This window comes from Brevibacillus fortis (assembly GCF_003013395.1).
GTDB lineage: Bacteria > Bacillota > Bacilli > Brevibacillales > Brevibacillaceae > Brevibacillus > Brevibacillus fortis.
The window spans coordinates 1-115,343 of record NZ_PXZM01000039.1 but is presented as its reverse complement, the minus strand read 5'-3'; the positions used below and the strand labels follow the sequence as shown (position 1 = coordinate 115,343).

The 115,343-nt window shown below is 47.6% G+C and carries 97 protein-coding genes and 1 riboswitch (1 of these 98 running past the window's edge); of the genes, 22 read left to right on the top strand and 75 right to left on the bottom strand.

The window, feature by feature from the left end; genetic code table 11:
- The 8 genes from C7R93_RS23370 to C7R93_RS23330 form a co-directional block, all read left to right on the top strand.
- On the top strand, positions 1 to 1,770 hold the 3' portion of the coding sequence (locus C7R93_RS23370) for a 3-keto-alpha-glucoside-1,2-lyase-like domain-containing protein (protein ID WP_244191642.1). 1,488 nt of this gene lie to the left of the window's left edge; only the last 1,770 of its 3,258 coding nucleotides appear in the window; its start codon lies beyond the left edge, outside the window; its stop codon occupies positions 1,768 to 1,770.
- Positions 1,771 to 1,781: 11 nt separating this feature from the next.
- Positions 1,782 to 6,416, top strand: coding sequence for a hypothetical protein (locus tag C7R93_RS23365; protein ID WP_106841063.1), 4,635 nt, complete (start codon positions 1,782 to 1,784; stop codon positions 6,414 to 6,416).
- Positions 6,417 to 6,428: 12 nt separating this feature from the next.
- Positions 6,429 to 7,577: a beta-xylosidase family glycoside hydrolase gene (locus C7R93_RS23360; RefSeq protein WP_106841062.1), complete on the top strand. Its 1,149-nt coding sequence runs from the start codon at positions 6,429 to 6,431 to the stop codon at positions 7,575 to 7,577.
- Positions 7,578 to 7,597: 20 nt separating this feature from the next.
- Complete coding sequence (locus C7R93_RS30770; RefSeq protein WP_244191641.1) at positions 7,598 to 11,413, top strand: discoidin domain-containing protein; 3,816 nt, start codon at positions 7,598 to 7,600, stop codon at positions 11,411 to 11,413.
- Between the two features lie 560 nt (positions 11,414 to 11,973).
- A complete protein-coding gene (locus tag C7R93_RS23345) occupies positions 11,974 to 14,175 on the top strand; it encodes a discoidin domain-containing protein (RefSeq protein WP_106841061.1) in 2,202 nt (733 codons plus the stop codon).
- Positions 14,175 to 16,610, top strand: a complete 2,436-nt coding sequence (locus C7R93_RS23340) for a hyaluronate lyase N-terminal domain-containing protein (protein WP_106841060.1) — start codon at positions 14,175 to 14,177, stop codon at positions 16,608 to 16,610. The genes C7R93_RS23345 and C7R93_RS23340 overlap by 1 nt, the downstream gene beginning before the upstream one ends.
- Positions 16,611 to 16,699: 89 nt before the next feature.
- Positions 16,700 to 17,053 carry a hypothetical protein gene (locus C7R93_RS23335; RefSeq protein ID WP_017249740.1) on the top strand — a complete coding sequence of 118 codons (354 nt, stop codon included), beginning with the start codon at positions 16,700 to 16,702 and terminating at the stop codon, positions 17,051 to 17,053.
- 171 nt (positions 17,054 to 17,224) lie between these two features.
- Positions 17,225 to 17,521, top strand: a complete 297-nt coding sequence (locus C7R93_RS23330; RefSeq protein WP_106841059.1) for a hypothetical protein — start codon at positions 17,225 to 17,227, stop codon at positions 17,519 to 17,521.
- A 78-nt stretch (positions 17,522 to 17,599) separates the two neighbouring features.
- Here the strand turns inward: C7R93_RS23330 and C7R93_RS23325 are convergent, their stop codons facing one another.
- The 5 genes from C7R93_RS23325 to C7R93_RS23305 are packed head-to-tail and all read right to left on the bottom strand — an operon-like array spanning position 17,600 to position 22,613.
- Positions 17,600 to 18,736 (bottom strand): M20 family metallopeptidase, encoded by a 1,137-nt coding sequence (locus C7R93_RS23325; RefSeq protein WP_106841058.1) that lies wholly within the window; start codon positions 18,734 to 18,736, stop codon positions 17,600 to 17,602.
- A gap of 12 nt (positions 18,737 to 18,748) precedes the next feature.
- A complete protein-coding gene (locus C7R93_RS23320; RefSeq protein WP_106841057.1) occupies positions 18,749 to 19,549 on the bottom strand; it encodes an ABC transporter permease in 801 nt (266 codons plus the stop codon).
- Positions 19,546 to 20,388 carry an ABC transporter permease gene (locus C7R93_RS23315; RefSeq protein WP_106841056.1) on the bottom strand — a complete coding sequence of 281 codons (843 nt, stop codon included), beginning with the start codon at positions 20,386 to 20,388 and terminating at the stop codon, positions 19,546 to 19,548. Before C7R93_RS23315 ends, C7R93_RS23320 begins: the two co-directional genes overlap by 4 nt.
- 3 nt (positions 20,389 to 20,391) lie before the next feature.
- Positions 20,392 to 21,486 (bottom strand): ABC transporter ATP-binding protein, encoded by a 1,095-nt coding sequence (locus C7R93_RS23310; protein ID WP_106841055.1) that lies wholly within the window; start codon positions 21,484 to 21,486, stop codon positions 20,392 to 20,394.
- 8 nt (positions 21,487 to 21,494) lie between these two features.
- A complete protein-coding gene (locus tag C7R93_RS23305; RefSeq protein WP_106841054.1) occupies positions 21,495 to 22,613 on the bottom strand; it encodes an ABC transporter substrate-binding protein in 1,119 nt (372 codons plus the stop codon).
- A 228-nt stretch (positions 22,614 to 22,841) separates the two neighbouring features.
- Here C7R93_RS23305 and C7R93_RS23300 point away from each other — a divergent pair, with 228 nt between their 5' ends.
- Positions 22,842 to 23,603 (top strand): IclR family transcriptional regulator, encoded by a 762-nt coding sequence (locus tag C7R93_RS23300; RefSeq protein ID WP_106841053.1) that lies wholly within the window; start codon positions 22,842 to 22,844, stop codon positions 23,601 to 23,603.
- Between the two features lie 671 nt (positions 23,604 to 24,274).
- Here the strand turns inward: C7R93_RS23300 and pdxR are convergent.
- The 7 genes from pdxR to C7R93_RS23255 all read right to left on the bottom strand — a co-directional run bounded on the left by pdxR (position 24,275) and on the right by C7R93_RS23255 (position 32,968).
- The gene (pdxR, locus tag C7R93_RS23285) at positions 24,275 to 25,714 is read right to left on the bottom strand and encodes a MocR-like pyridoxine biosynthesis transcription factor PdxR (protein ID WP_106841050.1); all 1,440 of its coding nucleotides are present in this window, start codon (positions 25,712 to 25,714) and stop codon (positions 24,275 to 24,277) included.
- A 71-nt stretch (positions 25,715 to 25,785) separates the two neighbouring features.
- The gene (locus C7R93_RS23280) at positions 25,786 to 26,493 is read right to left on the bottom strand and encodes an ABC transporter ATP-binding protein (RefSeq protein WP_106841049.1); all 708 of its coding nucleotides are present in this window, start codon (positions 26,491 to 26,493) and stop codon (positions 25,786 to 25,788) included.
- 14 nt (positions 26,494 to 26,507) lie between these two features.
- On the bottom strand, positions 26,508 to 27,284 hold the full coding sequence (locus tag C7R93_RS23275; protein WP_106841048.1) for an ABC transporter ATP-binding protein: 777 nt from the start codon (positions 27,282 to 27,284) through the stop codon (positions 26,508 to 26,510).
- A 21-nt stretch (positions 27,285 to 27,305) separates the two neighbouring features.
- Positions 27,306 to 28,589 (bottom strand): branched-chain amino acid ABC transporter permease, encoded by a 1,284-nt coding sequence (locus tag C7R93_RS23270; protein ID WP_106841047.1) that lies wholly within the window; start codon positions 28,587 to 28,589, stop codon positions 27,306 to 27,308.
- 9 nt (positions 28,590 to 28,598) lie between these two features.
- The gene (locus C7R93_RS23265; protein ID WP_106841106.1) at positions 28,599 to 29,549 is read right to left on the bottom strand and encodes a branched-chain amino acid ABC transporter permease; all 951 of its coding nucleotides are present in this window, start codon (positions 29,547 to 29,549) and stop codon (positions 28,599 to 28,601) included.
- 159 nt (positions 29,550 to 29,708) lie between these two features.
- A complete protein-coding gene (locus C7R93_RS23260) occupies positions 29,709 to 30,944 on the bottom strand; it encodes a branched-chain amino acid ABC transporter substrate-binding protein (protein ID WP_106841046.1) in 1,236 nt (411 codons plus the stop codon).
- A gap of 266 nt (positions 30,945 to 31,210) precedes the next feature.
- On the bottom strand, positions 31,211 to 32,968 hold the full coding sequence (locus C7R93_RS23255; RefSeq protein WP_106841105.1) for an adenine deaminase C-terminal domain-containing protein: 1,758 nt from the start codon (positions 32,966 to 32,968) through the stop codon (positions 31,211 to 31,213).
- Between the two features lie 159 nt (positions 32,969 to 33,127).
- Here C7R93_RS23255 and C7R93_RS23250 point away from each other — a divergent pair, with 159 nt between their 5' ends.
- From C7R93_RS23250 to C7R93_RS23240, 4 genes are all read left to right on the top strand, one after another.
- Complete coding sequence (locus tag C7R93_RS23250) at positions 33,128 to 33,667, top strand: YgaP family membrane protein (RefSeq protein WP_106841045.1); 540 nt, start codon at positions 33,128 to 33,130, stop codon at positions 33,665 to 33,667.
- An 18-nt stretch (positions 33,668 to 33,685) separates the two neighbouring features.
- A complete protein-coding gene (locus C7R93_RS30975) occupies positions 33,686 to 33,820 on the top strand; it encodes an EYxxD motif small membrane protein (protein WP_017249723.1) in 135 nt (44 codons plus the stop codon).
- Between the two features lie 170 nt (positions 33,821 to 33,990).
- Entirely contained in the window at positions 33,991 to 34,374 is a 384-nt protein-coding gene (locus tag C7R93_RS23245; protein ID WP_106841104.1) for a MarR family winged helix-turn-helix transcriptional regulator, read from the top strand.
- Between the two features lie 11 nt (positions 34,375 to 34,385).
- On the top strand, positions 34,386 to 35,594 hold the full coding sequence (locus tag C7R93_RS23240) for an MFS transporter (RefSeq protein WP_106841044.1): 1,209 nt from the start codon (positions 34,386 to 34,388) through the stop codon (positions 35,592 to 35,594).
- A 59-nt stretch (positions 35,595 to 35,653) separates the two neighbouring features.
- On the opposite strand, the gene purD is transcribed toward C7R93_RS23240, so the two are convergent.
- The 3 genes from purD to C7R93_RS23225 form a co-directional block, all read right to left on the bottom strand.
- Positions 35,654 to 36,931, bottom strand: coding sequence for a phosphoribosylamine--glycine ligase (purD, locus tag C7R93_RS23235; RefSeq protein ID WP_106841043.1), 1,278 nt, complete (start codon positions 36,929 to 36,931; stop codon positions 35,654 to 35,656).
- Positions 36,932 to 37,010: 79 nt separating this feature from the next.
- The gene (gene purH / locus C7R93_RS23230; protein ID WP_106841042.1) at positions 37,011 to 38,561 is read right to left on the bottom strand and encodes a bifunctional phosphoribosylaminoimidazolecarboxamide formyltransferase/IMP cyclohydrolase; all 1,551 of its coding nucleotides are present in this window, start codon (positions 38,559 to 38,561) and stop codon (positions 37,011 to 37,013) included.
- A gap of 181 nt (positions 38,562 to 38,742) precedes the next feature.
- Entirely contained in the window at positions 38,743 to 39,129 is a 387-nt protein-coding gene (locus tag C7R93_RS23225; RefSeq protein WP_106841041.1) for a hypothetical protein, read from the bottom strand.
- Positions 39,130 to 39,296: 167 nt separating this feature from the next.
- On the opposite strand from C7R93_RS23225, the gene C7R93_RS23220 reads away from it, so the two are divergent.
- Together C7R93_RS23220 and C7R93_RS23215 are read left to right on the top strand one after the other, a co-directional pair.
- A complete protein-coding gene (locus C7R93_RS23220) occupies positions 39,297 to 41,426 on the top strand; it encodes a sensor domain-containing protein (RefSeq protein ID WP_158264048.1) in 2,130 nt (709 codons plus the stop codon).
- Positions 41,427 to 41,540: 114 nt separating this feature from the next.
- Positions 41,541 to 41,709, top strand: a riboswitch (M-box (ykoK) riboswitch).
- Positions 41,710 to 42,004: 295 nt separating this feature from the next.
- Positions 42,005 to 42,940 carry a magnesium transporter CorA family protein gene (locus C7R93_RS23215; protein ID WP_106841103.1) on the top strand — a complete coding sequence of 312 codons (936 nt, stop codon included), beginning with the start codon at positions 42,005 to 42,007 and terminating at the stop codon, positions 42,938 to 42,940.
- A 59-nt stretch (positions 42,941 to 42,999) separates the two neighbouring features.
- On the opposite strand, the gene purN is transcribed toward C7R93_RS23215, so the two are convergent.
- From purN to purC, 7 genes are read right to left on the bottom strand one after another with little or no spacing between them, the layout of a single operon-like run.
- On the bottom strand, positions 43,000 to 43,608 hold the full coding sequence (purN, locus tag C7R93_RS23210; protein WP_106841039.1) for a phosphoribosylglycinamide formyltransferase: 609 nt from the start codon (positions 43,606 to 43,608) through the stop codon (positions 43,000 to 43,002).
- Positions 43,602 to 44,642: a phosphoribosylformylglycinamidine cyclo-ligase gene (purM, locus tag C7R93_RS23205; protein WP_106841038.1), complete on the bottom strand. Its 1,041-nt coding sequence runs from the start codon at positions 44,640 to 44,642 to the stop codon at positions 43,602 to 43,604. The genes purN and purM overlap by 7 nt, the downstream gene beginning before the upstream one ends.
- A gap of 30 nt (positions 44,643 to 44,672) precedes the next feature.
- A complete protein-coding gene (gene purF / locus C7R93_RS23200; RefSeq protein ID WP_106841037.1) occupies positions 44,673 to 46,091 on the bottom strand; it encodes an amidophosphoribosyltransferase in 1,419 nt (472 codons plus the stop codon).
- The gene (gene purL / locus C7R93_RS23195; protein ID WP_106841036.1) at positions 46,076 to 48,319 is read right to left on the bottom strand and encodes a phosphoribosylformylglycinamidine synthase subunit PurL; all 2,244 of its coding nucleotides are present in this window, start codon (positions 48,317 to 48,319) and stop codon (positions 46,076 to 46,078) included. The genes purF and purL overlap by 16 nt, the downstream gene beginning before the upstream one ends.
- The gene (gene purQ / locus C7R93_RS23190; protein ID WP_106841035.1) at positions 48,300 to 48,992 is read right to left on the bottom strand and encodes a phosphoribosylformylglycinamidine synthase subunit PurQ; all 693 of its coding nucleotides are present in this window, start codon (positions 48,990 to 48,992) and stop codon (positions 48,300 to 48,302) included. Before purQ ends, purL begins: the two co-directional genes overlap by 20 nt.
- A 4-nt stretch (positions 48,993 to 48,996) precedes the next feature.
- On the bottom strand, positions 48,997 to 49,245 hold the full coding sequence (purS, locus tag C7R93_RS23185) for a phosphoribosylformylglycinamidine synthase subunit PurS (protein WP_106841034.1): 249 nt from the start codon (positions 49,243 to 49,245) through the stop codon (positions 48,997 to 48,999).
- Positions 49,238 to 49,957: a phosphoribosylaminoimidazolesuccinocarboxamide synthase gene (gene purC / locus C7R93_RS23180; RefSeq protein ID WP_106841033.1), complete on the bottom strand. Its 720-nt coding sequence runs from the start codon at positions 49,955 to 49,957 to the stop codon at positions 49,238 to 49,240. The genes purS and purC overlap by 8 nt, the downstream gene beginning before the upstream one ends.
- A gap of 291 nt (positions 49,958 to 50,248) precedes the next feature.
- Between purC and C7R93_RS23175 the strand changes: the two genes are divergently transcribed.
- Together C7R93_RS23175 and C7R93_RS23170 are read left to right on the top strand one after the other, a co-directional pair.
- Positions 50,249 to 51,448 carry an iron-containing alcohol dehydrogenase gene (locus C7R93_RS23175; protein ID WP_106841032.1) on the top strand — a complete coding sequence of 400 codons (1,200 nt, stop codon included), beginning with the start codon at positions 50,249 to 50,251 and terminating at the stop codon, positions 51,446 to 51,448.
- A 96-nt stretch (positions 51,449 to 51,544) separates the two neighbouring features.
- A complete protein-coding gene (locus C7R93_RS23170) occupies positions 51,545 to 52,660 on the top strand; it encodes an aminopeptidase (RefSeq protein WP_047072352.1) in 1,116 nt (371 codons plus the stop codon).
- Between the two features lie 135 nt (positions 52,661 to 52,795).
- Here C7R93_RS23170 and C7R93_RS23165 read toward each other — a convergent pair whose 3' ends face one another.
- From C7R93_RS23165 to C7R93_RS23135, 7 genes are all read right to left on the bottom strand, one after another.
- The gene (locus C7R93_RS23165; protein WP_106841031.1) at positions 52,796 to 53,443 is read right to left on the bottom strand and encodes a hypothetical protein; all 648 of its coding nucleotides are present in this window, start codon (positions 53,441 to 53,443) and stop codon (positions 52,796 to 52,798) included.
- A 15-nt stretch (positions 53,444 to 53,458) separates the two neighbouring features.
- Positions 53,459 to 54,022: a papain-like cysteine protease family protein gene (locus tag C7R93_RS23160; protein WP_158264047.1), complete on the bottom strand. Its 564-nt coding sequence runs from the start codon at positions 54,020 to 54,022 to the stop codon at positions 53,459 to 53,461.
- Between the two features lie 324 nt (positions 54,023 to 54,346).
- Entirely contained in the window at positions 54,347 to 55,438 is a 1,092-nt protein-coding gene (locus C7R93_RS23155) for a sensor histidine kinase (RefSeq protein WP_106841029.1), read from the bottom strand.
- Between the two features lie 42 nt (positions 55,439 to 55,480).
- Positions 55,481 to 57,634 (bottom strand): serine racemase VanT catalytic subunit, encoded by a 2,154-nt coding sequence (vanT, locus tag C7R93_RS23150; RefSeq protein ID WP_106841028.1) that lies wholly within the window; start codon positions 57,632 to 57,634, stop codon positions 55,481 to 55,483.
- Complete coding sequence (locus tag C7R93_RS23145; RefSeq protein ID WP_106841027.1) at positions 57,621 to 58,418, bottom strand: M15 family metallopeptidase; 798 nt, start codon at positions 58,416 to 58,418, stop codon at positions 57,621 to 57,623. The genes vanT and C7R93_RS23145 overlap by 14 nt, the downstream gene beginning before the upstream one ends.
- Before the next feature lie 3 nt (positions 58,419 to 58,421).
- Complete coding sequence (vanG, locus tag C7R93_RS23140; protein ID WP_106841026.1) at positions 58,422 to 59,474, bottom strand: D-alanine--D-serine ligase VanG; 1,053 nt, start codon at positions 59,472 to 59,474, stop codon at positions 58,422 to 58,424.
- 17 nt (positions 59,475 to 59,491) lie between these two features.
- A complete protein-coding gene (locus C7R93_RS23135; RefSeq protein WP_106841025.1) occupies positions 59,492 to 60,355 on the bottom strand; it encodes a M15 family metallopeptidase in 864 nt (287 codons plus the stop codon).
- Positions 60,356 to 60,493: 138 nt separating this feature from the next.
- On the opposite strand from C7R93_RS23135, the gene C7R93_RS23130 reads away from it, so the two are divergent.
- Positions 60,494 to 61,441, top strand: coding sequence for a helix-turn-helix transcriptional regulator (locus C7R93_RS23130; protein ID WP_106841024.1), 948 nt, complete (start codon positions 60,494 to 60,496; stop codon positions 61,439 to 61,441).
- Positions 61,442 to 61,614: 173 nt separating this feature from the next.
- Positions 61,615 to 62,136 (top strand): DinB family protein, encoded by a 522-nt coding sequence (locus C7R93_RS23125; protein WP_106841023.1) that lies wholly within the window; start codon positions 61,615 to 61,617, stop codon positions 62,134 to 62,136.
- On the opposite strand, the gene C7R93_RS23120 is transcribed toward C7R93_RS23125, so the two are convergent.
- Positions 62,133 to 62,909, bottom strand: coding sequence for a DUF169 domain-containing protein (locus C7R93_RS23120; RefSeq protein ID WP_106841022.1), 777 nt, complete (start codon positions 62,907 to 62,909; stop codon positions 62,133 to 62,135). The genes C7R93_RS23125 and C7R93_RS23120 overlap by 4 nt on opposite strands.
- 208 nt (positions 62,910 to 63,117) lie before the next feature.
- On the opposite strand from C7R93_RS23120, the gene C7R93_RS23115 reads away from it, so the two are divergent.
- Positions 63,118 to 63,678, top strand: coding sequence for a putative periplasmic lipoprotein (locus C7R93_RS23115; RefSeq protein WP_106841021.1), 561 nt, complete (start codon positions 63,118 to 63,120; stop codon positions 63,676 to 63,678).
- Positions 63,679 to 63,757: 79 nt separating this feature from the next.
- Here the strand turns inward: C7R93_RS23115 and C7R93_RS23110 are convergent, their stop codons facing one another.
- The 14 genes from C7R93_RS23110 to C7R93_RS23045 form a co-directional block, all read right to left on the bottom strand.
- The gene (locus tag C7R93_RS23110; protein WP_106841020.1) at positions 63,758 to 65,077 is read right to left on the bottom strand and encodes a VWA domain-containing protein; all 1,320 of its coding nucleotides are present in this window, start codon (positions 65,075 to 65,077) and stop codon (positions 63,758 to 63,760) included.
- A gap of 20 nt (positions 65,078 to 65,097) precedes the next feature.
- On the bottom strand, positions 65,098 to 65,772 hold the full coding sequence (locus C7R93_RS23105) for a Tad domain-containing protein (RefSeq protein WP_106841019.1): 675 nt from the start codon (positions 65,770 to 65,772) through the stop codon (positions 65,098 to 65,100).
- The gene (locus tag C7R93_RS23100; RefSeq protein WP_106841018.1) at positions 65,773 to 66,174 is read right to left on the bottom strand and encodes a TadE/TadG family type IV pilus assembly protein; all 402 of its coding nucleotides are present in this window, start codon (positions 66,172 to 66,174) and stop codon (positions 65,773 to 65,775) included.
- A gap of 34 nt (positions 66,175 to 66,208) precedes the next feature.
- Positions 66,209 to 66,931 carry a hypothetical protein gene (locus C7R93_RS23095; RefSeq protein ID WP_106841017.1) on the bottom strand — a complete coding sequence of 241 codons (723 nt, stop codon included), beginning with the start codon at positions 66,929 to 66,931 and terminating at the stop codon, positions 66,209 to 66,211.
- A gap of 23 nt (positions 66,932 to 66,954) precedes the next feature.
- Complete coding sequence (locus C7R93_RS23090; protein ID WP_106841016.1) at positions 66,955 to 67,809, bottom strand: hypothetical protein; 855 nt, start codon at positions 67,807 to 67,809, stop codon at positions 66,955 to 66,957.
- A gap of 15 nt (positions 67,810 to 67,824) precedes the next feature.
- Positions 67,825 to 68,940 (bottom strand): hypothetical protein, encoded by a 1,116-nt coding sequence (locus tag C7R93_RS23085; protein WP_106841015.1) that lies wholly within the window; start codon positions 68,938 to 68,940, stop codon positions 67,825 to 67,827.
- Between the two features lie 30 nt (positions 68,941 to 68,970).
- Complete coding sequence (locus C7R93_RS23080) at positions 68,971 to 70,416, bottom strand: vWA domain-containing protein (RefSeq protein ID WP_106841014.1); 1,446 nt, start codon at positions 70,414 to 70,416, stop codon at positions 68,971 to 68,973.
- A 129-nt stretch (positions 70,417 to 70,545) separates the two neighbouring features.
- Positions 70,546 to 70,758 carry a hypothetical protein gene (locus C7R93_RS23075; protein ID WP_106841013.1) on the bottom strand — a complete coding sequence of 71 codons (213 nt, stop codon included), beginning with the start codon at positions 70,756 to 70,758 and terminating at the stop codon, positions 70,546 to 70,548.
- A gap of 99 nt (positions 70,759 to 70,857) precedes the next feature.
- A complete protein-coding gene (locus tag C7R93_RS23070; RefSeq protein ID WP_106841012.1) occupies positions 70,858 to 71,793 on the bottom strand; it encodes a type II secretion system F family protein in 936 nt (311 codons plus the stop codon).
- Positions 71,794 to 71,797: 4 nt separating this feature from the next.
- Positions 71,798 to 72,724 (bottom strand): type II secretion system F family protein, encoded by a 927-nt coding sequence (locus C7R93_RS23065; RefSeq protein ID WP_106841011.1) that lies wholly within the window; start codon positions 72,722 to 72,724, stop codon positions 71,798 to 71,800.
- On the bottom strand, positions 72,702 to 74,090 hold the full coding sequence (locus C7R93_RS23060; RefSeq protein ID WP_106841010.1) for a TadA family conjugal transfer-associated ATPase: 1,389 nt from the start codon (positions 74,088 to 74,090) through the stop codon (positions 72,702 to 72,704). Before C7R93_RS23060 ends, C7R93_RS23065 begins: the two co-directional genes overlap by 23 nt.
- Positions 74,091 to 74,118: 28 nt before the next feature.
- On the bottom strand, positions 74,119 to 75,276 hold the full coding sequence (locus C7R93_RS23055; protein WP_106841009.1) for a CpaE/TadZ family protein: 1,158 nt from the start codon (positions 75,274 to 75,276) through the stop codon (positions 74,119 to 74,121).
- A gap of 3 nt (positions 75,277 to 75,279) precedes the next feature.
- A complete protein-coding gene (locus tag C7R93_RS23050) occupies positions 75,280 to 76,110 on the bottom strand; it encodes a CpaB family protein (protein WP_106841008.1) in 831 nt (276 codons plus the stop codon).
- A 96-nt stretch (positions 76,111 to 76,206) separates the two neighbouring features.
- Entirely contained in the window at positions 76,207 to 76,662 is a 456-nt protein-coding gene (locus C7R93_RS23045; RefSeq protein ID WP_106841007.1) for a prepilin peptidase, read from the bottom strand.
- Positions 76,663 to 76,958: 296 nt separating this feature from the next.
- On the opposite strand from C7R93_RS23045, the gene C7R93_RS23040 reads away from it, so the two are divergent.
- Positions 76,959 to 78,116 (top strand): response regulator, encoded by a 1,158-nt coding sequence (locus C7R93_RS23040; protein ID WP_106841006.1) that lies wholly within the window; start codon positions 76,959 to 76,961, stop codon positions 78,114 to 78,116.
- Between the two features lie 27 nt (positions 78,117 to 78,143).
- Complete coding sequence (locus C7R93_RS23035) at positions 78,144 to 79,529, top strand: DUF4832 domain-containing protein (protein ID WP_106841005.1); 1,386 nt, start codon at positions 78,144 to 78,146, stop codon at positions 79,527 to 79,529.
- Positions 79,530 to 79,609: 80 nt separating this feature from the next.
- Here the strand turns inward: C7R93_RS23035 and C7R93_RS23030 are convergent, their stop codons facing one another.
- The 31 genes from C7R93_RS23030 to C7R93_RS22875 form a co-directional block, all read right to left on the bottom strand.
- On the bottom strand, positions 79,610 to 80,290 hold the full coding sequence (locus C7R93_RS23030; RefSeq protein ID WP_106841004.1) for a DUF4956 domain-containing protein: 681 nt from the start codon (positions 80,288 to 80,290) through the stop codon (positions 79,610 to 79,612).
- 21 nt (positions 80,291 to 80,311) lie between these two features.
- The gene (locus C7R93_RS23025; protein ID WP_106841003.1) at positions 80,312 to 81,046 is read right to left on the bottom strand and encodes a polyphosphate polymerase domain-containing protein; all 735 of its coding nucleotides are present in this window, start codon (positions 81,044 to 81,046) and stop codon (positions 80,312 to 80,314) included.
- Positions 81,043 to 82,764, bottom strand: a complete 1,722-nt coding sequence (locus tag C7R93_RS23020; RefSeq protein ID WP_106841002.1) for a CotH kinase family protein — start codon at positions 82,762 to 82,764, stop codon at positions 81,043 to 81,045. The genes C7R93_RS23025 and C7R93_RS23020 overlap by 4 nt, the downstream gene beginning before the upstream one ends.
- Positions 82,765 to 82,782: 18 nt before the next feature.
- On the bottom strand, positions 82,783 to 84,183 hold the full coding sequence (gene pelG / locus C7R93_RS23015; RefSeq protein WP_106841001.1) for an exopolysaccharide Pel transporter PelG: 1,401 nt from the start codon (positions 84,181 to 84,183) through the stop codon (positions 82,783 to 82,785).
- A gap of 2 nt (positions 84,184 to 84,185) precedes the next feature.
- The gene (gene pelF, locus C7R93_RS23010) at positions 84,186 to 85,595 is read right to left on the bottom strand and encodes a GT4 family glycosyltransferase PelF (RefSeq protein ID WP_106841000.1); all 1,410 of its coding nucleotides are present in this window, start codon (positions 85,593 to 85,595) and stop codon (positions 84,186 to 84,188) included.
- 3 nt (positions 85,596 to 85,598) lie between these two features.
- A complete protein-coding gene (locus C7R93_RS23005; RefSeq protein WP_244191638.1) occupies positions 85,599 to 87,446 on the bottom strand; it encodes a DUF2194 domain-containing protein in 1,848 nt (615 codons plus the stop codon).
- 2 nt (positions 87,447 to 87,448) lie between these two features.
- Positions 87,449 to 88,450 (bottom strand): hypothetical protein, encoded by a 1,002-nt coding sequence (locus C7R93_RS23000; protein ID WP_106840999.1) that lies wholly within the window; start codon positions 88,448 to 88,450, stop codon positions 87,449 to 87,451.
- Positions 88,443 to 90,647: an NAD-dependent epimerase/dehydratase family protein gene (locus C7R93_RS22995; protein ID WP_106840998.1), complete on the bottom strand. Its 2,205-nt coding sequence runs from the start codon at positions 90,645 to 90,647 to the stop codon at positions 88,443 to 88,445. Before C7R93_RS22995 ends, C7R93_RS23000 begins: the two co-directional genes overlap by 8 nt.
- Entirely contained in the window at positions 90,644 to 91,063 is a 420-nt protein-coding gene (locus C7R93_RS22990) for a response regulator (RefSeq protein WP_106840997.1), read from the bottom strand. The genes C7R93_RS22995 and C7R93_RS22990 overlap by 4 nt, the downstream gene beginning before the upstream one ends.
- 212 nt (positions 91,064 to 91,275) lie before the next feature.
- Positions 91,276 to 93,540 carry a cellulose biosynthesis cyclic di-GMP-binding regulatory protein BcsB gene (locus C7R93_RS22985; protein WP_106840996.1) on the bottom strand — a complete coding sequence of 755 codons (2,265 nt, stop codon included), beginning with the start codon at positions 93,538 to 93,540 and terminating at the stop codon, positions 91,276 to 91,278.
- A 3-nt stretch (positions 93,541 to 93,543) separates the two neighbouring features.
- Positions 93,544 to 94,830, bottom strand: a complete 1,287-nt coding sequence (locus C7R93_RS22980; protein WP_106840995.1) for a glycosyltransferase family 2 protein — start codon at positions 94,828 to 94,830, stop codon at positions 93,544 to 93,546.
- The gene (locus tag C7R93_RS22975; RefSeq protein WP_106840994.1) at positions 94,823 to 96,604 is read right to left on the bottom strand and encodes a polysaccharide deacetylase family protein; all 1,782 of its coding nucleotides are present in this window, start codon (positions 96,602 to 96,604) and stop codon (positions 94,823 to 94,825) included. The genes C7R93_RS22980 and C7R93_RS22975 overlap by 8 nt, the downstream gene beginning before the upstream one ends.
- Entirely contained in the window at positions 96,570 to 97,439 is an 870-nt protein-coding gene (locus tag C7R93_RS22970) for a GGDEF domain-containing protein (RefSeq protein WP_106840993.1), read from the bottom strand. The genes C7R93_RS22975 and C7R93_RS22970 overlap by 35 nt, the downstream gene beginning before the upstream one ends.
- Positions 97,420 to 98,562: a glycosyl hydrolase family 8 gene (locus C7R93_RS22965; RefSeq protein WP_106840992.1), complete on the bottom strand. Its 1,143-nt coding sequence runs from the start codon at positions 98,560 to 98,562 to the stop codon at positions 97,420 to 97,422. Before C7R93_RS22965 ends, C7R93_RS22970 begins: the two co-directional genes overlap by 20 nt.
- Positions 98,563 to 98,640: 78 nt before the next feature.
- Positions 98,641 to 99,012, bottom strand: a complete 372-nt coding sequence (locus C7R93_RS22960; protein WP_106840991.1) for a response regulator — start codon at positions 99,010 to 99,012, stop codon at positions 98,641 to 98,643.
- 275 nt (positions 99,013 to 99,287) lie between these two features.
- A complete protein-coding gene (locus C7R93_RS22955) occupies positions 99,288 to 99,896 on the bottom strand; it encodes a hypothetical protein (protein ID WP_106840990.1) in 609 nt (202 codons plus the stop codon).
- A 39-nt stretch (positions 99,897 to 99,935) separates the two neighbouring features.
- Positions 99,936 to 100,484 carry a hypothetical protein gene (locus C7R93_RS22950; protein WP_106840989.1) on the bottom strand — a complete coding sequence of 183 codons (549 nt, stop codon included), beginning with the start codon at positions 100,482 to 100,484 and terminating at the stop codon, positions 99,936 to 99,938.
- 200 nt (positions 100,485 to 100,684) lie between these two features.
- Entirely contained in the window at positions 100,685 to 102,295 is a 1,611-nt protein-coding gene (gene ggt, locus C7R93_RS22945; protein ID WP_106840988.1) for a gamma-glutamyltransferase, read from the bottom strand.
- A gap of 316 nt (positions 102,296 to 102,611) precedes the next feature.
- Entirely contained in the window at positions 102,612 to 103,142 is a 531-nt protein-coding gene (locus C7R93_RS22935) for a chromate transporter (RefSeq protein ID WP_106840986.1), read from the bottom strand.
- Entirely contained in the window at positions 103,139 to 103,720 is a 582-nt protein-coding gene (locus C7R93_RS22930; protein WP_106840985.1) for a chromate transporter, read from the bottom strand. Before C7R93_RS22930 ends, C7R93_RS22935 begins: the two co-directional genes overlap by 4 nt.
- A 24-nt stretch (positions 103,721 to 103,744) precedes the next feature.
- Positions 103,745 to 104,731 carry an ABC transporter ATP-binding protein gene (locus tag C7R93_RS22925; RefSeq protein WP_106840984.1) on the bottom strand — a complete coding sequence of 329 codons (987 nt, stop codon included), beginning with the start codon at positions 104,729 to 104,731 and terminating at the stop codon, positions 103,745 to 103,747.
- A complete protein-coding gene (locus C7R93_RS22920; protein ID WP_106840983.1) occupies positions 104,728 to 105,702 on the bottom strand; it encodes an ABC transporter ATP-binding protein in 975 nt (324 codons plus the stop codon). Before C7R93_RS22920 ends, C7R93_RS22925 begins: the two co-directional genes overlap by 4 nt.
- A 35-nt stretch (positions 105,703 to 105,737) precedes the next feature.
- Complete coding sequence (locus tag C7R93_RS22915; RefSeq protein WP_106840982.1) at positions 105,738 to 106,568, bottom strand: ABC transporter permease; 831 nt, start codon at positions 106,566 to 106,568, stop codon at positions 105,738 to 105,740.
- Positions 106,568 to 107,524 carry an ABC transporter permease gene (locus C7R93_RS22910; protein WP_106840981.1) on the bottom strand — a complete coding sequence of 319 codons (957 nt, stop codon included), beginning with the start codon at positions 107,522 to 107,524 and terminating at the stop codon, positions 106,568 to 106,570. Before C7R93_RS22910 ends, C7R93_RS22915 begins: the two co-directional genes overlap by 1 nt.
- Before the next feature lie 47 nt (positions 107,525 to 107,571).
- On the bottom strand, positions 107,572 to 109,134 hold the full coding sequence (locus C7R93_RS22905) for an ABC transporter substrate-binding protein (RefSeq protein ID WP_106841101.1): 1,563 nt from the start codon (positions 109,132 to 109,134) through the stop codon (positions 107,572 to 107,574).
- Positions 109,135 to 109,249: 115 nt separating this feature from the next.
- The gene (locus C7R93_RS22900; RefSeq protein WP_069847451.1) at positions 109,250 to 109,726 is read right to left on the bottom strand and encodes an Lrp/AsnC family transcriptional regulator; all 477 of its coding nucleotides are present in this window, start codon (positions 109,724 to 109,726) and stop codon (positions 109,250 to 109,252) included.
- 243 nt (positions 109,727 to 109,969) lie between these two features.
- The gene (locus C7R93_RS22895; protein WP_106840980.1) at positions 109,970 to 110,440 is read right to left on the bottom strand and encodes a nucleoside deaminase; all 471 of its coding nucleotides are present in this window, start codon (positions 110,438 to 110,440) and stop codon (positions 109,970 to 109,972) included.
- Between the two features lie 70 nt (positions 110,441 to 110,510).
- Positions 110,511 to 112,397: an FtsX-like permease family protein gene (locus C7R93_RS22890; RefSeq protein WP_106840979.1), complete on the bottom strand. Its 1,887-nt coding sequence runs from the start codon at positions 112,395 to 112,397 to the stop codon at positions 110,511 to 110,513.
- Complete coding sequence (locus tag C7R93_RS22885) at positions 112,372 to 113,142, bottom strand: ABC transporter ATP-binding protein (protein WP_106840978.1); 771 nt, start codon at positions 113,140 to 113,142, stop codon at positions 112,372 to 112,374. Before C7R93_RS22885 ends, C7R93_RS22890 begins: the two co-directional genes overlap by 26 nt.
- Positions 113,143 to 113,209: 67 nt before the next feature.
- On the bottom strand, positions 113,210 to 114,226 hold the full coding sequence (locus tag C7R93_RS22880; RefSeq protein ID WP_106840977.1) for a sensor histidine kinase: 1,017 nt from the start codon (positions 114,224 to 114,226) through the stop codon (positions 113,210 to 113,212).
- Complete coding sequence (locus tag C7R93_RS22875) at positions 114,223 to 114,921, bottom strand: response regulator transcription factor (RefSeq protein ID WP_106840976.1); 699 nt, start codon at positions 114,919 to 114,921, stop codon at positions 114,223 to 114,225. Before C7R93_RS22875 ends, C7R93_RS22880 begins: the two co-directional genes overlap by 4 nt.
- Positions 114,922 to 115,343: the final 422 nt, after the last annotated feature.

Genomic DNA, 115,343 nt, shown 5'->3' with positions numbered 1-115,343 from the left:
AAGGAACGCGCCATCGATCTTAGTGGGGGCAAAGCACCTAAGCCATCTTTTTATCAGGATGAGGATGACATTTTCGCCCTCTTGGAAAATATGCGACCAAGTCTCCTGGCTGAAGATATGGTCTTCGCGACCATCTTACGGTTACTGCCCGCTCATCTTTTAGAGGATATCCTCGCCTCTAAAGAATTTCCTTCCCACCTGATGGACGACATGATTTTTGCCTCGCGCCTGACAGATGGTCAGAGTATTTTGGAAGCACTCATGGAATGGGCGCTGACCAACAAGACTTTCGATGCTTTCGTGGATGAGGAATTTTTGGAGGGTGTGCGGACGCGGGTTCAGGCATTGATCGAATCTGAGGTCATTTTCAGTAAAACATTGCAAGACAGGGCTGGCATTCTTTCCTTTGAGACATGGGAGTCCATCCGCCCGAATGAAGTTCTCTCGCATTTGGAGGAGGACGGGGTTGCAGGAAAACGGGAAGGATTGCTCTCTTCCACGGTGGAAGAGGTGGAAATCACCAGCCAAATGGAGGCAGCTCCTGCAACTATTGCCGAAGCACTCGTTGGCGAAGATGTATTCCGTCCAGTCGAGCTGCAAATTGAGCATCCTTTTGGTTACATGGAACCCGATCCGTCCTTTTTATTCGACGAGCATACCGCTCGTAAATCCGCTCACGCCAGCGATCTTGACGAATTGCCAGTCACCGCACTGCTGCGCAGTAGAATCACGGAATTGTGCAGCGGCTATCTCTTCGCTACCTCCCCGCATGAACGAGCTAGTTGCCTCGTCGATTTATTCGATGTGGCAGAAAAAAGTGCGCGTGATGGGGAACTGCAAGACGATGAGTGGCAAAAGTATGCCAAGCTCGCGCTGGAACAAACGGTATTGCATGAGCAACTAATTGCTTATCAGCCGGAAGCAGCAGCTCATTTGATCGAATCCATCCTCAGTTACAAGCAACCAGATCAAGCTGTTATCAACGCGGATTGGGTAGCCAACAACCAAGAGCGTGCTACCTCGCTTCTCACCCAAATCATGGGTAAAAAAGAACTCGCAGATGCTGTCATCCTGGAATACTTGGCTGGCCAATTGGATCGAGGAAAAGGTCATATCGAGCAGCCATTACTTTCCGTTCGCGACTACAAGAGTGCGTGGGCAGATCGTATAGAAGAAATAGGACAAAGTTTGGTCTACGACTACTCCAACGATGTACTCGAAGCTGAACACGATCCAGAGCATTGGTCAGGTGGCTTTTCCGTTCCAGAAGCTTACGATCCTCACGATCCATTCAATGCGTACTATCCATGGACGACGGATATGAATGCACTCGCACTGGGACAAGACAACTGGACTCGTTTTGGTTCTGGCACATGGGAGCATAATCGCGACCAAGGCACTTTTACCCATCCAAAAGGCTCCAGTGGCATGAGCGGCTACATTCGAAACGACTTTACCTATTCAGACTATCAGTTTGAGGTCGATTTCAAAGTCGATGAGCCCACAGATGGAGACAGCGCTGGTATCGTGTTCAAATATCATAACGACCAGAACTATTGGATGTTCGTCGTCAGTGACGGAAGCGCAAGCGGTATGCCGCGACCCATGCAGCTTTTTAAAGTAGAGAATGGCAGATCAACTATGTACTCTACCCCGATGAACCCGTTTGCTTGGGAAAAAGAGAAATGGTATACGCTTCGTGTTTGGGTTACAGGCAACCGCATCCGTGTCTGGGTAGATCATAACCTGCAATACGATTTTACCGATTAGAGGTGATCATTTTGGGTCATACGTTTGGCATTTTTTCTAAATCAGTGGGCAACGTCACATTCGGAAAAATACGCTCCTCATTGGTAGAGGGCGCATTCCACCCGAATCATCCGGACAATCCGGACAGCCCCAACCGTCCTCGCGCAGAGGATCGTTACGCTGGATATCAGAATCCGCTACTAGGTGATCCCGGCAAGGGTCAGATTGGTCGTTGGCAGACGGTCAATCTCGACTCTCTCGAAAGCATGATCGATCAGATGATTGAGCAATTCGTCCGGGACAAAAATTGGTACGCCAAGGTTCGTTGCCGTGAAGCGCTGTGGAATATGTATCGTCGCCTGGAATGGTGGGTCAACCAGCAAATCGATCCGCAAAAAAACGACTACCAGCGCGCCCTGCTCATGGTACGAGATTGCATTTACAAAATCCTGAAAAACGCTGAGCAGCCGGATGGAACCCATCAAGATGTTTCGCTGCCTGTTTGTCCGGCTCCTTACTATCATCACTTTAGCGGCTACTATCTCAATCATTACGATGCCATCAATAAAGAAGTCCCGACCTTCGATATGCGGACTCTCCCGCTGTCGGATAAGTTTCACGGCTTGTTCCGTTACGTTTCCTCGACGGAAGATCAGGAATGGAAAATGGTTCACTCTGTCGGCACCAATGAGATGGCGGGGAACGAAAATATCATGAAGCTGGATGTGGCCACTCTCAAGCATGGCAACTCCAGCAAAGTGACTTTTCAATGGCGCTTTAAAAAGCAAGGCTTTATTCGTTTTAAGTACATGGCTAGCACCGCTCCTGGCGATGGGTTGCTGTTTTTTATCAACAACAATCAGGTTGGCGGGGAATGGAATCAGAACAGCAGCTGGCAGGAAGCGAAGTTTCACGTCAAGCCTGGGCAGACGTACAAGTTTGATTGGTTTGTGCGTCGGATGAGTGATCGCCGGTTTGGGGAAAATGCCGTTTATGTTAAAGATGTGGAGTGTGTTGAGGTGGTGCAGAGCTTGGATGAGCAAACGCCGCCGGATGTGGATACGTTGGGGAATAAGGCTTTTGCCGATCCCAAATGGGAATGGCTGACCAGATCAAGTAAAAGCATCATGACGACTTACTATAACGGTGAAGTGACCGAGGATATCAATGGGAGAGAAGTCGCCATTTCACTTGACAACGAATGTGACGGTGTTTTTTCTTGGAGTCATAAAATGGGAAGAGTGACTCCACCCTATCAATTCGATGTTAACACCTTTTTTGATGACACTTTTCAGCAAAACGCTATGCATGGTAGCGGCCTGCATGGAAGTCACGCCTCTTCTCATCACGGCCCTCCATGGTCACTAGATCCCTATGAACACTATTCTGAAACCAAATCTGGTGATGCCAACATTACTTACAATGTTCACGTAGGAGATAAGACGACAGTCGACGTAAAGGGCGAAGTTGAAATAATCTGCCCTCCGCTGTCGGTCGATCATTACAATCCGCAAGTTATCTCAGATTTGGACGCAGATACAGCACACTTCTCTTTTTCCGGCGTAAACGTTTGGAAAAGGTGGTCTCATCCCGATTTCAATATGCAAGCATTGGTAATGGAAGACCCCATCCGTCAAGGGATTGGAGATGCATCAACCACCGTTACTCTTTTTGACGATGGCTGGTTTGAATTTGATTATGCTTGTGATTTTCGTCCCTCTGAATTGCTGGAGGTGCTGGTTAACGGGGAGCAAGTGCTTGTGTCAGCCTCTACCACAGAGATTCAATCAGCAAAAATACCTCTTACCAAAGGCACTCATACGATTACCTTTCGAGTGACAGACAGCTATACAGAAGAGCCTTTTCGAGCTGAAAAGAGCACAGACTTTGATTACGATGATGATTCCGAAAAAATACGCGGCCGCTTCGGAAGCTATATTTCCGTAGATCGCTCCAATGATTGGGAATTCAACCGGAGTAAAAAGATGGCAACCACTGCTGAGAATCGGGCAGAGATAGATTACCAAGTGAAACTGAACCCAGGAGCTTCACTGAATTTTACTGAGAAGGTTTTACTGGAGCCTGCCATTGATGTAACAGACTTTGACCCGGATCGAACCAAATACGTTCGTATCTTTTCAGAGGATTTCAATTCAGGTGACGAACGTTGGAGCAGAGATATAGATGTCCGGGATAACTGGAAATGGGTAGACATTTACCAGCTCTATCATCCTGAATCGAACACAGGCGATATTGATGATGGCGTATTGATGGTCAAAGATCAGGATGGAACCACAAACCGCGTTTATTTGCGTGATATTGAATTGAAGAACCCTGGCTTTGTCCGCTTTGAATATGGAGGAAAGTACAGTCGTTATGAATCGTTGAAGCTATATGATAACGGCAAACTGATTTGGGAAGGAAACGAAAATCACGAAGCAGCCGTAGGTCTTTATCGGGAAGTTGCACTCCCTGCTGGAAAGCATTCTTTGAAATGGGTTTACGAGGATTTGGAAGAAATCGAGGTAGAGGTAGGATCTGGTTCAGGGGCTGGAGGCAGTGGTTCAGGAGGTACTGACGGCTCTGAAGAACTTACCCCGGAGGAAGGGGGACAAAAATGTTACAAGGCTGGGATTAAGAATCATGACATCGATTATTCCCTTTACGATAGTGGATTACCTAGTAGTATCACAGGAAAAATGTTTTATAAGGGACATGAGCAATCAAAAAATGGTGGGATTGTCACTCGGGAAGTAACTGCTCCTAGTTTTGCCTCTTATACCTATTCCGAGAAACTTAAAGTTTTTGGGGGAACAGGCATACCGAATAACGCTCCTTTAAAAGCTACTCTCGATTATAGTGAATTGAAATTAGATTCAAATCTGAAGATGATAAAGGGATATCCCGTTTTATTTACAGATTCAATCCAACCCGGTCAAAAAATTAAACAAACTATCACCTTCACTGGCGGCGGTTTTATGACATTTCGCTTTCAATGTGCTTCACTCTTTAGGGGGAAATATAGCCGGCGGCGTGGAAGAACTCTCACATACGAATATGAGGGCCATCGTGCATCCTTTGAGATGCGATTATCTTCTAGTCTAAAAGATGACGGTGAGATAATATGGGACACGACCAAAAATGAAGGTAGCTCTCGAAATTATGAAAACATAGATTGGTCAAAATCTACTCCGGTTACCGAGGAAGCCAAAGGAGAAAAACCATTTGGAAAATGGTTTTTGCATCTAATTATCTACGATAAATACGAAGACCACGACAGCGTAGACTATGATTTGCAGTATGTTGCTATCAACAATCTGGAAATCACCGCCACACAAAGCTCTAACGGAGGAACGGATCTTTATGACACGACACAAGTAAAAATGGAAGTCATCGATAAATCCACAGGAAAATCAATAGGTAAACCATACCCAGCCTACTTTAACAGTGTAAGCTCCTACAATAAAGCAGAGAGAGAGCATCCGATACAGCTAATCATTCCACCAGGTAAAACCTATCACATCCGATATACACTTGTAAAAGGACCTGGAACTAAGGGCGGATTACACAATAATGGCGGATCTTTTCAACTGTCTAAAGGAAATTTCAAAGAGAAATGGGAAGATTATTGTCACGACTCCACCGGACATTACTACCCCAAAAAAGAAACCCCTTATACCGGAACTCCCCCGACCCCACCTGCTAAAGAATGGGTAATCCCTCCCGATTCCTGGTGCTGGCTAGATGCCATAGAAGTATGGGAAAGTCCTGATCCTGTTCGTTTATGCAAAGACACGAGATTGCGTGTCAGAGTCTATGACGAGGATTCCGACGAATTGATCTCCGAGGATGAATACGATGGTGATGACGAGCAATTAATCGAAGTTGCATTAAACAACAATACCCCGGAAGCAAAAAGGTACAAAGTCAATTACCGATTTTTAACGAAATGCGACGACATGGTTTCCCTATCGGACGCACATGTGCAATTGGAAGATGTGAAGCCTCTCGACAAGTCATCCTGTACCGTCCTCGGATTCAAGGTCACCGAGAACACCGCTATCTGGATGGGTGGCTGTAACGGAAGCAAGATGCATTTGAACGTGTATGGACAAAACGGAGCATTGATTCATTCACAAACCTTCCTGGAAGAAGGCAAGCAATCCTTTAGCCTCGCTTCTCTCCTGCCTACCCCTTCCCCTTCCTATCGCTTTGAATTCATCACCGAACAAAAAGGCACAACTAGCGCCGTCACTGGCAAAGAATACAAGACAACATTCCGAATGAGGGATTTCCAAGCTATAGAAACATGGGAGCTGATTCCTGAACCTTTCAACTCCAAACTCGAATTTTATATAGACAACGTATTAATGGACACCTTCACACAACAGGGCGGCTTCTATGATCACTACTACCCTGTCGAAGCAGGCAAGCATACGTATAAGTGGAAATTCATCGCGCAAAGCAGTGGACAGGTCTGGGATGCTTGTGAAGTAGACTACATCAAACTAACCAACTGGATCTGCGACAAGGTCCTGGTCACCCCCTACTGCGATCCCGGCAGCGGAGACAAATGCATCGAAGCACTGATCAAATGCTTGCTCGCGATCTGGAAACAACGCCCTGAGGCATGTGTGATTGGCAAACGAATATGGCTATTTACGTAAGGAGGTACTTCTATGAGTGTAGTTTCTCGGCGTAAATCGGGGTTCATCTTCGAGGATTCTTTCGATTCTCTAACCCTCGATTCCAAGTGGAACATGACACCAAATGATTCTTCAAGGTGGTCGCTGACTGACGCACCAGGCTCGCTCCGTTTAAAAGGCGGAGCTGAGCCACTTCAACTCTTTTTAGATTCACTGACACCCGTGAAACAATTCGTCCTCGATATGAAAAATTCATACAATCCGAAAGCTTCTGGAAGCACAAGCGGATTAACTGTTTTCATAAACCACAATGACTTTTTCCACGTAGAAGAATATTACGATGCATCGCAAGGCACTGCGAAAACCTTCCCCTGGCTTCGGTTAATACGCGACTACAATACCTACACCGCTTATTGGTCCGAGGACGGAGCCATCTGGCACATCATCGGTTCGGAAGAATTCAATCGCCTCGCCCCCAAAATCGGTATGTTTCTCAACAGCAGCGCTACAGACGACTATCTGGACATTGAACACGTCCGCGTTTTCTCCCTCCCCACTCTCACAGTTTCAAACCTCTCCCCCGGCACCCGCGTGGAGCTGCTAGGTTCCACAGGAGCCACTGTCGACTCCAAAACGTGTCGGACAAGCCAAACATCCATTCAATTTGATTTGACTCAGCATCCCATTCCTTTCACTGGCTCCCTACGTATTGCGGAAGCTGACGGAAAAACAACGATTAGCTCCAGCGACCAGATGGTAATGTGGGGCGGAGATGAATACGACTTTTCCCCCTCCCCCACCCTCTTTTTTATCGATGGTGAAGGAAATGAGGTCCCTCTGCAAGACAACACGGAGGAATTTCTCGGTCATATGCTCCAAGGCCAGTACAAAGAAGTGAAAATGATCGCCCGAAACACGATGCATCATGGAACTTTTACAGGTATCCAAGGCGTTCTCACCTCCTATGCAGGTACGGATCAGTACAAGCGGCTAGTAGATGTCGCCACAGACAAAAACGGTGTGCCCGGCACGTGGGGCGATTCCTTCACCCTGCCGGATACTGCGGCAGGAAATGAACAAGTTTTCTGGACGCGGATTTCCCGAGAAACCGATCCAGCACTCGTTGATAAAACGACGCATGTCCATTTCGGTCTCAATTTGTCCGCCGTTTATACCAAATAAATCGAAAAGGAGCTGAACGTATGTCGGTCAGAATCACCCGAACAGGCACCGAGGTCGTCAAGGATCATAACGAATTGGCCAACAAGGGCAAGCGTACCCACGCTGAAATTGACTCCTATCTCCAGGAGTTGGATGATGCCAGAGAAGATAAACCGAGCTTAAAGGATAAATTCCGTGAGCTAAAAGACAAAAACGATGAACAGGATCGTCAGCTTGATGTCGTAAAAAGTGATGTTTCTACCTTTCAAACGGGGCTGAATACGTTATCGTCAACGGTCAGTGCGGCAGAAGCGAAAAATCAGACGCAAGATCTCCGTCTTTCGCAAGTCGAACAAAAAAACGCACAGCAAGACCAAGCCATTCTAAAGTTGCAAAGCGATGTCTCCTCTAACCCGAACGCCGAGGTGGTCGCTGCACGCCGGGATCGGGATGGAAGAACTTTTCCCAGTCTGAAAGCTCGGCTGGATGACATGCAGGGGAAGATTGGTACGGGGGGTGGCGGGGGAAATAACGGAGGAGCCTCAAGCAGCTCCTTTGATTTGCAGACCCCAATCAATATTTTAATGAATACCTTTCGTGATGCGGAAACACATAACAGATCCGCCTATCGTCAAAACAACATGTATGTAGATGTATTTAGCGATTCCTCAGGAATTGATACCGAAAAATCGTCTTCTTTTGGGATTATAAATGGAACTGTCTTACCCGGGCTTCACGATACAAACATCATCATGTCCAGTCCAACTGAACCCGCCCCTTATCATGTATCCTCTTCTAGTGAGACGTCTGGTTATCCCGGATGGTTGGGAATCAACGGAGTATTAACAGATTACTATTATTCAAATGGAGTGACTCCTCCAGTAGAAGGTCATTGGTGGCAAATTGACTTTTCCATCCCCAAAATTATTACTAAGCTCGCAATCAAACCTTGTAGAATCTCCAGTGGACAGTACAGTTTGGCCTCGTTTACTCTTCAAGGTTCACACGATGATACGAATTGGACAGATATTTACGCAGGATCTCATGTAAACACTGATTCAGAAACAGAACACAACTTCACCAATACTACTGCATACCGCTATTACCGCATGGCCAAGCTTCGCAGTCATCGCAGTGCAAACCCGGTGATTTATACCGGTTGGCACGAGATTAAGTTCTATGAAATTATTGACGCTGTTACTCTCGTGACTAAAGCAGTTAATGTTGGCCGCTCTCCAAAGAAGATTATTACGACTGCGGAGTATACGGACGCGGTCACCTTCGACCTGACTCTTGATGGAACAACTTGGGTAAACAACATCGATTTAAACAAGCTACTCGATACCTCTTCACTAAAAGGTACAAACCTCCAAATACGAGCTAACATTCCAGCTACAGGCAGTTTAAAATCTTTAGGATTTACTTGGTATGACGATAGCATGCTAGTCGAGATGCCAGGTAATGAAGGAGGAGGTAACGATCGTAGCAGCACCAAACCGTTAGTAGACGTCGTAGCCGCAACTAATATTTTGCGTAATGCTTATCGGACTTTGGAAAGTACGAATCAAGGAGCATCTGTTCGGCATAATTTGTATGCAGATGCATTTGTAGATTCATCTGGGGTCGATGTGTCTAAGTCAGAAGCATTTCAAATACGAAATGGAAAGTTTACCAAAACTACTGGAGTACCTTTCAGCTGGAAGGATCTAGGTGTTCAAATCGCTTCATCTACTGGAGATTGGAATAATAGTAGCACTGGTTTTAGACCTTACAAATCAAATAGTACTACCCCAACCTATGCCGTTGAAAAAATCGCAGACGATAATGCTATTGCAACACCAGGTGGATATACTGATTACTGGCTTCAGAGTGGTACAAGTGCTGACTTATTCATGAAATGGGTAACACCTGTACAAATATATAAAATCATTCTTTGGATGAATGGTAGTTTAGGACAAAACGGACACGATTATTGCGATCATCAAATTTTTGTAAAAAATCCATCAACAGGTAAATGGGAGGCAGTTACTCCAAGGATTAATCTCGCTTCCAAAACAGATAAAGGAGTATATGGTGACGGTTCATGGCACTACCCTGTCAACCTAGACTATCCTATTAATGAAGTCAAAGTAACCGTCTGGAATAAAAGCTCGTATATGACTGTCACTGAAGTACAAATCCTGCAAGCCTCAGATGAAAATCCTGTCATGTTTTCCAAACCGATTCCATTGGCAAAGACTCCGACCCACCTTGTACTGGATGCAGAGTACGAAGGAAACATCAGCATTGATGTGTCACTCGATGGAGGAACTACGTTCACAGCTGCTGTTCCTCTGAATCAGCTAGTTGATTTAAGCACTTTCCTACCAGGTACATCTCTTGTCATACGCGCCAACCCGAGTGACAAAGCAGTCCTCCATAGCATTGGATGTATTTGGTATGACGAGGACACCCTCCCCACTTATACAGATACGGTAGGCGGAAGTTCTGGAGGAAACGCCCCCGGTAATAGCGGTACTAAAGTAGAGGTAGATCCTTCGCTTGGTTCTATCCTTTTGTACGATACCATCGGCCTCATCACAGCCAATTTCAGAGCTGCTGAAGCTCTCAATCTCCCCAAATACACCTCTAAAAATTTGGTCATTGACCCATTTCAAGACGACTCAGGTATTGATAAAACAAAGTCTTCTGGCTTCATCATTGAACAAGGTGAAGTCAAACGTATGGGACATAACGCAGTTAAAGGCAAGACTTACAATCTAAATCCTATCCCAGCAAAAGATTATCCAGATAATACACCAAACTCAAAACTAACTGATGGTAAAGCAGGAAAAGACGGCTCGGCTGCCGATTATCTTGATGGCTCATGGATTAGTCAGTTAGGGATTCCTGGATCAATTTCTACGGTAGACTTTGACCTTACCGTTCCAGAAATAATTAATCGTGTCAAAGCCATGTTTTGCGAATATCAAATATCAGGAATTTTCTTCCCTCCGAATCTTTACGTTTACGGATCAAATGACAACATTGGATGGACACTCCTTTTTAATCAACCAACAGGATTAAGTGGCAATGGTATTAGAAAATGGGTTGACTTTTCCTTCATGAACTCTACCCCATATCGATACTACCGCGTAGGCTATTCTATTGGCGGTACGGGAGAGAACCAAAAACATTTATTTGTAAATGAGATAGAGTTGTACTCTACTGGTCCCATTACTCTCTATACAAACGTTGAATCGCTTCCTGCGGAACCTAAAAAAATGATTGTTGTAGCTGAACACCAAGGGCAAGTCACCTACGATCTATCTGTAAACGGCGGAAATACCTGGTTGAACAACATTACTCTCGATAAGTTTTTGGAGGTAACTGGTGGGAAAGAAGTTTGCATTCGTGCTAATCTCTCCGCAGACTCCACCCTATTATCCTTAGGTTATGGATGGTTCGATGATTCAGTCGAATTCATTAAGGTCACACCGGGAAGTGGCAACACCGGATCAACCGGGTTTCCTATGATTCAAGTCAACAAATTCGGAGTCATAGCCTCCCCTAACACACCTGAAGAAGTAAGCATAACCATCCCCTATACTTCCGACTACAAATTACCACCTACTGAGGTTTTGAAATTTGCCCCTGGTGAACAGAATTACACCCGGGAGATAGCAGCCTTTTCTAAAAACGAAGCATCTAACTTTGACCATGACAGTTATATGAACTTGGATGGCACGTTACGGCTTAAAACCGACTATTCGATTGAATTGACAGAAGACGTAGTGCTTCCATCCGGTAATAGTGTGTACTCATTCACTCTTGATGTGAAACAATACTCGAGTATTGAGAAAATCAAGGTGAATTGAATATGAAAGCTATTGTAAGTCGACTTCGTGTCTCGAAATATTCAATGAAATTTTTAGGTGAAAAGCATGCCAATTCCAGCAACAATCGGACAATTAAGAACAAATATTTCAGATATGAAGATCGCCTGTAACAGGAGAGGCAACTGCTTCCTATTCTAAATTCTTTTATTTTGTAAAAGTAGACAAGGGATTAGTCATCGCTGATAGGGTGTGTCAACACTCCATCTCTTGAGATGGCCTGAATGCCGGTAAGGTGATACAAGGGAAACCCTATTCAAAATGGCGCATGGCCGGTCAACAATGAGTGGGACATGTACGTAGTGAACTTTCCTACTCATCTGATCCAAGCAGGAAAGACAGGTGAAGATGTGTTCCACTTTATGGACGTAGCTACTTGGTGCCAGGATGCCCCTAGCATCTTAGTGCACTACGCCACAAGCGCAGCGAGAGTAGGCAGAGGACATGTAAAAGCTGTTGGTTGGAGATTTAATGCAAGTTCTCATACCTCTGCCAAATTAGCATGTTTCCGGCCAGTATTTGAATACAAGGAGGTATAGCAGATGGCAACAGTTGGAGAACGTTTATTGACTCCAGAAGTAGGTTGGAGAAGATACGAACAAGATGATTCGGCCTTATCCTATTCCGGTACATGGGTTATACAAACAAGCAATACCATGTCTGCTGGAAGTGCGATCTATGCGGAGAGGACTGGTGAAAATAAAGTCAGATTTGATTTCTATGGTACTAGGTTAAGAATTTTGGGTATGGCTAACAGTGGCTACCATCCTGATTTAAAAGTAGTAATTAACGGAGTGCCAGAAAGTTATAGTGCCGCCATTGGAAGTCAAAATCAGGGATCTATACTTCAGTACGAGAAATTAGGACTTGAACTAAAAAGGCACTCTGTTGAAATTTCTTCTACTGTTGAAGGTTACTGGTGGTATATTGACGCAATTGACATTGATTCAAATGGTCGCTTATTTCATCCTGACGAGGTAGCTAAAGTAAATGACCTTAAGGTAGGGAAACGCATTCGGTTTCATTACTCTGCTACATCCGGAACTGTAGGGAAATTTTTGGATGTAGGTATGGAAACAAGTAATTTTATACCTGTAGCTTCTTCTTCAAGTCCCAATGGCGATGGTTACTTTATTATGGTGGACACTGACCACCAGGGTAGAAAAGTTCTTCTTGCGGATAGAAATATTCAAAATAATATTAGTTGGGATGTCTTGAATACCGCTGGTGTCGCTAGTGGGAGCGGGCTACCATTAGAAGTACTTGAGGACCTGGTTCCGACCATGACTGGACAAACTACTGAGGGAGTAACTGTAACTGCAAGTGCGTATTTTGACAATGATATGCCTTGGAAAGCCTTTGACAACAATGTAATAGGCCAAGAAAGAAGTATCTGGTACGTGAATGGAACAGAAGCCCCAGTTGAAGGTCATTGGCTTAAGGTAGACTTTGGTAGTCAAAAGAAAATCAATTATCTCTCATTGATTGGGATGAAAATATCAACAGGCTACCTCAATAATTCAATCAAAGATTGGCAACTATTTGGTTCCGATGATGACAGTACCTACGAATTATTAACAGTAGGTACTGTGCCCAATATCGAAGACGCTAAGTTTGTCTACGAGTTTATCAATAATAAATCGTATCGGTATTACAGAATCAATGTATTAACTAGCTACAATAATTACGCTACTACGCAAATTGCAATCGTCGAAGCAGAACTTGCCGAAAGGAAACACGACAGCGCCTTCACCTTCCGTCTCCCGACTGGTGGTGTAAATGCTACAGATAAAGACAACGAATGGGATAGATACATGATCGATGACCGCGTCTGGAATAACTTGAATCACGGTTCATGGACCAGTACAACTGATCAATCCAATTCAAAGGCCCGCGTGATTCGAGGATATAACGGCCTTACAAACTGGACATCTGGGTCAACAGATCTTACAGCGCCAGGTAGAGGCTTCCGTCCAGTTATGCTGATTGAGTCAATAAACAATAGATTCCTCATACTAGACGGTACAGACGTGAAAACGTACACTTCTTCCGGCTGGGAAACCGTTGGTCCTGCTCCCCCTACAGACGATATGTTTCTAAATAAAGGCATGCTCGATCTCACTGCGTGTACCCTACATTTGAATGATTTAATAAACAAACCCTCCATAAAAATCCTTGTTTCGAAACCAAATAGAGAGCCCGCAGTCGCTCATCTTACTGGAGTTCCTGCACCAAGAGTCGTGAAAATGAAGAATGATATTAGCTTTCTCGACGTAGCTAAAATCAACTCTTTAACCTTATCAGGTACAGAGAAAGGCGTTTTAAGAGTAGCAATAAGTACAGACAGTGGAACAACATGGGAAGCAAAACAAAAAGATGGTCCGTGGATAACAGTTGATGTTAATAACTCCATTGATTTCAAACAAAAAGCAATGACAGTAGGCGATTTCAATAGCATCTCTGAATGGGACGAGAAGCTAGGTCAAGCAAGAAACTTGCGATGCGCGTTCTACTTCGAACAGTCATCAACTACTGATGAAACAAGTCTAGACTCCCTTACCATGGATGTGGACTTACTAGATTCCTGGGACATGGCGATGCCCGGAGTAGATTACAAATATGGGTATAACCGAAATACAAATCTGCGAGTCCTCTTGCTGTCGAGTGGAGACTACAAAATAAACGTTGGCTCTGGCAGCGGCAGTGGCTCCACGCTCACAGAAGTAGATGGAGGTACTTTTTAATGACACTACCAATCAAACTCAAACGCGGTTTAAAAGCCAAACTCCCCTCCGCTGCATCAGCGGGGGAACCTCTTTTTACAACCGATACTCATGAGCTTTTTGTCGGAACAGGTGAAAGTGTAGTGCCAATAGCAGTATCTGATCCCACTCTTGCAAACCGTGTAGAAGAACTTGAAATGCACAGAAGTACCGTCGTCAATTCCTACTCCGAAGAATTTGATACATTGGCCTTTGTCGACTCCGAAAAGACAACAGCTGGAATTGTAGGGGGAAGAGTAACTCCTACGGTTACCCCTGACTTTACTGAAGACTTCAGCACTACGAACTACTTTGACGAGTCAAATTCTATGGGAGTTACTGTTGACACAACCAACCGTCTCCTCAGGAACACATCCGGGATAAAAAATGGGATTTTTTACGCCAAGCCGATTACCATCCCGAGTACTGACAAAGTAACTATAAACGCTGTAGCCAACGAACCTAGCGCATACGCTTTCTCAGAAGCCACTCGCTTTTCTTATTCCGGAAGTGTTTTTTCGCAGCCTATGGGTTTTACAGACCGCGCGAATCGTACCTGGAAGGTGGCTCTAGTAAACGGCACAGGGATTTATGCAAAGGTAACAAATCCTGATGGCAGCCTGTCGTTTGAAGGAACGATCTTGCCATTCAAGGGGAATACCCATACGCTCCCTTTTCAAACGGTCGACTATGTCGTGGACTACAACAATCGCGTCTGGTTCTCTATTTCAAACACATCACTCGGTGGGGTCGTTGGTGTTGTTAATAGCGATGGCACCACTTTCAAAGATTGGTATACCCTATATATAGGATCAGGAACAGTGGTAGCAACTTCACTAACTGTAGATATTCAGAATAGAGTCTGGGCCTTTCATTCTGTTTCATCCTATACGCGCCTTCATGTTTTTAACAGTGATGGTATATTAGTTAAGGATATGACTAATATTCTATCATCCGGACCAACGCCTTACTTACGCTCAGTTTATGACCCAATAAGAAACCAAGTTGCTCTAGGTATAATGCACGGAAATTTTTTCAGAGCATATCTTTTTGACAGTTCATTTCGGATGATTCGAAATATACAACTAACGGTTGGGGGAGAAAACAGCTCGATTGACATGATGTATGACCCAGTCTTAGATAAATATGTTGCTATACAAACGATTTATACGAGCGCAACGACATCCTACTCAGTTAAACTCTATTCTCTTCATCCTGAAACACTGGCTCAAACCACTTCAGTCGCAAACATCAACGCAAATTGGGTTTCCAGACTAGTTGCTGACGGCTCAAATTACCATTTTGTGTACTCCTCAAATGTAGAGCTAAACAAATTATATCTCGCCACGTTCAAAGCTGCCGATTTATCCGTTATCGATTCTTCTGTAACAATCTCGACCTATGCCGGCAAGCATTATCCCTTCAAAGATAGCAACGGAGTTCTTCGTTCGTTATCGTTAACTTCTAGATACGAAACAAACCAATCCATTGATGAATATAGTTTTGGAGCGTCCAAAGCTACGGTTACTTTAGCGGTAACAAACAACAACGGACTAGATTGGATAAATGCGATTCCCGGCGAAGAGGTTACCTTCCCAACTCCCTCTACCTCACTACTATTACGAGCCAGATTAGACTCGCCTACTGCAAATCTATCTCCAGAGCTGTACGGGTATCGTGTGATTACAGGTACTCTTACAGGGGAGGTCATCCAAGAGTTTGTAAGCACCAAGCTCCCTTCTGTCTCTCCCATTGCCCATGCCTCGCTTACCGCTGACCAAACCCTTCAAGAAGGCTCGATAGACTGGTACCTGTCCAACAACGGCGGCGCTACTTGGGAATCCACAATCTTAGGACGCAAACATTCCTTCAAGAACCCGCTTTATGCAGATTTGCGGGTAAAAGCAGTCATCACCTCGCCTTCTGGCTCCGTGAAATCTCCTGTCATCTCTGGTTACACCATTACTAGTTCCAATCTATTACTCAACCCCGCCAAATCAGGAACCAATCTAACCGCCACCATGTCCGCCGACCAAAACCTATCCGCCCCCGACACCTTTACCAAAATCAATTTCAATACAACAACTCAAGACGAACTGCAAGAATTCGATAAAAACCAAAGTCGCTTTATTACAAAAGTACCGGGCGACTACTTAATCATTGGATCAACACGCATCAAAAGCCCAACAACCTCCCCCAACGGACTGCATCTAGACGTCCGAATCAACGGTCAACTCCATAAAGTACTCAACAGCATCGTTTCCTATTCCAACCATGCCTGGTGCTTAAACGGCTCAAGCATCGTCCGCCTACAGCCCGGCGACTACGTAGAGCTTTTCGGCTACTCGTTTTTTGCCAATGGCGTCGTAGAAGCACTCCCCACCTATTCTTACTTCCAAATCAAGCAGTTGTGGTAGATCATTTTCACTTAAAACACCGTGAGAAATTCCCCAAACTGTCTACTCTATATATAAGACCTCACAAGAGAAAGCAGGTGAACAAACGGATGATCCAAACACTACTCAACTCTTCCACACTCCCCTTGGTAGTATCCAGTGTGCTGACGGCAATCGTCACCTATCTGGTTGCTCGTCACAACAACAAGAAAGAGTTGATGATTACAGACAGGCAACAAATCTCGCAGGAAAACCAGCAAATTCGCCAGGAGCTGCGCCAGGAAATGGACAAGCTTCGGGAAGAACTCCATGTTTGGCGCAACCGTTGCATGGAGCTTGAAACCATCGTGCAGGAGTGGCGAGATAAATACACGACGCTGGTAGTAGAAAGACAACAGCTAGAGTACCGTGTCAAAGAGCTGGAGACCGAACTCAAAACGTACATGCAAGCGAGGATTTCCTAGATGCTGTGTCGTTAACCACAAAGGTGACACCTACCTTCCTTGGGGCGAAATCTCACCCCGCGAATTAACTCCCTTCCAAATGCATGACGGCTGGATGTTTGTTTATCAGCCTTGATCGCCTCTGACTCCCCGAACCACGCCCCGCTTTAAAAACAAAAGGAGGAACAACCTTTGATTGACATAGACCAATTCATTCACAGCTTGAGTCTGCTAACTTTTATGGCGATCTTGATTGAAGCCGTAACCGAAATTTTAAAGAATGCCTTCCCCGTACTAAAAGACCGCTCCACTTACATCCTCTCTATCCTCATCGGCATTTCGCTCTCCCTCGCTTTTCAAGTCAACCCCTTTGGTCTTGATGGCAGCGGCTACTACGTTTCTGCCGTGCTGGCTGGTATCCTCACCAGCCGTGGAGCGAACTACCTTAATAGCTTTGTGAAAAAGCTAAATACATCCTCGAAGCAATAGCCTCTTCGCAAAAACAAAAGCACCTGACCCGATGCAATCTCTTTCGCATCAGGGCAGGTGCTTCTTCTCTTTTTCTCTCTATACTTCCTCTATCAACCGCGCCAACAAGGTAGCGCGCGTCGATATTTCTCCCAGTTCGATCCATTCATCCGGCGAGTGGGCATAGCCACCCTTTACACCAAGTCCATCCAGTGTCGGGACTCCGCAAGCAGCAGCGAAGTTGCCATCGCTTACTCCACCTGTCCCCGACTCTTCCAAAACCATCCCTAGTTCATTGATGCTAATAGCTTGTGCGAGGGAAAATAATTTGCCTGTCTCTTCGGTTCGCTCCATCGGCGGTCGGCGAATGCCTCCCTTTACGATGATGTTTGTACCGGCGAGCACTGGCGTAAGCTCACTCATTACCTTCTCGATGCGTAATGCCTCTTCCATCGAGATAAACCTCACATCTACTTCTGCTTCAGCCGAATCGGCTACGACATTGGAGCCGATTCCGCCCTTGATGACGCCTACATTGACCGTCGTTCCTTTCTCGTAATCGGTCAAGGCATGCAGAAATTGCACCTGTCGCGCCAGCTCTTCAATGGCAGAGACACCTTTTTGATGATCGACGCCAGCGTGTGAAGAAATGCCACTGACTGCCACGGTAAAGAAGGCGCTTCCCTTCCGCCATGTTTTGAGTGCGCCGCTCGGTTCGGTTGGCGGCTCCAATACAAAGCTCGCCACCGAACGCGCTGCCTCCTCTTCAACCAGACTGCGAGAAGTCGGGCTGCCAATCTCTTCGTCACTGTTTAACAGGAGCACAATTTTTTTATCTGTAGGCAGGCGACCCAGCTTCACCAATGCACGCATCGCAAACATCGCTTGCAAAACGCCCGCTTTCATATCGTATACGCCTGGTCCGTACGCTTTCTCATCCTGAATGGTAAACGGTCGGCGAGCCGCCTCTCCTTCTAGCCATACGGTATCGTAGTGACCGATGATGAGGATTTGCTTTTCCCCTTCACCCAGCGTACAACGCACCTGATCGCCATACGTCGCATTCGGGATCAGCTCTGCGACTCCACCTGTCAGCCGTTGAAATTGCAGAGCAAACCAGCCCGCCATGCGGTCTCCCAACTGTTTGTCACGAGAAGGTGAGTCCATGTTGACTGCCTCTTCGAGTAGCTGTAGATAGTGCGTCATATTCTCTTGTACATACGTGTGGATTGACATAGTGCCTCTTCCTTAGTGAGATTGTGAATTGAGTCCGAACAGGCGCTCTAGTCCGTACACTTTTTCCAACAAGACGATGAACACCAGGCTCAGCAGGATAACCACCGAGGAAATGGAAGCCACCAACGGATCAAGTGTTTCCTGCATATAGGTGAAAATCGCGAGTGGCAGCGTCGTCGTATCCGGTGCCACCAGGAATAAGGAAACCGTCACATTGTCAAACGACGTCAAGAACGAAAAGATCATCCCCGACACGATGGCCGGACGCAACAGTGGCAACGTAATATCCCAGAACACCCGAAGCGGATGGGCACCCAGCATGTATCCCGCTTTTTCCAACGTATAATCGAACGAGCTAAGCCCTGTGAGCACCAGCCTTACGACATACGGAATCGAGATCAGCATGTGTGCTAGCAAAAGCCCCGTAAACGTCCCTGCGATACCAATTCGCGTGAAAAACAGCAGCGCGGAAATCCCGATAATGAGCGAAGGAACGGTGAGCGGTGAAAGCATCAATGCGTTGATGATGCCACTCCCACGAAACTTGTATTTGGACAGCGCGAAAGCAGCTAATGTCCCTAAGAAAGTCGCCAAAATCGCCGTTACCGTAGCTAGCTTGAGACTGAACCACAGCGAATCGATGAACTCTGGCCGATCCAAAATCATTTCATACCACTGCCACGAAAACCCTTCCGGCGGAAAAGCGAGGTACCCGGCTGCTGTAAAGGAGCTCGGGATAATGACCAGGAACGGCAGATTGACCAAAACAAGCACAAAGAACGTGATGAGTCCGAGTACGTTTATTTTTTTCATGACGCAAACACCTCTTTATACCGCTTGGTTTCAATCAGCTTCGTATACAAAGTCACCAATAGAATCGTGCTGCCCAAAAGCAGGAAGGCAAGTGCCGCACCCAAAGGCCAGTTCAGTGTCGCCATGATTTGCTCATAGGCAATGACAGGCAAGACCTTCACGGAAGTGCCACCCATCAAGGCAGGTGTCACAAAGGCACTCATCGACAAACTGAACACCAGTGTCGTACCGGCAATAATCCCCGGCAAGCACAAGGGTAACGTCACACTGAAAAACGTACGCATGCGGGAAGCACCCAAAATCGATGCCGCCTTATTCAGGGACGGATCAATTGCATACAAGCTGGTTGCAATCGCTAGAACCATGTAGGCAATGAAGGAATCCGTCAGACCGATCACAATACCCAGCTCGTTGTACAACAGCCGCAACGGTTGATCGATCAGACCCAGACTGATCAACGTTTCATTAATCCACCCTTTTTCCCCCAAAACCACTACCCAACCGAAGTTGCGAATAACAACACTGATGAGGTGAGGGGCCAGGATCAGCATCGTAACGATTCCACGCATTTTCCCTGTAGCCTGCGCCATGTACATCGCTACAGGGAATCCAAGCAAGAGGCTTGCCAGTACCGTCCAGAGACTCACGCGAATCGTCCGCCAAAGAATCTCCAAGTAGTACGGATCTTGTACAAATAATGAATAATTGTGCAAAGAGAACGCCTGATTCTCATCCTGAAAGCTGAGCATAAGCATCATCAGCATTGGTAGGATGAATACTCCAAGCAGCAAAATCATCGCAGGTGCTGTCAACAACGTAACCGAGAGACGCTTGCTCATCCGTCATCCCCTTCCTGCGGGCATGACCAGTACGTCGTCCGCATTCCATTGACAGTAAACCGTTTGACCCTCTTCGCGTTCTACCGATTTATCGGTCATTTGAACTTTTACCGAAATCGTATGCTCCCCGGCCTTGACCTCACATTCTGTGTACGAGCCCAGGAAGGAAGCAAGCTGCAAATGTCCTTTTACTCGATTCGCTTCGTCACTAACTGCTGTATCGGTCAGCTTGATTTTCTCTGGTCGGATAAAAATGATCACTTTTTCATGGAGTGCCACTGTTCGCTGTTGCTTTGCCGCCTTCACAAGCATTCCACCGGTAGTACGCAATGTAAGTACATCCCCATCCATTCCGATGACTTCCCCTTCCAAACGGTTCGTCTTACCAATGAAGGTATGTACGAATTCAGAAGCGGGCTGATTATATATCTCTAGTGGCGTACCGATTTGCTCTACGAATCCGTGATTCATGACCACGATGCGATCAGAGAGCGCCAGCGCCTCTTCTTGGTCATGTGTAACAAAAATAGTCGTAACGCCAATTTCGTGATGTAAGCGCTTTAATTCATCGCGCAGCTCTTCGCGAAGTTTTGCATCCAGGTTACTGAGCGGCTCATCCAACAGCAGGAGCGACGGCTCAATAACAAGCGCCCGCGCTATCGCAATCCGCTGACGTTGTCCGCCAGAGAGCTGTTTCGGGTAACGGTCTGCTACGTTTGGCAGCTTCACCAGAGACAGTACGCGATTCACACGCTCTTGCATTTCTTGTTTGTTCACTTTGCGCAATTTCAAGCCGTAGGCGATGTTTTCCGCCACAGTCATATGCGGGAACAACGAGTACGTCTGGAACACCATTCCCAGCTCTCGTTTGTACGGAGGAACGCCATTCATTCGCTGCCCCTTGATCAAGAGGTCTCCGCCATCCGGGTCCAAAAAACCGGCAATCATATTCAAGGTCGTGGTCTTACCGCAACCAGATGGGCCGAGAAACGAGATGAATTCGCCTTGCTCCACCTGCAGGTTGAAGTTTTGAACCACGACATTGCTTTGAAATTTTTTCATGATGCCGCGCAGTTCAACGTCAATCACCTTGGTCACGTGAATACCTACTTTCCTGTTTTAGGTGCGATTTCTTTGTTAAAGCGATCTAGCCAAGCAGATGTTGCCTTGCTCACTACGCCATAGTCGAAGTTCACCACTTTTGTACGATCGAATTCCAATGTTTTCGCTACATCGTCTGGTAGCTTCACAGATGTTGCTGGATTGTAGTACAGCTTCGTTGCGTACATCGTTTGAATTTCATCTGTCAAAAGGAACTCGACGAATGCTTTAGCCGCTTTTGGACTCTTCGAACCTTTTACCAGCGTAGCTACGTTTGGTACGATGTTTCCGCCCTCTTCAGGGAAAACGAACTCCAATGGTACGCCTGCTTCTTTTTGTGTCAAGCTGCGCGCCATCGTCCAAGTGGTGTAGGCTGCGCTCTTGTTTTGCAGATTTTGCTGAAGCTGTGCAGCACTCTTCGCAAAGGTCGGCATGTATCCTGCAATCGTTTCCATTTGTTTGAAGCCTTGTTCGATATCTTTCTCAGACCCGCCATTTGCGTACGCCAGCATGATCATCGCAGAGCGTCCGAAGTTGCTCGCTACGTCTGTCATCGTGATGTAGCCCTTCACTTCAGGCTTGGCGAGGTCATTCCAGGACTTCGGTACAGGCAAGCCTTTTTCTTTTACCAGGTCCGCATTGTAGGAAATCCCCATCGGCGTGAAGTTTACGACTACACCGCTATCCTCGGTTACACGCAAATCTTCCGGTACGTTTTTCATGTTCGGGATATCGGTTGCGGATACGGTTTCCCACAAGCCTTCTTGACGTCCCTTCTCTTGTTCGCCGCCCTCAATAATCGTCAGGTCGATTTGCGGAGCATTTTTCTGTGCCTTAACCTTCGCTACGATCTCCGTGGAAACGCCAGAAACATAGGTCAGCTTTACATTCGGATACTTCTCGTTAAACTTCTTGAACACTTCATCCTTCATCATCTTTTCAACTGTCGCGCCGTTTCCTGCCACAACCAGTGTGTCTTCCAGCTGAGCTTGTGCTTCGGTGCCGCTATTGTTGCCAGCAGCCGGTGCAGGAGCAGATGTTTGCGGCGTGGAAGAGCCACATCCAGCCAGCAAGGAACCAGCCAAAGCGAAAATGGACAAGACGGATAATGCCTTTTTCTTCATGTAAGTTCGACCCCCGATTGTCTGTTTTGTTCACGAATAGAGAACAACGTTTCCTATTTGAGAACGATAATGTTATACTAGCATAAAGATACTGACTATTCAAGGTAGTCGTACTAGAAGCATCATTGCCCCAATTACAGGCTTGTCAGCATTCTTTCTAATGGTAAAATAACTTCAATCGAGACTCTTCTTTTAGAGGGGCTACTGTACGTTAAAGGAGACGTTTGTATGGACCAAGTATTGTCTTCTGTTCGAAATGGCTGTCGGCTGTTAAAAATATTTCTCGATTCGCCAAAGGAACTCGGGGTAACGGAGCTCAGTAAAAAGCTCCAGCTTTCCAAGGGAGCCGTTCACAAGCTCCTGTCCACGCTGGAGTCTGAAGGCTTTATCCGCCAAAATGAAAAAACCAAGCAGTATACGCTTGGCTACACGCTTTTGGAGCTGGGTACTAAGGTACTCACGAATCACGATATCGTTGATTTTTCCAAACCATTCTTGGACCAGCTTGTCTCACGGACAAATGAATTGGCTGTATTATGTGTACAAGATTCCAAGGACGCGATATATGTAGCCAAAGAGGATTCGCTTCATCCAGTTCGCTTTACCGTAGAATCCTTCCGGCGTTTTCCTCTTTACTCTACCTCCGCCGCCAGGGTTTTGCTCGCCTATCAGCCGGAGGAGTTTCAAGATGAGATTTTGCAGGAACACCCGCTGAAAAGCTACACGCCTCATTCGTACACGTCGGTCGAGCAAATCAAAGAGGACTTGGTGGCGATCCGCGAGCAGGGCTATGAAATCAGCTCGAATCGACGCAATACAGGCGTGACCGGAATCGCTGCCCCGATTTTTGATTCAACTGGACACGTAACTGCATCCGTCAGTGTCATCGGTCCCTCTGACCGCGTGATGCCGAAAAAAGAAGAGATTTTGCAAGAAACGCTAGCGACGGTACGTGCGATGTCAGCTCAGCTAGGGTATCGAATGTCTTAAAATCAGCTTGAGCTGCCATGAAAAAACCTCCTGTTCATCAGTCTGCTTCGATGACAGGAGGTTTCTCTTTATGTGGACTTACTCAGTTGTTCCACGGCCATTCAGGCTGCTCCCCTCCGGCATTTCTTCCAACCGCTCCAGATGAACATGCCAGCCATGCTGCTACCTGGTCCGGTTTGGTTAGCCCTGTCCAGACTCTTTCGAGCGGATACTTCAGAAAATGTTCAAAACGTACGTCCCACCTTCGATATTCTGCACCTCGACTTCCATAATATCGAAAAACGACAAGCAATTCAAAAGAGAAACATATTACAGAAAAATGAGTCTAATATATAAAGTGAGCAGTGCGTTAGGGGGGCTTTTATGCCAATTTGGGCATTCTTATTAACCATTGTTGGTGGCTTGATCGTATTTGGAATAATTTATGACCAGATCAACAAAAGAAAAAAGAAAAAGACTCCCAAGAACTTGAGTAGCTCCCAGATGGTGTACACAGAGAACTATCTAAACGACGTACGTAACGATATTAGTGGACCACAATAAAAATGTAGCCCGCCTCCTAAGGGAGAACGGGCTGCATTTTTTCATCTACGTAACCATCCGCTTTGCATTCCAAGGGCTTCATTCCTTTTACAACCAACGCCTGTGACACTCTGGCTGAGCTCCCTTCTCTATGCCTTTCTCAAATAAGGTTCCCATGCACGTTTCAACAGACAAATTCCAGCCTCAATCTCCTCGATGGTCTGCCCCCCGAACCCAAACTGAAAAGTCGGAAGTCCATTTTCCTGCGGATGAATCCATTTGTGTGAGGTTGGATAGACGCGAATGCCGGACGCAGCTGCAATATGCGCCAACTGTTGTGGAGTGCACTCGCTTTTCACCTCTACCGTCACGGACAGCCCGGCATCCTGACCCTTGACCCAGATATTCGCCCCAAAGTGTTCCTGCAAACACTGAAGCAACGCACCATGCTTTTTACGGTAAAGCGTCCGCATCTTGCGAATATGCCGCTCCCAATCGCCATTTTTCATGAACAAGGCCAGCGTCTCCTGATGAATACGCGATGCCGACTGGTCAAAATCCGCCAATTTCTCCTGATACACCGCCAATAACGCTTGCGGCAAAACCATATAGCTCATCCGAATCGACGGCAGCAGAGCCTTGGAGAACGTCCCCAAATAAATGACGCGTCCCTGCGTATCCACCCCTTGGAGGGAAGGAATCGGCTTGCCATGATAGCGAAACTCACCATCGTAGTCATCCTCCATGATGTAGCTCCCTGTCTGATTCGCCCAGTGTAGCAGCTTTAGCCGTTTGGCATACGGCATGACAATTCCAGAAGGGTCCTGATGAGACGGGGTGATATAAACCAGCTGCGCTCCACTCTCACTGAGCGCTTCCACATCAATCCCATCCTCCGCCAGCTTGATCGGGCGCACGTCATAGCCCAAATGAGAAAACACGGCACGTACACCGTGATAACCCGGCTCTTCCATTGCAACTGCCTGTCCCCGTGTCCCGAACAGGAACCCCAATAAGCTGATCATCACCTGTGTCCCCGCACCGATCACAATTTGTTCCGGCGTAGCTTGTACACCCCGGGCACGTCCGAGATAGCGTGCGAGCTCCTCCCTCAGCTGCGGCTCGCCTTGTCGGTCGCCGTAGTAGAGCACATGCTTGTTTTCTTCCTGCATGCATTGGTTAGTGTACTTGCGCCAACGGTCAAAAGGAAAGTGCTCGGCATCTACGCGCGCTTGGTGAAAATCATACAGGACCGGGACTGATGAAGGCGTAGGTGGAAGCGTTTGGACGTGAGCCGTTTTAACTGGTTGCTGCCCCTTCCCACTTGGCATTGGCCCATCCCAGTCCACATCGACCACATAAAATCCGCTGCGCTCCCGACTCTCGATATAGCCTTCTGCCATGAGCTGGTGATAGGCGCTCTCGACAGTCGTTTTACTCACATGCAAAAATCCGCTCAATGCCCGAACAGAAGGCAGACGCGTCCCGGAAATCAAGCGCCTCCCTTGGATTTCTGTACAAAAATAGCGATAAAGCTGTAGATAGAGAGACTCGCTCCCTTCTACAAAGCGGGGACTAATATCTAGCAAGCTCCATCCTCCTCGCTGACCAAATGAAAAACCGATGGAGATAAAAATCCCCATCGGTACTCACGTTTCTATTACGCCAAATACGCCTCTCTTACCTGCGGATTCATCAATAATGTCTGGGCGTCGTCTTTCAAAATAATTTCACCTGTCTGAATCACATAACCACGATGCGCGACAGACAGCGCCTGATTCGCATTTTGCTCGACCAAAAGAATGGTCATGCCTTCCTTGTTCAGCTCCGTAACGATTTCAAAAATCTGCTCCACCAGAATCGGCGCCAATCCCATCGACGGTTCATCGAGCATGAGAATTTTTGGCTTCATCATCAGGCCACGCGCAATCGCCAGCATTTGCTGCTCGCCACCGGACATCGTGCCACCTTTTTGACTAACCCGTTCCTTCAGTCGCGGAAAGTAAGCAAAGGCACGCTCAATTCCTTCTTCGATCACCTTTTTATCCGATACACTAAACGCACCCATCTCCAAATTCTCGCGTACAGTCAGCTTGGGAAAAATACGGCGGCCTTCCGGAACGTGGGCGATTCCTGCTAAGGCAATATCATGTGTACGCATTTGTGTAATGTCTTTGCCATTAAAGATGACTTTTCCTTCTTTGGCTCGTGTTTGCGCACAAATCGTTTTCAACGTGGTCGATTTCCCTGCCCCGTTGGAACCGATCAGCGTCACCACTTCGCCTTCGTTTACCGTCATGCTCAATCCTTTTAATGCGTGGATGCCGCCGTAATACGTATGAACGTTAGTCAACTCTAACAATGCCATCGATTTTCCTCCTTCTACGACACGTCCGACGCACTTTTTCCGAGATAGGCCTCAATGACGTTAGGGTTGTTGCGGATTTGTTCGGGTGTTCCTTCTGCAATTTTTTTGCCGTAATCCAGTACGTGAATGTATTCGCTGAGTCCCATGACCAGCTTCATGTCATGCTCGATCAGGATGATCGTCAAATCGAGCTCTTTTTTCAGCCGACGAATAAAATCTGTCATTTCTACCGTTTCACGAGGGTTCATCCCTGCCGCCGGTTCATCAAGCAAAATGATTTGCGGATTAGTCGCCATCGCCCGAGCAATTTCCAATCGTCGTTGCAATCCGTAAGGCAGACTCCCCGCCGCTTCATTCGCAATATGGGCGATCCCGACATACTCCATGAGCTGATAAGCCTCGACGCGCGTCCGCTCTTCCTCCTGGCGTACACGCTTAGAGTTGAACAAAATCCCGAGGATTCCAGCCGATAAACGGCTATGCACACCGACCATGACATTTTCCAAGGCCGTCATTTCTTTGAACAGACGAATATTTTGAAAGGTGCGGGTAATTCCCCGACTTGCAATCTGGTCAGGCCGAAGCTTCTTGATACTTTTGCCATTCAGCAGGATTTCTCCCTCGTCTGGCTCGTAAAATCCGGTAATCATATTGAAAAAAGTCGTTTTTCCGGCCCCATTCGGACCGATGACCGCCGTAATGCTTCCTTTTTCGATGCCAATCGAAACGTCTTGATTGGCTACCAAGCCGCCAAAGCGCTTCGTTAAATTTTTTGCTTCTAACAATGCCATGCTCATATCCCTCCTCGTCCGCTATGACTGTTTCCCAGAAGTCAATTGGGACAGTCTGCCGAGAATCCCCAGCTTTTCTTTGCCAAACTCGCTATTTTTGATCGCATCGAGATCGTTTTTCTTCCGTTTGGCCGGAATCAATCCGTTAGGACGATACAAGGCTACGAGAATGAGCATAATTCCGAAAATGAGTCGCTGGAACTTGGATGGGTCCAGCTGGTTAGGCAAACTGATGATCCCTGCGTTTTGCAGACCGTGCAGGAAGTTGGAGAATTCTTTTAACAGCTGTACCTGCAAAATCGTGACAAAAGCGGCACCAAGTACAACCCCTGGAATGCTGCCACTACCACCCAGAATGACCATGACCAATATCCCGATCGATTCCATCAGCGTAAAGGAAGTAGGATCGATAAACGTCTGCTTGGCCGCAAAGATAACACCGACGACACCAGCGAAGGAAGCACCCAATGCAAATGCAGCCAGCTTGGTATTCAACAAGGAAATCCCCATCGACTGGGCAGCCAGCTCGTCCTCACGTACCGCAATCCATGCACGTCCCAAACGCGAATGCTCAAAGCGTATATTCGCCAAAACGATAAAGGCAATTACAAACAAGACGATGAAGTAAAAGTAAAACGGCGTCCCCATTTTGATCCCAAACAGCTCAGGAGACGGAATTGGCGTGATTCCCTGCGGACCGTTGGTGATGTTGATGGGCTTGTCCAGGTTGTTGAAGACAATGCGAATGATTTCACCGAAGCCCAAGGTCACGATCGCGAGGTAATCCCCTTTTACTCTGAGAACTGGCAATCCTAGCAATATTCCGAAAATAGCAGCCACAATCAAGCCGACAATGAGAAATGGCCAAAACCACTCACCGGAGAGCGGGAACAGATTCCCTGCAATAAACTCATTCGCTTGCGAGGTCGAGAAAATCGCATATGCATACGCCCCGGCTGCAAAAAATGCGACGTAACCCAAGTCAAGCAGACCAGCAAAGCCTACTACGATATTTAAGCCCAAAGCCATCGCTACGTAGATTCCTACCTGTGAAGCTACTTCCATGTAGTATCGGTTTTCACCCGCTACCAACGGAATGATCAGAAGGAGAACCACAGCACCAATCACCATTTTGATCGTTTTGGAGGCATTGGTGTAATAGACAAGCACAATGGAAGAAAGAATGCCGAGAAACGCGATGACCGATTTATCCATGAGGTACAACGCGGCAGAAAAAGCTACAATCCAGATCAACGTGAATACGAGCGGAATGCCTTTAAATGATTTCCAAGCGAGATTCGCCATTTATTTCACCTACACTTTCTCTTTTACAGCTTCGCCAAACAGTCCTTCCGGCTTGAAGAGAAGCACGAGAATTAAAATACTGAACGCAAACACGTCTTTGTACTCTGCACCAAAGGCTCCGTTGGTCAATGGCCCCATAAAGGCACCGGACAGGGATTCCAGAAGACCGAGGAGTACGCCACCGATCATCGCACCACGCAGGTTTCCAATCCCACCGAGTACGGCAGCCGTAAATGCTTTCAAACCGAGAATAAAACCGATATACGGATCGATCGTCCCGTAGTTTTGCGCAAACAGCACACCTGTCGCGCCACCCAGGCTAGATCCAATCAAAAACGTAAGCATGATTACTTTATTTACATTTATGGTCATCAGCGAAGCCGTACTCTGGTCTTGTGCGACGGCGCGCATGGCGATTCCCCACTTTGTTTTATTCACAAACAACGTCAATGCAATCATCATGACGATCGCAATTACAATTACGATCAAGCCTTTTGTTGGAATCGTAGCAATACTTCCTAATGGAATCGAACCTGTAAAAAGAGCGGGACTGTTCAGATAAAACTCGTTACGAGCAAGTGCTTCTGTAAAACGTACAAGGTCCTGCAGCAAAAACGATACGCCAATCGCCGAAATCAACGGCACAAGACGAGGTGCTCCGCGCAATGGTCGATAGGCAACCCTCTCAATTCCTACCCCCAAAGCACCAGTTAATACCATGGCAATTATGAGTGTTATGAAAAGTGCGACAAATGGATTCATACCTTCAAGTGCCCCTAGCGCATCAGAGATCAATAATACCTCTGTACCGATAAAGGCTCCGACCATAAAAATGTCTCCATGGGCAAAGTTGATAATTTCCAAAATCCCGTAAACCATTGTGTAGCCTAATGCTACGACTGCGTACATAAATCCAAGTGTCAATCCGTCAACCAACACCTGAGGCAAAATATTGATCATGCTTTCCCATCCCTCATTTCTCTTGTAGATCTTGTACAAATTTTCTGCATTCATTCCGTTGATTGGACGTGTTTTTCTCGTGGAAAAGGGGCCAACACCGACGTGCAGCCCCCTATCCTGATATGAGGCATGGGAGTGTGTGCGCGTTGTGTGGTGTGATTACTCGGCCTTGCCTACGAAAATGGATTTGTCCTTGTCATACTTGTAAATGAATACATCTGCATTTGTGTTGTCACCTTTTTCATCAAAGGTAACCTTGGTGAATTGACCCTGAAAATCTTTGGTTTTGTGGACTGCATCTAGGACTTGCTCGCGGGTTGGTTTTTTGCCTCCGTTCGCTTTGGCAGCTTCCAAGACACCATTGAGGATGACGTTCATGGAGTCGAATCCGTAGACGGAATAGGTTTCCAGAGGCTTGCTTGTGGTTTTTTTGTACTCTTCAGCCCATTTCTTGCCCTCTTCGGTTTGCGTTACGTCCCCTGCTACTGACGTAAAGACAACACCTTCGACGGCATCACCGGCTATTTTTATCATATCAGAAGAATCCAAACCGTCGCCACCCATAAAATATCCCTTGAATCCTTTTTCACGAGCTTGCTTGATCAAAATTCCACCTTCTGGGTAAAGACCGCCGAAAAAGATGATGTCCGGGTTTTTCACCGTTACCTGGTTCAGTACCGCACTGTAGTCCTTCTCGCCCTGGGTAATGCCCTCGAAGCCAAGGATTTGGACTCCATCCTTTTCAAATTGCAGCTTCACTTGATCGCTCAGACCTTGGCCGTATGCTGTCTTATCATGGATAATATAGGCCGTTTTTACACCGAGTGTATTTTTCGCATAAAGAGCAGCCTTTGGTCCTTGCGCGTCATCGCGAGCACAGATTCGATGGACGGTTTTCTTGCCTTCCTCCGTGAGCTTCACCCCTGTATTTGCTGGGGATACCATGACCAGCTTACCTTCCTCGTACTTCACAGACGATGGAATCGCAACACCTGTGTTATAGTGCCCAACTACACCGTACACATCGGGATCAGAGATAAGCATCTCTGCATTGGATACCCCAATTTTCGGGTCGCCTTGATCATCCTGAGGGAAGAGCTGGAGATCAAAGCCGAGTTTTTTGAACTCTTCTTTGCGCTGTTCGAGAGCGTAACCTGCGCCAGTCTTAATCGCATCTCCCACAGCGGAATTGCTCCCAGACAGAGGGGATTGTGTGGCAATTTTGATGAGGCCACCCTCGGTCGTTCCGCCACCACTGTTGCCTGGAGCTGGTTGGCTTTGCCCCCCGCTTGCGTTACTTCCGCCGCTTGAATTACTGTTTCCTGCGCAACCTGTTAACGCCATACTCGCAGCCAATACCGCAGATAAAACCCCGACATAAGAACGCTTTTTCATTCAGAATGAAGCCCCCTTTTATCATTCTTTGTTCTCGTTACCCAGTTCATCTACCTCGCTAGCCAGGTTGCGACTTTCAAAAACTATGAATCTCGGGGACAAAGATAAATGAGACTTGGATGTTTTTATTTTAAAATAAATCTGATAATTTACAAGAAGTAAAATATATTTTATATACATATATCATTGATGCACAAACGATCGATGATCGTTTGTGTGTTCAGTTTTATGAAAAATGTCGAGACATTTTTCATAAAAAAAATCCCTCATGATAGAGGGACTGACGGGACGATGATTTGACCGCTTTTGATGTCTACAATCCCTTTCGCCGTAAGCCGCGCATAGGGTAAGTGGGTAGCTGTAAAAAACAAAAGAGAGTAGATAGGATCGAGATGGACATGACCTTTGGAACGTAGCTGATTTACCAAATTTTGACCCATGCTGATCACTTCCTCCATTGGCGCAGACGTGAATTTTCCAGCAAGAGGCAATGGGCATTCGCAAATCATTTTTCCATCATCTATCAAGACGACTCCGCCCTTTATTTCCCGAACACGCTCCAGCGCTTGCGCCATTGCTTGGGGATCACGTCCGATTACGATCCAATCGCCAGACGCTGAATAGGTGCTAGCCAGCCCTTCGAGATGCTCACCGAAGCCGCGCAGGACTGCCAGTGTTCGATTGCCGCCAGTCGCATCGATAGTGGCAATCAACGCCAACTGTGGATCTTGTTGTAAAGATACATATCCATCCTTGTCAACGGGCATGTCCTCTAGCGAAAACCGCGTGATAACGGCATTCAGCATCTGTAGTATAGGGGCCTTGCCGTCTTCATCTGGCCGCAGGCGGAACCAATCAGGATGTGCCTGTTTTTTCAAGGGATCATTCAAACGTAACGAAGCTTCTTCCCATTGTGGCTGAACGGTTGGGACGAGCAAGGTTCCCTTTTCTGCCGCCAGTTGTCCATTCGCAATCACGATTAATGGTGTCGGTTGATCCTTTGCCGTCAACAGTAGCATATCCGCGATTCGGCCCGGCGTAATTCCTCCGATCTCTGCGTCCAGCCCATAATAGACAGCCGGGTTTAGCGACGCCATAACATACGCTTCCTCTGGCGGCATCCCTACTTCGATGGCCACACGAATTGTACTATCCATGAACCCGTCGCGGTGCATAGGCGGCGTACTTCCATCGGATGTCAGCATCATGCGTGATGACCATGGCACCCCGAGCGCAAGCCACCCTTTCACCAGCTCTGGCAGATCAGGGCGAATGGAGGAATGGCGCAGTGTCGCATACATTCCTAGACGGATGCGAGACAGCAAATCGGCTGCATTAATGGCCTCGTGACAAGCAGTAACCCCTGCCGCTGCCGCAATGTTCAATGTCTCGTAAGAAGCTCCCGGATGATGCCCCTCCATCTTTTTGCCTATATCCCGCGTATGCTTCAAACCAAAAAGCAGCGTTTCATCCTCCTGTAAAACACCGCTCCAATTGGTCAACTCCCCTCCCTGGATCACGCGTGGATGCTCCAGCATTCGCGCCAAGCTTTCTTTGGTGAACGCTGGATGAGCTTTCCCTGTCTGCGGATCGAGTCTGCCCCAGAAAAATTGCTTCACCGGATGTGCTGCCAGAGAATCCATAATCGCTGCCGTTTGCGAAAAGGGCAGATGCATGAGCATTAACGAGTCCGACACCATTCCAGTTGTTCCCGTTTGCAGAGCAAAGTCAGCCAACGTGTAAGGGTTATACCATTGAAACGGATGCGCGTGAGGCTCGATGTATCCCGGCACGAGATATTGCCCAGACGCCTCGATGATCACGGTCTGTTCATTGACCAACGGCTCTTTTTCACCTACATAAGCAATGCGTTCTCCTGCCACTACGACGTGATGCTCTTGCCATTCTTTTGTATACACATTGAGAACACTTGCGCCTTTTATCCAGATGCTGGCGGGTGCCTGGCGTCTGCTCACGCGAATCATGTTCAAGTATTCACGATCTGATATGGCTCGTATGCGCATCATTTCTTCTCTCCTTGCTGGTCTGCTCTCTACAGCTTCGCTACCCATAAATCTTTCCCCTGCCAGCTTGGTGATGGTAGTAACAATTCCCACGGGTGTCTTGTCGCCCTTCATCACAGACTACGAAATAGAAGTAATTGCGACAGGAGGACAACACTCATGCATAAAAACGTAGGTAGAACTGATGCCATAATTCGCATGACTGGCGGTCTGTTAGGCTTGGCATACGGCATCGGAAGAATGAGCCGTCGCCCAAACAACGCTCCATGGCTACTCATGGCTTTTTCAGCAATGAAAGTAGCAGAAGGGGCTACGCGCTTTTGTCCGATGTATGCAGCGATGGGCATCAATACGACAAAAGGGAATGGCATGCAGGGCATGATGGATCAGCTCAAGAAAAAAGGTGTGCAGATGGCGGTCAATCAGTTCACGCGCTCCATGAGTATTGCGCCCATCAAAGGCTCGAACAATAGCCAAGATGATGCAAGCAACACTTCAGCGACAACGAATAAGGCAAACATACAGTATTCTGCAAGCCCGCAAAGATCAGCGAACCAGGAAAAACAACCAATCGACAATCAGCAAAACGCGAAGCTTACCCCCGAGGATCAACTTCTCGAAAAGGCCGCACGGGAGTTCATCTCTTTTCGTTCTCAAGAAAATAACAACAGCAGCACTCGCAATCCCACGTACAGGTAAGAACAGGAGGCACTGCATATGCTTGTCGGCTCCCAGATGTATGAGTGGATGTCACATAACTTCTTTGTTATTGCCATGATCATTGGCGTCATCGGCGTGATGGGATATTACTTCTTTCGAACGTCGAGAAGAAAAGGAAGATATCGTCAGTAAAGGAGAAGCAACCAACCGCCTGTCATCGGGCGGTTTTTCCATTTACATAATTACTTGTTATGCATATAATTGTCATTGCAAGTATTTTCGAGCGAAAGAGGGTCATTCTCCTGATCGATCATTGGCAAAAAGAACCGGTTGGATTTCTCATTGGAAATACATACCGGAGAATGATTCATTATGTTTCCCTTTTTTTAAAGGAGTTTGATTTGACCACGGAGCAGTTTGCCGTCCTTTATCGGCTACGAGAAGAAGAGGGCATCAATCAAAAAGAACTGGCCCAGCGCTCGGCCAAGGATCAGCCTTCCATGACACGCATTTTAGACACACTCGCCAAAAAAGGCTTGATTGAAAAGACACTGAGCCAACAAGACCGCAGGGCCTACATCATTACCCTTTCCCCGAAAGGACGGGAATGGATTGAACTAGCGATTCCCATAGAGGCTCGTGCCGTTGCAGACATATTGGAAGGGATCTCTCCCGAAAAGCTGGCCTTCTTGCGGGAAATCTTGCTTGCGATTAACGAGAACATCAATAGAAAAACAACAGACTAGGAGTGACAACATTGGGAGAGAGTAGAGAGAGACTGTGGACGAGAGATTTTGTCCTGTTAACTGTATGCAATTTGTTGTTGTTTCTCACTGTTCAAATGCAGACCCCTACATTTCCTGCCTATGTGAAGGAAACGTATCAGGCCAATGATTTTGTTGTCAGTCTGGTCATTAGCTTGTTTTCACTTGCAGCAGTGATCGCAAGGGTGTATACAGGGGAAGCGTTGAAAACGAAAAACAGTAAGATCTTGGCGATCGCAGCGCTTGGATTCGTCGCGATTTTTAGCGCGGGCTATTACTGGGCGGGAAGCATTGTTTTCTTTCTTATGCTGCGAATCTTGGTTGGCATCGGCTTTGGGATGGGCAGCACGACGTTTCCGACGATTGTCTCCAATGTGATCCCTGCCAAACGGATCGGCGAAGGCATGGGGTATTTCGGCTTATCGACCAGCTTGGCTATGGCGCTCGGTCCGATGATTGGACTTGGTCTATTGAATTGGTTTGGATTCGGATCGATGCTCATGGTTCTTGTGCTGCTGGTTGCTATTATTTTTCCGTTGATGCATTTCATTCGTGCGTATGATCGACTTCCTGTGTCGTCTGGAAATACGCCCTCCGTCACAGGCATTCGCCGGTTTTATGATAAAAAGCTGCTACTCCCAGCTGGACTGAATTTTTGTCTGTCCATTACGTATGGCGGGATTCTCAGCTTTTTGGCCCTATACGGAAAAGAAGCCCACATTGAGAATGTCGGCTGGTTTTTCCTTACGAATGCATTGGCGATGGTGTTGATTCGTCCTTTTTCCGGCAAGCTATATGATCGCAAAGGGCATATCGCTGTCCTGCCTCCCGGTGCGATCTTCGTCGGGGTCAGCCTCTTGCTCCTATCCTTGACGACGACAGAGTCCTTGCTGCTCGTCTCTGCTGCCTTCTACGGGCTTGGCTATGGTATGATTCAACCATCGATCCAGGCATGGATGGTGAAGGTCGTCACACCTGAGCAACGCGGCATGGCGAACGGACTGTTCTTTAATTCCATCGATCTGGGTATCGCGGTCGGCTCTGTGCTCCTGGGTGTCATCGCGACACACTCGAGCTACTCTGTCATGTACCGCTGGTCGGCAGCGTGCTTGCTGCTGTTCCTCATCGTTTATTTCCTCTCACAGCTGGCTGCGGCAAAAGCGAAAAAAGCGGCGATTGCGAGTGAGAACGTTGGGATGTAGTAACCAAAAAAGCTGTTCCTTAAGTAGAAATTTCTACAGAAGGAACAGCTTTCACTATTTTATCCCTTTTGCTGATACTTCATCGCTCGTGCCGCAATATCCGTGCGATACTGCGCCCCGTCAAACGAGATCCCTTGCACCTTCGCATATGCTGTCTCACGCGCTTGAGCCAAATCCGCTCCTGTTGCCACGACGCCAAGCACACGGCCACCGCTCGTAACGATTCCTTCCTCGGTTTCCTTCGTACCTGCGTGAAACACCGTAGCTCCCTCGTTTGCCTGACCCAGTCTGTGAATCAACGCACCCTTTGGATAATCTCCCGGATAACCTGGCGCTGCCATGACGACACAGACAGCACTTCCTTTTTGCCACGTCACATCGACTGCATCGAGCTCGCCATTGACTGTTCCGACAAAAATATCGAGCAAATCTGTTTCGAGCAACGGCAAGAGCACCTGTGTCTCTGGATCGCCAAAACGCGCATTGAACTCCACGACTTTCGGGCCTTGCTCCGTAATCATCAGACCTGTGTAGAGAATGCCTTTGAACGGAATGCCATCCTTGGCCATTCCTGACGCCATCGGCTGGACAATCGTTTTGACGATCTCGTCTACCAGTTCAGTAGACATTTGCGGTACCGGGGCGTATGTTCCCATGCCGCCTGTATTGGGGCCTCGGTCATCATTGAAAATTCGCTTATGATCCTGGGAGGTAATCATCGGCTTTACCGTCTCTCCATCGACGAAAGACAGCAGCGACAGCTCTTCGCCGAACATGCACTCCTCAATGACCACGCGCGCTCCCGCTTCACCAAAGACGCTTTCCTGCATGATCTGACGGAGTGCCTCTTCTGCTTCCTCCACCGTTTCTGCGACGACGACCCCTTTCCCCGCTGCCAAGCCGTCCGCTTTGACAACGATAGGAGCACCCTGTTCTCTTACGTACGCACTCGCCGATTCGTAATCCAGGAACGATTCATAGGCAGACGTCGGAATCTCGTAGCGTTTCATTAAACTTTTCGCAAAAGACTTGCTGCCCTCGATCATGGCCGCTTTTTGGCTCGGGCCATAGATCGGCAGATTGCGCTCCTGGAAAAATTCCACAATACCCGCCAGCAGCGGATCTTCCGGGCCAACGACAGTCAGATCAATTCCCTCATCTTTGACGAATTGAACCAGTGCAGCAAAATCAAAAACGCCAATCGGCACGTTTTGTGCAATTTGAGCGGTTCCCCCATTTCCTGGGGCACAGTATACCTTGGTCACTTTGGAGCTCTGCAACAGCTTCCAGGCAATCGTATGTTCTCGACCGCCGCCACCAACCACTAATATTTTCATCGTATTTCCTCCTGTGTGAGAGGTGATCCACTCTTTAGTACGTGTTAAAAAAGGCGAACGTTACTTTGAATAACCTCTCCTAGTGTTTGAAATGACGAGTGCCGGTAAAGATCATCGTAATGCCCGCTCGGTTACAAGCATCAATCGATTCTTGGTCGCGAATGGAGCCACCTGGCTGGATGATAGCGGTAATCCCTGCTTTGGCTGCTGCTTCCACGGTATCTCCCATCGGGAAAAACGCATCCGAGGCCATTACTGCGCCACTTGCCAATGCACCTGCCTGCTCGATGGCGATTTTCGCTGCCCCAACGCGGTTCATCTGACCTGCACCCACGCCGATAGTCATATTGTCTTTTGCCAAGAGAATCGCATTCGATTTCACGTGCTTGACGACCTTCCAGGCGAATTTCAGCTGTGCCAGTTCCTCTTCCGAAGGCTTACGGTCTGTGACCACTTGAATCTCGCTTTCTTCCAGCTGCTTGTAGTCGAAGTCTTGAATGAGCGCCCCGCCTGCAACAGGAGCCACGCGGAACAGATTGTCCACTTTTTTGGCTGGTTCATTCAGTGCAGGAATACGCAAGAGACGCAGGTTCTTTTTCTCAGCCAGGACAGCCAACGCCTCTTCGGTGAAGTCAGGGGCAATGATAATCTCCAAGAAAATCTCTTTCATCGCGAGTGCAGTATCACGGTCGATCGAGCGGTTCGCTGCCACGATACCACCGAAAATAGAGACAGGGTCTGCTTCGTACGCTTTTTGGTAAGCGGCGCGAATATCAGTGCCGATCCCTACTCCACAAGGATTGGAGTGCTTGATCGCAACGACTGCAGGTTCAGCGAATTCACGTACAATTGCCAACGCTGCATCTGCGTCATTGATATTGTTATAGGAAAGCTCTTTTCCTTGCAGTTGAGTAGCATTCCCGATGCTCAACTGATCCGATAACGGCTCACGGTAAAATGCTGCACGTTGATGTGGATTTTCTCCATAGCGTAAATCCTGTGCTTTCTCGTAAGTCACCGTGTAGCTCTCTGGCAACAGCTCGCCCACCTGCTCACTCAAATAGCGAGAGATTAAAGCATCATAGGCAGCAGTATGACGGAACACTTTTGCAGCCAGCTTGCGGCGGGTTTCTAGCGTAGTATCGCCATTTGCTTCAATTTCTTCTGCTACTTTTTCATAATCGGCTGCATCGACCACTACACTGACGAACGCGTGATTTTTCGCAGCAGAACGCAGCATCGTTGGTCCACCAATATCAATATTCTCAATGGCATCTTCATATGTCACGTCTGGCTTCGCTATCGTTCCCTTGAAAGGATAAAGGTTTACGACAACCAGATCAATGGTTTCAATCCCAAGGTCTTTTAGTTGCTGCACATGCGCTTCACTGTCCCTTACAGCCAAGAGGCCGCTGTGGATATTGGGATGCAACGTTTTGACGCGACCGTCCAAAATTTCTGGAAATCCAGTCACTTCAGAAATGCCAATGACGGGAACTCCTTCTGCTTTTAAGAGAGAAGCCGTACCCCCGGTAGAGATGATCTGTACCCCGGCGGCTACCAATCGACGGGCAAACGGAATCAATCCTGTCTTGTCAGAAACGCTGATCAACGCTTTTTTCACACTCACGGATAGAACCTCCTGACTTTTAGTGAAAACATGAGAAACTATTGACCAAAACACGAACAATACTTACATATTATAAAATAATTGTACGTTTTTATCAATAGCTTCGTCAGGAAAACAAACGCAGCCGCCCATGCCTGTTCGGCACTCGCGACTGCATACACCTACATTTCCTTTGATGAAATTATCGTTTTTTCTTGCCTTTTCCTGATAGCTTTTTGATGCGATTCGACAGCGCGACTGGTTTGCTTTTGGCAGTCGCCCTGATTGGCTTGATTGGCTTGATCGGCTTCTTCGACTTGCGGCTTCTCGCCTTTACTTCTTTGGGCATTAAGTTCCCTAACTCTTCCATGGAGATGGAATTGCCGTCCTTTACGCGATCCCTGACGCGCTCTTTCGTCTCCTCTGGCACTTCGAATCCCATGTTTCCCAGCTCATCGAGCAGCGCATCTACGTTGGCTCCGCCCTTCGGCATTTTTTCCGCGAGTTTCATAATATCGTTAAGCGTCCATTGCCGCCCTGTTTTTTGGCTTAGCTTATCGAGCAAGTTCGAAACAAAATCTTCGCTCAAGTCGGCCCCTCCCTTTGTGGGAATATCCCTCTCTTACTGTATGTCACGAGAACCGATTTGGTTTGTCACGATTCGCGGAGGATGGAAAGCTGCCCAAATATTGACAATGATTTTCACTTTCATTAACATGAATGATACCAACAAAATCCAACAGTCCGGGGGCCCCCATGAACTTTATTCGAAATTCTCTGTTTTCTCCGCCTGTTGACGGTTCTTTGGGTGCTTTGTCGTCCTCTACCCTTCATGAAACTCTTTTACAACCGATCTTGGAGCATATGGAAGCAGGGGTGACCGTTTACGGGCTTGACGGCCATGTCCTTTTTTTCAACAAAGCTGCCAAACAATTCGGCATGTCCGAATCGATAAATATGCACGAGCAAACATACGGCTCTTCTACCTTTTATCATCCAGACGGCATTACTCCTGTAGCTTTTGGGGAGTTGCCGTCTGTTCGAGTATTACGCGGGGAAATCGTCAATGGCCAGGAAATATGGACACAGCCGAGTGGAAAAGCCGTATCGATTCTCGTAGCCAACGGGAAGCTCCTCACCCAATCATCTGGCGAGCCCGTTGGTGCCCTGATCGTCACACACGATATTACGGAGCGCAAATGGGCTGAGCAACGGCTGGAGGTTAGCGAACAGCGCTACAAATCACTGTTTGAGCACAACCCGGACCTCGTGTGCTGGCTTGATCTGGCAGGCAGGTTTTTGAATCTGAATCCGGCGTTTGAAGTCGTGACAGGCTACAGCCTGATCGATCTTCGCAACCAGTCCTTTCAACAGTTGATGGACAGAGAAGGCGTCAAGCGCGTCCTCTCGCTATCACGTCATGCACAAAAAGGCGCATCCGATAATTACGATCTTTCTGTGTTTCATAAAAATGGAGCGCGAATTGAGCTCAACGCCACCGTCATCCCTATCGTCGTAAACGAGACTAATGTCGGTTATTTTGTCATTGCCAAAGATATTACCAAGCGCAAAGAAACCGAGAGAGTGATTCACTACCTTGCCTACCATGATACGCTGACGGGATTGCCCAATCGCTCCTTATTCCAAAGCAAGCTGGAAGATTCGCTCGTCCATGCCTCTGTCCAAGCACAGCCGCTAGCGATCCTGTTTCTGGATCTGGATCGCTTCAAATACATTAACGATACACTCGGCCATTCCACCGGGGATAGTCTGCTTACGCAAATTGCCAACCGTTTGCGGGACAGCGTCGGTCCTCATGATACCGTTTGCCGTCTAGGCGGGGACGAATTTACGATCATCCTTCCAGGAATGGCTCACGAGGAAGCGATGCATTTTGCTGAAAAACTCATGCAAAAGCTCATCTTTCCGATCTTTTTGGGCAACCAAAGTTTTGTTGTTACTACCAGTATGGGCATCAGTCTCTTCCCTCAAGATGGGACAGACGCTGAGACCTTGATAAAAAATGCAGATACAGCGATGTACCAAGCCAAAGAACACGGTCGAAACAACTTTCAGTTTTTTTTCCCCGAAATGAATATCGCTCTCGCCAAAAAAATGATGCTGGAAGCCGGTCTTCGAACAGCATTGGATAACAACGAGTTTCAGCTGCATTACCAGCCGCAGTACGATCATGAAAAGATTGTCGGCCTGGAAGCCTTGATTCGTTGGCAGCATCCTGTATACGGAATCGTGTCCCCTCTTGATTTCATTCCCCTAGCCGAGGAGACAGGCTTGATCAACCCAATTGGTCAATGGGTACTGGAAAAAGCCTGCCAACAATGCATGGAGTGGCAGCAACAAGGCTTGCCACCTGTACGTCTCGCCGTAAACTTGTCCATGCGCCAGTTGCAAGACAAGCATCTGGTGACAATGGTCCAGCAAACGTTGCAGAAGACAGGGCTTTCCCCTGCTTACCTTGAACTTGAAATTACCGAGAGTATTGCCATGCATCGACTCGATACAGTCATCCCGCGTCTTCAGGCACTTCAAGACATGGGGATTCATATTTCCATCGATGATTTCGGGACTGGCTATAGCTCCTTAAGCTGCTTGCAGTCACTCCCCATCAACTCTTTGAAAATAGATCAGTCTTTCATGCGTAACATGTCCACCAACACATCGAATACTTCCATCGTGTCTGCGATTGCTGCCATGGCGCATAGCTTGAGCCTTTCTCTAGTAGCTGAGGGCGTAGAGACAGAAGCGCAGCTGGAATTTTTACGCTCGCTTGGCTGCAGCACTTTTCAAGGCTATTATTTCAGCAAACCCATTTCGGCAACGGAATGTGAATGGTTGTTAGCAAACAACGCAGCAAAAATAGGGTGAGTCGATCACAGTTAGAAGCCGACACCGTATGAGAGAACATGAATAACATGCATGTAGGACGAGAAAACATGATTGACAAATACTGGTGAAAGGAATACGAAGACAAAGTCAATCATTCATCCTCGTTAGGTGAGGCTCCTATACAAACATAGGCCACTGCCCGGAAATATCGAAAGATGCCAATGGGTAGAACAGGAACTGCCGAACTAAGGCTTTTCTTAAGGTGGCTAAGGAATGTTTCCTTTACGTTGTATAGTGTCAAAGCTCTGATAGGGGGAGAAAAAGTGGTGTTATTTTGTGCACTTTTCTAACCCTCTAGATTCCCGCTAGAGGGTCTTTTATTTCGAAAGGGGGGAACGTTTTTATGGACAGTAGTCCAAGTTGCCGAATGAATAACTGCAATCATGATTGTGTACGGAGGATTTTCCGGCCTTGTGGCGCTGCTGCATGTTCCCCATACCTTATTTGACATTCTCCTTTTTTATGGGACGAGTGTATCTAAGTATGTTTATGTAGGCATGCTTGCGCAACATGGTCGTATTCCTCCGATCCTTTATATGCGAAAGGATGAGAAAACCATGTTGAACATTTACAAAACGAATGCCATGGGAAAAATAGAAGTACTAGATCAATTTGAAAAAGGCTGCTGGATCCATCTGACCGATCCTTCTGAGCAAGAAAAGCAACAAGTCGTCAGGGAGTTGGCGATTGACCTTGATTTTTTGCAGGACGCCCTGGATGACGAAGAAATAGGGCGAATCGACAAGGACGGAAACCGCGTGATGCTTTACGTGGACATCCCGATCTCCACGAAGGAAGGGACGAAGGACAACTATACGACGGTTCCACTGGGAATCATGGTGATGGAAGATTATATCTTAACCGTTTGTCTGGTAGAAACGGCTGTCATGAATGAGTTCGTCCAAGGGAAAGTGAAAAACTTTCACACGCATATGAGTAACCGGTTCGTCCTGCAAATTTTATCGAATACGTCGCATGATTATTTACATTACTTGAAAAAAATCAACAAGCAGACAGAAACGCTGGAAAAATCGTTGCGACAATCTACCAAAAACAATGAACTGCTCACCTTGCTTGAATTACAGAAAGGCCTCGTTTATTTTTCAACGTCCCTGGAGACGAACAGTCTGTTGATCTCCCTGCTTCGGAGCGGCAGTTATTTGAAAATGTACGAGGAAGATAAGGCACTGCTGGAAGAAGTCAAAATTGAAACGAAACAGGCCATCAAAATGACGGAGATCTATACCGCCATTTTAGGGAACATCATGAATGGCTTCGGATCTGTCATCTCCAACAATCTGAATCGCGTAGTGAAGCTGTTGACCGCCATTACCATTGTCATCACGTTACCTATGGTGATCGGCACCTTTTACGGTATGAACGTCGCGCTTCCTTTTCAGGATCATCCACACGCATTCACGATCATTATGATTATGTCCACCACCATTACGTCCGTAACAGCCCTTCTGTTTTGGAGGAAGAGATATTTTTAAAACGAAAGGCAAAAAACCGACATCATAAAAGGATGTCGGTTTTTTCTTTATCGCTCGATTTACGCCAGCTGGACAAGCCGCCCCGCAAGCTTTACTCTTTCGTCTACCAAAAGGCCAATGACCTTCACCAAAAGCTCATGCTCCACGGCATGGATGCGAGCCGCTAAAGTTTCAGCCGTATCTGCTTCTTGTACCGCTACGGATATCTGGGCAATGATCGGCCCTGTATCCAGACCAGCATCAACCAGATGTACCGTTACCCCCGTTATCTTTACCCCGTAAGCGAGTGCCTGACCAATGGCGTCTTTTCCTGGAAACGCAGGCAAAAGCGACGGATGCAGATTGATGATTTTTCCTTCGTAGGATGACAAAAGGGTCTCGCCCACCAACCGCATGTAGCCTGCCAGCACAACCAGCGATATATCGCGTTTTTGGAGCTGCGCCACTATTTCCTGCTCAAAAGCAGCCTTGTCGGCATACTCCTTCGGTTGAAAAACAAAGGTCTCGATCCCTAAACGCTCTGCGCGATCCAAAACCTTGGCACCGGGCTTGTCGCACACGAGCAAGGCAACTTCTACACCTGCGAGCTTTCCGTCCTGTACAGCCTGCACGATCGCTTCAAAGTTGGAGCCGCTGCCTGAGGCGAAAATGGCCAACTTTCTCACCATTCCACCCCGTTGTATACGACTTTGCGCTCTCCCGCTTGCATATGTCCGATCAAATACGCCTGTTCTCCCAACTCTTGCAGCTTTTCCGTAACACTCACTGCGTCTTCCGGCTTCACGACGAGCATCATGCCAATACCCATGTTGAACGTTTTGTACATATCCGGGTAAGAGATGTTACCAGCTTCTTGTACCAGCTCAAAGATCGGCAGCACCGGCCAGGAACCAACGTTGATCACAGCCTGCATTCCTTCTGGAAGCACGCGCGGAATGTTTTCAGTAAAGCCACCGCCAGTGATGTGTGCCAGAGCCTTCACTTCATGTGATTCCAGAACGGATAACACTTGCTTCACGTAAATGCGGGTTGGGGTCAGCAGCTCTTCGCCGAGCTTTTTGCCCAAAACGTCTACATGATCATGCAGGGACATGCCCTTGTCTGCCAAAAGCACCTTGCGAACAAGCGAGAAACCGTTGCTGTGCACGCCGCTAGAAGCCAGCCCGATCAGTACATCGCCTGCTGCCACTGACGCTCCCGTAATCATTTTGCTCTCGTCCACGACACCTACGGTAAAGCCTGCGATGTCGTATTCGCCTTCTGCGTACATGCCAGGCATCTCGGCAGTCTCCCCGCCAATCAGCGAGCAGCCGGACTGCGAGCAGCCTTCCGCGATCCCTTTGACAATCGCTTCGATTTTTTCCGGAATGACCTTGTCTACTGCCAGATAATCGAGGAAAAAGAGCGGCTCTGCCCCTTGAACCACAACGTCATTGACGCACATGGCGACCGCATCGATGCCAATTGTATCGTGTTTGTCCATGGCAAAAGCCAGCTTCAGCTTGGTTCCTACCCCATCTGTGCCGGAAACAAGAATGGGTTTCTCGTATTTTTTGGTATCCAGGCGAAACAGCGCTCCGAACCCGCCCAAATCAGTCATAACTTCCGGGCGGAACGTCCGCTTCACATGCTTTTTCATGCGTTCGACGGCTTCGTTGCCCGCATCAATGTCTACGCCAGCTTGTTTATATGCTTCACTCATCGTTTCTCCCCCTTGCAAGAGGTGCTTGTATTAGCATTTGAGCGCAGGTAGCGCTTCTTCGAACTCAATCTCTGTCGGATATTCTCCGTTAAAGCATGCGAGGCAGTGCCCTCTATTGGGAGCCGAATCTGTGCGGCCAATCGCATCGATCATTCCTTCAACAGACAAGAACGACAGCGAATCAGCCTCAATGATTTGACGAATTTCCTCTACTGATTTGGTCGACGCAATCAGTTCCTCACGCGACGAGGTGTCGATGCCGTAAAAACAAGAATTCATAACGGGCGGAGAGCTGATACGCACATGCACTTCTTTGGCGCCAGCTTCACGCAGCATACGGACGATCCGATTACTCGTCGTACCGCGAACAATGGAATCGTCAATCATGACGACGCGCTTGCCTTCCACTACCTTGCGAACTGCAGACAGCTTGAGATAGACAGCACGCTCGCGCAGCTCCTGACTCGGCTGAATGAAGGTGCGTCCGACATAGCGGTTTTTGATCAAGCCGATTTCATACGGAATTCCTGTCGCTTCCGCAAATCCGATAGCAGCAGAGATACTGGAATCCGGTACACCTGTGACGACATCAGCATCAATTGCGGATTCCAATGCCAGCTGCTTACCCAGACGTTTGCGTGCCATGTGGACGTTGATTCCATCGATGTCGCTGTCCGGTCGGGCAAAATAAATGTATTCAAACGTACAAATCGAACGCTGTGTTGTTTCGGTAAACTTGCTTTCGGTAATGCCATCCTTGTCGATGACGATCAGCTCGCCCGGTTGCACATCACGCCAATACTGCGCGCCAATGATATCGAACGCACAAGTCTCTGAAGCGACAGTGATCGCATCTCCGAGTCGTCCCAATGACAGCGGACGCAAGCCATTCGGATCAAGGGCGATCACGAGTTGATTCTCGTTCATGACGAGAAGCGCATACGCTCCTTTGATGTATTGCAGGGCGTCCTTTACCGCTCCCGGCAAATCCTTGCATTCAGAGCGGGCGATCAGATGCGCGATAACTTCTGTGTCACTGGTCGTCTGGAAAATGGAGCCTTTTGCTTCCAGCTCTTTTCTAAGCACGGCGGCATTCACGAGATTCCCGTTGTGGGCAACAGCCATACTGCCTTGTGCATAGCGGAAAAAGAGCGGTTGGGCATTTTCAATCTTGCTGGAGCCAGCAGTCGTATAACGGGTGTGGCCGATTGCGATATGACCGCTGAACTTCTCCAGATCGCCCTTGCCAAAAGCCTCTGACACGAGCCCCATACCGCGGTGCTTATACCATTTCTCGCCGTCGGAGGCGCAGATACCTGCGCTCTCCTGACCGCGATGTTGAAGGGCGTGCAGACCTAGATAGGTCAATTGGGATGCTTCTTTGTGGTTGTAGATGCCAAAGACTCCGCATTCTTCGTTCAATTTGTCCCAGATTACCCGATCAAACATGGAATCGCATCCTTCCAGGCTGCTTTCACCTCTTGAGTCGAAGCGTTGATCACTTCTGTACCGTTCACGTTTACTACCAGACGATCGCCGCCGACCGTACCGATGTTTAGAGCAGGTACGCCATGTTCACCTGCCAATGCGAGAATCGCCGCCGCTTGCTCCCCAGAAGCACTGAGCAAGATGCGAGATTGAGATTCACTGAACAAGAGCACGTCTGTACGCAGCTCGGACGCAAGAGCCACCTGCGCACCGAAGCCTTTGCCGAAGCAAGATTCAGCCAGCGCAACACCCAGACCGCCTTCGGACAGATCGTGTGCGGAGTTCACCAGACCTTGGCGAATCGCTGTGAGAACCAGCTTTTGCACAGCCGCTTCCTTGGTCAGATCGATTTGTGGAGGACGTCCGGAAATGCTACCCGTAGCCATCTTTTGATACTCACTGCCGCCCAGCTCAGCGAAGGTCTCGCCCAACAGGATGATCGCGTCGCCTTCGTTTTTGAAATCCTGAGTCGTAATATGGTCAACATCGGTGATCAAGCCAACCATTCCTACTGTTGGGGTTGGATAGATCGCGTCACCGCTGCGTTCATTGTAAAAGGATACGTTTCCGCCGATGACCGGAGCATCGAGTGCTACGCACGCTTCGCTCATGCCCTCGCACGATTTTTCAAATTGCCAGAACACCTCAGGCTTTTCCGGACTTCCGAAGTTCAAGCAGTCCGTAATCGCCAGCGGCTCTGCACCAGAGCAGACGACGTTGCGTGCAGATTCTGCAACTGCAATGGCACCGCCCACTTTTGGATCGAGGTACACATAGCGACCGTTGCAATCCGTACTCATCGCAAGGGCCTTGCGAGTACCGCGCACCATGACAACAGCAGCATCAGAACCAGGCTTTACAGCTGTGTTTGCACGCACGATGTGATCGTATTGCTCGTATACCCACGCTTTATTCGCCACTGTTGGCTGAGCCAGCAAGCTTTTCAGCGTTACATTCAGATCTTTCGGTTCATGGATGGCTGCTAGCACTTCTACATTCGCGTTCGCTTCGTAGTAAGCAGGCACTGCAGATGGACGATGGTACACAGGTGCGTCGTCTGCCAAGCTGTCTACTGGCACTTCGGCTACTACCTCACCTTGATGCAACAGGCGCAGCTTGCTGTCTTCCGTTACTTTACCCACGACAGCGGATGCCAAGCCCCATTTATCAAAAATCGCGATGGCTTCTGCCTCTTTACCTTTTCCAACGACGACGAGCATGCGCTCCTGTGATTCAGACAGCATCATTTCGTATGCAGACATGCCAGCTTCGCGCTGTGGCACCAGGTCCAGATTCATCTCGATCCCGTTACCTGCCTTGGACGCCATCTCGGAGCTGGAGCTCGTCAAGCCAGCCGCTCCCATGTCCTGAATCCCGACGACGATACCCGTGTCGATCAACTCCAGGCACGCTTCCAGCAGGAGCTTTTCCATGAATGGATCGCCGACTTGTACCGCCGGACGTTTTTTCTCTGACTCTTCCGTGAGCTCCTCGGATGCGAAGGTCGCCCCGTGAATACCGTCGCGCCCCGTGCTTGCACCAACGTAGATAACAGGGTTGCCGATACCGGACGCTACCCCTTTTTGAATCTTCTCGTGGTCGATCAAGCCGACGCACATGGCGTTAACAAGCGGATTGCCTTCATACGTAGGGTCGAAATTCACTTCGCCACCCACAGTCGGAATCCCAATGCAGTTCCCGTAGCCTGCGATACCTGCAACGACGTTTTCGAACAAGTATTTGACACGTGGAGACTTGAGCTCCCCGAATCGAAGCGAGTTCAGCAGCGCAATCGGACGCGCGCCCATCGAGAATACGTCACGGATGATACCTCCCACACCAGTCGCAGCACCTTGGTACGGCTCGATCGCAGATGGGTGGTTATGGCTTTCGATTTTGAAAACGACCGCCTGATTGTCCCCGATGTCGACAATGCCCGCACCTTCCCCTGGTCCTTGCAAAACGCGAGGTCCTTTTGTCGGGAAACGACGCAGAACAGGCTTGGAGTTTTTGTAGGAGCAGTGCTCCGACCACATAACGCTGTACAGACCTGTCTCCGTCCAGTTCGGCTTGCGGCCGAGAATTTCGACGACACGCTGATATTCTTCGTCAGTCAGACCGATTTCTTTGTATAGTTTTTGATCGGCAATTTGTTCGGCTGTCGGTTCTTTATGCGTTAGTTGTGACACTGTTCTGTTCCCTCCAAGTCTTCAGGATCGAGGTAAACATGCGGCGTCCGTCATCGGAAGTCATCCAAGAGTGGACGGCACGCTCCGGGTGAGGCATCATGCCGAGTACGTTTCCGCGTTCGTTGCAAATGCCCGCGATGTCTTCCAGTGAACCATTCGGATTCTCGCCATGATAGCGGAAAACGATCTGATTGTTCGCTGTGAGCTTCGCCAGCGTTTCTTCATCACAGTAGTAGTTTCCTTCGCCGTGTGCGATCGGAATTTGGATCACTTCCCCAGCCGCGTAATCACGGGTAAAGGAGGTGTCGTTGTTTTCCACACGTAATTCGGACAGCTTGCAACGGAATTTCAGTGAACGGTTACGCAAGAGAGCTCCTGGCAACAGCCCAACTTCGGTCAAGATCTGGAAGCCATTACAGATTCCCATGATCAGCTTGCCTTCTTCTGCCGCCTTCACCACTTGCTCCATGACGGGTGAAAAACGAGCGACCGCACCACAGCGCAGATAATCTCCATACGAGAATCCGCCTGGCAAAAGAATTGCATCATATTTGGAAAGATCCGTATCGGAATGCCATACGTAATCCACAGGCACTCCCATTACGTCTTCAACTGCGTTAAACAAATCAATGTCGGCATTCGAGCCTGGAAAGACGATAACGGCTACTCGCATATCACTAGCCCTCCACGATATCAAAGCGATAGTCTTCTACCACCGTATTGGCCAACAGCTTTTCGCACATTTCACGTACACGCTCTTCTGCTTGCGCACGGTCAGAAGTGTTCAATTCCAGCTCCAAGTACTTCCCGATACGCGCATTGTTTACTTCATCAAAACCCAAGGTGTGCAGAGCACCTTTTACAGCGTGTCCTTGCGGGTCCAAAACACTCTCGCGCAATGTTACATAAACAACAGCTTTAAACATGTACGTCTCCTCCTAGTCTCGTAAGCATTTCTTTGTAAGCTTCCTCCACATTGCCCAAATCGCGGCGGAAGCGGTCTTTGTCGAGCTTTTCATTCGTTACCGAATCCCAGAAACGGCATGTATCTGGGGATATTTCATCGGCGAGGAGAATCTCCCCGTCCGTTGTTTTTCCGAATTCTAGTTTGAAATCGACCAAGGTAATGTTGCGCTCGCGCAGGTAAGGCACCAGAACCTCGTTTACAGCCAGCCCCATGCGCTCAAGTGTCGCTTGGTCACTTTCGCTCGCAATCCCCAACACTTTGATATGGGAGGCATTCACCAATGGATCTCCCAGTGCGTCATCCTTATAGTAAAACTCGACAACGGGCTGCGGAAGCACAGTTCCTTCTTCCATGCCAAGACGCTTGGCCAATGAGCCTGCTGCGATATTGCGAACGACTACCTCCAAAGGGATAATCTCCACTTTGCGAACAACTTGCTCTGTGGCGGACAGCAGACGGACAAAATGGTTGTCGATGCCCCGCTCCTTCAGCATGGTGAAAAAGATTGCCGTAATGCGGTTGTTCAGCTCACCTTTTCCGGTGATTTGCGCCCGTTTCTCTCCATTGAATGCTGTTGCGTCGTCTTTGTACTCTACCCAGTACTGATCAGATAAAGATGTCCGATAAATACGTTTCGCCTTACCTTCGTAGAGTTGTTCCTGTTTTTCCACCGTAGGAGTCACCTTCCCAGTCAAAAAGGTTGAGTTTCGGTTAATTCACGAACGTTTCAACTACATTAAAACACAATCATACGCATTTATCAACGAAAAATGATGGAATACACTTCGACAAACGTTCGGGATTTACACTATATCTTTCTTCTCAACCTCACTAACATTCGCAAACTCATTATCCAAACTACCTCATATGCACATAGAGCCCGCCCACGGAGCAGGCTCTTTTCTTTTGTTTATGGTAAACTTGTCAGTGGTACAACCAATACGTGAAAGAAGGAATTTCAGATGTTTCCATTTGAAGTGTCTTTTCCTACCAAAATTTACTTTGGCATAGGCGAACTGGAACGTTTGGGTCAAGGAGCAAAATCGATGGGCCAAAAAGCATTGCTCGTCACAGGCGGCAATGCGGCCAAACGCACAGGTCTTTTGGACCGCGCCAAGGCTTTGTTGCAGGAAGCTCAAGTGGCGTATATTGTTTTTGACAAAATTGAGCCGAATCCGCGTACGGCAACGGTTGATGCCGGAGCAGCTCTTGTTCGTGAGCATCAGTGCGACTTCATCCTGGCTATCGGTGGGGGTTCCGTGATGGATGCCTCCAAAGCAATTGCGGCAGCAGCCATTTCCGGACGCCCGATTTACGATTACATGCGGGGAAATCCGAGCGGCTCTGGTCAATTGTTGGTACCCGTTCAGGAAGCACTGCCGATCATGACCGTCCCGACAGTAGCCGCTACAGGTTCGGAAGCAAACCATATCAGCGTCCTGACTCATTGGGGCACCCATGAAAAATCTTCAATCAACGGCCCAGCACTTTACCCGAAGATTGCCATTCTTGACCCGTCTATCACCTTTACCGTTCCGGCTCGCGTCACAGCGGAATCTTGCGCCGATATCTTTTCGCATCTGTTTGAAAACTATTTGATCAGCACGGAAGGAACCCACGTACAAGACGGCATTTCCGAAACTCTCATTCGCCTCGTCGTCGAGCACTCCATCACAGCGATCCAACAACCAGACAACGCAGAAGCGCGTTCCACCCTGCTGTGGGCGAGCACGTTGGGCATCAGTCCATTCGCTGCTGGCGGTCGTGGTGCTGGAATGCCTCTTCACGGAGTCGAGCATCCGCTGAGCGGGATTTATGATATGGCTCACGGTCGTGGACTGGCGATCCTGTCCTTGCCTTATTTTGAACAGGTGATTTTGCAAGACCGGCCCGAGAGACTAGCCCGTATGGGACGTCATTGCTTTGGAGTTACCGAGGAGAACGAAGCGAAAGCAGCACGAGCAACGATTGAAGCCGTTCGCCGCTGGTATGAGCGCATGGGAATTACGGAACGACTCTCTGACTTTGGCGTGACCAAACAATCGCTGGCGCAAATGGCAGAAGAAGCGGTTCGCATCGGCGGACGCGGAATCGGGTATCTGCCTAGCTCACGAAAATTGAATGAATCAGATGTAATCGCGATCTACGAGGCTTGCCTGTAAGCGAAGCATCAAACACACTGGCAAGCCTTCGTTCAGGTGTGCAATAATACAAATTAATCATTAATCAAAATTATTTTACTACGGAGGTTACTACCTATGGCAGATCCACGCATTAATGAACTGGCAAGCCGTCTCGTCCGTTACTCCCTCAATTTGCAAAAAGGCGAAAAAGTCTTGATCGAAAATACAGGCCTGCAACCTGAGCTCGTTCGTGCACTTGTGCGTGAATCGTTTGCAGTTGGGGCCCTGCCTTTGGTTACTTTGAAAGATCAAGAGATCATGCGTGCACTCTATCAAGGCACCAGCGAAGAACACATGGCCTTGATGGCAAAATACGAGTATGACCGGATGAAGGACATGGACGCATACATCGCCATCCGCGCTTACGACAACATCAACGAGTATGCCGACGTACCGGAAGACAAAATGGGCATCTACGCTCGTGTCCTGTATCAACCTGTACATACTAATGAGCGCGTTCCGAACAAACGCTGGGTTGTGCTGCGCTACCCGAACAAATCAATGGCGCAACTGTCCAAAATGAGTCTCGAGGGCTTTGAAGACTTCTACTTCTCCGTCTGCAATCTGGACTACGCGAAAATGTCCGCTGCCATGACTCCGTTGAAAGAGCTGATGGAGCGCACCGATCGCGTGCGCATCGTCGGTCCAAAAACAGACCTGCGCTTCTCTATCAAAGGAATCAATGCCATCAAATGTGACGGCAAACGCAATATCCCGGATGGCGAAGTATACACCGCTCCTGTGCGCGATTCCGTTGAAGGAACGATTTTCTACAACGCAGCATCGATCTACAACGGCATTACCTTCAATGATGTGCAGTTCACTTTCAAAGAAGGCAAGATCGTGGAAGCGACCAGCTCCAATACCAAAGCACTAAACGACATCCTCGACACAGACGAGGGCGCACGTTATATCGGAGAATTCGCGATTGGCTTCAACCCGCACATCCTCCACCCGATGCTGGACATCCTGTTTGACGAAAAAATCGCAGGCAGCTTCCACTTCACACCAGGTAATGCTTACACAGTAGCAGACAACGGCAACCGCTCCTCCATTCACTGGGACTTGGTCCAAATCCAGCGCCCTGAATACGGCGGCGGCGAAATCTGGTTTGACGATGTGCTGATCAGAAAAGACGGGCGTTTTGTGTTGCCAGAGCTGGAAGGCTTGAACCCGGAGAATTTGATTTAAAGGAAATGAATGAAAAAATGGGCTGGGGAATGAGGTTCCCTAGCCCATTTTCTATCTCTGTAAAAAGCCAACAGCTAGCTTTATACACAAAAAGGAACAGCCATTTTTGCTGTCCCAAAGTAAAATGGATTTCATCTATTCAGATTTACTTCCCATTTCTAGTTGGCTTGTCTTTTCTTCATCCACCGATTCCGCACCTTCTCGAATTTTTTCTACAACTTCTTCAGATTTGAGTTGCTTGTGCGAAGGAAGATCTAAAAATGTAGAAGCACGTTGATCGAGCCACAAGCTTTCCTCACCTTCACTATCAGTTGCAACGAAAATAAACCCACCTGAATAACTAAAGTACGTAATGTTTACATCTTTCCCGAGTGTATTTTTAATGTTCTCGTAAAGATCAAACAATTCAGGACCACTTTTTTCACCACCAGCCATGATTGGCTCTTTATCTGTTGCTATAACGATACCTTTTACTTCATCCTCTTCCATAATGAACGAAAGTTTTTCATCCGTTGAAGATAGAAGCCCTTGCATATTCGTATTGTTGTATTTACGTATTTCATCCGCTTCTGGTAAAACAGCTCCCTGAATCGAAAAGTCTGACAGGGTTACATTACTACTCGATTTGCTTAAAGGTTTGTTCTCTTGGTTACGTGCCTGTTCCATCTTTTTATATGCATTTAGTGCTTCCTTATCCCCTTGGTTAATTGCCCCAGCCCAAGTAGCCAACGATATTCCAGCAACAATTACCGTACCTATCAATGTCCATGTGTATTTATTCATAACTAACCCCCAAAGTTAATTTGTTTCGAAGCCATACAACGAGTCAACCCATTCTTGTCTGGAACTATTCAGGAACGCATCATAAGTCATAGTAAAATGTTGACCATCCCATGGATCCATATACATAACATACCTTGTGGAATCATTTATATAACCATCAATGACAACATTATGACCAATGTCCTGGGTCTTCCATTTAATCGCGACAAGAATTGGAGAATCAGTATTGATCTCTCGAACTGTACGACTCCAAGACATAGAATCATACTCTCTGCTACTACTAACCCCAAAATGTTCAATTCCATCCTTCGTATTTCGCATATTTTCAGGCTTATTAACTGCTTCACCTTTAACATATTCAACAAAATCGTGCTGAGTAACGCTTTCGTTAAAATAGTCTAAAATTGAAACAGAAGTTGCAGCCCAGCACCAGTTGCCAGCAGCCTGCGAAACATCTTTGACATTTAATGACACCGTAGTACGAGCAGCTTCAGTTGGGCTACTAACAATTGCAAGCGTCGACAATAAAATTGCTGCAAGCCCATACTGTAGCGCTTTTTTCAATGGTATCTTTTTCACAAACATCCCTCTTTTTACGTTTATTTGTAAATTACTTATTTAATTGAAAATATTACCAAATAATCAGAATTAAATATAGCATTCTTCTTTTGGTTGGTTTATGGTATATTTATATGAATTCTATTAAAATTCGGTAAATGGTTGCGCACGTCACTCAAAATGTGGATCTCCATGAATTAGGAATTCCATTTTTAGTTGATAGATAATATCTGCAATACAAAAGTGGAGACGTTGAAGCGTCTCCACTTTTGTATTTGTACTAGAAGTTTATATACCTATTGCTTGGAATAGAATTTGGTACGAGAGTTGCTCTTTGGCATCATTTCATCCACACGGCAACCGCACCTCAAAACATGTACGAAGTAGATCACTTTGGACAGAAATCGTTCCCCGATGCTTCTCCACGATATTTTTCACAATAAACAAGCCGAGTCCTGTTCCTCCCCCTTGATGAGTTCGCGCTTTGTCGCCCGTAAAAAACATGTCAAAAATATGCGGTAGCGCCTCCTCAGGTATCTGGTCACCGTAATTCATGATTTGCACAACCACTTCATCGCCCTCACAATAAGCGTTCAAATCGATAAATTGGCCATCGCCCCCATAGCGTATCGCGTTGGTCAGGATGTTCTCAAATACTCGCGCCAGTAGCTCTCCATCTCCCACTACCACTAATTGAGCAGCAATCGTACACCGTGCGACCAGCTCGTTTTTCTCAAAGGAAGGATACATCTCTTCATTTAACTGGACAAGTAATTCACTCACATCCATGACCTTTTGCTCGATGTTGACCATGCCGTAATTCATTCTGGTAATTTCGAAGAGCTCATCAATCAGCTTTTCCAATCGTTGTGACTTGGTAAAAGCAATCGTCGCATAATGCCGCATTTGTTCTTGTGGCATCTGCTCATCTCGCAAAATGAAATCCAGATAACCCAGAACGGATGTCAGCGGTGTGCGTAAATCGTGGGCCAGATTCAAAACAAGCTGATCCTTGCTGCTTTCGGCGAAATCTCCTCTTTCTACCGCCTTTTGCAGCATATCGCTTGCCTGATTGATGTCCTTCGCGATATCTGCGAACTCGTCATTAGTTGGAATATGGACATGCCGCGTAAAGTCTCCGCTGGCGAGATAATGAATACCCGAGGAAATCTCCCGAAAGTAGCCCGCATACCGTTCGGTCAGGAGATAGAAAAAAAAGATCGCAATGGGAGCAAAGACAATCAAAAAGAAATTGATATCCCCTATCTCCCTGATGTAACGGCGAACATGGGCAAGCGGTTCTTCATACTTGACCTCCGTCCGATAGTAAAACTGGAGTACTTTATAGAGCAGATAGGTTACGATACCGGCGAGAAGCATGCCAAGCCCAAGAAGCTCAATCATTTTAGAACGAAAGCTATGTCTCCTCTTCATCATGGAAAAAATGAACCACTCCCTATATTGTTTTTCGTCCAGGGATCAATCAAAGTAGACTCTTTTGACACGTTCTCCTAAACGGCTTACCAGCTCGTTCGTAATGGTTTTGCACTGTTGGGCCATTTCCTCGGCAGTGATACTCTCGTCTTGATCTATGCCGATAAAGGTCACAACGTCCCCCACTTGCACCTCTTCCATATCTGTAATATCTATAATCAGTTGATCCATACAGACAAAGCCAATAATCGGTCTCCTTTTTCCTCTGATCAGGCAAGTAGCCTCCGCTTGTGACAGCATACGCGGAATCCCGTCTGCATATCCGATGGATACAATGGCGATCTTGCTGTCTTGCTGCACGCTGTAGGCGCGTCCATAGCCCACGGCGGCTCCTTTTTCCACCTGTTTCACCTGCACAACTCTTGCTTTCAGTGATAACACAGGGCGTAGGTCGACGCTTGCTTTTACCGTGTCTCCCTGATTGCTCAACATCCCGTAGAGAGCTATCCCCATTCGAGCATAATCATAATGCAGCTCCCCATAATTCAGCACACCGTAACTGCTTTGAACGTGTAGCTTCTGTGGATCGATCCCCATATCTTTCAACTGTTCGATCACGTTCTGGAAACGGGCGATTTGATTTTTGGTGTATGCGATATCCGAAGCTTCCAAACTGTCAGCCACACTCAGATGCGTAAAGGTACCGCCTACCTGCAAATTTTTATATCGATACATGGCCGCAATTTTTTCCGGGCGTTCCCAAGATTCCCCGAGTCTCCCCATCCCCGTATCGATCTTGATATGAACAGGGATTTTCACGTTGTAACCATTCAGTTTTTTGGCATGTTCGTCATCTACTATGGTTTGCGTCAGTTTGAAACGGGCGATTTGGCGTATACGTCGCTCATCGGTATAGCCAAGCACCAGAATCTCCCCTTTTACGCCCTTCTTCCGGAGCTCGATTCCTTCATCGATTGTGGCAACAGCGAAGTGATTAATCCCGAGCTTGTTTAAATACCTCGCGACTTGCCATCCGCCGTGGCCATATGCCTGCGCCTTCACGACTGCCATCACTGCACATTCCTTCGGGAGAACCCGCTGGATTTCCCTTACATTATGCTGGAGATGAGGAAGATGGATATCCGCCCATGCTCGTCCTGTTTGATCTGGTTTGCCACCTCGAAAGCGCGGGATCACCTTCATCGCTATCACAGAAAGAACAAACGACAGCACCGTGACCAGCGTAAAATGCACCAAGCTGTTTTCAACAAGCAGCCCTGTCAGTCCCGTTACTTTGGCCGCTGCGCGAATGAGCACAATACATAGCGGATGAATGACATAAACATACAGGCTCAGCTTTCGTAAGGCTGGGCGATTTCTGCCTTTCCAGAACAACAGCAGTTGAAATAGAAAATACATGCACGGTATCAAAAAAATATACATACTGTCATGGCGTTGCAGCTGAAAAGCGTGCAAAAGCAAGCCTTCTATGACTAACATGCTTCCGAACAAAACAAACCCGATGGCATACGGTGCGACCTTTTTCTTTTTCCGCCTGCGGGTATTGGCAATCATCCCTCCCATGACAATAAACACAGGGGCAAAAAATATACCGTTTCGCGTGTAATCAAACAGAGTAAACATCGATTGATAAATACTGTCTACATACGGATTCATCTGTGCCAAGCCAAAGTAGCTGTCTCCCAATAGCCCGATGCCATACAACAGCAAAGTCACCCAAAACGTTTTCCATGCAGATAGTCTTGTATACAAAAAGGTACTGATACAGACCCCCAGCATGATACCAGGGAAATACCACAGATGATACAGTGTCCCGTTAAACAAGATATCTTTCACCGCTGAAAATACGGTAAATCCATCTGTAAAATACCCTGCGTACACATTCACAGGAAGATAGAGAAGGATTGAAAGCAAATATAGCTTTCCTACTTTCCATAAAAACGGCTTCAGCAAATACGCATTTCTGTTGTGATCTGTGCCAAGCTTTTGTAAGAAGAAAAATCCTGTGCACATAAAGAAAAACGGAACTGCTACCCTGCCTATCGTTCGTGTAAGTGTAAAATCAGCCCATTCGTTCATGGACAGCAGGGGAGAGGTATGGATTGCGATGACAAGAATCGCCGCAATGATGCGGAATTGATCCAGCCCTCCATACTGTTTTTCATTAGCTACATTCATTACGTGCCTCCTGATGAAACACCGTAACGATAAATCCATCCACGTTATTACCCGATATTTCGTAGCTCTCACCAGCCACAACCGGGATGTGTGTAACAGTATCGGTAGCCTTTACATAGTAGATTTCAATACTCTCATCATTCACTAGCAAATGCTCCTGATGGAATTCGTAGTTTTTCACATACTCGATATACTCTTCCAGACAAAGCTGGAGCTTTTCCATCAAAACAGCATGCGGATAGCCCACATACCGAAAATGCCAAGGCTCATCCGATATCCCTGTCAGCTGTTCCTTGTCTTTGTCGTAGCGTTTGATAAACCCATAGTGACTGGCACGGTCTTGAAACATTCGGCATACGCCATGATCAGGAAAAGAAGGGCAGATAAAATCGATCTCTTCCTTCTTCTCCCCTACATCTATCGCAAGCCCTGTCTGATGCTCGCTTTCATTCGGACGCGCTACATATTGACTAGTAAACACCTCTCCATTTTCGAGCAAGGATTGATCATAGATATCCGTTTGTTCGGACTTGCTGCGAAATCCACTGACAGGTACGATATCATGCTTGGCGTTGCAGGCTTTCAATAGCTTGGCAAACATCTTCGCAGCCGTTTTTTCCAGCATCATATTGTTGTGTGCTCCGTCAATTAGCCGCATGCGGTTCAGTAGGATACCGTCGTCTGTTTGCCAGCGGATCGGGTACTGGCGATTCACCAAAATCAGATGGCCGTGATGTAGATTGTCGCTGTGCAAAGAAATCGTAAAGACGTGAGGTTGTGTCATCGGTTAGTCCTCCTCCAACGCTAGCATAATCAACGTATCAAGAAGCTCTTTATAGGAAATTCCCGCTGCACGCAGCATGCTTGGATACCTGCTTTTCGAGGTAAAGCCGGGGATCGTATTCACTTCGTTAAACACAATGTCTCCGTCTGGTGTGACAAACATATCCACGCGAGCGAAGCCACGACAGCCCAAAGCCTGATAGAGATGGGTGGCTGTTTGCTTGATTTTATGAGCGAGTTCTTCGTCAATTCTTGCTGGGACATGGATGTGGGCAGTCTCCAATGAATACTTTTCCGTGTAATTGAAGAAACCCTGGAGTAATTCGATTTCATCCACTTCTCCCACAATGACCTCACGATTTCCTAGTACCGCACAGCCTACCTCAAATCCCGCGATGTTTTCCTCGATGACTACTTTGTCATCATGCAGAAGGGCGTTTTCTATACCGAAAACCAATTCTTGCGTGTTGTATGCTTTTGTAATCCCAATCGAAGACCCTGCCTTTGCAGGTTTGACATACAAAGGGAATCCCAGTTCTTCGGTGGCAGATTGAACCGTTGCAAGCGCAGTATTTTGATAAACGGTAACGGATCTTGGCGTTTTTACACCGGAGCTTTCCGCCAGCGTGTGCGCGATATCCTTGTCCATACAAATCGCAGAGGATAGCGTGTGACAACCGACAAACGGAATTCCGGCGAGCTCCAACAGTCCTTGCACCGTTCCATCCTCTCCGTTTTTGCCATGCAAAATCGGGAACACCACATCAACCGTTGTGACCGTCATGGCACCGTTCTCCTGTGCAACTATTCCCCGCACCTGTCTGCAAGGAGAGAGAAAAGCAGGCACGCACTTCTCACTTTGATGCCAACTGTCATTCCGAATACTTTCGATGTTGCCGGTATATCGCAGCCATTGCCCTTCCCTCGTAATTCCTAGCAAAATCACCTCATACTTTTCCAGACACAAACTCTCCAGCACCGAACTCGCAGATTTAAGAGATACTTCATACTCCGAGGAACATCCTCCAAACAAAATCGCTACAGTCAATTTCTTCATATCATTCACTCCCTCTGTTATTTGTTCACGTAGCTGGTTACAATCACACCGCCCATGTTGTCGCCAGAAATCACATAGTTGCTAGTCATCGGTACTTTGATCGGCATCTCTTGATCGACAGGGTAGTAGTTAATTTCATAGATCTTCCCATTGCTTGTCATGGAGATACTTCTTTTGTCTTTTACGTAATCCAGATATTCTTCCAGCGAAAAGTTATTCTGCTTCATGATCGCGCTATGCGGCAAGCCGACATACCGGAAGTGCCAAGGCTCGTATGCCGTTCCTGTAATGGCTATCTTGTCCTTTGGGTAACGCAAAATAAAACCGTACTTCCACGAGTTATCTGCCAGCCATTTGCCCTCAGGAGCATGCTCCATTTTCATTTGCGTCGATCCAATATCAAGAGCGGAACCTACGTTATGTTCGCTGTAACCGCTCGGCAGCGCGTAATCAGGTCCCATTTCTGCATACAGCTGATCTTGTTCTTCCTTGCCTCGATAACCGCTGTTCAGGATAAAGTGGCTCACATTATCTTGCTGCGCATCTTCGACCATCTCCAAAAATACTTTGGCTACACGCTCTGACACTTCGATTCTGTGATCGAGCAAACGATAGCCTTGTAACAGTTCTTCATGCTCAGATAACCGAACCACATCATTTTTTACCCCTGCCTCATGAACCGGATACTCTTTATTGACCAAGAGAAGGTCTCCCTGATAAATTTGATCTTTTGTTATTTGTATCGATTGTTGCTCCACCTCAGTAGCCTCTCCCAACGTGTCAATATGTCCCCCAACATTAGGTGGTCCATCTGCTATTTTTTGAATCAGGATATATCCAAACAGCAAGAGAATGACAAGCCAAAAAACCCTCTTTTTCAATTACAGTTCCCTCCTTCACTTACACATGTAGGATAGGGAAAACTGTTAAAATAAAAAGTAGGGTAAATATAAAATATTTATAAAGATGTCCATTCATTTTTATTAAGTTGCTAGCTTGATGGAAAGGAGGTCAGCAGCATGAATAAAACAGACCGTTTGTTGGCAATCGTTCTAGAGCTGCAGCGCAAAGATACGATACGCGCAGAAGATTTGGCCGCGACCTTCGAAACGAGTGTCCGGACGATTTATCGTGATATGCAGGCGCTAAGTGAAGCAGGCGTCCCCATCGTTGGGGCACCGGGTCAGGGCTACTCGTTAATGGAAGGGTATTTCCTGCCACCCGTCAGTTTTTCGGTAGAAGAAGCCGTTGCACTCTTGATCGGAGCAGACTTGGTCGAGCAAGCATTTGACCAAAATTTTGGAAACAGCGCAAGAGCGGTACAGCGTAAAGTAGAAGCGATCCTGTCTGCGGATGTAGGCGAACAAGCGAGCCGTATCCGTTCAACCTTTCGCCTCTTAAGCCCTGGAGCGAACAATCAGCGCGAGCAGGAAAAAGCGCATGCACAACTCCTCCACGATGCAATCATCAATAAGCGAAAGGTGCGGTTCCGCTATCGGAGAGGCACACCTGGGGAGGGTGAAAATCGTGAAACGGTGCGTGACGTTGCTCCATATGGTCTGGTGCTGGTTCGGGGTTCTTGGATACTACTCGGTCATTGCGACCTGCGACAGGATATTCGCCGATTCCGACTGTCACGCATGAGCGGACTGATTGTATTGGAAGACCGCTTTATCCTCCCTGACCATTTCAATTTTGATGATTACAAGCCTCTCGAAGATCGGTCCCTGGAGGTACAGATCGTAATCAGTACAGCTATTGCTGATCGGGTAAAAGAATCGGGCTATTATTATATAGAAGAGATAGCGGAGCATCCGGACGGCTTTCTTGTCAGACTGCGCGTCAGACAAATCGAAGAAATATTGTCTTGGATACTTGGGTTGGGGGCGGAGGCGGTTGTTCTTACGCCTGAATCCTTGCGTAGCCGAATTCGCGAAGAAGCCAAAAAATTATTTGAGCGCTACTGACATACTGCTGTCAGTAGCGGTTTTTTATAATATCGGTAAGTATAACTTCTTCGGGTTTCTTCCCGATATTACGGAAAACATTCCGCTAATACGCGGTCGCTCATCCTTGAGCAAGCCTCGATAGAAGTTTTCGTATGATCTAAGCAAAAAAACAAAGAGGAGCTGATTCACCCATGAATGCAAAAGAAATCGTGAACAAATTTGAAGACGTGACAAACCACTACTTGCACGAATTAGAAGGCTTCACCATGGAACAACTCTTGCAAAAACCAAATGATGAGGAATGGTCGATCGGCCAAATGTACCTTCACTTGATCCAATCTGCCCGCTATATGCAACTCGGAAGTATCGAGAAATGTAGACAGGGAGGTCCTGCTGTCTCAGAAGCGGGTACCGAAAAATCCGAGATCGGGCAGGCGGTATTTGCCCAAGGCTCCTTGCCTCCCGTTCGCGTGAAAGTCCCTGCCTCCCCGGAATACACACCTGCACAACCAGAGAGCAAGGAACAATTGCGTGATGGACTCATCCACGTACTTACACAGATGAAAGAGCTGGAACCGATTCTGGGCGAAATTCCTGCGCATCACACGGTGGCTCACCCTGCCTTCGGTCTACTAACCGCAAAGGAATGGTTTGTCGTCATAGAAATGCACTATCGCCATCACCTGCTCCAGCTCAACCGACTGAAAGGCTAGTTTTTTTCTCCAAACATACCCGCAAGCTTTTGATAGGTCGGCGGAAACTCTGCTTGATAGCGCAAGAAGGACGGGATCGGATAGCGGATTCCGCCTTTTTGCGTTCCCACTAATCCCTCCACAAGCTCGGCGGCATCGCGAAAATGAAAGCTGAAAGCCATCTCGTGATCCTGTGTCTGGGCAAACAATCTGTCGCCGTAACACGGTACGATCACTTGCGGCTGTCCCGTCTGGATCGGCTTGATTGCGATGTCCGCACAGTCTGCCCGACTGGAAAAGGTGGACGGAATCGATCCACCGCGCTGGTACAGCATCCCCGCAACCAATCGCATGACCTGTGCCGCATTGCCATAAATCACGACGACATCTGGCTCGATCTCTGCCCGCTCCAGCGGAAACGACACGTAGTACCCGCTTTCTTCTGCGGAAAATTTCGGGACATCCAGCTCACTTTTCACCCCATTTTCCAATGAATCTGTGTACATCCCACAGGCGAGATGACCCTCTGTATAAAAGACCGGTTGCTCTTCATAGCCAAAAGCCACCTGCGCGATTGGACAGGACAGATCGGCTCCATTCATCGCAATACTCCAGCCGTAACGCCGTGAAAAACCGACTGCTTGGCAAATGGTAATGGGATAACCAAGATCACGTACAGGTCGCTTTGCCTTGGACGGCAGAGCGGCTTCTTCTTTTCGGATGCTAACTCCCACAGGAAAGGTCTCTGTCCTCACATACATTTGTAGCGCTTGATTCAGTTCGATCGCGTTCATTCCATGCGCCCCCTCGTTTTTTACATACGCTGACCATACTCCGAATTTTTCGTCTTTTTTTATCCAAAGTCCTGTTACTCCCTTCATTTTTCTTGAAGCTTACAAGATCGTAAGGTAATGGAAAGGTTAATCGATAGGGAGTCAAAACAATCCCTGTTAGGATAAGAGCAGACTACACGTATTACTTGGGATGGCTGGAGGGTTCACAATGAAAAAGTTCGCATGGCTGGGCACGGCGCTTCTCGTCTTTCTGTTAATGGGCTGCTCTTCCAGCTCACCAGATGCAATACAAGGGCTCGGAAAAGAAGAAGCGGCGCAAATCGCTGCAGCCGCTGTTAGACAATATTATCAGGTGGATGTTGATACGACTGATCGGGAAATTACGCTGGAGGACCCAGCCAACTCGGTATACAGAGGAGTACCTGTTCATGCCATACTGAAACGCGAACCTGTGAGCGGCGATGTCCACGGCTTTCACGCCATCATCGAACCAAGGTCAAAGCAAATCCTTTCCCTGTCGATTGACGTTATTGGAATAAACGGAGAAATGGCGACCAAAACGATGACGGAAGCAGATTTGGAAAAGACAGCATCTGATTTCATCCGCTCGAAAAACCTGCTTGCGACGAACAACTTCCAATTGGTTAAAGCTTCTGACGCTCATTCCAATGACGCCAAGCGTTACTTTTATTACACAGATGGCCAAAATGACGTGGCAATCGGAGTGGACCCAGGCCTGCAACAGGTTGTTACGTTCACCTATGATTGACGCACCCTATCCCTTTACATTTACAGTGGGTTCTCCGTGGCGACCGCAATCGCTTTTGTAACGGAGAACCCATTGCTGTTTAGTTTCCGCTGTATTTATCCTCAATTTCCTCTCTCATTTCCTGATAGGTCTCGGTTGTGAGACTCACCAAGTAATTGGTAAGCTCCTCCTTGGACTGTGTAGCCAACGCTTCTCTTTCTTGCCTTTTCCCAGTAAGGTACTCCCTCGCTTCATTGCCAATCTTGCCGTTCGCAGACAAATGCTCGATCGCCATTCCAATATTCAGGCTCTCCCGCCAGTTTTTCTCGTACCAGTCCCGGTCGTATGCATCCACCCATTTTTTGCGGTCGATCAGCACAGTATCTGCTTCTGTCAAAGCATCCCGTTTCCACTGCTCCCACTTCTGGGCAATTTCTTTCGCGCGTTCTAGCTCTTGCTTGAACTGCTCACGGTTCGTCACATTTGCATACAGACCTTCTGACGCGTGGGCAATCTCCTTCAATTGCTTCTGCCCTTCTGCATTCACGTCAAAGCCGATGACGTTCAACAACGGCATAATTTTGGACTGGGACAATTCCTTGGCTACTGCCACTGGATTGCCATCGCACGTCTCGATACCGTCACTGACCAGATAGATGACATTCGTATTTTTATCCGCTTCGAATCCCGCCAAATCTTCCTGAGCAAGACGCAAGGAGTGCGCAATCGAAGTCCAGCCCGTCGGCTCAAACATGTCAAGGGCATGCGCAAGACCTTTCGAATCGTAGGCTTGCAAAGGATAGACCATCTCACTGCTGCCACAGGAGAGCTGTTTGTGCTCATCTGCATTGCTGCCCTTATGTCCATATACGCGCAGCGAGATTCTCGCCTCTTCGGGTAATGCTTCCGCAAATTCCTTGATCGCTTCCTTGGCGAGCTGCATTTTCGTTTTGTCCCCAATTTTCCCAGCCATGCTACCGCTTGCATCCAGGATGATTTCGACGTTGAAATTTTCCCGAAACTGAAAGCGGGCGTCCTCGATGTCAGGACTACCATACGAAGCCATTCTCCAACGGTCGACAACCATTTGGGGACTGAGGTAATCCTCGGCAAACAGGGTGAGCAGTTGATTCCAGTACAATTCCATGTAAGCTTCATTCATCCCGTCGACCAGAGTAGGCATTTTATCCAAAACCTGTATGATCTGCGCTCGATGCGGATAAGCTGCGTGGAAAAATTGTGTGCCAGCAAGCGGTCCGGGCTGGGAAGCAATTAATTCCTGTGTCGTCTGGGGCCATTGCTTTTGCCCGATCCCTGTACCCGCTCCTATTGCGCCCAGTGAACAGCCCGAAAGCAGCAGCATGATCAATATGCTGTTGATCAAGAGCGACATCCGCATTTTTTGTAGCTTTCTTGTCATGCCATTTCCTCCAACCATCATCATCCAAGAATAGGGATATTGATGTAAAACCAGTCGTTCACCTCATCAATAAAACCGATCCGTCTACTTTCGCCCGTCTGGTAGATTTGCTCGGAATAGGCAGGAATGAAGTCAAACCCCATCGATTCCGATTCGTACTTTACAGAAGTTGTTACCTCAATCCGATTGTCACTGTTGAACAAGTCGACGGATGAGCCGCTGAGCGTTGCTTTGTTTCTCGACAGCACTGTAGCAACCACTCCAGGAATTTCTGCGCTTGCCTTTCTCAACCCTAGACTTACATATCCCTGCAACTCAAGATTGCCTGGCAACGCACTGCTCAATACCGAGTCAATCGCGCCGTATTCAATCTCGCTTTGGGACCAATCGGGGTGCGATGCTCTCAGCGAGCTCATGGCAGCTGTTTTTCTGGGCGTGAGGTAATCTTGGTCATAATACCGTTTGGGTGACAAATCATACTTGATGATAGCCTCATCCATCTCTTCATAAATATCCCTCACCGCCGCAATACTCGCCTGCTGCGCACTATTCGACGCCTGCTCCTTGTCTACAAAAATGCCAGAAAAATTGAAAAGCGCGACAAACACCAGCATGAACATAAACCAGTAAATCGTCAGGGTGAAGATCGTCATATTTCCACGTTCATTTTGCAAGTGACGCAGTATACGTACCATCTAGTTCATCACCCTGCTCTTCATTTCCCGATCAAACGAGATATATCGGTCTTCCTTTTTGATATTGAACCACTCAGGAAGAAACCCCAGCTCCATCTGTACGCCGACCTTGGCGGTAAAATATCCGTCGACTTCCCCCGAGATATCCGCCCCTTTGAAGGAGATGTAGCCTCCTGCCGCATTCACCACGTTCCTCGCAGCTTGCGTGGCTTCTCCCGAATTCCCCGTTATCGCGTACACCTTCGCCGCTTCATTTGCTGCCGACTGAGAGATGATGACGCCGTAGACGCCAACAAGAAACTGCCAGCAAATCAGCATGATCAGAAAGACGAACGGCAGTATGGCGATAAACTCTACGGTGACCGAGCCCTTTTCATTGGAGACGATCTTCTTCAGGCGCATTCTTCGCTCATCTCCTCTCGAACTTATTTGCAAGCTACCTTTCATCAAGCAGTAATTCCCCCGACATAGCCGCCTCCGCTCCTGCTGCCTCGTCTTTCCATTTATTCACGTACATCGTGAACATGACCGCAAAAAACGGAAGAACAATCACATTGAGCAACAACTCAATAAACATGACCGCCCCGAAGGTCGCCGTAATCGACGTGACGAGGAACAGGCCCGCCAGACTGATTAACCATTCAACCAAGCTCACCATCAGCAACAGGCCAAAAATTTGGATGAAATGCTTTTTACCCATTTCCATGGCAGCTCGCCAGCATCGCCAAGCCGATTGTTTTTTCAGCACCACAAAAAACGGCGTCAAATAGAACAGGAGCAAAAGAATCAACCCGGGTATCATGAACAGCATCATTCCTGTAGAGACAAGAAAGCTAAACACAATCCCAAATACGAACACGGAAAAGCTGTGTTCAAAAAAAGTCCGAAATGCCTTTCGAATCGGACGCTCATCGCCGTCCAGATCACTTTGGACATACTGGGCAAAAGGGATCTGGAGGATCAACAAAAACAGGAGCAGTAAAAACAGATTGAAAAAGCTTGCCACGAATTTGGCACCCGTGATCGCGGCGATCAGATTCAGGTAGTTCAACGTAAAGTTGTGGATGATAAAAAATGGCACCACGAGCACGGCGGACAAGAGCAGCAAAGATTCGATGTTCCGTGCGTAAAAACGGATGCTTTCTTTGAAAGGATGCATATGGGTTTCTCTCACCTTTCCTGTTAAGGGTTTCTCAGTTTATCCATCAGCCCGTTTTCCAAGATGGTCATATTCAGCTTCTCGTGGGCTTCCCGCAACTGTTCAACCGAACGGAAAGATTCATGTTTCCCTGTCGTATGCGTCTCAAAGCTTTTCACAGATTCATCGGCAATATTTCGCAGCGTTTTGTCTTTGTATACAGAGAGCAAGTCGTGCAGCTTTTTTCGTTTCTGCTCCTGTACCCGATCCAGTTCTACACGATTGGATTGGAAAAACTGATAAAGGCGGTCCACCGAGTCTTTGATCAGCACCTGCTTGCGAATGCGATCATACAAAATGTAGTCGGATTCAAATAAAACATCCCGTAATGCCGTTTCTTCTCCCGCAATGACGTAGTTGCGCGCGAAGAATTGATTGAGCAGATCCATCCCTCGATCATAAATGGCACGCAGTTGCTCCCGGCTTTCCATCATGGTTTTGCAAACGTCGATAAGCTTCTCTGCATCTTGCCGAATCACAGTATCCATCTTATCCTGGTAGCTGGGCAGCAGTGCGTTCAGAAACTCGTATTTTTGCTCGTACATTTCAATCGGCTTCTCTTTATCAATGGCCAGATTGTTTTTAATCTTGCGCCCCGCATGTGCATGCACCAAAAACAGTTTTACCACGGGGTCTGCTTCCTTGCGGCGAACCACGTCACCATTCGGTCGCAGCACCAAGTACCCGACAGCGTCTTTTTTCCCCCATCTCCAGTACGCTACATGGTAGTAATATTCTCCGTCTACGTAGGCTGGGTAATTATACAGCTCCGTCCTCTCTAAAAAACGCTTATTCCGCTCGATCTGAGCCTGAACCTGTGGTGTATTTACGACTTTCATAAGCAAGGACCTCCGTTACGCAAATAAGGATTTCACCCAACCAACAGCTTTTCCGACCCCATCCCGGATTCCACGGGTAATCGCTCCTCCGGCTAGCTTGTCAGCGTACTTCACGAGTTTACTCAATCCCCACAAAACCGCACCAGTGACTACAAGCACACCACCTACCGCCTGCCCACCCGGTATGACGGACGCAATGACCCCTGCATCCATCAGCACACTGCCGAAATTACCGGCGCCATCCACGAATTTATCATTTTGCGTGGCTTCACTCTGGCTCGGATCAAATGCAGTGCTAAAACTTCCAAAGGTATCCATGATGTCAAATGGAAGGCTGATTGCGGCTACGCCAACATTTAAGCCTTTCACAATCCCCGGCATTCTGACGCCGGATGGATTTGCTGAATTCGTGAGCTGACCGCCTTGGAAAATATCCCGAAAACTGTTATTCGGCAGTTGCGCCAACACAAACTGATAGTTGGCCCACGCGTTCATCCCGTCAAGTGAATCGACACCCAAGCCGGTTACCGTGTTTACATACGGCGTATTTTTGAAGGCCAGATCAAGGCCCTTTATCGCCAGATCTCCCAAAAACAAGGCTTTGCCACGAAGTCCCGCCGCCATGTCTACTTCGCCATTCATGAGCAAATCAGCGCTGTATTTCACCGTTCCGCCCATGACGTCCTTGAACGTCCATTTGACGGCACCGTATTCCAGCGTCTCTGTCATCGGCTTCGGGCTATCTGGATCGACGCCGGGCTTCTGCGAAGCAGGCATCTGTACATTCGGTACAGGTGCAGTTGCATTTGGCGCTTGCGGATTCGAATGATTGACGCTTGGTCCCTGTAAATCAGGTGCCTGCGGATTTATCCGATCCCAGTTCGGCGCCTGCGGGTTCAAATTTTCCCAATCAGGAGCCTGCGGGTTTATTTGTTTCCACTGCGGGGCTTGTGGGTTGAGCTGCTCCCATTCTGGCGACTCCAGATTCGGTTGATCCCACTTTGGGGCCTCATATTGCAGCCCTTGATACTGAATGGAAGCTGCTAGGCCCACCAGCGGAAACAGATTCATCATAAGAATCAGAAAAGCGAATGTTGCCGCTGCCATTGGGCCTCTTAACCATTTCCTCACTTCACAAACCTCCTTTTGGAGATTTCGTCTCTAATTCGTTTTCGTATGTTGTGCAAACTTCTGGTTGATCGCATCCACGGCTTCCTTATAGGATTTCTCGTTCAAAGTATCCAGGAATTGCTCCAGTTCATCTGCCTTTTTCTGCGCGATTTCCAGCTGCTCATCGTTCAACTTTCGCAGCTGATCGGCGAACTCATCTGAAATCATGTTGTTTGCATCCATGGTCATGATTACAGATGTTAGATCATGATTTTCCCGTTTGGCGATACGGCTCCATTTCAAAGCAAAGTGACTAATGTCGATCGATCGAGAACTACGAGTGGATACAGCTTGATGGGATGCATTGGCTTTCCACTCTTTCCACTTGTTCGCGATTTCTTTCCCACGATTGAATTCTTCTTGTAGCTCCTTCTGATCTTGAATCAGAACATAGCGGCCTCCCGCTGCCTTCGCGACTTCTTTCAACTGCTGCTGCCCCGGACCGTCTACACCAAATCCAATCACGTTAATAATCGGCGTAATCTCTGATTGGGCCAACTGTTTGGCAGCTTCGGCTGGGTCACCATCGCATGTTTCGATTCCGTCACTGACGAGGAAGATCATATTGGTGTTCTTATCTCCAGGCAATTTGCTTAAATCCTTTTTCGCTTCCAGCAAGGAGTAGGCAATCGGTGTGTATCCGGTAGGTTGGAACTGATTCAAGGATTGCTGCAGTTTTTCTTTGTTATAAGGCTGCATCCCGTATACCAGTTCACTGCTGCCGCAAGACAGTGCTTTATCCGACTCTTTCCCGCTGCCCTTGTGTCCGTATACGCGCAGAGCGACATTCGCCTGTTTCGGCAAAGATTCAGCAAAGGCTTGAATCGCTTCTTTGGCCGCATCCATCCTCATCTTGCCGCCCGATTTTGCCGCCATACTGCCACTCGCGTCCAGGATAATCTCCACATTGTAGCTTTCCTTGAACTTGAACCGCGGATCATCGATGTCCGGATTGCCAAATGAGGCCATTTTCAGTTCATCCATCATCTGTTGCGGATCAGGATAGCTTTGAGCAAACAACCCCAACAAGGCAAGGTGGTACTTGTTAACCATCTCTTCATCCGGGTTTTCAACCGTAGGGAACTTTTTAAGTTCAGGCAATACTTCTTCTCTGTTGCTGTCATACGAAATCCCAGAAAAACGTCCTGGCAGCGAATTGACGAAGTCCTCTGTCGTTTCCCGCTTTAGCGGAATTCCTTCCTGTGCCAATGCCTCCAGCGTCTTTACTTTTTCTTCTCGCGTTAGCTCGGCATTTGTTTCTCCTGTTTGGTCTGGCGGTTGGCTTTGCGAAGGCGGTGTTTCCGTGCTTGGTGGAACAGAAGGATTTTGCCCCTCTGTGTTCTGGGAAGTCTCCGGTTGATTGTCCGCCTCTTGCGAACACGCCGTTAACAGGCTCGACAGGAGGATCACTGCAATTATTCCCTTCACGAGTCTCATCAAAGTGCTACCTCCTGCTTGATTTTGACTTGCTATGTATGAAGCGTCGTATGTTTCAGGTGGTGAAGAAACATTCCTTCACCACCTCTTTTCCATATGCTCATCACCAAAAAAGCATTCAATGGATGATTAATTTCCGTCTAATTTTTTGATGATATTGCTAAGCGTATCCCCAATTGATTCTCCGACGAGTGCCGGGTTCCCATTAAAGTAAGTAATCACCGCTCCAAACACAGCGATCACCACACCCGCCAATGCGATCCACTCAATTGCTTGCGCTCCTCTTTCATTTCCCAGTGCTCCTTGACCTTTTGCATACCATTTCAGCATCATGCTTTTCATGAAACATCTACTCCCTCATTATTTGGATGAATAATAAATAAAGAACTGTGCACTCCCATCTCGCTGACGGGCATCACCTCCTAAAAGTGAAGCCATGGATCATGGCATGATGTCGGAGAACAAGCTGAAGTTCTCCAAAATATTCAATACCATCAAACCGCCAATCAGGATAATCGCTGTAGGAGTCACGACAAACGTGGTGATCAGGGTTACCTTTGGCGACGCCTTGGCCGCCTTTTCCTTGATCAGCTCTTTGCGGATTCTCCGCATGTTTTCTGCCTGTGCTTTGAACGTGACGGCAATCGGCACCCCCAGGCGCATCCCCTGAATGAGCGCTTTGATCAGCATTTGAAACTCCGGATTGTCGTTGCGTCGCAGCAATTGTTCATACGCCTTTTCCCTCTGCACACCGAGATCCAGCTCTTGATTGAATCGGGAAAACTCTTCTCGAATCGGCCCATCAAAAAACTTGATGACTTCGCGCAAAGCCTGATCAAGACTCACCCCCGCCTGCAAGGTCACGCTTACCGTGTCAAGAAATTCAGGCAGATCATAACGAAGCTGATGTTGGCGATCGCGCGCTTTTTTCTTCAACAGCAGGATGGGTAAAAAGTAGCCAACCAACGGCCAGGCGATCAAGCCTAGATGCGATAATGGAAAGCCGAGTATAAAAAACAGCGTGCCAGCAATAATGCCGAGGAGAGCCATGAAAATTTTGACTCCTTGGAATTGGGCGACGGTCAAATCTAGTGGACGCCCAGCCTTCAGCAACCAATCCTCGACCTCATGCGACTCACTGAAAAAGTTGATGCGCTGCCCCATGACAGCATAGTCGTCTCCATACCGAAGCAATCGTTTGACCAGACGCTCGGATGAAGTTTCCTGCTTGCGCACACCGTAGTTTTTGTGCCCGCTCATCTCATGGACATGTGCGAGCAGCTTTTGCTTCTCGATGGAGTAGCGATACCACTCCTTCAGACAGATCGCAAACAGCAACAGAAACAAGAACACGCATGTGATTATGAGAGCATCCATGTTTTCACACCTTTATGTTGGTCACTTTCTTTACGAGGATATAGGACAAGAGAGTTCCGATTACAAACAACCCCAGAAGAAAAAGACCAAATCCGGAAAACAGCGGATCAATGAAGCCTTTGTTCATCATGTTCATCATCAGCACCAGGGCAATTGGCATGATCGGCACCAAGATAGAGACGTATCGCTGTTCCGCCGTCATCGTCTTGATTTCCTGATTCACGATGCGGCGATCCTCCAATGTCTCCGCCATTTCTTGCAGCACCTGGCTCAAATTCCCCCCTGCGCGCCTTTGAATCAAGAGCGTAGCAGAAAAGATACGAAATTCTCGCGTCGGTATTCGTTTTTCCATGTCAGAGAGCGCCCGGTCAAAGCTGACGCCTAGTTGCAGCTCACGCGCCATGCGGCTAAACTCATCACCAGCGGGATAATTCATTTCCTTGGCTACCAGTGAGATCCCCTGCGAGAGCGTAAGACCTGCGCGTAGCGAGTTGGCCAAAAGGCGGCACACTTCGGACAGCTGTTCATTCAATCGTTCCTGGTACTTGTTGCGTCGGACAAAGAACAGCACGTTCTGTATGAGATACATCACCACTGCACCGATCATGATGTTAAAAGGAAAAGAAATATTCACAACGTTACTGAACAAGAAGGCGAGCCCCATGGTACCTACGATCAAAATTCCGTAAAACTCCGAGGGAGCAAGCGGGAAGTTCGCTTTGATCAGCTTTTTTTGGATTTCTTTGGCATAGGGCGTCTGGTCAAATTTGTCTCCCCAAACGATGACGACGCTTTTTCGTTTTCCCTTTACCTCGAACCATTCTTCCGCTTTCTTTTTCCATTCGGTCTTCTTGGCCCGATAACCTAGATACTCGTAGATGCCCCATATGCCAAACAACACCGCGAGACTAAACAGAATAGGCATGGTCACGCTGCTTCCCTCCTTCCGCCCTGAATGAAGATTCATCCAGATGGATTCCAAATACTTGGAGCCTCTCCAAGCACCGCGGGATTAGCCCGGTTGCCGTAAAGCATCCAAGCACTTCCCCTTTCGCGCCGATCCCCTTCCGTTGGAAACGAAAAATCTCGTTGACCTCCACCCGTTTGTCTTCGGTTTTTGCTACTTCCGAAATGGAAACGATTTTACGTGTTCCGTCAGACAAGCGTGTGACCTGGACGATGATATCCAGCGCACTGACGATATATTCACGGACAATCGTGGAGGGCAAATCCATCCCGGCCATGACGACCATCCCTTCCAAACGGTTGAAGGCATCCTGTGGCGAGTTGGCGTGAACGGTGGTAAGCGATCCTTCATGTCCGGTATTCATTGCCTGCAGCATATCGAACGCCTCTGCACCCCGTACCTCCCCTACGATGATTCGGTCTGGCCTCATCCGCAGGGAGTTTCGCACAAGCTGCCGGATCGTGACTTCCCCTGTTCCCTCCATGTTGGGTGGACGTGCCTCCATCCCAATACAGTTGGGGTGTGTCAGCTTCAACTCGGCTGAATCCTCAATGGTTATGACACGTTCATAGTGGGGAATAGCTTTTGCTGTCGCATTCAGCAGCGTCGTCTTACCACTACCGGTACCGCCGGAGATCAGCACGTTCATTTTGGCTTCCACCACGGCTTGAATGAACTGAGACATCGCTTCACTGAAAGAACCGAATTGCATCAGTTCATCCATCAAGAAAGGCTCTTTACGAAATTTACGGATCGAAACGAGTGTGCCATTGAGACTGATCGGAGGGATAACGGCATTCACGCGGCTTCCATCCTTCAGACGGGCGTCGACCATCGGCGAGCTTTCATCGATTCGTCGGCCAAGCGGTGCCACAATCCTGTCCACGATATGCCGCAAATGTTCCTCGTCACGAAATTTTAAATCGGTTAATTCAAGCCTTCCTCGCTTCTCGACGTATACCAGGTTGTGTCCGTTAATCGAGATCTCCGTGATTTCCGGATCGGCGAGCAGCGGTTCAAGTGGGCCAAGCCCCACCGATTCATTGATCAGACGAGTCAGCAGGATGTCCTTTTCATTTCGCGGAATGACTACTTTCTCTTCCGACATGTATTGGGAGACGAGACGTTCGATTGCGAGACGCATCTCATCTGAACGAAGACTGGTCAATCTCTCCAAATTGGTCTCCCGCAAGAGTCGGGTCTTGTAGTGCTCAGCCAGCTCGTCGATGTACGGATTGAAGGAAGGAGCTGCTAATGTGGCAGAGAGTGTCGTCTGCTTTGCCTCATCCCCTGGCGCTGTCTGCTCTTGCTTTCGTCGGAATAAAGCCATCTAACTCCCACCTTTTTGAACTTGCTCTTTATGACAGTTTCTTGAGTACCCATTTCCGGATGTCTTTCGCAGCAGGAGAGAGCTTCTTCTCATTCGCTTCCTTTTGCAACGGTCGGCCTTGATTGACAGCCGCTTGCACCCCTTGATGATCTCTGCTGATTTCAGCAGTAATCGGTGCGCTGAATAACCCTTTCAAATCAGACACATTCAGCTCGTTATCCCTTCCCACCTGGTTGACGACCACTTCGAGCCTGCCTGCCGTGTCAATTCGCAGACGGCTGAACAAGTCTTCCACGAGTCGGTAAATTTGAACGGACGGTGTGTCCAGATTCATCACGTAATAAATCATGTCAGACTCTGACAAAGCGGCAAAAGTAAGCTCGTTCATATGCGTTGGCAGGTCAATAATCACAAAGTCATAACTGCGGCGACTAGCGCGGATTAACCTGGTGACAAATGCCTCGGACATATTCTCCGCCGTCTCGGCATCACGCGGGCTGACGAGCACCTCCAGCTTGGAATGGTTCTCCCTCTGGGCCACGTTGCGAATATGGAATTCGTTGATTTCGTCCATAACCGGCATGAGATCGCCCAACGTACGGTTGTTGTCAAAAGACAAGAAGGTTTCTATTCCACCGTATTGGAGATTGAGATCGATGAGCAGCACACTGGCCGTAGATTCCAGCTTCAACGCTTGCGCAAAGCCCGTTGCCAGTTGAGTGCGTCCGCTTCCCCCTTTTCCACTGTAAAAGGAGTACACCTTTCCGCGACCACGCACGAAAGCTTTACCAGATGCATCCGTGCCCTTTTTTCTCTGTTTGATCTGGGACAAATCTGATATTTTGTCGAGACGATCGGACAACAGGTTGAGCTCATCAGGTATCACGATGTATTCCACCGCACCCGCGCGGACAACATCTCGCAGCAGAACAAAGTCCTGTCTTTCCGTGAGATAAATAAGGATGCCCTCCGGGAGCTCGCCTTGTATGTACTGCACCAGCTCTACTCCTGCTCCGTCTTCCGGCTGCACAAGCAAAACGACATCGGGTCCAATCCGGTCAATTTCTTTTTTCACTTCGATGGAAGTCGTGTAGCGTACTTGCTCATACGGAGTCAGAATATCTCTCAGCATGTCCTTTACAGAGTCGTAATCCGCAACGACGAGAATCTTCATATCTTTGTTCATGACTTACCCTCCGGTCTTCGGTGGTTGATTAGTTGGCTGCGGTGGTACCGAAGTTGGTTTCGCTTGTGGCTGGGCCGGAACTGCCAGTGGTTTCTGTACTGCCGGTTGCCCTGCTGCGGATGGTGTGACAGGCCGTGTCGCAGGCTTCACTTCAGCAGGTTTGCCAGGCGGTTTTGTCTGTTCCGGCTTGGGCTCCACAAACGGATCGGGAATACCCAAGTCTCCTTTGCCCACATTTGCTTTCAAAATGCGAACCATCTGGGCATAATGCTGCTGGTGAATGAATTTCGGCGCTTCCTCGAACGGCAGCTCGAGAGCTACCCCCTTGAAGCTGTTCTCCGATTTTGCCACCATGGCGACTGGCACGTCTTTCATGAACACTTCCGTCACGGGCTTCCCGTTCACCTCATACGAAATGATGATGTCCACCCGGTCTAGCGCCTCCAGCTCCTGGTCGAAGACGACATTGCTCGATGAAAACACCGTCACGAGCCTGTTGTTCTGGTCCCGTACGACATTGGCTGGCTTCATGATATTTTTCGTGATGATGTCTCCCTTTGACAGGGGAACGATCGTGACTTGATTTTTCAAACTGCCTTTATCGATGACATACGAATCATCCGCATACTTTTTAGGGATTTCCCTTACCGTCAGTTGGTCGGGTTGTATTAGTGCCCGAGATGGAATATCTGCATTTGCTTCGTATATTTCCACCATTTCACCCAGTTGCGCGTTCAAATCCTTGATTTTTTGCAGAAACAGAAAGCCCGCAAGTGCAGCAAGTAGGAACGATAGTACAAGGAAAATGATTGCCCTACGTTTTGATTCCAACATCTGAAGATTCCCTCTCTTTTTCGAAAAATCCATTCATGTTCATACTTTGTCGTTTTGTTGCCAAGATTGCGAATCGACCAACTTATGAGAAAAGCACTAGTAATACATGACCATGACCAGCATGAGACTGGTCCCACCCGCGACAAATGGCGCCAACGGGATCTCTTGCCCAAGCTTCATCCTGCCTGTCATTTTGGCGATGGCCCACATGGGAAGCACACTGACTCCCGCAAGCAAATACGTAAGCATAATCACGACCAACCCCGCTTGCCATCCAACCGCTGCACCAACCAATGCGAGCAGCTTAATATCTCCTCCGCCCATCTGACCGTTGCTGATCACCGCCATGAGCAATGAAATTCCTCCCAGCACAATAACGCCCATCGCATAAGTCAGCCATTTTTCTGGATGAAGGTACGCATGCAAAACGAGAAAATACACAATTCCTGGAATCGTCAGCCAGTCGTAAATAAGACGACGGCGTAGGTCAGTATACATAGCGACTGCCATTACGAAAAGAATGGGAATGATGACATACCAAGATAACACCATATGTCCTCCTTCCTGCTTTTTGAGGAAAATTTCACCATTACAGACTGTCCATTAGGTAATTTTGTTGCAAAAATATCCAATTTTTTTGGATAATTATTTATAAAAACGCTATCATTACCTTGTTCTCAAGTTTTTCGCACGGGACATTTTTCCTTCTCTTGCCTAAAAATTCACATTTCCTTCCACTGTAAACGTTTGGATAACCTCTCTTTTGATGATAGAGTAGAGAGTATGGAAAAATTTGATTCGCAAGACAATCTGTTGCATTTTATCGTTTTTTGAAGGAGAGACAGTGGATGAGAGCCTTATTGGTAGACGACGAGCAACTACCCTTGATGCATCTGCAACGATTGCTGGAAAAAGATGTTGGCGGCGTTAAGGTAGTCGGAGCCTACACCAATCCTCTCGAAGCGATCGACCAAGCAATATCCCTTCAACCAGATGTCGTATTTTTAGATATTAATATGCCGCGCATCAGTGGTCTAGAGATCGGAGAACGTCTGCAAGAAATCGATAACTCCCCGGAGATCGTTTTTGTCACAGGGTACGATAAGTACGCCGTTGATGCTTTTGAGCTGTGCGCGCTGGATTACATCATGAAGCCCGTACAACTCCAACGCTTGCAAAAGACAATGGACCGTCTGCGCGAGAGAATCAAGTCCGCTCAAGAAGCAGCGCCTGTTAAAGAAGAATCCGTCGTTTCCATCCAATGCTTCAATAGTATTTTGTTTCACCAACCGAATCAGGAGCCACAAGAGATCAAGTGGCGGACGAATAAAGCCCGCGAGCTGTTTGCGTATTTATTGCATCACCGCAACAAGATGATCGACAAAGATTCGCTTATCGAGCTTTTGTGGCCGGACTATGATGGAAGCAAAGGCGTAACCCAGCTATACACGACGATTTACCTCATCCGACAAACCTTGAAACGCTATGGTCTCCAAACGATATCTATCAACAAGGGCAATTTAGAAGGCGGCTATAAGCTGACGATCGATTCAGCCGCGATCGATGTGGAAGAATGGGAAAATCGGTTGCGAAAATTGCCTCCGCTCTCTCTTTCCAGTATGGAGGAGTATGAACAAGTGCTCGTTGCGTACACAGGCGATTACTTCGGAGATTACGACTATTTGTGGGCTGAGTATGAGCGGGAAAGACTCCGCAGAATGTGGCTGCAGCTCGCGAAAACAATGAGCAGCTTCTATTTGGGCCACGGCAGAGTACAAGAAGCAATCAACGTCAATCAGCGCATTCAGCATTTGCACCCGCTTGAAGAGGACATCTACATGATCCTGATGCAGTTGTACGCATCCTTGGACGATCATGCGGCTGTAGAAGAGCAGTACATGCTTCTGACCACCCGCTGGGAGCAGGAGCTCGATTCCGCAGTGAATGTACATATCACGTCATGGTATCACGCCTGGAAACAAGAGACTGAACATAAACAGCTTTAAGCTATCGCTCTCAACAAGGAGGCATACATGAAGAGTAAGCTGTTCAGCCTGTGCATGGCCATTCTCCTTACTGCTATTTCAATGCTGTCTTCCTCTGCCGTTGCCTCTAGTTATGCAACGGTTACGTATTATCCGAAGCCAACCCAAGATGTGTTGCGAAACCCGTACATGGGACTGGCTCCAAGTTCACGTTCAAACAGCATTGAGCAAGAACACACCCTTGTCCATGCCAATATTACCTGGAGAATGCTTGAACCAGCCAAAGGCGAATATGACTTCGAGAAGGTCGAAGATTACATTCGTTTTGAAGAATGGGGAGAGAAAGACGTAAAATTTATTATCCGTCTCGTACTAGATGACCCCGATGATGAAGAAGCGGACATGGAGATACCAGATTGGCTGTATGAAGAACTTGATGGTGACGGTGAGTGGTATGAAAATGGTCACGGCAAAGGATTCAGCCCCAATTATAGTAATCCCGAACTCATCATGTACCATCGAAAATTAATACATGCGCTCGGGGAACGTTATAAGGACGACCCACGAATCGCATTCATACAGCTCGGCAGCATCGGACACTGGGGAGAGTGGCACACGAACACGTCTATTCCTTTCCCTAAATTAAAAATCAGCGATCAGTACGTGCAGCCGTATTTGGAAAACTTCCCTGATAACATGCTACTGATGCGAAGACCACACCCAATCGCTGGCAAGTATCGAATGGGCCTTTATAATGACGTGTTTGGCAACAAAGAGGACACGAAGAGCTACATTTCTTGGATACAAGAAGGCTACGTCTCTTGGCTAACGAAAGAAAAGATGCCAGCAATGCCCGACTTCTGGAAGTATGCGTCAAGCGGGGGAGAGTTTTCTCCTGACGAATCATTAAGCAACTATTTCAAGCGTCCTTTGATTAGCCAAGTGATCTCGCAAGCCAAATCGACACATATTAGCTGGGTGGGTCCCAATACACCTGGACGTTTCCCGAAAGACAGCGAGAATCAAAAATATGTGGATCGGTTTTTAAATACGATTGGCTACCGTTTCTCCCTTATCAAAGAAACGCATAGAGAAACAGTTAAAGCCGGAGACGATCTTTCTGTAAGCATGGATTGGCAAAACCAAGGTGTAGCTCCTTTTTACTTTCCTTGGATTCTCGAACTGTCTCTTGCAGATGAAGACGGAAACATCGTGGCACACACAAAAACAGATGAGGACATCCGAAAATGGCTCCCGGGCAGGAAATACGTGAAGCAAGACCTGGAGGTTCCAGCTGATCTCCCGGAAGGCGATTACACCCTTTCTGTTGCGATTTTAGACCCGTCTACTGGTGAGCCAGGCATTGAGTTTGCTATGGAAGGCAAAAGAGACGACGGCCGATATACGTTGGGAACCGTACAAGTGCGTGAATAACCGTAATAGAGAAGAGCCCCTTCAGACAACCGTTAAGGTACCGGAAAGGGCTCTTTCGCACTATTTCGAAAGCATTTTGTTTATGGTGCGTAGTCGCCATCGTAGCTGACCAGCGATACGTTTTTCACACCTTCTACCTCTGACATGTCTTGAACAAATGCTGTATTATCCCCTTTTATTTTTACTTCTACAATCAATTCGACCATTTCTTTGCTGACCGTCTTTGATTTCAATGTGTACTTCAACTTGTTCAACTGGTATTTCACCCCATCGTTGGCTTGATCGTGGTAGTTAATAATGAACAAATACGCGATATCCCTCATTTGTCTTTTCGATAGTACGAAAATGGTGGCAGCCACTACGAGCGAGCCTAAAATAGATAAAGGGTAAACACCTGCCCCTGTGGCGATCCCCACCGAAATCGACCAAAACATAAACACAATGTCCAGTGGATCTTTGATCGCGGTCCGAAATCTCACAATACTCAACGCACCAACCATCCCTAAAGACAGGACGATGTTCGTACTGATCGTCATGATGATCAGGCAGGTAAGCATGGCCATTGCCACCAATGTGATGTTAAACGTGTGGGTGTAGACGACACCGCGAAACGTTTTTTTGTACACAAAGTAGATAAACAGACCGAGCAGCCCTGACAACAGAAGGCCAATTGCGGTATCAATTAACGAAATGCTGGCGAATTGGTCCATCCGCAACACGCTTTTTTTGATGATATCTTGAAAATTAATCGTATTTTCCATAGATACAGACTTCTCCTCACGCTAAAGATTATAGTATTTTTTGGTCTCCTCTCTGCAAATGACATACTTAGAGATAGCCGATCGCTGATTGCTGAGCTTCTGAAGCAAATGTCTGATGCTGAATGGCAAAAATTGATCGTATTTTACTTCCATAATCATCATCGGCTGATGAATTGCATTTACCATCATGATGTCTTTATCGAATATATCAAGTGAGTTGACGTTGGCCTTCAATTGCTTGTCAAACGTAATCCTTACATTCCCTTCCCTCATGAGATACGCCTCGCGCACATAATCCGTAATGACACGCGGGCGAAAGAGATGATTTTTGCAGGACAAGTAAAAGTCTCGAAGTAAACTATTTTCTGTCTCTTGTAGAAACTCAACCTCTCCAGCCAAAATCATCTCGTATTCGTCCCTCGTAATCGACGCACCTTCCTTGCAAATGTACCCACCGAACTTGCTCTTGCGCTCCATTTTGATGACAGCGTCACTTTTGTTGTAAACGCGAATACGGTACTTCTTCCGTTGGAAAACGCCGTAGTTTTTTACTTGCAGAGCCGTATCGTGGATATCGTCAAAATACAAGCTGCGAATATGGTACCCCTCATCATCTACAGAATGATGATCAAGTGTCGTGATCAACTGAAGCTTTTTCCGCAACGGCTCATACTCGCTCAGTCGAAGATAATACTTGAGTTCATGGCGCAATCGCTTGTTTCCGATCTGGATGCCTGTTATCTCGATCCCTTTCATTTCAAAACAAACTCCTTCACCCCGTGATAGATGGCATCCGCAGGCTCTACTTTGTCAAAAGAGGTCTGTGTGTTCCCCTTACTATCCCGTACCATCACTCGCCAAAAGAATCGGCCTTTTCCGGGAGCTTTCATCTTGTATTCCACCCCTGTCAGCCCCTTGACCTCCGTATGTCTCTTGGTGAAGGCAGGATCATAGCTGACTGCAAACTCGTAGGTCAAATCGTCCCCTTGCAGGTCATACGAATGCTCCCAAGAAAATACGAGCATGTCCCCTTCTTTTCGTGGCTCACTCATAAAAAATGGCATTGGTTTTTCTAGACGCTCAAAGTACCGTTTCTTGTTTTGCTCAGGTTGAAGGGAAATAGCGGCATATTCCACCTCAAAAAGTGACACATCTTCTGGCAAATTATATAAATCAGGCCTCTGCATCACGTATTTGCTGGCAATCGGATAATAACTCTGCACATATTTCTCCGTTTGCTCCTTCGTGACGATTTTGCTTACTTCCTCGACCTTTTCGTTCAATGCTTTTACGTTATCAGGATCTTTAAATACGCGACTGAATAGCTTGGAAACCCAGTAGGTTGAAAAACCAAATTGCCAGTCTGCAATCGCTTTTTCAGGTTCACGTTCGAGTCTTCCTTCATATTTCCCCCATGATCCGTCGTAATCCCAAGGCAGGAAATACCACTTCGTCGAGTTCGAGGGACTGTATAAGTAAAAGTTGTGTACGGCATTGTCCGCATTCCCAAACAAAATGTTGGATGCCAGCCATGTGTAATAGTTGTCCCGATCAAAGTGCTTGTCCAAAAAGTCAGTCGTCTTGATTGCAGGATTGTGGAGATCATCCAGCATGGAAATAAGCTTTTCATGATCTTCACTTCCCTTTATCTCCAACAAGGTTTCAAATGCTTTTTTGTCATAATCAGGATCGGTTGCCAGCTTGATAATATCCTCATAACGATGGAATTCGAAGCTAATCGCCTTGTATAAATTCCCGTTTCTGTCCAATCCATGAGACTGTAAAAATGTTTTATTCGGTTGCTCAACCTGTGTGAACAAACCGTAATCGACAAAGTCTTTGTCAGGATTTTTTCCGGTCAAATCCTTGACTCGTAAATTCACAAACTGTGTCCGCAAGCTGGTCATGTGAGGAATCTGCTCGAAATAATCAAAGCTCAGCTTTTGGCGAACCCGCGTCAAATCAGATTTGTGCTTATTCAGGTTGATGTTTCGCTGATCGCGCCAGTATCCAGCCTTGTCATACAGCCGTATTTTGTAAGACTTTTGTTCAGATTTTCGGCTCGACTCCCCACGCAGTTCAATCGATCCGTTTGCCCTCGTTTCCCCGTACCCAAATAATCCTTGAACCGGACCTTCCACTGTTCCCTCTTGCATGATGACCTTGGCTTTGAGATCCTCTCCCTTTTCATTCATGCCATTCGGAGACTGATTGATTTCCTTAAAGGTTGTCGTTTTCAGCCCCTCGTTTTCTTCATTAACTACGGTTACATATAAATAGACGAGACTCCCGTCGACATCCTGCTCATAAACACTCCGATTGTCAACGAGCCCTTCGCTTATCGGCTTCGTTTGCTGCACCTGGCTCGTTGCTGCTGGCTTTTCTCGTGTTGATACTTCAGGCGAAACCTGCGTACAACCAGCCAAGGCAACTCCTAGTGCGAGCAGGCTCAGTATGAATCTCTTTTTCTTCAACCTGACTCCTCCCATCATCTATTTCATTCTGTTTTCTTTAATAAAGAGCGGCTGCAGGCAGTAGGTGTAATAATCTATATTTTTCAAGAAATAAACCAACCTGCCGAGGCCAGCAGAAAGTGAAAGAAAAGCAGCTACAAAAAAAGCGAAGCCGTAATTTTCTAAAGGAAGTATCGCGATGGTGATCGCAATTGTACTGATCAGAAACAGTGTCGCCACTCCAAGCGCTCCCTTGCGATCGTCAAAATAGAGCAGTAACAGGACAATCACAAACATGACGGCATACAAGTATCCCGCGATCACTAGGATGTTAAATCGTTCAATCTGCTCGGACGAAAATCCGATGTGCGGGAGCAACGTAATTCCCAGCGCCAGTGCCATGAACGAAAAGAACAACTGAACCTCCATCATGAAGCTGAGCTCTTGCATCAAGGTTTGCACCATATCTGTTTTTGCCCGTTTGATATCTTGCACGGATCCTGTTCCCAGTATCGTTCCGTAATACGTTCGATACTTTTCGTAAAAAGCGGTCTCCACCGACACCACAAACATGACCATCGTTGGCAGTATGCTCAAGGACGCATAAAACGCAGGCACGTCATAAAAAGGCGCGATCACGTAAGTATCTGCAATAACCTCCTGTAGAGGACTTGCTAGCCAGTAAATGAAATGATGGACATAGAAACCGAGAGAACAAAAGAATCCAACAAGCAATAGGCTCGGGTATTTTTTCACGTACTTCAAGAAATCAAAGTAGTTTCTCTCCCGTTTCGGAAAATAGCTTTCCAGATGAATCATGGACAGAACGATCATGGTAAAAAAGCCAAAATTCATAGAAATCAGCACGGAGAAGCCTTTTTCCCATTCAGTCAGATTCAACACAAGAAACGCAACCAAAAGCGTTACGACAACAGCCGCTACATACCCTCTGATAATGCGCATGTAATCCTTTAAGGCCGACAAATAGGCAGATTGCAACCAGACAACAATCAGCTCTACAAAAAGCAGATAGGCGACAAGCTTGAAGGACCACGGCAGGGGTGCCAACCAGTAAAAACCGACTCCGAGGATTCCACCCACCCCCAGGCAAATAGCCATGACCCCGTACAAAGAGGCAATGATGTCGTTATACTCCCTCAAGTAAATCTTGTCTGCGATATAGCGGGAAATCACCATCGAAAAGCCACATGTAATCAATAGAGAAAATACAAATGCATACACGACCGCTGCTAGAAAAGACATGCGCTCCAGGTAACTGACATTCATTTGAAGCAGGACTTGCTGGAGAACAGTGATCATCACCATACAAATTATCATCGGGCCGACCGTTACTAATGATGAAAATGCGTACGCCTTCACACTGGACAAATACCCTTTATTCCGAAACATTTTTTTCAGTTCAAAGCCAATGCCAGCCATGATTACAGCACCTCGTATTTCCGATACAAATTCCGATATCCCGCCAAAAAGTTCTCATGTGTATAAATAGCTGAGACCCTGTCGAAGCCATTTTTGCCCATTCGTCGTCGCAATGGCTCGTTATGACACAACGAGATAATCGCTTGAGCGATTTGATTAAAGTGCATGACCGGCACTGTTATTCCGGCGTTCCCGTAGTTGTCGCCATTGCCATACAGCAATTCCCTACAGCTACCCACGTCGGTCGTCACGAATGGCTTTTTACATGCCATCCCCTCCAAAATGACCAACGGCTGTCCTTCGCTGATGCTGGTTAGCACAAGCACGTCTATTTTCCCGAGATACGCCTTCACATTGACCGCACCGGTGAAAGTAACGTCCTCCAATTGCAAGCTGTCTACCAGTTGCAGACATTCCGTATAATACTCTTCGTCCTCATCTGCTGGGCCTATGATGATAAAGCGTGCATGGGGAACTAGTTCTTTGACCACCCCAAAGCTGTGCAGCATCGTTTTAATATCCTTGATCGGTACAACGCGGACTACAGCGCCAATGGTAAGAATCCCATCCGCTTTCTCTTCTGCTATGGAGGCGTACTCATTCACCTTTACTCCATTAGGGATCACAGATACTTTCGCGGGATCACATCCCAGTTCGATCTGGATTTCCTTGTTTCGCTCAAACAGTGTGATGACCTCGTCAGCGTACGAGTAGGCACATGCAGAAAGATTATGAAAATAATCAATCCAAATATCTTTGAAATGTCCCTTGATCCAGTTTGCCTTGATGATCTCCTCTTCCCGCTCACGTGTATATATCCCATGCTCCGTCAACAAGAATGGCTTCGAAAACAGATGCTTGCCAAGGCTCCCAGCAACCCCGCCATATCCCGTACAAACACTGTGATACAAATCTGCTTGCGGCACGCCATTTTTCATAATGAGACAAAGTGGCAGCACCATTGATCGAATCATCCAGATCATCTCTGTAAATGGAATTTGCGGATATTTTTGCAGGCACAGTCTCTGAATCACCTCAAAAAAGTCCTTGCTGGTGAGCAACTCAGCCACTGATGACACCTTACTTCCCGCCAACATGGAAAAAAGCGCACTCCAGTCTCCTCTGCTGCCATCGAGCAACGACAGCAACGCCTGCTGCTCCGCTTCGGTAAGACCCAGACGTTTCCCCGGCGCAGATTCTTCTTTCAGATAGGTATCCAGAAATACTTCTTTGATTTCCACCACATTGGCAGGGGGCTGGTATACATACTTCCCTCTATTTTTCTCTTGTGCACCGATCGCATAGATGATGAACTCATGTTCCGGCATGCTAGTAATCAGGGAATGTATCCAACTGGACACTCCCCCCGTGATAAAAGGGTAGGATCCTTCAGCTATCAGACAAATTTTCATCGCTTACTCTTCCAGTCCTATTTCAAATTTTGCCCCCGTTGCTTGAACGAGATAGACACCCTTATCAATTTTTTCTACGGTGCAGTTTTTTAGGTCGGTCATTTTTTTGTTGGTCCGCAAGATGTAATACATATCCTTGGAGAAATTGTTCATATATCCGGTAATCTTGTTATCTGTACGTTTCACATACACATCCGTCTCTACATAGCTTTCAAGGCTTGTCCCGCCTTCTGACGCAGTCAGGCTCCGCAGCCATGGATACTGCTGGTAGACGTCTTGCAGCATCACCTGAAAATCCTCTAACAACTCTGGCCATGTCTTGTCGTGGCCTCTGTCCTTATCCAAGATGTCATCAGGATGAATAAAATGGGAAAACACCCCAATAGACGTGATTGCATTTGTCATATACCAATGACTTAGATCTGTATGACCGTAGCCAAAGGTAATCCGCGGCATTTCTACGATTCCATCCTCAGCCACGGAAAACTCCTGGATGTACTCCTGAATGTCGTCGGATTCACCATACAGAGATGCAATTGCCTTTATACCGGGAAATGAACGTTTCAGCGCTTCACGTCCTTCTGCTCCCAATACGTTGGAAGGCGGGACATACACCCGAATCGCATAGGATGGAAATACCTTTTTGATAGATTCATCTAGGCTCGTTAATGACTCGCTCATACTATGTTCATCTGGCCATGCCATGTACTGGTAAAGGTCAGATATCTCCTGATCAGTGGTAAGGGCTTGATGATTATACCCGTGAATGCCCAGCTCGCCTCCCAGCTTCAACAAATCCCTGCCATACGTAATCAGATTATTCGTATCCGTTCCTTCCTCGTCGGCGAAGGGGGAAATAACGCGGTTGTTATAGTTATGGATTATGGCTCCCGTGTAAGTTAACTCGTAATCTGCTGCCAACTTGATCATGTCGGGCCACCAAATATCGCGATAAAAAGCGGGAATATCTTTGTTGTACTCACGATCAATATTCGGATCGTTCCCCTGACGGAAAGGAGCTGGGAAATCGTCAATATACATGATCTTCATGTTAAATATCGGGTACATAAAATCCGCATTCATCACGCTGATCGCACCTGCAATCAGTCCTCTGTTCCACACCGTTTGCAGATTTGACCCGTTGTAGACCATGAACTTGCCTTGTCCGTATTCAGACTCCCAGAGCAATGGCACCGAGTTGGCAGCAACGGCATGAACTTTACTCTGCTTATTCAGCTCTACAGGAATCGAAAAATTGGACACTAGCTCTTCTCCAATTTTTGCATCCTCACCTTGGATCAACAGATTCGATGTCATCCGTATACCTTTTGTCTCTATTGGACTATTCATTGCATTGATTCCTAATTTTCGATAAATCTGATATAGACTGTCATTGAAACCCGGTGTACGTGCAAAGAAAATACTGCCTCCGTTGTGAGCATATTGCATCATCCCATCCAGATTGCCTATCAATCCCAGATCTTCTATCGTAACGATGATTGTCATATACGCTGGGTCCGGTTGAGAAAACTGCTTCACATCTGCCAGATCGTACTCCTTTTTCATATAATGCAGCACTTGCTCGAAGTTTTTCGTGATTTCATTACTGCTTTCGTCCTGAGGATTGTGCAGGATGAGAAATCTTTCCCGTGGAAACTGACTGAGCTCCTCCTGACTGATCGCATTTTGTTTCGGCTCGTTGACACTAGCTCCCGAACCGCCAGAAGTATTACGACTCACCTGCAGGATAAACTGAGAACGGGTTACTTCTATGGTGATCCCCAGAATCAGCACGAAAGCCAAAATGATATAAATACTTTTTTTCACTGGGATATCGTTTTCTTTTTTCATTCTCAATCGCTCTTCTCTTTCAATTTCGTTCCCTTATGTTGGGCAGCAGCCACTTCCTCCCAAACATTGTCCGTATACATGGCACCCCGTGGTTCGGGAATGTCGTCCTGCTTCTCGATCTCGATATTGCTCCAGTAACGGATCATCATGAGTGTCGGATGGGAGACTTTGACCGCGGAGCTTTTTAACCGATTCATTTCTGCCACAAATCCTGCGTGATCTCTCATCGTGTAGAAATATTTTAAAGACATGACATATGTCTGCTCACTATCAGGGTGGTGCTCCTTGAACAACTGACAATAATGCTCAGCCTTCTCATACGAGTAGTTGGCAAGCTCACAGTTGATCTTGTCCACAAAGTAACCTTCTTCATCCTGATAAATATCCAGCAAAGACTCCAAAACAAATGAATACGTGTAGCTATATTTTGCATACGTTCGTTGATCGAGAAGCGAGCTGTCCAAGTATTTCTTCAATACGTGCGCATACGCTCGTAAAACGTCGAGATCCTGCTTGTTTTCCTCGTATTTCACGGATAAATCCTGTAGCTGAAGCTGAAGATTCCGGCGCATTTCTGTTAGGGCAGCAGCAGCGTAGTGAACCGTTTCTGAATCTTCATTTTGCAAAGCCGTCTCCAATGTTCCGATCTGCCAAATCGTCTGCTCCTTCAAAACATCGATCAGCATTTTTCTTCGGGTGCTCGTGTCATTCAAAAACAGAATGTCCTCCACAGGAACGGTGTTCATTTCCTTTGCTATATCCGCTCTTCGGAAAATATTGGAGCACTCCGCCAGATTCAGCAACTCGCTCTCAAGCGCAAGCTCATCCTCATGCTTTTTGGATGTACGCTTGTACGTATCGGTAATAATCATTAGCAAAAGACCCACAACAGGGAGGAAGCCAGCAAAAAGTATTCGCATAATCAGTCCCTGTATGTTTTTGCCGCTCCTTATCAGGCTATATCCAACCGCTACCAGTAAATAGACGATTACGAACTTAAGCATATGCGCCATCCTCTAGTGCAAAGCGTCCTTGGTCCTTTTCTTGTACGATCCGAGCCGCGATCCCGAGCCTGCCAAGTCTCTCAATCACAATATTTGCTTCCTGCTCATTCGAATTGGACAGGATGATATACACATCTCCTGCATGGTCGATACCCATGTAATCTGCTTCGCGCAGGGAGCTCGCGATTTGTGCGGATAACATATGGTGATCCAATTGTGATCGATCCACGGATAAAAGTGTAAAGTCAGTGTTCAGTTGTTGCTTGGCGTCCCTTTTGTTCCTTAACATTGCTGAAAAATACACTGGATTCAAAATGGAGGTTTCTTCTAGGTAGCGATCCTTCTGGGTGGAGTTTAGATAACGTAGCGAACGAGACAACGCGGAAGAGATTAATTGAACGGCTACTTGAAACAGGTTTTGCGTATACATCGTAAAATGTTCAAATCCGAGTTGTTGTAAGGACACCAACGCAACCATTTTTCCATTATCAAAAATGGGCGCTGCCATGAGAGGCATGTCGTGACGTAGCTCCTTATTCACGATAATTTTCTTCGTTGCAAGCAATTCGGTTAAGTAGGCATGCTCACTCATTCTTAACGAACGTGGGAGATCAAAGCCTGCTTTATTCGATTTCGCCATCAGCCGTAAAAACGAACCGTTTTGATTCATCGTATAAATGGCTATCTCATCCGATTTCATGATTCTTTCCAGCACTTTGACAGACTTTTGCAAAACTCGCTCAGGCTCGAGGCTATCCAGCTCTTTTGTGATGTTGTAGATTTTTCCAAAGCTGTCTTCCGAATTCACGATTTGCTGCTGTAGTTCTTGTTTGACCACGAGGACATCGTTGTATATATCTTTTAAAAAGTCGTACTTTTCTTCGACTGCTTGTTTTTGCATCTCCTTGGATAGGACATCCCTGTTCCGCTTGTCGATGGAATAACCAACCGCAATCCCGATAAGCAAATAGACGGCAACATGGAACAAAGTATTGGCGTCATACAGCAAAGACACGATTTCGCGACCGTTGTTCAGGCTCTCCCCTATGTATAGCGCACAAGATAAAATCACAGAAAGGATAGACTGCTTCGTTCCGTAAATGGCCCCGATCAACACGATATAAATCAGCTTGAGATCAAACACGCCGGTGTCGACTGATCCAACTGTTAAGGCGAGCACGATAAGAAAGGCCAGAACGTTCTCGATGTATGGCCATATCTCCCAAGAGCGTACCAAGCTGACCGTTTTCTTAGCCTTACTTTCTTGTTCACTCTCATTTTCCGTCAGTGTGCCTAGATACCACTCCGCTGTTTTTTCCAACCCCTCGGCCAAAGAGTACATCGGGACCCAGTCTAGTCTTCTCTTCGCGAGCGTATTGTCCAAAACAGACTTGTCCACATCTCCAGCTCGTTTATCTTTTCTCACAATTCCTTTCAACTGCTGCTTCTGTGCCAATATATGAATGAGTTCATTAATGCTGCTTTCCTGATTGGTCGATAAATTCATGGCACCTTGATAGTCCGCTGTCACGGAACGTAACATAGCGTCGGCTACATCCTCTACATAAATGAAATCTCTCGTTTGGTTTCCGTCTCCAAACAGGATAATTTTTTCCCCATGATTGATTTGCGTTAAAAAGGTAGAAACAACTCCGCCTTCCCCTTTTGCACTTTGTCTCGGACCATATACGTTAGACAATCGGAAGACAACGGTCTGTAATCCATACAGTTCGGTCCATTTTCGGCAATACTCTTCTCCCGTAAGCTTGTTCATCCCATAGACAGATACCGGATCACACAATGCCTCCTCCGTTAGCGGCGTTTTTTCATTCATACCGTAAACGGCTGCGGAGGACGCAAAAATAAATTTGGTCACGCCAAATTTGCTCGATAGTTTCAGCATGTTGACGAGTCCGATTACATTCGTAGTAGAATCCAGATGAGGGTCTTCCATCGATGCAGCAACACTAATTTGGGCGGCTAAATGGACAACGACATCAAACTTGTTACTTTTAAAAACTTCATCGCACTTTTTTTCCGCCACATCCAGTACGTACGACTGATGAGGAAATTTGATATGACTCCGATCGCCTGAACTTAGATCATCAAGGATGAATACTTTATAGCCTTCCTTATAAAATCTCTCCGCGACAAAAGAACCGATGAATCCATAACCACCTGTGATCAAAGCTTTCATATTAACACCTCAGCAATTTGTTTCCCCTGTCTATCTCCACGACTAACATCTGCCCCTGTTCCCAACACTTTTTGGACAGCCCATTCGATTCGCTCCAGCTGCAGTGGCTTCGCTATAAAATCCCGCGCACCTGCCTGAATCGCCTTGATGACGGTATCGTGCCTAGACACTGCTGAGCAAATAATGATCTTGGCATCCTTGTCCAACTCCATGATTTTGCGTGAAGCAGCCAAACCATTCATGCCAGGCATGGTGATATCCATCGTGACGAGTGATGGTTTATACAAGCAGTAATTTCTAACAGCCTCCTCTCCCGAATCAGCTTCCGCAACGACATGCAGTCCTAACGACTCAAATATGTTGCGCAGCACATGTCTCGTAAACGCTGTATCATCAACAATCAGAATGCTATTCATCCAAAACCGCTGTCTCCCATCCTATTCTCTCTATCTTTCGATCTATAATCGTTGCTTCTTACCTTTCATTTCTCATAGGCACAAAGACCCTTATTCCGTAGCTTCACCTATTCTACTAGGATCATCTCAACAATTTCTGAACAAAAGACAAAAAAGAACAGGGACAGATACCTATACGGCAACTTATCCCTGTTCTTCTTCATGTGTTTACACTATTTTTTTCGCCGAACCTTCTCTTTCTCTTTTTTGAACAAACGAATAAAGATCACCAGTACAATCAGGAATACGGCCAAAATCACTCCGATTAACCAGAGCGGGATATTGCCCACTACTTCGTTTATGCCTTTTGTCTGTTTCTCTTCTTCATCTTCGAGCTGAATAGTGAAAACCTCGTTCGACTTGCTCATCACGACAATTTGTCCATCTTCGTTGGAATTCTTCAGATAGTGAAGTAGATCAGCATGAAGAAAGGTTCCCTGACTAGCATGACTCGCGTCTGCAGATTGGAAGACACTCAACGTCCGCTCTCGATTCCAGATTGAGGGCTGAACCCAGGCCACATAACGGCTCGTCTCGTTGATTACGTGGTATTGGTTCAACTCCTTGATCTTATTGATCAAGAGCTGCCCCTGAACCTTCTGCAAACTCGGGTACTGCTGAATACCCCCCATCGCAACCACGTTGTACGAGGCGATCTCTTGCAAGGCCTTCTCGTTTAGCGGCTCCTGGAAAATGACAAAGGAGCTCCCCTTCGGATTGCTTAACTCCGACAACATGTCATTCATCAGCATCGAGAACTGCGACAAATATTCACCTGTCCATTTTTCCGGCAGCAGGAAGGCGGTGTCCTTCATTCCTGTATCCTGCACAAAAGGAGCGGGCCAGTACCGGAAGCTGCGATGTGCAGGTACCTCGTGAGGCACATTCAAGCCACTTTCCTTATCTACAAAAACCCAGCGTCCCTTATTGTTCTCAGGCGCGCACGCATCACCCTTCAGGTCCATCGAAGCCGAGAAAGAGACTGTCAGAGCATGATTCGCCTCTTTGATGACAGACTGTGAGATAGGAATACTCACTCGGTAATTATCATTATCGTCCACTGCTTTCAACTGCTGCAGCAAGACCGTATAAGGTACGCCATTTACCGTTACAGTCAATTGGTGCTGTGGCTTCTCTTCCCCTTCGTACTGCTGCATGAGCAATGGGGAGATCTTCAATTTCAAATCAAGCGTAACGTCCCCGGTAATCTTCCAATGGGACGGAATTTTCAAGTTCACCTGCTGAGTGCGGCTGTTTCCATGCTCAAGCGTAACATGCGAATATCCGCCTGAAGCCAGGGAGAGAGAAATCAGACTTTGCTCTGCTGCCTGTACACTAGGAGCCTGCTTGACAGCCAGCTGATTCCCTGCCAACTGCTTGTTCATTTCCTTATCTGTCAGCAGGTGAATCGTCTCGGCAAAGCTTGTCTCCTTGCCTTTCGACACCAAGAGCAAGAGCTTGGCTTCAGTAGATTGATTCACTCTCAATTGATAGTAATCGAGTCCCAGCTTTTGTTCTCTGGTCGCAATCCCCTGTGAAGCAACCAGTGTTTTGAGCGGGCCAGTCCAGCCTTCCGGATTGCCGATCGCGATGACGTGTCCCAACTCTCCCTTTGCTTTCCACTCGCTCTCTGTCATGATCGGAATCGGGCGTTTGGTAGCTGTCTGGGCAGACAAGGAGGTGGCTACCTTCAACGCGGCTGCTACCACATCTTGATCTGCCGCATCAGGAACGACGATCTTGGTAAACACTTCGGTCGAATTGCCCGGCTCCACGAATGGCACCGGGTACTCCTTCAACAGATCAACAGACGAGGTTACGGCCTGTGTATCCAGAAAAGCAAAGGAGCTTTTGTCGATTTTCACCCAGTTCGCAGGATTGTTCTGATCGTCGCAAATGTTGTCGGTGAGCTGGCTATGCTTGGTGATGGTAATCTTGTGGAAGCCGAGTGCCGTCTCGTCCGCTCCCAGCGGTATTCTGATTTTCCCTTGCTGAGCGGTCTCCTTGGTTAAAAACACGCTTTTCAACGGCTTGTCGTCGACACTTACCGTCAAAGTAGAACGTGTGCCGTTCAGCAGCTCGGAGTGACTGAATAAGATTTCCAAATAGTTGTTGCTTCCGATGGTTGCACGCGGAACACTGTAGTAGTAATCAAAGGACTCGGTTACCCCACCTAATGTGACCGGTTCGCTCGTAAAACGCAAAACGGATCCTGGTGTCTTGTCAAGTCCATTGGATGCGTATGTCGTTTTTGCTTGATTGGCCAGGCTTGAAAAGGTGAACACAGCAGGGCGCATCACCTGGCCCGATGGTGCAGTTGCCCCGGCTTGTGTCGATGCCGTCGTGCCTTGAGCGTAGATCGTACCCACTCCTTGCCCAAAAAGGAGAGCGGTTACGGTCAATAGAGCAAACGCCGGTTTCCAATTGTTTCTCTTCATGTTTTACACCTGTCTTTCTGCTGGCGGTGCGGCCTTCTTATCTGCCGCGAAACGCTCTGTCTTATACCATTTAAGCTCTTGTCGAAATACAACCCGCTTGAACTCCAGGTACAAGGCATAGACGACCAGGACGATCCAGAGCTGCGAGTAAGTAAAATACATTAACAGTACAATCAGGAAGTTTTTTATATTCAATTCAGTCCGTTCAATGCTAAGAGCGATCATGACTTCCGTGACGTACAGGAAGTAAGCCAAAATCCAGAGAATCATGGCGACGATGCCTACCTGCAAATGCAAATCGACGAACATATTCGTCACAAACAGTACATCCGATACGATCACACCCATAAAGAACAGGAAATAGGTGAAAAAGAAGTAGATCAAATCAAACATGATGCTCTTCTTTCGCAAAGAGAAGATTCTCCACATGAACTTCAGGACAACGTATTGATTCCCTCGCGCCCATCGTGTCCTTTGCTTCCACCACACCTTCCAGCTTTCGGGCTCCTGCTCCCAGGTAATCGCCGCCGGGAAGAACCGAATGTAGTAGCCTTCATTGTAGACACGGATCGTCAGCTCGGTGTCTTCCGCGAGAGCTTTTTCATCCCAGCCACCCAGTTCCTCAACCAAGCTGCGGCGAATGGCGAAATTGGTCCCTGGAATCGTCGTCACCCGGAACCAGAAAAATCGTCCTGCCTGCGCCATCCATTGAAAGCAGATCGTCTCGATATTGATAAAGCGTGTAAGCAAATTCGTAGCGGCGTTCACCACCCTGAATTTGCCGACAACGGCCCCTGCCTTTGGATCGTTTAACAGCGCCAGAACGAGGTAATAGACGGCTTTGCGCTCCGGTGTATTATCAGCGTCATAGACCACGATCACTTCTCCTGAGGAATGAGCCAAGCCCTGGTTGAGCGCACCCGATTTTCCTTTTCCCGCATGAGGAGGCTTGGTGTGGACCACCTTCACGTACGGGTATTTACTGGCGTATTCATCGGCGATTTCACCCGTGCGATCGCGCGAATTGTCATTGATGACGACAATCTCCAGCTTGTCTTTCGGATAATCCAACCTCAACATCGCCTTAATGGTCCGTTCGATGACGACTTCCTCATTGTGAGCCGGGATCAGAACACTTACCTTTGGCAGCGGCTGCTGGTTTTTTTCCCACTCTGGAATAGGTCGTCTATATCGCAGGTAGTGAAAATACCCCCCCTGCATCAAGAACATATGGTACAGCAGCATAATCCAGATGACTGACAGGGAGAGATAAAATAGAGTATTAGCCATCCAGATCACGCTCCATAAATAGTTGTTTGCGCAGATTAGCCCGATTGCGCAACGTATACAGCATAAACAGTATGACCATCACAGACACGAGTCCGGCAATGCCCCATAGTACGAGCTGTACCCACCCATTTTCGCGCTGGAAAGCCTGAAGATCTTGGTAAATATCCGAAGCCTTCAATGCTGAACCTTGCTCGTCTAAAGACTCGATAGGTGGCTCATTGGCTTCCTGACCGCTATCCAGGCTAATTTCCTGTCCGCTCAGCCCACGGACGTCCAGCCACTTCACATCAGGCAAGGTCTCTACGTAGGCAATCATTTCTTTTAATGGTTCCACTCCTAGATATGGGTGAAAAAACATGCTGACCATGCCATCGCGTACAAAGCTACTCTCTCTGTATTTGTCCTTGATATCCTGCATCGGAGTTGAAGAGGCGGGATCGTAATACCCGACTGTTTCCGGCAGGATAGTCATTCCGTGCAAAAAGGCCGGCTTCGATACAAAAGGAGGTGCCCCCATGTGTATCCAGTCCCTGTCATTAAGCTGAAGCTGACCAAGGACATAAGGAAAGTAGCGAGCCATGACCTCGTACCCTTTTTGGCTCATCGTGTAGTGCGGAGCCTCAAAAGCAACGGGAGCCAGACCTAGCTCAGTCAGTTCCTTGATTCCTGTCTCCATGCGTGTCTGTATATAATGCTCCTCATATTCTTTCAGCGCCTGCTGATAAGTCTCATACTCGGCCTGAGACGCAAATACATGCCTTTTCTTCAAGGGAGTGTCGTCTTCCGGAGCTTTGGAGACCGGCGCGTTGTTTTCAATGTCCCAAAACTCCGACCCTTCCCCTGTTTCCGAATTGCGATAGTGGTGCATGTACCCGTGCAGTACGATGCTTGCTCCTCTTTTTTGCAACTCCCGCAGCACCTTGAGCATCTCTGGGCGATCCTTCAGATGGACCATCTCCTGCGTCTCGGAGTTTTTGTACACCGGGATAAGCGCAATGACGAAGGGAATCCCCTTATCTGCCAAATAACTCCCTGCCTCCCAGACCAGCTTGGGATCTGAATGAGGGTGTACGTCCTCCAGACGGATCAACGCGTGACGTCCCTCGTCATGCGGCTGCTTGAAAACCTCGTGCAGTGCTTCTGCCACAAAGAGGGAGAAGGGCGATGTAAAATTGGAGCTGGAAAAATACGCTGTCTTTTCGTGCTGAACCATCAGTGGGAATGTATACATCCCCTTCCAGCCCTCGAGCAAAACATCGCCTTGAGTCAACGAGATATGCTCCACCAGATAGTTGTCATTCAGCAGGACTTGGTCAATACCCTGCGGCTTGGATACCTTCTGGATATCCACCTGACCGTTCATCTGGAAAAAGGAAAAGCGCTCTCCCAACTGCTCCACGTTTTTGCCCATCGCAAGCCAAGTGCCCTGAAAGCGTTGCATGATTTGCCTCGAAGAACTGCTCAATTCTTTCGAGATGCTACCGTAATAGACGAGATATGTGGCACCATCCAAATCTCGCTCAGTCAATACCTCGTCCGCCACATAGGTGAGCCTGGAGCTGTAATGTCCCAGCACGAGATCAAGCATGCGTACTTCATCCGTCAAGGCCCCGTCCTGGGTCGAGTAGACGACCAGTACCTCTGGCTCCTGTCCCGGCCCCTCCGCAGCGTACAGCTTACCCCCTGCTCCTGCCAGCAGCAAGAGCACCGCAACCAAAGACACGACTATGCGGCAGCGATTATTGAATATATTGTTCCAGCTCTTGTTTGGCACGTTGCACCATCTCCAAATGGTCACTCACATCTTCAGCGTAATGACTGATTCCAAACCCGATCGTTAGTGTGACCTGCTTTTTGTCGTTTTCCAGATTGTGGAGGGATAGAAGCTTTTCGATCTTTTTGACGACTACTTCGGCCCCTTCTTCATGGCTGTTGCTCAAAATAACAGCGAAGGTTCCTGAGCCTTGCTCCCCGCGGTCGAGACGAAACTTGCGGTCTGTCAATCGCGTGTTGCTGCGTAGAATGGTTGAGAGAGAGCTGAGCAAATACTCTCCCTCCTTGGGGCCGTACAAGCGATAGTAGGAGTCCAGATACAGGACTTCAATCAGCATCAGCGAAAAAGGGATGCCTGTCCGCCGAGAGCGGCTAAATTCCTCTTCCAAATCAAAGAGCAATCGCTTCTCATTTGAAAAACCCGTCACTTCGTCGATCGTCACCAGCTCGTCAAACTTCCCAACCATCTCCTGATGCTCGGCCACTGTCTGACTCACCAAGCGATGGATCAAGCCGGTCAGAACGGCAGCGCCGAGAAAGAGTCCCATCCATATGACAATGTCAGTGAAGGAAAAGGAAATCGTCCAGCCAGCAAACATGCCCCAAATCAACAGACTGCCAAAGGCGAACAAGCTGAACAGGCTCATCCCCAGGCTAGTCAACAGCCCAAACATGATACCCGTCAGGCTAATGACCAGTGTCCAGCCCAACAGCAAGGCTTGGATCAGCGACAGGGCAGGCATTCCCACCGCAAACATGGCGAGTATAATAATGAAAAGCAAAAACAACACTTGGTAACTGACAAATTTACCGTTTTTACTGAAGCGTTCCCTCATTGAACAGCCTCCTTTCTGCGAGCAATGGAAGCAGATTGTCAAACGAATGCGTATCCATCTGACTCATGTCCATGTAACCGCCATAGTACTCGCTTTCTGGACGCCGAACCTGCTGACGAACCATCCGCTCATATAAATCACGGGCAAAAGTGTAATCCTTAAGCTCGCTTGCTGTCAGGATCGCCAAGCTGTACACGGCAGGGGATTCGTATGGTACCATCGGCTGCTTGGTACTGGCATCGTATCTGCCATACAATAGGCCATTTCGCGCAAATTCATCTTTGAGAAACGCCCACAGCTCCGGCGAGGTCATGCCTGCTTGTGCACGATGATAGCCAATGTATAACTGGTCGATCAGATTCACTTCCTGATGATAGACATACTCCTTGCTGCCCATCTGATAAGAAAATGGGAAAAACCCGTTTTTGGTCGGCAACGTGTTCAGAAAAGAATGGACTTGATTATTCAATTCTTCGCTCACCTGTTGATGTTTCTCCATCAATTGAACGGCTGAAGCATTCAAATAGGAGAGTGTGAGGGAATCACTGGCTACCTTATAATTAGGATCGTAAAAATCGACCAGCAGCCCCTCTCGACTCTGGTTCTCCACGATGCTTTTTCCAATCTCATTGGCGAGTTGGATATAGGTCTCGTCTCCCCACTTTTCGCCTGCCATGTAAAGAGCTTCTGCGATCCTCAGGTCATCGACCAATGCGTTAGTCGTGACTGGAGTCTCATTCTCTCCACCCGCTTTCCAGGCAATCCATCCATTCTGATAATCGTAAGCTTTCATAATCTCTACATTCTGAGCGAAAAGCGCTTGATCTCCTTTTTCCACTGCGTACAGCATCCACAGGCCAAGCGATTCCGAAAGGGTCTCTGTCCCTTTTGCAACATTCGGGTCATTAGATGTGGCAGGCTTCAGATTTGTTTTCAAGGTCAAATCGTCATTCGTCAAATGCTCCTTGATAAATAGCTCGCCTGGCAAAAGCCTGACGTATTCGGAGCTACTAGTACTCTGTTCCGATTTCATGGCAGACGGCACCCCTTGAAAAAAGCATCCACTCAAGATGAGGACGAGTAGGGCAACTGCTATGATGGGCAAGCGAAAATCTCTCAACATGTTCACGCAACTTCCTATAATAATCCATCCTAACTACCTATCATCAAACTTACATATTAACACCGCCGCTATTTTGTTTCACCTAGTATCTACTTCCAATAAATGTTGAACAGCCCATTCAATCCTCTCGAACTGTAAGGGCTTTGCGATAAAGTCACGTGCACCTGCCTGAATCGCTTTGATGACAGTGTCGCGTCGTGCAACTGCGGAGCAAATAATGATCTTCGCATCCTTATCCAGCTCCATGATTTTTCGGGAAGCAGCCAAACCATTCATGCCTGGCATCGTAATATCCATCATGACGAGTGACGGTCGATACAAACAATAGTTTCTAACTGCCTCCTCCCCTGAATCAGCTTCTGCAACTACCTCAATACCTAATTTTTCAAACATGTGACGCAGCACGAGTCTCGTAAACGCCGTATCATCAACAATTAAAATGCTATTCATCCAAATTATATTCTCCTATCTTTTATACCACGACTTTTGAACTATCATAAAGGGTTTACTCTACTCAAAAACGACATAATCTGACCATTTTCTACATTCTACAAGAAACATCTAAACAGTTTCTGAACAGAGCAGAATTATCCATAAGAATAAGCAGGCATTAAGAACTACACACCTGTCGTCCATTCCATTACTGGGACATAAAAAAGACCGAAGCATCTGCTTCGGCTCTACTCACTTTTCTATTCGGTTTTCTTTTCCCTACCTGTTTCAAACTATTCAATGAACTCACTATACTTTTCTAGAACATCTTCTTTTAACGTAATCGCTGAATTTTTGCTCAATGATTTTTCACTTTTTGCTGATTTTGAATCTAAATTAAATTTTCCCGAATCATTGTTAATTACACTGTACTGTCCATGTCCATTTTCATTCAAGAAAATAATGTACTTCTCACCTTGTTCCATTTCTTTATATTCATCAATCGTGATTTTTTTCGTTCCATCTAACTCGATCATACCAACAGGCTCTATTATGGAAAGTGTTTCAGATTCTTCTATATCAAAGTCATTCGGAGATTTAATAATTTTATCTATCTCAATCTCTGTTAACGTATAAAAGTCTTGCAAACTACCATCTTCATAATAACTGGTCTTATGTTCTCGATCTGAAAAGTCAGAGGTTGGAGTACCTATCAGAATTAAATCTGCTTTATCCAACTCCTCGGCACTTTCATATGTCATATAAAGTGCTTCTAGTGAGATTGTTTCCATTGGCTCATTCTTTTGGGAAAAGGTGCTGAAAGCTGCGCACACAAAAACGATGGCAGTCAACATGATTCCAATTGCTATTTTCATATACAATCGATTCATTTTCAGATTCATCCAAAAACCTCTCCTTTGACTTTTTATTATTTCGCTTCTCTATTGCCCCCATTTATTTTTCAATTCTGTCTTATCATAAGAGCTTGGTCCTCTACTTTGTATCCCTTGTTTCATAACAGAAGTTACGTTGCCAACAGGATGTGCCAATTTCAGACTGTGTCCAATTTCGTGTGTAGCATTCGAGGTTCTTTCAGCTTCGCTCATATTAAATGCGTCCATATTATTGTGGAATATATGAACTTTGGTAGAGCTCCAATTACTATTAATACTTGCCAACCGAGTACCATTATACGGGTCCATCCTTCCTAACAACCCTTGAACACTCGTTTCTCCTACATAGTATTTATCTGAATTCTCATGTGACCGTGAAGCAAAGCTAACCTTTGATGAAATGCCTTCCCAATTACGAATGGCTTGGTTATAAACACTCTCGTAGTCATAGGAGTAGTTGTATACGGAGGAATCAAACTCATATACCGTAGTCCCTCCCCATGTTTTTCCTCCCTGCCAGTAATCAGCAAGTGCCGATTGAATAGGAACAATCAATAAGAGCGTTGCAATGCCTAAGCTAGCAAATTTTCTCTTCATGACCCACACTCCTTTTCCTTTTTTTGGAATTTATACCAATTGTATGAATATTTCTACAGGTTGTAAATACTGTATTTTTAGAAAAAATAGTTTTTTAACTAGAATCTAACAATCGGATTCATCGGAAAATCCTTTACATGTATGAAAAAGAGCCGCAGCATCGCTTCGGCTCTTTTTTCCTCTTTTATTCTCCTATTTCCCTACCAAGCCGCAATACAACTATCCGTACGCATATCAGTACCACCACTCAGCACTCCATTTTCATCGCGCCAAATGATTTGACCACGTCCGAAGTAATTGCCGAGCTGCGCCCACTTGATCGTATGGCCCCTGCGCTCCAAAGCCTGTGCCAGATGCTCCGGGAAATGACGCTCCAGCTCCACCGTTTTGCCTTCCATCCACTGCCAACGCGGCGCATCGAGCGAAGCTTGCGGATTGAGGTGGAAGTCGATGGTGTTCATGACCACCTGCACATGGCCTTGTGGCTGCATGAAGCCGCCCATTACGCCGAATGGCCCCACTGCTTTTCCATTCTTCGTCAAGAAGCCCGGGATAATGGTGTGGAACGTTCTTTTGCCTGGCTCCAAGCAATTGTCATGAGCAGGGTCCAGAGAGAAGTTATGACCACGGTTTTGCATGGCGATCCCTGTCTCCGGCACAACTACCCCGGAACCAAAGCCCATGTAATTGCTTTGGATAAAGGAAACCATGTTGCCCTCACCGTCGGCTGTGGCCAAATAGACCGTACCACTCGTTTTCGGCTGACCTGGCTCTGGCGTCAAGGCTTCATCGCCAATCAGTACACGGCGGGTTGCAGCGTATTCCTCTGACAACAATGCTTCCTTGGTGACTTTCATCTTGCTTTCTTCCGTGATGTATTTCAGTCCATCCACAAATGCCAGCTTCATCGCTTCGATTTGCTTGTGGTACGTTTCCGTCGTGTCTTTTGCGTCAAAATCAAAACCCTTCAAAATGTTCAGTGCCATCAGGCCGATCATCCCTTGCCCATTTGGCGGGATCTCCCACACATCATAGCCGCGGTAGTTGACGCTGATCGGCTTCACCCATTCCGGTTCATAGGCAGCCAAGTCTTCTTTTCGCAAGTAGCCGTCACACTCCCGGGAGAACGCGTCGATCTTGTCTGCCAGCTCTCCGCGATAGAAGCTCTCTGCATTTGTTTCCGCGATTTGACGTAGCGTCTCAGCATGACCCGGCGACTTCCAGATGTCGCCCGCTTTTGGCACCTTGCCATCTGGCGTAAAAGTGGAGAACCAATGTGCGAACTCTTCCCCTTTGCATTGCTGGGAAAACTTTTTGTACGCAGCATTCCAATAATGCGCCAATGTCGGCGATACCGGATAGCCATTCTCCGCATACTCAATCGCTGGCTGCAAAACCTCTGTCAGCGGAAGGCGTCCAAAACGCTTGGACAAGGCTGCCCAGGCAGCAGGCGCACCAGGTACAGTGACAGGCGTCCAGCCATAGGTAGGCATTTCTTCCAGACCTTTTGCTTTTAATGCCTCTATGGAGATTCCTTGCGGAGCAGGCCCGCTTGCATTCAGTCCATGCAGCTCATCTTTAATCCACACGAGGGCAAAAGCATCTCCCCCGATGCCATTCGAGGTCGGTTCTACTACCGTCAGGCACGCGGCCGTTGCGATCGCCGCATCCACGGCATTTCCGCCCTTTTTCAATATATCGAGACCTGCTTGTGCCGCCAGTGGCTGCGAGGTCGCCACCATGCCGTTCTTGGCAAAAGTCGTCACACGCTTCGATGCGTATGGGTATTCCATTGCGTCATAGTTAACCATGATTTATGCCTCCTTAAGTAGTTCATCGTTAGCCAATAAGAAAGATCTATGAAGGTCCTTTTGGTTTGAGTCAGCATAGTGGAGGAGAAGAAAAAGCACAGTTCTCTTCGACTCTGACACGCCAGCAGGGGGAATTGACTGTCCGTCTCCACTTCAAAAAGGGGACCGTCGATCCAAAGCCACCCTACGGGCGGAAGTTTCTCAAGGAAGAGGTGTTCGACAAACGTGGTCCCCTTTTTGAAGTTCCGACTGGGTAGGCGTTGTCAAGGTCTGCGAGCCCTGTGCTTTTTCTCCCTACCAGCTTACGTAAACTTTCCTAGCCGATGAAAACAAACCCGTAAGCCATCGCTCCCAAAATGACAAAAGCTGGATGAACCTTCCACGTTTCGAGCAGAAGATAGGAAGCCACTGTCAAAATCCCTGTTTGCATCCAGCCGATTCCCTCGACTGCGCCCATCAGGAATTGATACGTCATCGTTCCGAGCAAGACAGTAACGACCGGTCGTACCGATTGAGTCATCGCTTTTACCTGTGGAGCACTGCGGAATAGGTTAATGAACCCCATCAGCAAGATCATCGCGATCGCTGTCGGAGCAACCGTTGCAAATAATGCGACTGCTGCACCCGGTACACCCGCTACCTGATAGCCAATGTATCCAGCGAGCTTGGTCGCGATTGGACTGGGCAGCGCATTTCCTACTGCCAGCACTTCTCCGAATTCCTGTACGGTCATCCACTTGTAATGGTCAACTACTTCATTTTGGATCAAAGGAATGCTCGGTGGACCTCCCCCGTATCCCAAAATGTTGGAGATGAAAAAAGCCCAAAATAATTGCAGGTAAGTCATGCTACACCCTCCTTGCCGTCCTTGTCCTTGCGCTTGCGGACAGACCAAGTAGAGTAGGCAAATGAAACAGTCAGCGCAATCCCTACTACGATACCCGGATGCCAATCAAGGAAGAGCAACGCTACAAGTGAGAGTGCGAGGGAAAGGCTCACTCCTGCTTTGTTGGATGCTCCCTTCCAACCCTTTGAAAGGAATTCCCATGTAAGGACGCCTGTCATGACTGCGATTACCGGACCGATTGCCTGGATCATGCCGTATACACCCGGCGTATCCTTCCATTGATAAATGACTTGCAGCAAACCGATCATCACAAGCACGATTGGCATCACTACTGCGATGTTTGCCACCAAGGCACCCTTCCAGCCTTTTACCCGATAGCCGATAAATGCGGCCAGCTTGGTCGCAATTGGCCCTGGAAGAGCGTTGCCGAGCGCCAGATTGTCAGAAAAGTCCTCATCTGTCACCCATTTGTACTTTTTCACGCATTCGGTGTAAAAGAGGGGAACCATCGTAGGTCCTCCCCCAAACCCGAAGATTCCGATGCGGAAAAAGGCGAGAAATAATTGCCAGTAAATCATAGCTGTACCTCCGTCCTTGCCTAGCTAGCGGAAAAGCTCGCCCGATTGTACCAAATGACAGGATACCAGTTGGCCCTTGCCAATGTCTGACAGACTGGGCACCTGCGTCTTGCAAATCTCAGTCGCATAAGGACAACGCGGATGAAAAGTGCAGCCGCTCGGTGGATTTGCTGGACTCGGCAAATCGCCTGTCAACAAGATCCGTTCGCGCTTTTGCCGTGGTTTCGCTACTGGAACAGCCGAGAGCAGCGCCCGTGTATACGGATGACTCGGGTTCTCAAACAACGTCCGCTTGTCAGCAATTTCTACGATCCGCCCCAAATACATCACCGCGATCCGATCGCACAAGTGCTTTACGACCGACAAATCATGCGAAATGAACATCAGGGTCAGATTGAATTCCTTTTTCAAATCCTTCAACAAATTGAGTACCTGTGATTGAATCGATACGTCCAAGGCAGACACGGGCTCATCGGCAATGATCAGCTTTGGTTTTACGACCAGTGCACGGGCGATACCGATTCTCTGCCTCTGTCCGCCGGAAAAATCATGTGGATGGCGGTTCAGATGTTCTTTTCGCAAGCCAACGACCTGAATAATCTCTTCGATGACTTTTTCCCGCTCTGCCTTTGTCCCGATGTTGTGCACCATCAGTGACTCCATCAAAATCTGCTTGATCGTCATCCGCGGGTTTAGAGAAGCATATGGGTCCTGAAAAATCATTTGCAGGTTTCGGCGCATGACGCGCATTTCTTCTTTAGGAAGCTTCGCTAAATCTTTGCCATCAAACAATACTTCTCCTGCTGTCGGCTCCAAGAGGCGCAGAATCGTTCGGCCCGTCGTAGACTTGCCGCAGCCCGATTCCCCTACAATCCCAAGTGTTTCACCTGGATACACTGTCAGATCAATACCATCGACTGCTTTGACATGTCCCGTCGTCCGCTTCAAAAAGCCACCCTTGATGGGAAAATGCTGTTGCAGCCCTTTTACTTCTAAGAGAGGTGTCGTCATGCCTGTTCTCCCTCCTTCGCGTACAGCCAGCAGCGACATTTTTGATTGTCCAATTGCAAGAGTTCAGGGGGCTTTTCGTGACAAATCGCAATTGCTTGCGAACAGCGCGGGGCAAAACGGCAGCCGGCTGGCATTTGATACGGCAAAGGAACTGCCCCTGGAATGGTTTCCAGATATTCGCGCTCTTCGTCCAGCTCAGGAATCGAGTTCATCAGACCGATCGTATACGGATGCTTCGGACTGTCAAACAGCGTATCGACATCCGTCTCCTCCACGACTTGCCCGGCATACATGACGATAACGCGGTCACACATCTCGGCTACTACACCCAAATCATGCGTAATCAGCATGATGGAAGTGCCCGTTTTTTCTTTCAAATCGCGCATCAAATCGAGAATTTGCGCCTGAATTGTCACATCCAGTGCGGTTGTCGGCTCGTCTGCAATAATCAGCTTTGGATCGCAGGACATCGCCATCGCGATCATTACACGTTGGCGCATCCCGCCTGACAGCTGGTGCGGAAACTCTCCGTAAATCTCTTCTGCACGCGGCATTCCGACTGCTTTTAGCATCGCAATCGCCCGTTCCTTTGCCTCTGCCTTTGTTACCTTGCGATGCAGCATGACCGCTTCCTCAATCTGTTTGCCTACGGTATGCAGCGGATTGAGGGATGTCATTGGCTCTTGAAAAATCATCGCGATTTCATTACCGCGTACCCCTTGCATTTCTTTTTCCGACAGCGCAAGCACGTTCTTCCCATTGAAGCGAATCGATCCTTCCGTGCTTCCGTTGGGCGGCAGCAAGCGCATGATCGACAGGCTGGTTACACTCTTCCCACAGCCCGATTCGCCCACGACGCCAAGCGTTTCACCAGCACGGATAAAGAAGTCGACACCTTCCACGACACTGACGACACCGCTGTCCGTGCGAAAACGGGTTCTCAGCTGTTCCACTTCCAAGATAGTCGTCATCTGCTCCACTCCTTTTCTCCCGTGTAGGGCATTCATTATTTACGTGCGCGTGGGTCCAGCACCTGCTGTAGACCATCTCCCAACAAGTTGAAGCCCAGCACGACTAAAAAGATGGCAATCCCCGGATAAAATGTCGCATAGGGCGCGACGGACATAAGCGTTTGTGCTTGGTTAAGCATACTGCCCCAAGAGGGAGTCGGCGGCTGTACACCCAATCCGAGATAGGACAAGGATGCTTCTGCAATAATCCCGGATGCCATTGCCAACGTCGCTTGAATCACAATCGGGTTCATGGCGTTCGGCAAAATGTGGCGAAAAATAATGCGTGCATCCTTTACACCAACCGAACGTGCTGCTTGAATATACTCCATATTCCGAAGCGACAGAACTTGACCGCGTGTAATCCGTATAAAAGCAGGGGCAAAACCAATCCCAATCGCTAGCATGGCATTCCCGAAGCCTGAACCAAGCACCGCCGAAATCGCCAAAGCCAAAATTAAAAACGGAAAGGCTTGCATCGCATCGACGCTTCGCATGACGATCCACTCATCCCAAAAGCCGCGGTAGTAACCGGACAACAGTCCAATCGGCACCCCGATCAGCATCGCAATGCCAACAGAGATCAGCGCTGCCTGAATGGAGATGCGCGCCCCGTAAACAACACGGGAGAAAATATCCCGACCGAGGTCGTCTGTACCAAAGAAGTGCTCACCATCTGGCGGCATCAAAATTTTGTTATAGTCTTGTGCATTGGGGTCGAAGGGTGCGATCAGCGGTGCGAAAATCGCCACCAAGATCAATCCGAGGATAATCACCGCTCCGATGACGCCCAAACCATTCCGGAGAAATTTGCCCACGGTTTTCATCACTCACCTGCTCCTTTCCCAGCCTTGATGCGCGGATCAATGACAGCGTACAAAATGTCTACAATCAGGTTAACTAATACAACGAGAACCGCTGAAACAAGAATGGCTCCTTGAACCGTTACGTAGTCACGCTTGAATACAGATTCCACAATCAGACGGCCAAAGCCAGGAATCGAAAAAATCGATTCGGTAATCACCAGACCACCCAACAAGCCTGCGATCATCAAACCCGAGGTCGTTACCACCGGAACCATCGCATTTCTGAGTGCGTGCCCCAGAATCGTGCGAGCCTCATTCAATCCCTTCGCTTTCGCTGTCCGAATAAAGTCCATGCTCACGACATCGAGCAAAGAAGAACGCAGCATCCGCATCAATACGGCAGATTCCCGCAAGCCCGTTGCCAAACAGGGCAGAATCATGGCCATCAGGTTTTGTGTGGGATTCTCGGAAAACGGTACATAACCGGAAGATGGCAGCCATTGATTTTCGACGGCAAAAAATATAATCATCATCATCGCCAGCCAGAAGCTCGGGATACTCATACCGCCTAAAGCTGTAAATGTACTTGTATAATCAATCCAGGTTCCACGACGAACAGCCGCGAGAATTCCCGCAGGAAACGCAATCAGAATCGCTACCAGGAACGTTCCGATCGTCAATTCCACGGTAGCTGGCAGTCTTTGCATAATTAAGTCTGCGACCGGCACGCGGTCTGTAATTGATATTCCCAAATCACCCGTTACCACTTTTCCTAGCCAGGAAAAATATTGCACTACGATCGGCTGATCCAATCCCAGCTCAGTTCGCAGTGCCTGATAGGCTTCCAGTGTCGCTTCCTCTCCTAAAATGACCCGGGCAGGATCGCCCGGGATCATATGAATCAAAGAGAATGTCATAATCGACACCAGCAGGAGAATCGGGATTGTCAGCAATAGACGCCTGATTATGAACATCATGACAATTCCTCCTTGCTCTTGCTGTTATAGTGTTTCGTTACCTTCGCTTATTGCTTGTCCAAATTCGCTGTACGGATCAAACCGTCTGGAACATAAGTAAAGCCGGTTACTTTCTTGTTCATGCCAAGCAGTACATATTGGTGGTACATGTAGACATAGCCCGCTTCTTCTTGCAGCAATGCGGCAGCTTCGTCATACAGTGCCTTGCGTTTCGCTTCGTCCAGCTCACCACGCGCTTTGGTGACCAGCTCATCCAGTTTTGGAATAGAAATGCGGCCATCGTTGTTCGATGTATCCGTTACGACGAAGTCATGGAAGTTTTGATCAGGGTCCTGACGTCCAGACCAGCCCAGTTGCATCGCTTGAAATTCACCTTTATCGCCTGTTTCGATCAATTGTCCATATTCCAATTTTTCCAATGTCACGTTGATGTTGTGTTGTTTCAGCATGTTTTGCAGTACCGCACCCAGTTGTTCATTCTCCGGAGAAGTAGAGATGTACAGCTTGAAGTTAAATCCGTTCGGTTGACCGCCCTTCGCGAGAAAATCCTTGATTTCCGCTGCATCCGGCGGCTTCGGTGTGTTCAGTGCTTCATTGTAAGCCAAACTGCCTTTTGTAAATGCTGTACGAGCCGGTGCCGCATAGCCGTTAAACAGTACTTTTACCAGTGCATCACGGTCAATAGCACGATCCACAGCCTGACGGAGGTACTTGTTGTCAAACGGCGCGCGGGAGTTATTCAAGTAAAGACCTTGGTAACCCATCCCGGATTCCGCAACTAATTGCAGGTTCGCATCGCCCTTGATTGCTGGGATTTCTTTCACAGGTGTATCATCGATGATATCCAGCATGCCGGAGCGCAGATTTTGCACCTTCGCTGTTCCGTTCGTGAACACTTTGTAGTTCACTTCATCGAGTTTCACTTGGCCGTTCCAGTAGTTTTCATTTTTCTTCAGTGTCACGTGGTCGCCTTTTACTTGTTCAACAAATACGAACGGGCCTGTACCAACCGGATGATTGAGGTATTGATCGCCATGTTCCTTCACTGCTTTTGGCGATACCATAATGCCTGAACGGTCAGTCAAGACGGACAGAAATGGAGCGAAAGGCTCTTTCATCTGGATTTTTACGGTATGCTTGTCCACTACGGCAACGGAATCTACGAATTTCAATTCGCCTTTCCGGCGGGACTTCTCACCGTTCATGTTGCGCTCGAGGTTGAATTTCACTGCCTCAGCATCAAACTCGGTGCCATCGTGGAATTTCACGCCCTGCTTCAGCTTCAATGTATAGGCCTTGCCGTCTGGCGTTACTTCATACGATTCCGCCAGCATTGGCACGATTTTTCCTTCTGAGTCAATATCAAACAGCTTGTCATAGAGGCTCGCGTACACTTGACGGTCGTACAGCGAAGTCGAGGTGTTTGGGTCCATTGAAGGCGGGTCTGCCTTTAACCCAATATTCAGTACTTTTTTTCCGGAGGCTGGTGCTGTTGTTGCGGCTTTTCCGTTGTCTGTACCCGCACTGTTTCCTCCTCCACAGCCTGTTACCAATAAAACTGTCCCCAGAACAGCACTGAGCATTGCTTTGCTCATTTTGGTCGAAAACATAGGATGACCCCTTTTCTCTCGTTTTTTCTCCAGTTTCTTCCGAGCATCGTTCGTCATTCGTAATCCCAGCGGATTTTCGCCCGATGGCATTCCCCCTTCCAAGGTCACTCGTGCCCTAACGGATAAAGTTATATTTGGACTTCAGTATCTTCAATTCGTTAATCACATTCGTTTTGGAGATGCCAGGAATCTTGTGTAGTTTTTTGAGTAAAAATTGCGACAATTCTTCATTGCTTGTTACGAGCACCTGTGTGAAAAGCTGATATTCCCCAGAAGTGAGTACAATGAGCCTGATCTCTACGGTGTCCGTTAACGCAGCAACCACATCGTCCAGCTTTTCCGCATCCACAGCTACTTGAATCATCGCCTGTACGTGAAACCCTGCTTTGACTGGATTGACAATACCGACCAGACTCAGGGCACCTTCGTCCTGCAATTGCTGGACGCGCATTCGAATCGTCTTTTCCGTGACCCCGAGGTCCTTCGCGATCTGAGTAAACGGCAAGCGTGCATTTCCTTGCAAGGCTCGAATAATTCCGTAGTCGATGTCATCTAAATCAGGATAGAGTGATCTTCGAAAAGTTTCCTCCATATAAACACACCCTTATTCGTCTTTTTTATACAAATTACAACCTTATTACAGTTGATATTTAGAAAATTTGGTCGAATTTCATAATGATTGTTGTTACTATAATACGATTTTCGACATAGTGCAATACTTTATCTGAAAATTTCATTTTGAAAGCATTTTCATTTTATTTTTTTCTTTCCACCTATTCTTACTATAAATAAAACGAAGAAAAAGAGCCTGCTCCGCTAGTGGAGAGGCTCTCTATTAATATTCGATACGGTCCGGTGATTGTGACCATGCTTCAAATGGACTCCGTCTATTTGCAAGATCTATTCTCCGAAAGGGAATACTTCGCTCTTCATGAGGGAGAACAATCTGCTCATAAATAAACTGATCATCAAAACCGACATGCGCCGCATCTTCTTTCGTGCAAGCGTAATAGACATGGCGCGGTCTTGCCCAAAAGATGGCTCCCAGGCACATCGGACACGGCTCGCAGCTCGTATACAAGTCGCAATCGTTCAACTGAAAGGTTTGGAGATTACGACATGCTTCCCGAATCGCCTGAATTTCGGCATGTGCCGTAGGGTCATTGCTTGTCGTCACTTCATTGCGCCCTCGCCCGATTACATACCCATCTTTGACGACAATAGCTCCAAACGGTCCACCTATTTTATCACGTACATTTTCAAATGCAATCTGTACGGCTTGCCCCATCCACGCCTCTCGTTCCATCCGCTTTCCCCCTCGCAGCCTTCTCCTTTTATCCTATGTCCTTGCTCATTTGGACATGATGGAAAAGTCACTAGCGGTTCATTGATTGCTTTAAATGGAACAAGTAGCGGTTTCGAATAATCCAGAAATACACACCTTGAACAACGACGAAGCTGCATAAGACGATCGCGGTCGGCTTGACTACAGACGCGACAAGAATCAGCTTCAACAAGCTTTGCAGGGATACGAACGCCACCATGCTATGAATAATGGCCACTACAATCGGCACGAAGAACAACAGGGCTACCTGGGTCGTAACGATACGTGTCAGCTCCGCATCCGTGAGTCCGATCTTGGAAAGCGAACCATAATGCCGTTTGTCGTATTCCAGGTCCGTGTACAGACGGAAATAGAGAAAGCTTGCAGCGGCTACAAAGAACAACACGCCCACAAACAACCCGATAAAGAGTCCCATGTTCGCCATTTGTTTCATGCTGTGGTAGTATGGCGCACGAGCTGAAAACGAATAATTTTCTTCGAAATGACTAATATCTTCCTGAAGCTTGAGACTAAGATCCTGCGTTTCCTTCCATCTCGGAACCTCGTATACAAAGCGCTGTTCTTCCTTCAGTTGCGGAAGCTGCTCATACACCTGATTCGGTACGACAATCAAACGCTCAAATTCAATCCCTCTGATCAACGGAGTCATATTCGTATCTGTTTTGACTGCGAGCTGTGCATTACCCACTTGCAGCGTTTTACTCGCTACGGAATCACCAATCCAATTGAGCAGGACGAACACCTCGTTATTCGTCATTTGTAGCTCAGGCGAACGGGACGCTACCGCTAGCCGATTATAGTCGGACAGCTTCACAACCCCGATGCTCTCCTCATTGACCAGCTCTGGCAAAATCCGCATAGCTACTTGATATTTTTCGAAGGAAAAGCCACCCTGCTGCAAGCTCGTTTCAATTAACGACAGATGCTGGGCTCTCTCTACATCACTTTGTTTGGACTGGTATTCAAACGCAAACGGATTGATTTTCATCACCGTAATCTGAATCGATCCAGCCAAAGCAGCAAGCGTACCAATTGCACAGAATGCAACTGTCGAGACGATGCTGACCAAAAAGAACATCCGTGCATTATCTTTCATCCGATAGGCCAGATCAGAGAGCGTCAGGAGATTCGTACGTTTCCAGTAAAAAGCTCGACGCTTCTTCAGAAAATCGATGAAGATGACGCTCAGCTGCGTAAACATCAGATACGTTCCTACAGTCGTCAGCGCAATGACCGGAAGCATCAGCACGAGTACATTCACGCCATCAGCAGTGAGGGCTAAGGCATAACTCATTCCCAACAAAGCTACTGCGACCAGAGACAGCACTAACGATGCCTTTGGCTCACGCTTGGGCCGACCACTTCCTTGCAACAGATCCAACAGACTGCGGCTTCGCAAAACGAGGACGGTAAACAGCGAAATGGCTGCATACAAGATGAGAAACGCCACTACTGTCAAACCGATCGCTTTCCACGGGAAGTAAAACCCGAGTGCTTTTACATCCAGCAAAAATCCGGCGAATTGGAAAAACAGCTTGGCGAGAACCAGCCCGAGTCCAATTCCGATGGCAATCGAGACAATGCCTATCAGCATGTTTTCCATAAAAATCAGCGTATTCCGCTGCAACGGTGTCATGCCCTGGATAAAAAGGATTCCGAACTCCTTCTCCCTCTTTTTCAAAAAAGCACCGACACAATAAAAAAGGAAAAAGAAGGAAAACAGAAAAATGACGTACTCAGCCGCCATCATCCCAGTGGCTACGGATTCATGAATCTCCTGCCCGATAATCTCTGGATGAAAAATAAACATCGCATAGACGAAAAAAATGAGGACAGAAAAAACGCTACTCATGAAAAACGCAGCGTACATACGTTTATTTCTTACAACGTTATTACACGCGAATTGTCGAAAGGTCATAGGTGTTCCCTCCCAAAAACGACAACGAGTCAATAATTTTCTGGAAGAATACCTGTCGACTCTCACCACGATACATCTCGTTATGGAGCTGCCCGTCTTTGATAAAAATCACCCGATGGCAATAGCTGGCTGCCAAAGCATCATGCGTCACCATCATCGTAGTGGTATTATCCCGCTTATTGATTGCTTCCAGTGTCTCCATGACGTTGCGCGAAGACTTGGAATCAAGATTTCCTGTCGGCTCGTCAGCGAGCAATAGAGACGGAGAATGGATGATTGCCCTAGCAATTGCCGTCCGTTGACGTTGCCCTCCAGATACCTCGAAGGTTCGCTTTTCCAAAATGTCCTGAATCCCTAGCTTCTCCGCAACACTTTGCAGCTTTTCTTCCATGACCGATACTTTCTCATTGTCCAGCGTCAGCGGCAACACAATATTTTCCCCGATCGTCAACGTGTCCAAGAGGTTAAAATCTTGAAATACAAAGCCGAGCTCACGACGGCGAAACAGGGCGAGTTTATCTTTTTTTAAATGATGCGGATTCGTACCGTTCAAAAGAACCGCACCAGAAGTTGGTGTATCAATCGTGGAGATCATGTTTAATAGCGTAGTCTTGCCACTGCCGGAAGGTCCCATAATACCGACAAATTCGCCCTTGCGAATCGAAAAATCGATATCGGTCAACGCGCGGTAAGTTACCTTGCCCCCGTATATTTTACTCAAGCTATTTACAGCAAGCATTTCCATGCGCCATTCCCCTTTCTTGCACTTCCAAATTCAACTATACGGAAGTGCGCATAGTCCAGCTATCGAATTAACTTTCAGCTATCTTACTTTCTTGTAAGGTTGGTACAACGGCAGACAAGACAATACGTACGGTTGTCCCCTCTCCCACTTCTGACTCCATTTCCACCCCATGATGGAGCCGCCCGCAAATTTCCTTCACCAAGTACAGTCCCATCCCGGTGGACTCAGGGTATTTGCGTCCATTTTCTCCCGTAAAATACGGCTTGAATACGCGGTGAATATCTTCAGCAGGGATCCCGATTCCATAATCCTGCACTTCCAGTACGGCATGCGCGCCGCGTTCATACGTACGAATGGTGACCTTGTTGCTTTTCCCTGCTGAATAACGAACGGCATTCGTCAACAATTGGTTGAGGACAAAAGCGAGCCACTTTTCGTCCGATTCCACTCGCCAATTCTCATCCACTTTTACCTCGGGATACACTTGATTGCGAATAAATAGCCGCTTGTTTTCCGCCAACACATTCTGCACCAAGGAACGCAGGGTTACTGGCTCAATCAGGAAGTCCTGTTCAAATCGATCGAGGCGAGCTATGTACAAAACCGTTTCCAGTCCACGCTTGATCCGGTCCACTTCTTCACGGACGCTCTCTGCTGTTGGATCGTCTTCATTTTGCAGCAACAGATGAATAACCGAAATCGGCGTCTTCATCTGATGAACCCACTGCTGAATAAACGTCGTATGGTCCCGTTGCTTGTTTTCATAGGCATGAAGCTGTTCTTTGTAAAGTCGGTATTGCTCCTGACTGATGTCATCCATCGCGCGGCACAACGGTGAATTCCCGTATGTCTGCGTCAGTTCCTCTAGAGACTCTACCGGCTTGCTCAGTCGCTGATAGATCGTGCGGTGAGACAAATAGCGGATGGCGAGAAAAGCCCCCGCGAAAAAAACAGATAAAAACATGACGTAGATCATCAATGATTCATTCCAGTACCCATCCATCGCAAAAATCATGATCAATAAGATCAATTGGACGAGAAAAAACGCTGCGAATGGCCATTGATCTCGAAGGAACAGCTTCATTGCCCTTCCTCCCAAGTCGCACGCAAGCGATAGCCAGAACCGCGAACAGTCTCGACAGCTCCTTCTACGCCTAAGTCCTTCAGCTTGCCGCGCACGCGTGTGATGTAGACATTCAGCGTGTTTTCATCGACAAACTGCTCATCCCACAGCTTTTCTAGCAAACGCTCACGACTGACGACACGTGGATGTTGATTCATCAAGGCTTCGAGCAGTAACGCTTCCTTTTTGCTTAGCTCGATTTTGGTATCGTACATGGACAGCTCCATTCGCTCTAAAAACAGCTTGAGCCCTGCCACTTCAACCGTACGCTCCCCTTCTTGTGGAGCATATTGTCCGTAAGCTCGCCGGAGCTGACTGCGGATTTTGGCTAAAACCACATCGTAGTCGAACGGCTTTGTGATATAGTCATCGGCCCCATTTTCCAAGGCCATCACCTGGTCCATTTTACTTTCTCGGGCAGAGATGAACAGGATCGGGCAGTTAGACTCCTGGCGCATTTGTCGGCACCAATAAAACCCGTCAAATTTCGGTAGATTCACATCCAATAAAACCAGATCAGGGCGCCCTTGAATAAATACCTCCATGACTCTATCGAAATGTTCAACATTGACTGTTTTGAATCCGTATTTTTCCAGTTGCTCTTGCAGCAGCTGGTTGATTTTCGGGTCGTCTTCTACAATCATAATTGTGGACATCGCTCATACTCCTCTCGTCTTGAGTCTCCTCCATTTCATACTTTACTATACCATTAGGAAACTAGACTACGCCAAGCCTTTGGCGTTTCTCGTACTTAGATGTCTAGTGAAAAAACTTCTTGTACGTTGCTGTTGTGGAGGGGAGGAAACAGGAGAAAACGCTCAGCTTCTAGGGCCACCCCCTGCGGGATTGACTGCACGACTCCATGCAAAAAGCGAAACCGCGTCCAAAGTTGTCCTTTCAGGATGTGTTTCAGAGGTGGACACTTAAGGGCGTGTTTCGCTTTTTGCATTGCGTCTCGGTCGGCGTCCCTAAGATCTTCGCTTTTTTCTCCTGTTTCCTCTACGAGCTTTCCGTGTGATCCGATTTTTAAATGCCTAAAAAAGAATGAAGAATGCGGGCAGTTACGTCAGAGAAGAAT

What these genes read in the sequence shown, in the direction of transcription:
- C7R93_RS23360 (WP_106841062.1), top strand. Translation starts at nt 6,429, where the DNA reads ATGAGTGTAGTTTCTCGGCGTAAATCGGGGTTCATCTTCGAGGATTCT.
- C7R93_RS30770 (WP_244191641.1), top strand. Translation starts at nt 7,598, where the DNA reads ATGTCGGTCAGAATCACCCGAACAGGCACCGAGGTCGTCAAGGATCAT.
- C7R93_RS23345 (WP_106841061.1), top strand. Translation starts at nt 11,974, where the DNA reads ATGGCAACAGTTGGAGAACGTTTATTGACTCCAGAAGTAGGTTGGAGA.
- C7R93_RS23340 (WP_106841060.1), top strand. Translation starts at nt 14,175, where the DNA reads ATGACACTACCAATCAAACTCAAACGCGGTTTAAAAGCCAAACTCCCC.
- C7R93_RS23335 (WP_017249740.1), top strand. Translation starts at nt 16,700, where the DNA reads ATGATCCAAACACTACTCAACTCTTCCACACTCCCCTTGGTAGTATCC.
- C7R93_RS23325 (WP_106841058.1), bottom strand. Translation starts at nt 18,736, where the DNA reads ATGTCAATCCACACGTATGTACAAGAGAATATGACGCACTATCTACAG.
- C7R93_RS23320 (WP_106841057.1), bottom strand. Translation starts at nt 19,549, where the DNA reads ATGAAAAAAATAAACGTACTCGGACTCATCACGTTCTTTGTGCTTGTT.
- C7R93_RS23315 (WP_106841056.1), bottom strand. Translation starts at nt 20,388, where the DNA reads ATGAGCAAGCGTCTCTCGGTTACGTTGTTGACAGCACCTGCGATGATT.
- C7R93_RS23305 (WP_106841054.1), bottom strand. Translation starts at nt 22,613, where the DNA reads ATGAAGAAAAAGGCATTATCCGTCTTGTCCATTTTCGCTTTGGCTGGT.
- C7R93_RS23300 (WP_106841053.1), top strand. Translation starts at nt 22,842, where the DNA reads ATGGACCAAGTATTGTCTTCTGTTCGAAATGGCTGTCGGCTGTTAAAA.
- C7R93_RS23280 (WP_106841049.1), bottom strand. Translation starts at nt 26,493, where the DNA reads ATGGCATTGTTAGAGTTGACTAACGTTCATACGTATTACGGCGGCATC.
- C7R93_RS23275 (WP_106841048.1), bottom strand. Translation starts at nt 27,284, where the DNA reads ATGGCATTGTTAGAAGCAAAAAATTTAACGAAGCGCTTTGGCGGCTTG.
- C7R93_RS23270 (WP_106841047.1), bottom strand. Translation starts at nt 28,589, where the DNA reads ATGGCGAATCTCGCTTGGAAATCATTTAAAGGCATTCCGCTCGTATTC.
- C7R93_RS23265 (WP_106841106.1), bottom strand. Translation starts at nt 29,549, where the DNA reads ATGATCAATATTTTGCCTCAGGTGTTGGTTGACGGATTGACACTTGGA.
- C7R93_RS23260 (WP_106841046.1), bottom strand. Translation starts at nt 30,944, where the DNA reads ATGAAAAAGCGTTCTTATGTCGGGGTTTTATCTGCGGTATTGGCTGCG.
- C7R93_RS23255 (WP_106841105.1), bottom strand. Translation starts at nt 32,968, where the DNA reads ATGCGCATACGAGCCATATCAGATCGTGAATACTTGAACATGATTCGC.
- C7R93_RS23250 (WP_106841045.1), top strand. Translation starts at nt 33,128, where the DNA reads ATGCATAAAAACGTAGGTAGAACTGATGCCATAATTCGCATGACTGGC.
- C7R93_RS30975 (WP_017249723.1), top strand. Translation starts at nt 33,686, where the DNA reads ATGCTTGTCGGCTCCCAGATGTATGAGTGGATGTCACATAACTTCTTT.
- C7R93_RS23245 (WP_106841104.1), top strand. Translation starts at nt 33,991, where the DNA reads ATGATTCATTATGTTTCCCTTTTTTTAAAGGAGTTTGATTTGACCACG.
- purD (WP_106841043.1), bottom strand. Translation starts at nt 36,931, where the DNA reads ATGAAAATATTAGTGGTTGGTGGCGGCGGTCGAGAACATACGATTGCC.
- C7R93_RS23220 (WP_158264048.1), top strand. Translation starts at nt 39,297, where the DNA reads ATGAACTTTATTCGAAATTCTCTGTTTTCTCCGCCTGTTGACGGTTCT.
- C7R93_RS23215 (WP_106841103.1), top strand. Translation starts at nt 42,005, where the DNA reads ATGTTGAACATTTACAAAACGAATGCCATGGGAAAAATAGAAGTACTA.
- purN (WP_106841039.1), bottom strand. Translation starts at nt 43,608, where the DNA reads ATGGTGAGAAAGTTGGCCATTTTCGCCTCAGGCAGCGGCTCCAACTTT.
- purM (WP_106841038.1), bottom strand. Translation starts at nt 44,642, where the DNA reads ATGAGTGAAGCATATAAACAAGCTGGCGTAGACATTGATGCGGGCAAC.
- purF (WP_106841037.1), bottom strand. Translation starts at nt 46,091, where the DNA reads ATGTTTGATCGGGTAATCTGGGACAAATTGAACGAAGAATGCGGAGTC.
- purQ (WP_106841035.1), bottom strand. Translation starts at nt 48,992, where the DNA reads ATGCGAGTAGCCGTTATCGTCTTTCCAGGCTCGAATGCCGACATTGAT.
- purS (WP_106841034.1), bottom strand. Translation starts at nt 49,245, where the DNA reads ATGTTTAAAGCTGTTGTTTATGTAACATTGCGCGAGAGTGTTTTGGAC.
- C7R93_RS23175 (WP_106841032.1), top strand. Translation starts at nt 50,249, where the DNA reads ATGTTTCCATTTGAAGTGTCTTTTCCTACCAAAATTTACTTTGGCATA.
- C7R93_RS23170 (WP_047072352.1), top strand. Translation starts at nt 51,545, where the DNA reads ATGGCAGATCCACGCATTAATGAACTGGCAAGCCGTCTCGTCCGTTAC.
- C7R93_RS23165 (WP_106841031.1), bottom strand. Translation starts at nt 53,443, where the DNA reads ATGAATAAATACACATGGACATTGATAGGTACGGTAATTGTTGCTGGA.
- C7R93_RS23155 (WP_106841029.1), bottom strand. Translation starts at nt 55,438, where the DNA reads ATGATGAAGAGGAGACATAGCTTTCGTTCTAAAATGATTGAGCTTCTT.
- vanT (WP_106841028.1), bottom strand. Translation starts at nt 57,634, where the DNA reads ATGAATGTAGCTAATGAAAAACAGTATGGAGGGCTGGATCAATTCCGC.
- C7R93_RS23145 (WP_106841027.1), bottom strand. Translation starts at nt 58,418, where the DNA reads ATGACACAACCTCACGTCTTTACGATTTCTTTGCACAGCGACAATCTA.
- vanG (WP_106841026.1), bottom strand. Translation starts at nt 59,474, where the DNA reads ATGAAGAAATTGACTGTAGCGATTTTGTTTGGAGGATGTTCCTCGGAG.
- C7R93_RS23130 (WP_106841024.1), top strand. Translation starts at nt 60,494, where the DNA reads ATGAATAAAACAGACCGTTTGTTGGCAATCGTTCTAGAGCTGCAGCGC.
- C7R93_RS23125 (WP_106841023.1), top strand. Translation starts at nt 61,615, where the DNA reads ATGAATGCAAAAGAAATCGTGAACAAATTTGAAGACGTGACAAACCAC.
- C7R93_RS23120 (WP_106841022.1), bottom strand. Translation starts at nt 62,909, where the DNA reads ATGAACGCGATCGAACTGAATCAAGCGCTACAAATGTATGTGAGGACA.
- C7R93_RS23115 (WP_106841021.1), top strand. Translation starts at nt 63,118, where the DNA reads ATGAAAAAGTTCGCATGGCTGGGCACGGCGCTTCTCGTCTTTCTGTTA.
- C7R93_RS23110 (WP_106841020.1), bottom strand. Translation starts at nt 65,077, where the DNA reads ATGACAAGAAAGCTACAAAAAATGCGGATGTCGCTCTTGATCAACAGC.
- C7R93_RS23105 (WP_106841019.1), bottom strand. Translation starts at nt 65,772, where the DNA reads ATGGTACGTATACTGCGTCACTTGCAAAATGAACGTGGAAATATGACG.
- C7R93_RS23100 (WP_106841018.1), bottom strand. Translation starts at nt 66,174, where the DNA reads ATGCGCCTGAAGAAGATCGTCTCCAATGAAAAGGGCTCGGTCACCGTA.
- C7R93_RS23095 (WP_106841017.1), bottom strand. Translation starts at nt 66,931, where the DNA reads ATGCATCCTTTCAAAGAAAGCATCCGTTTTTACGCACGGAACATCGAA.
- C7R93_RS23090 (WP_106841016.1), bottom strand. Translation starts at nt 67,809, where the DNA reads ATGAAAGTCGTAAATACACCACAGGTTCAGGCTCAGATCGAGCGGAAT.
- C7R93_RS23080 (WP_106841014.1), bottom strand. Translation starts at nt 70,416, where the DNA reads ATGAGACTCGTGAAGGGAATAATTGCAGTGATCCTCCTGTCGAGCCTG.
- C7R93_RS23075 (WP_106841013.1), bottom strand. Translation starts at nt 70,758, where the DNA reads ATGAAAAGCATGATGCTGAAATGGTATGCAAAAGGTCAAGGAGCACTG.
- C7R93_RS23070 (WP_106841012.1), bottom strand. Translation starts at nt 71,793, where the DNA reads ATGGATGCTCTCATAATCACATGCGTGTTCTTGTTTCTGTTGCTGTTT.
- C7R93_RS23060 (WP_106841010.1), bottom strand. Translation starts at nt 74,090, where the DNA reads ATGGCTTTATTCCGACGAAAGCAAGAGCAGACAGCGCCAGGGGATGAG.
- C7R93_RS23055 (WP_106841009.1), bottom strand. Translation starts at nt 75,276, where the DNA reads ATGAACAAAGATATGAAGATTCTCGTCGTTGCGGATTACGACTCTGTA.
- C7R93_RS23050 (WP_106841008.1), bottom strand. Translation starts at nt 76,110, where the DNA reads ATGTTGGAATCAAAACGTAGGGCAATCATTTTCCTTGTACTATCGTTC.
- C7R93_RS23045 (WP_106841007.1), bottom strand. Translation starts at nt 76,662, where the DNA reads ATGGTGTTATCTTGGTATGTCATCATTCCCATTCTTTTCGTAATGGCA.
- C7R93_RS23040 (WP_106841006.1), top strand. Translation starts at nt 76,959, where the DNA reads ATGAGAGCCTTATTGGTAGACGACGAGCAACTACCCTTGATGCATCTG.
- C7R93_RS23035 (WP_106841005.1), top strand. Translation starts at nt 78,144, where the DNA reads ATGAAGAGTAAGCTGTTCAGCCTGTGCATGGCCATTCTCCTTACTGCT.
- C7R93_RS23030 (WP_106841004.1), bottom strand. Translation starts at nt 80,290, where the DNA reads ATGGAAAATACGATTAATTTTCAAGATATCATCAAAAAAAGCGTGTTG.
- C7R93_RS23025 (WP_106841003.1), bottom strand. Translation starts at nt 81,046, where the DNA reads ATGAAAGGGATCGAGATAACAGGCATCCAGATCGGAAACAAGCGATTG.
- pelG (WP_106841001.1), bottom strand. Translation starts at nt 84,183, where the DNA reads ATGGCTGGCATTGGCTTTGAACTGAAAAAAATGTTTCGGAATAAAGGG.
- pelF (WP_106841000.1), bottom strand. Translation starts at nt 85,595, where the DNA reads ATGAAAATTTGTCTGATAGCTGAAGGATCCTACCCTTTTATCACGGGG.
- C7R93_RS23005 (WP_244191638.1), bottom strand. Translation starts at nt 87,446, where the DNA reads ATGAAAAAAGAAAACGATATCCCAGTGAAAAAAAGTATTTATATCATT.
- C7R93_RS23000 (WP_106840999.1), bottom strand. Translation starts at nt 88,450, where the DNA reads ATGCTTAAGTTCGTAATCGTCTATTTACTGGTAGCGGTTGGATATAGC.
- C7R93_RS22995 (WP_106840998.1), bottom strand. Translation starts at nt 90,647, where the DNA reads ATGAAAGCTTTGATCACAGGTGGTTATGGATTCATCGGTTCTTTTGTC.
- C7R93_RS22990 (WP_106840997.1), bottom strand. Translation starts at nt 91,063, where the DNA reads ATGAATAGCATTCTGATTGTTGATGATACAGCGTTTACGAGACATGTG.
- C7R93_RS22985 (WP_106840996.1), bottom strand. Translation starts at nt 93,540, where the DNA reads ATGAAGAGAAACAATTGGAAACCGGCGTTTGCTCTATTGACCGTAACC.
- C7R93_RS22980 (WP_106840995.1), bottom strand. Translation starts at nt 94,830, where the DNA reads ATGGCTAATACTCTATTTTATCTCTCCCTGTCAGTCATCTGGATTATG.
- C7R93_RS22970 (WP_106840993.1), bottom strand. Translation starts at nt 97,439, where the DNA reads ATGAGGGAACGCTTCAGTAAAAACGGTAAATTTGTCAGTTACCAAGTG.
- C7R93_RS22965 (WP_106840992.1), bottom strand. Translation starts at nt 98,562, where the DNA reads ATGTTGAGAGATTTTCGCTTGCCCATCATAGCAGTTGCCCTACTCGTC.
- C7R93_RS22960 (WP_106840991.1), bottom strand. Translation starts at nt 99,012, where the DNA reads ATGAATAGCATTTTAATTGTTGATGATACGGCGTTTACGAGACTCGTG.
- C7R93_RS22955 (WP_106840990.1), bottom strand. Translation starts at nt 99,896, where the DNA reads ATGAATCTGAAAATGAATCGATTGTATATGAAAATAGCAATTGGAATC.
- C7R93_RS22950 (WP_106840989.1), bottom strand. Translation starts at nt 100,484, where the DNA reads ATGAAGAGAAAATTTGCTAGCTTAGGCATTGCAACGCTCTTATTGATT.
- ggt (WP_106840988.1), bottom strand. Translation starts at nt 102,295, where the DNA reads ATGGTTAACTATGACGCAATGGAATACCCATACGCATCGAAGCGTGTG.
- C7R93_RS22935 (WP_106840986.1), bottom strand. Translation starts at nt 103,142, where the DNA reads ATGACTTACCTGCAATTATTTTGGGCTTTTTTCATCTCCAACATTTTG.
- C7R93_RS22930 (WP_106840985.1), bottom strand. Translation starts at nt 103,720, where the DNA reads ATGATTTACTGGCAATTATTTCTCGCCTTTTTCCGCATCGGAATCTTC.
- C7R93_RS22925 (WP_106840984.1), bottom strand. Translation starts at nt 104,731, where the DNA reads ATGACGACACCTCTCTTAGAAGTAAAAGGGCTGCAACAGCATTTTCCC.
- C7R93_RS22920 (WP_106840983.1), bottom strand. Translation starts at nt 105,702, where the DNA reads ATGACGACTATCTTGGAAGTGGAACAGCTGAGAACCCGTTTTCGCACG.
- C7R93_RS22915 (WP_106840982.1), bottom strand. Translation starts at nt 106,568, where the DNA reads ATGAAAACCGTGGGCAAATTTCTCCGGAATGGTTTGGGCGTCATCGGA.
- C7R93_RS22910 (WP_106840981.1), bottom strand. Translation starts at nt 107,524, where the DNA reads ATGATGTTCATAATCAGGCGTCTATTGCTGACAATCCCGATTCTCCTG.
- C7R93_RS22905 (WP_106841101.1), bottom strand. Translation starts at nt 109,134, where the DNA reads ATGTTTTCGACCAAAATGAGCAAAGCAATGCTCAGTGCTGTTCTGGGG.
- C7R93_RS22900 (WP_069847451.1), bottom strand. Translation starts at nt 109,726, where the DNA reads ATGGAGGAAACTTTTCGAAGATCACTCTATCCTGATTTAGATGACATC.
- C7R93_RS22895 (WP_106840980.1), bottom strand. Translation starts at nt 110,440, where the DNA reads ATGGAACGAGAGGCGTGGATGGGGCAAGCCGTACAGATTGCATTTGAA.
- C7R93_RS22890 (WP_106840979.1), bottom strand. Translation starts at nt 112,397, where the DNA reads ATGACCTTTCGACAATTCGCGTGTAATAACGTTGTAAGAAATAAACGT.
- C7R93_RS22885 (WP_106840978.1), bottom strand. Translation starts at nt 113,142, where the DNA reads ATGGAAATGCTTGCTGTAAATAGCTTGAGTAAAATATACGGGGGCAAG.
- C7R93_RS22880 (WP_106840977.1), bottom strand. Translation starts at nt 114,226, where the DNA reads ATGAAGCTGTTCCTTCGAGATCAATGGCCATTCGCAGCGTTTTTTCTC.
- C7R93_RS22875 (WP_106840976.1), bottom strand. Translation starts at nt 114,921, where the DNA reads ATGTCCACAATTATGATTGTAGAAGACGACCCGAAAATCAACCAGCTG.